103 protein-coding genes, 4 tRNA genes and 1 pseudogene (2 of these 108 only partly in view) are annotated in these 114185 nt (G+C 70.0%); 62 read left to right on the top strand and 46 right to left on the bottom strand.

Annotated elements, in window-relative coordinates; genetic code table 11:
• From ACFMQL_RS11630 to ACFMQL_RS11595, 8 genes are all read left to right on the top strand, one after another.
• Positions 1 to 210 carry the 3' end of a peroxiredoxin family protein gene (locus ACFMQL_RS11630; RefSeq protein WP_364063607.1) on the top strand. The gene continues 267 nt to the left of window position 1, outside the view, so 210 of the gene's 477 nt are visible here — the last part of the coding sequence; its start codon lies beyond the left edge, outside the window; it ends in the stop codon at positions 208 to 210.
• Between the two features lie 13 nt (positions 211 to 223).
• Positions 224 to 1360: a molybdopterin-dependent oxidoreductase gene (locus tag ACFMQL_RS11625; RefSeq protein ID WP_378785637.1), complete on the top strand. Its 1137-nt coding sequence runs from the start codon at positions 224 to 226 to the stop codon at positions 1358 to 1360.
• The gene (locus ACFMQL_RS11620; RefSeq protein ID WP_378785636.1) at positions 1357 to 1749 is read left to right on the top strand and encodes a hypothetical protein; all 393 of its coding nucleotides are present in this window, start codon (positions 1357 to 1359) and stop codon (positions 1747 to 1749) included. Before ACFMQL_RS11625 ends, ACFMQL_RS11620 begins: the two co-directional genes overlap by 4 nt.
• An 86-nt stretch (positions 1750 to 1835) precedes the next feature.
• Positions 1836 to 2252 carry a hypothetical protein gene (locus ACFMQL_RS11615; RefSeq protein WP_364063598.1) on the top strand — a complete coding sequence of 139 codons (417 nt, stop codon included), beginning with the start codon at positions 1836 to 1838 and terminating at the stop codon, positions 2250 to 2252.
• A gap of 105 nt (positions 2253 to 2357) precedes the next feature.
• Entirely contained in the window at positions 2358 to 3278 is a 921-nt protein-coding gene (locus tag ACFMQL_RS11610; RefSeq protein ID WP_364063595.1) for an ABC transporter ATP-binding protein, read from the top strand.
• Positions 3275 to 3979 carry an ABC transporter permease gene (locus ACFMQL_RS11605; RefSeq protein WP_364063592.1) on the top strand — a complete coding sequence of 235 codons (705 nt, stop codon included), beginning with the start codon at positions 3275 to 3277 and terminating at the stop codon, positions 3977 to 3979. Before ACFMQL_RS11610 ends, ACFMQL_RS11605 begins: the two co-directional genes overlap by 4 nt.
• A 7-nt stretch (positions 3980 to 3986) precedes the next feature.
• On the top strand, positions 3987 to 5219 hold the full coding sequence (locus ACFMQL_RS11600; protein WP_378785634.1) for a sensor histidine kinase: 1233 nt from the start codon (positions 3987 to 3989) through the stop codon (positions 5217 to 5219).
• Positions 5216 to 5860, top strand: coding sequence for a response regulator (locus tag ACFMQL_RS11595; RefSeq protein WP_378785632.1), 645 nt, complete (start codon positions 5216 to 5218; stop codon positions 5858 to 5860). Before ACFMQL_RS11600 ends, ACFMQL_RS11595 begins: the two co-directional genes overlap by 4 nt.
• A 7-nt stretch (positions 5861 to 5867) precedes the next feature.
• Here ACFMQL_RS11595 and ACFMQL_RS11590 read toward each other — a convergent pair whose 3' ends face one another.
• The 3 genes from ACFMQL_RS11590 to ACFMQL_RS11580 are packed head-to-tail and all read right to left on the bottom strand — an operon-like array spanning position 5868 to position 8943.
• The gene (locus ACFMQL_RS11590) at positions 5868 to 6683 is read right to left on the bottom strand and encodes a carbohydrate ABC transporter permease (protein ID WP_364063587.1); all 816 of its coding nucleotides are present in this window, start codon (positions 6681 to 6683) and stop codon (positions 5868 to 5870) included.
• Positions 6680 to 7624, bottom strand: coding sequence for a carbohydrate ABC transporter permease (locus ACFMQL_RS11585; RefSeq protein WP_378785630.1), 945 nt, complete (start codon positions 7622 to 7624; stop codon positions 6680 to 6682). The genes ACFMQL_RS11590 and ACFMQL_RS11585 overlap by 4 nt, the downstream gene beginning before the upstream one ends.
• A gap of 32 nt (positions 7625 to 7656) precedes the next feature.
• Positions 7657 to 8943 carry an ABC transporter substrate-binding protein gene (locus ACFMQL_RS11580; protein WP_378785628.1) on the bottom strand — a complete coding sequence of 429 codons (1287 nt, stop codon included), beginning with the start codon at positions 8941 to 8943 and terminating at the stop codon, positions 7657 to 7659.
• A gap of 132 nt (positions 8944 to 9075) precedes the next feature.
• On the opposite strand from ACFMQL_RS11580, the gene ACFMQL_RS11575 reads away from it, so the two are divergent.
• Positions 9076 to 9837 (top strand): FadR/GntR family transcriptional regulator, encoded by a 762-nt coding sequence (locus tag ACFMQL_RS11575; RefSeq protein ID WP_378785626.1) that lies wholly within the window; start codon positions 9076 to 9078, stop codon positions 9835 to 9837.
• Between the two features lie 232 nt (positions 9838 to 10069).
• A complete protein-coding gene (locus tag ACFMQL_RS11570) occupies positions 10070 to 11347 on the top strand; it encodes an MFS transporter (protein WP_378790151.1) in 1278 nt (425 codons plus the stop codon).
• Here the strand turns inward: ACFMQL_RS11570 and ACFMQL_RS11565 are convergent.
• A complete protein-coding gene (locus tag ACFMQL_RS11565; protein WP_364063578.1) occupies positions 11337 to 12542 on the bottom strand; it encodes a cytochrome P450 in 1206 nt (401 codons plus the stop codon). The two genes, ACFMQL_RS11570 and ACFMQL_RS11565, sit on opposite strands and share 11 nt — an antisense overlap.
• Positions 12543 to 12622: 80 nt before the next feature.
• Positions 12623 to 14809 (bottom strand): RiPP maturation radical SAM C-methyltransferase, encoded by a 2187-nt coding sequence (locus ACFMQL_RS11560; protein WP_378785624.1) that lies wholly within the window; start codon positions 14807 to 14809, stop codon positions 12623 to 12625.
• 433 nt (positions 14810 to 15242) lie between these two features.
• Between ACFMQL_RS11560 and ACFMQL_RS11555 the strand changes: the two genes are divergently transcribed.
• On the top strand, positions 15243 to 16106 hold the full coding sequence (locus ACFMQL_RS11555; protein ID WP_378785623.1) for a TauD/TfdA family dioxygenase: 864 nt from the start codon (positions 15243 to 15245) through the stop codon (positions 16104 to 16106).
• A gap of 56 nt (positions 16107 to 16162) precedes the next feature.
• The gene (locus tag ACFMQL_RS11550; RefSeq protein ID WP_364063570.1) at positions 16163 to 16924 is read left to right on the top strand and encodes a hypothetical protein; all 762 of its coding nucleotides are present in this window, start codon (positions 16163 to 16165) and stop codon (positions 16922 to 16924) included.
• On the opposite strand, the gene ACFMQL_RS11545 is transcribed toward ACFMQL_RS11550, so the two are convergent.
• Both ACFMQL_RS11545 and asnB read right to left on the bottom strand, forming a co-directional pair.
• Complete coding sequence (locus ACFMQL_RS11545; protein ID WP_364063567.1) at positions 16921 to 18111, bottom strand: aminotransferase class I/II-fold pyridoxal phosphate-dependent enzyme; 1191 nt, start codon at positions 18109 to 18111, stop codon at positions 16921 to 16923. The two genes, ACFMQL_RS11550 and ACFMQL_RS11545, sit on opposite strands and share 4 nt — an antisense overlap.
• Positions 18108 to 19910: an asparagine synthase (glutamine-hydrolyzing) gene (gene asnB / locus ACFMQL_RS11540; protein WP_378785621.1), complete on the bottom strand. Its 1803-nt coding sequence runs from the start codon at positions 19908 to 19910 to the stop codon at positions 18108 to 18110. The genes ACFMQL_RS11545 and asnB overlap by 4 nt, the downstream gene beginning before the upstream one ends.
• A gap of 400 nt (positions 19911 to 20310) precedes the next feature.
• Here asnB and ACFMQL_RS11535 point away from each other — a divergent pair, with 400 nt between their 5' ends.
• Both ACFMQL_RS11535 and ACFMQL_RS11530 read left to right on the top strand, forming a co-directional pair.
• Complete coding sequence (locus tag ACFMQL_RS11535) at positions 20311 to 21120, top strand: hypothetical protein (RefSeq protein WP_364063563.1); 810 nt, start codon at positions 20311 to 20313, stop codon at positions 21118 to 21120.
• 11 nt (positions 21121 to 21131) lie between these two features.
• Positions 21132 to 21680, top strand: coding sequence for a DUF6817 domain-containing protein (locus tag ACFMQL_RS11530; RefSeq protein ID WP_364063560.1), 549 nt, complete (start codon positions 21132 to 21134; stop codon positions 21678 to 21680).
• Between the two features lie 16 nt (positions 21681 to 21696).
• Here ACFMQL_RS11530 and ACFMQL_RS11525 read toward each other — a convergent pair whose 3' ends face one another.
• From ACFMQL_RS11525 to ACFMQL_RS11505, 5 genes and pseudogenes are all read right to left on the bottom strand, one after another.
• Positions 21697 to 22491: a CPBP family intramembrane glutamic endopeptidase gene (locus tag ACFMQL_RS11525; RefSeq protein WP_364063557.1), complete on the bottom strand. Its 795-nt coding sequence runs from the start codon at positions 22489 to 22491 to the stop codon at positions 21697 to 21699.
• Positions 22491 to 23183 (bottom strand): dTMP kinase, encoded by a 693-nt coding sequence (locus tag ACFMQL_RS11520; protein WP_378785619.1) that lies wholly within the window; start codon positions 23181 to 23183, stop codon positions 22491 to 22493. The genes ACFMQL_RS11525 and ACFMQL_RS11520 overlap by 1 nt, the downstream gene beginning before the upstream one ends.
• A gap of 9 nt (positions 23184 to 23192) precedes the next feature.
• Positions 23193 to 23483: a PqqD family protein gene (locus ACFMQL_RS11515; protein ID WP_378785617.1), complete on the bottom strand. Its 291-nt coding sequence runs from the start codon at positions 23481 to 23483 to the stop codon at positions 23193 to 23195.
• Between the two features lie 343 nt (positions 23484 to 23826).
• Positions 23827 to 24186, bottom strand: a pseudogene (locus ACFMQL_RS11510) (hypothetical protein); the annotation flags it as partial.
• 63 nt (positions 24187 to 24249) lie between these two features.
• Positions 24250 to 24831, bottom strand: coding sequence for a TetR/AcrR family transcriptional regulator (locus tag ACFMQL_RS11505; RefSeq protein ID WP_378785615.1), 582 nt, complete (start codon positions 24829 to 24831; stop codon positions 24250 to 24252).
• Positions 24832 to 24921: 90 nt separating this feature from the next.
• Between ACFMQL_RS11505 and ACFMQL_RS11500 the strand changes: the two genes are divergently transcribed.
• A complete protein-coding gene (locus tag ACFMQL_RS11500; protein ID WP_378785613.1) occupies positions 24922 to 25287 on the top strand; it encodes a DUF4267 domain-containing protein in 366 nt (121 codons plus the stop codon).
• 38 nt (positions 25288 to 25325) lie between these two features.
• On the opposite strand, the gene ACFMQL_RS11495 is transcribed toward ACFMQL_RS11500, so the two are convergent.
• Both ACFMQL_RS11495 and ACFMQL_RS11490 read right to left on the bottom strand, forming a co-directional pair.
• Positions 25326 to 25937 carry a hypothetical protein gene (locus ACFMQL_RS11495; protein WP_378785612.1) on the bottom strand — a complete coding sequence of 204 codons (612 nt, stop codon included), beginning with the start codon at positions 25935 to 25937 and terminating at the stop codon, positions 25326 to 25328.
• A gap of 131 nt (positions 25938 to 26068) precedes the next feature.
• Complete coding sequence (locus tag ACFMQL_RS11490) at positions 26069 to 26863, bottom strand: CPBP family intramembrane glutamic endopeptidase (protein WP_378785610.1); 795 nt, start codon at positions 26861 to 26863, stop codon at positions 26069 to 26071.
• Positions 26864 to 26904: 41 nt separating this feature from the next.
• On the opposite strand from ACFMQL_RS11490, the gene ACFMQL_RS11485 reads away from it, so the two are divergent.
• Positions 26905 to 27747 carry a TetR/AcrR family transcriptional regulator gene (locus ACFMQL_RS11485; RefSeq protein WP_378785608.1) on the top strand — a complete coding sequence of 281 codons (843 nt, stop codon included), beginning with the start codon at positions 26905 to 26907 and terminating at the stop codon, positions 27745 to 27747.
• Between the two features lie 201 nt (positions 27748 to 27948).
• Positions 27949 to 28074 (top strand): hypothetical protein, encoded by a 126-nt coding sequence (locus tag ACFMQL_RS11480; RefSeq protein ID WP_378785606.1) that lies wholly within the window; start codon positions 27949 to 27951, stop codon positions 28072 to 28074.
• A gap of 77 nt (positions 28075 to 28151) precedes the next feature.
• On the opposite strand, the gene ACFMQL_RS11475 is transcribed toward ACFMQL_RS11480, so the two are convergent.
• The 3 genes from ACFMQL_RS11475 to ACFMQL_RS11465 form a co-directional block, all read right to left on the bottom strand.
• A complete protein-coding gene (locus ACFMQL_RS11475) occupies positions 28152 to 29585 on the bottom strand; it encodes a M20/M25/M40 family metallo-hydrolase (protein ID WP_378785604.1) in 1434 nt (477 codons plus the stop codon).
• A gap of 303 nt (positions 29586 to 29888) precedes the next feature.
• Complete coding sequence (locus tag ACFMQL_RS11470; protein WP_378785602.1) at positions 29889 to 30158, bottom strand: hypothetical protein; 270 nt, start codon at positions 30156 to 30158, stop codon at positions 29889 to 29891.
• Positions 30159 to 30210: 52 nt separating this feature from the next.
• The gene (locus ACFMQL_RS11465; protein ID WP_378785600.1) at positions 30211 to 31734 is read right to left on the bottom strand and encodes an alpha/beta hydrolase; all 1524 of its coding nucleotides are present in this window, start codon (positions 31732 to 31734) and stop codon (positions 30211 to 30213) included.
• A gap of 148 nt (positions 31735 to 31882) precedes the next feature.
• On the opposite strand from ACFMQL_RS11465, the gene ACFMQL_RS11460 reads away from it, so the two are divergent.
• The 9 genes from ACFMQL_RS11460 (at position 31883) to ACFMQL_RS11420 (ending at position 41859) form a co-directional block, all read left to right on the top strand.
• A complete protein-coding gene (locus ACFMQL_RS11460; RefSeq protein ID WP_378785598.1) occupies positions 31883 to 33058 on the top strand; it encodes a sensor histidine kinase in 1176 nt (391 codons plus the stop codon).
• 11 nt (positions 33059 to 33069) lie between these two features.
• Positions 33070 to 33723: a response regulator transcription factor gene (locus ACFMQL_RS11455; protein ID WP_364064732.1), complete on the top strand. Its 654-nt coding sequence runs from the start codon at positions 33070 to 33072 to the stop codon at positions 33721 to 33723.
• 99 nt (positions 33724 to 33822) lie between these two features.
• Complete coding sequence (locus tag ACFMQL_RS11450) at positions 33823 to 34374, top strand: RNA polymerase sigma factor (RefSeq protein ID WP_378785596.1); 552 nt, start codon at positions 33823 to 33825, stop codon at positions 34372 to 34374.
• The gene (locus ACFMQL_RS11445) at positions 34371 to 34973 is read left to right on the top strand and encodes a hypothetical protein (RefSeq protein WP_378785594.1); all 603 of its coding nucleotides are present in this window, start codon (positions 34371 to 34373) and stop codon (positions 34971 to 34973) included. Before ACFMQL_RS11450 ends, ACFMQL_RS11445 begins: the two co-directional genes overlap by 4 nt.
• Positions 34974 to 34997: 24 nt before the next feature.
• Positions 34998 to 38117 carry a S8 family serine peptidase gene (locus tag ACFMQL_RS11440; RefSeq protein ID WP_378785592.1) on the top strand — a complete coding sequence of 1040 codons (3120 nt, stop codon included), beginning with the start codon at positions 34998 to 35000 and terminating at the stop codon, positions 38115 to 38117.
• Positions 38118 to 38415: 298 nt separating this feature from the next.
• Complete coding sequence (locus ACFMQL_RS11435; protein ID WP_364063514.1) at positions 38416 to 39378, top strand: acyl-CoA desaturase; 963 nt, start codon at positions 38416 to 38418, stop codon at positions 39376 to 39378.
• 54 nt (positions 39379 to 39432) lie between these two features.
• Positions 39433 to 39720, top strand: a complete 288-nt coding sequence (locus tag ACFMQL_RS11430; protein ID WP_364063511.1) for a VOC family protein — start codon at positions 39433 to 39435, stop codon at positions 39718 to 39720.
• A 427-nt stretch (positions 39721 to 40147) separates the two neighbouring features.
• Positions 40148 to 40633 (top strand): hypothetical protein, encoded by a 486-nt coding sequence (locus ACFMQL_RS11425; RefSeq protein WP_364063505.1) that lies wholly within the window; start codon positions 40148 to 40150, stop codon positions 40631 to 40633.
• Positions 40630 to 41859, top strand: a complete 1230-nt coding sequence (locus ACFMQL_RS11420) for an ImmA/IrrE family metallo-endopeptidase (RefSeq protein WP_364063502.1) — start codon at positions 40630 to 40632, stop codon at positions 41857 to 41859. Before ACFMQL_RS11425 ends, ACFMQL_RS11420 begins: the two co-directional genes overlap by 4 nt.
• A gap of 176 nt (positions 41860 to 42035) precedes the next feature.
• On the opposite strand, the gene ACFMQL_RS11415 is transcribed toward ACFMQL_RS11420, so the two are convergent.
• Complete coding sequence (locus ACFMQL_RS11415) at positions 42036 to 43028, bottom strand: LacI family DNA-binding transcriptional regulator (protein WP_364063499.1); 993 nt, start codon at positions 43026 to 43028, stop codon at positions 42036 to 42038.
• A gap of 82 nt (positions 43029 to 43110) precedes the next feature.
• Here ACFMQL_RS11415 and ACFMQL_RS11410 point away from each other — a divergent pair, with 82 nt between their 5' ends.
• The 10 genes from ACFMQL_RS11410 (at position 43111) to ACFMQL_RS11365 (ending at position 55488) form a co-directional block, all read left to right on the top strand.
• Positions 43111 to 45291 (top strand): ABC transporter permease subunit, encoded by a 2181-nt coding sequence (locus tag ACFMQL_RS11410; protein WP_378785588.1) that lies wholly within the window; start codon positions 43111 to 43113, stop codon positions 45289 to 45291.
• Positions 45288 to 46250 carry a carbohydrate ABC transporter permease gene (locus ACFMQL_RS11405; RefSeq protein WP_378785586.1) on the top strand — a complete coding sequence of 321 codons (963 nt, stop codon included), beginning with the start codon at positions 45288 to 45290 and terminating at the stop codon, positions 46248 to 46250. The genes ACFMQL_RS11410 and ACFMQL_RS11405 overlap by 4 nt, the downstream gene beginning before the upstream one ends.
• A 33-nt stretch (positions 46251 to 46283) precedes the next feature.
• Complete coding sequence (locus tag ACFMQL_RS11400; RefSeq protein ID WP_364063487.1) at positions 46284 to 47906, top strand: extracellular solute-binding protein; 1623 nt, start codon at positions 46284 to 46286, stop codon at positions 47904 to 47906.
• A gap of 2 nt (positions 47907 to 47908) precedes the next feature.
• Positions 47909 to 51307 carry an alginate lyase family protein gene (locus ACFMQL_RS11395; RefSeq protein WP_378785584.1) on the top strand — a complete coding sequence of 1133 codons (3399 nt, stop codon included), beginning with the start codon at positions 47909 to 47911 and terminating at the stop codon, positions 51305 to 51307.
• A gap of 99 nt (positions 51308 to 51406) precedes the next feature.
• Positions 51407 to 51622 carry a hypothetical protein gene (locus tag ACFMQL_RS11390; RefSeq protein ID WP_378785582.1) on the top strand — a complete coding sequence of 72 codons (216 nt, stop codon included), beginning with the start codon at positions 51407 to 51409 and terminating at the stop codon, positions 51620 to 51622.
• Positions 51623 to 52013: 391 nt separating this feature from the next.
• Positions 52014 to 53156, top strand: a complete 1143-nt coding sequence (locus ACFMQL_RS11385; protein WP_364063478.1) for an ABC transporter permease — start codon at positions 52014 to 52016, stop codon at positions 53154 to 53156.
• The gene (locus ACFMQL_RS11380; RefSeq protein ID WP_378785579.1) at positions 53153 to 53878 is read left to right on the top strand and encodes an ABC transporter ATP-binding protein; all 726 of its coding nucleotides are present in this window, start codon (positions 53153 to 53155) and stop codon (positions 53876 to 53878) included. The genes ACFMQL_RS11385 and ACFMQL_RS11380 overlap by 4 nt, the downstream gene beginning before the upstream one ends.
• Before the next feature lie 21 nt (positions 53879 to 53899).
• Positions 53900 to 54490, top strand: a complete 591-nt coding sequence (locus ACFMQL_RS11375; protein WP_364063472.1) for a TetR/AcrR family transcriptional regulator — start codon at positions 53900 to 53902, stop codon at positions 54488 to 54490.
• A 72-nt stretch (positions 54491 to 54562) separates the two neighbouring features.
• A complete protein-coding gene (locus ACFMQL_RS11370; RefSeq protein WP_364063469.1) occupies positions 54563 to 54874 on the top strand; it encodes an antibiotic biosynthesis monooxygenase in 312 nt (103 codons plus the stop codon).
• Between the two features lie 470 nt (positions 54875 to 55344).
• A complete protein-coding gene (locus ACFMQL_RS11365) occupies positions 55345 to 55488 on the top strand; it encodes a hypothetical protein (protein WP_364063466.1) in 144 nt (47 codons plus the stop codon).
• A 20-nt stretch (positions 55489 to 55508) separates the two neighbouring features.
• On the opposite strand, the gene ACFMQL_RS11360 is transcribed toward ACFMQL_RS11365, so the two are convergent.
• Together ACFMQL_RS11360 and ACFMQL_RS11355 are read right to left on the bottom strand one after the other, a co-directional pair.
• Positions 55509 to 55706, bottom strand: a complete 198-nt coding sequence (locus ACFMQL_RS11360) for a hypothetical protein (protein WP_378785576.1) — start codon at positions 55704 to 55706, stop codon at positions 55509 to 55511.
• A 643-nt stretch (positions 55707 to 56349) separates the two neighbouring features.
• A complete protein-coding gene (locus tag ACFMQL_RS11355) occupies positions 56350 to 57525 on the bottom strand; it encodes a hypothetical protein (RefSeq protein ID WP_378785574.1) in 1176 nt (391 codons plus the stop codon).
• 25 nt (positions 57526 to 57550) lie between these two features.
• Between ACFMQL_RS11355 and ACFMQL_RS11350 the strand changes: the two genes are divergently transcribed.
• Together ACFMQL_RS11350 and ACFMQL_RS11345 are read left to right on the top strand one after the other, a co-directional pair.
• Positions 57551 to 57712, top strand: a complete 162-nt coding sequence (locus tag ACFMQL_RS11350; protein ID WP_378785572.1) for a hypothetical protein — start codon at positions 57551 to 57553, stop codon at positions 57710 to 57712.
• Positions 57713 to 57917: 205 nt separating this feature from the next.
• Positions 57918 to 58400, top strand: coding sequence for a hypothetical protein (locus tag ACFMQL_RS11345; protein WP_378785570.1), 483 nt, complete (start codon positions 57918 to 57920; stop codon positions 58398 to 58400).
• Positions 58401 to 58638: 238 nt separating this feature from the next.
• On the opposite strand, the gene ACFMQL_RS11340 is transcribed toward ACFMQL_RS11345, so the two are convergent.
• Together ACFMQL_RS11340 and ACFMQL_RS11335 are read right to left on the bottom strand one after the other, a co-directional pair.
• Positions 58639 to 58711, bottom strand: a tRNA-Lys gene (locus tag ACFMQL_RS11340).
• Between the two features lie 49 nt (positions 58712 to 58760).
• Entirely contained in the window at positions 58761 to 59915 is a 1155-nt protein-coding gene (locus ACFMQL_RS11335; protein ID WP_364063457.1) for an acyl-CoA dehydrogenase family protein, read from the bottom strand.
• A 92-nt stretch (positions 59916 to 60007) separates the two neighbouring features.
• On the opposite strand from ACFMQL_RS11335, the gene ACFMQL_RS11330 reads away from it, so the two are divergent.
• Positions 60008 to 60292, top strand: coding sequence for a PspC domain-containing protein (locus tag ACFMQL_RS11330; protein ID WP_364063454.1), 285 nt, complete (start codon positions 60008 to 60010; stop codon positions 60290 to 60292).
• On the opposite strand, the gene ACFMQL_RS11325 is transcribed toward ACFMQL_RS11330, so the two are convergent.
• Together ACFMQL_RS11325 and ACFMQL_RS11320 are read right to left on the bottom strand one after the other, a co-directional pair.
• On the bottom strand, positions 60293 to 61576 hold the full coding sequence (locus tag ACFMQL_RS11325) for an MFS transporter (RefSeq protein WP_364063452.1): 1284 nt from the start codon (positions 61574 to 61576) through the stop codon (positions 60293 to 60295).
• A 110-nt stretch (positions 61577 to 61686) separates the two neighbouring features.
• Positions 61687 to 62037 (bottom strand): metallopeptidase family protein, encoded by a 351-nt coding sequence (locus ACFMQL_RS11320; protein WP_378785567.1) that lies wholly within the window; start codon positions 62035 to 62037, stop codon positions 61687 to 61689.
• Between the two features lie 87 nt (positions 62038 to 62124).
• Here ACFMQL_RS11320 and ACFMQL_RS11315 point away from each other — a divergent pair, with 87 nt between their 5' ends.
• From ACFMQL_RS11315 to ACFMQL_RS11285, 7 genes are all read left to right on the top strand, one after another.
• Positions 62125 to 63630, top strand: coding sequence for a metallophosphoesterase (locus ACFMQL_RS11315; RefSeq protein ID WP_364063446.1), 1506 nt, complete (start codon positions 62125 to 62127; stop codon positions 63628 to 63630).
• Positions 63631 to 63703 (top strand) — tRNA-Glu (locus ACFMQL_RS11310). It abuts the gene before it with no gap.
• Between the two features lie 90 nt (positions 63704 to 63793).
• Positions 63794 to 63868, top strand: a tRNA-Asp gene (locus ACFMQL_RS11305).
• 5 nt (positions 63869 to 63873) lie between these two features.
• A tRNA-Phe gene (locus ACFMQL_RS11300) sits at positions 63874 to 63947 on the top strand.
• A gap of 643 nt (positions 63948 to 64590) precedes the next feature.
• The gene (locus ACFMQL_RS11295) at positions 64591 to 65130 is read left to right on the top strand and encodes a sigma-70 family RNA polymerase sigma factor (protein WP_364063443.1); all 540 of its coding nucleotides are present in this window, start codon (positions 64591 to 64593) and stop codon (positions 65128 to 65130) included.
• The gene (locus ACFMQL_RS11290) at positions 65127 to 66047 is read left to right on the top strand and encodes a hypothetical protein (protein ID WP_364063440.1); all 921 of its coding nucleotides are present in this window, start codon (positions 65127 to 65129) and stop codon (positions 66045 to 66047) included. The genes ACFMQL_RS11295 and ACFMQL_RS11290 overlap by 4 nt, the downstream gene beginning before the upstream one ends.
• A gap of 553 nt (positions 66048 to 66600) precedes the next feature.
• Complete coding sequence (locus ACFMQL_RS11285) at positions 66601 to 66774, top strand: hypothetical protein (RefSeq protein ID WP_364063437.1); 174 nt, start codon at positions 66601 to 66603, stop codon at positions 66772 to 66774.
• Between the two features lie 16 nt (positions 66775 to 66790).
• On the opposite strand, the gene ACFMQL_RS11280 is transcribed toward ACFMQL_RS11285, so the two are convergent.
• The gene (locus tag ACFMQL_RS11280) at positions 66791 to 67537 is read right to left on the bottom strand and encodes a hypothetical protein (RefSeq protein ID WP_378785560.1); all 747 of its coding nucleotides are present in this window, start codon (positions 67535 to 67537) and stop codon (positions 66791 to 66793) included.
• Between the two features lie 334 nt (positions 67538 to 67871).
• Between ACFMQL_RS11280 and ACFMQL_RS11275 the strand changes: the two genes are divergently transcribed.
• From ACFMQL_RS11275 to ACFMQL_RS11265, 3 genes are read left to right on the top strand one after another with little or no spacing between them, the layout of a single operon-like run.
• Complete coding sequence (locus tag ACFMQL_RS11275; RefSeq protein ID WP_364063431.1) at positions 67872 to 68252, top strand: YbaB/EbfC family nucleoid-associated protein; 381 nt, start codon at positions 67872 to 67874, stop codon at positions 68250 to 68252.
• 59 nt (positions 68253 to 68311) lie between these two features.
• The gene (locus ACFMQL_RS11270) at positions 68312 to 72664 is read left to right on the top strand and encodes a hypothetical protein (protein WP_378785559.1); all 4353 of its coding nucleotides are present in this window, start codon (positions 68312 to 68314) and stop codon (positions 72662 to 72664) included.
• A 1-nt stretch (position 72665) separates the two neighbouring features.
• Positions 72666 to 73364 carry a hypothetical protein gene (locus ACFMQL_RS11265; RefSeq protein ID WP_364063425.1) on the top strand — a complete coding sequence of 233 codons (699 nt, stop codon included), beginning with the start codon at positions 72666 to 72668 and terminating at the stop codon, positions 73362 to 73364.
• Positions 73365 to 73513: 149 nt separating this feature from the next.
• Here ACFMQL_RS11265 and ACFMQL_RS11260 read toward each other — a convergent pair whose 3' ends face one another.
• Positions 73514 to 75562, bottom strand: coding sequence for a cellulose binding domain-containing protein (locus ACFMQL_RS11260; RefSeq protein ID WP_378785558.1), 2049 nt, complete (start codon positions 75560 to 75562; stop codon positions 73514 to 73516).
• Between the two features lie 156 nt (positions 75563 to 75718).
• On the opposite strand from ACFMQL_RS11260, the gene ACFMQL_RS11255 reads away from it, so the two are divergent.
• Positions 75719 to 76696 (top strand): helix-turn-helix domain-containing protein, encoded by a 978-nt coding sequence (locus ACFMQL_RS11255; RefSeq protein WP_364063420.1) that lies wholly within the window; start codon positions 75719 to 75721, stop codon positions 76694 to 76696.
• Between the two features lie 4 nt (positions 76697 to 76700).
• Here the strand turns inward: ACFMQL_RS11255 and ACFMQL_RS11250 are convergent, their stop codons facing one another.
• Positions 76701 to 78542, bottom strand: coding sequence for a PA domain-containing protein (locus ACFMQL_RS11250; RefSeq protein WP_378785556.1), 1842 nt, complete (start codon positions 78540 to 78542; stop codon positions 76701 to 76703).
• Positions 78543 to 78612: 70 nt separating this feature from the next.
• Entirely contained in the window at positions 78613 to 80295 is a 1683-nt protein-coding gene (locus ACFMQL_RS11245) for a S8 family serine peptidase (protein WP_378785554.1), read from the bottom strand.
• Positions 80296 to 80447: 152 nt separating this feature from the next.
• On the opposite strand from ACFMQL_RS11245, the gene ACFMQL_RS11240 reads away from it, so the two are divergent.
• Positions 80448 to 81161: an HAD family hydrolase gene (locus ACFMQL_RS11240; RefSeq protein ID WP_378785552.1), complete on the top strand. Its 714-nt coding sequence runs from the start codon at positions 80448 to 80450 to the stop codon at positions 81159 to 81161.
• Between the two features lie 100 nt (positions 81162 to 81261).
• On the opposite strand, the gene ACFMQL_RS11235 is transcribed toward ACFMQL_RS11240, so the two are convergent.
• The 4 genes from ACFMQL_RS11235 to ACFMQL_RS11220 all read right to left on the bottom strand — a co-directional run bounded on the left by ACFMQL_RS11235 (position 81262) and on the right by ACFMQL_RS11220 (position 84589).
• Complete coding sequence (locus tag ACFMQL_RS11235) at positions 81262 to 81756, bottom strand: hypothetical protein (RefSeq protein WP_378785551.1); 495 nt, start codon at positions 81754 to 81756, stop codon at positions 81262 to 81264.
• Between the two features lie 205 nt (positions 81757 to 81961).
• Positions 81962 to 82492, bottom strand: coding sequence for a TetR family transcriptional regulator (locus ACFMQL_RS11230; protein WP_364063409.1), 531 nt, complete (start codon positions 82490 to 82492; stop codon positions 81962 to 81964).
• A 303-nt stretch (positions 82493 to 82795) separates the two neighbouring features.
• Entirely contained in the window at positions 82796 to 84175 is a 1380-nt protein-coding gene (lpdA, locus tag ACFMQL_RS11225; protein ID WP_364063406.1) for a dihydrolipoyl dehydrogenase, read from the bottom strand.
• 39 nt (positions 84176 to 84214) lie between these two features.
• On the bottom strand, positions 84215 to 84589 hold the full coding sequence (locus ACFMQL_RS11220; RefSeq protein ID WP_378785548.1) for a tautomerase family protein: 375 nt from the start codon (positions 84587 to 84589) through the stop codon (positions 84215 to 84217).
• An 18-nt stretch (positions 84590 to 84607) separates the two neighbouring features.
• Here ACFMQL_RS11220 and ACFMQL_RS11215 point away from each other — a divergent pair, with 18 nt between their 5' ends.
• From ACFMQL_RS11215 to ACFMQL_RS11205, 3 genes are all read left to right on the top strand, one after another.
• Positions 84608 to 85258 carry a response regulator gene (locus ACFMQL_RS11215; RefSeq protein WP_378785546.1) on the top strand — a complete coding sequence of 217 codons (651 nt, stop codon included), beginning with the start codon at positions 84608 to 84610 and terminating at the stop codon, positions 85256 to 85258.
• Between the two features lie 6 nt (positions 85259 to 85264).
• Complete coding sequence (locus ACFMQL_RS11210; protein ID WP_378785544.1) at positions 85265 to 86317, top strand: quinone-dependent dihydroorotate dehydrogenase; 1053 nt, start codon at positions 85265 to 85267, stop codon at positions 86315 to 86317.
• A gap of 115 nt (positions 86318 to 86432) precedes the next feature.
• Positions 86433 to 86993 (top strand): GNAT family N-acetyltransferase, encoded by a 561-nt coding sequence (locus ACFMQL_RS11205; RefSeq protein ID WP_364063396.1) that lies wholly within the window; start codon positions 86433 to 86435, stop codon positions 86991 to 86993.
• A gap of 14 nt (positions 86994 to 87007) precedes the next feature.
• Here ACFMQL_RS11205 and ACFMQL_RS11200 read toward each other — a convergent pair whose 3' ends face one another.
• The 4 genes from ACFMQL_RS11200 to ACFMQL_RS11185 form a co-directional block, all read right to left on the bottom strand.
• On the bottom strand, positions 87008 to 88600 hold the full coding sequence (locus ACFMQL_RS11200) for a beta-N-acetylhexosaminidase (RefSeq protein WP_378785542.1): 1593 nt from the start codon (positions 88598 to 88600) through the stop codon (positions 87008 to 87010).
• On the bottom strand, positions 88597 to 89496 hold the full coding sequence (locus ACFMQL_RS11195) for an N-acetylmuramoyl-L-alanine amidase (RefSeq protein ID WP_364063391.1): 900 nt from the start codon (positions 89494 to 89496) through the stop codon (positions 88597 to 88599). Before ACFMQL_RS11195 ends, ACFMQL_RS11200 begins: the two co-directional genes overlap by 4 nt.
• 88 nt (positions 89497 to 89584) lie before the next feature.
• Positions 89585 to 89833 carry a hypothetical protein gene (locus ACFMQL_RS11190; protein WP_364063388.1) on the bottom strand — a complete coding sequence of 83 codons (249 nt, stop codon included), beginning with the start codon at positions 89831 to 89833 and terminating at the stop codon, positions 89585 to 89587.
• 118 nt (positions 89834 to 89951) lie between these two features.
• A complete protein-coding gene (locus tag ACFMQL_RS11185) occupies positions 89952 to 91001 on the bottom strand; it encodes a LacI family DNA-binding transcriptional regulator (RefSeq protein WP_364063385.1) in 1050 nt (349 codons plus the stop codon).
• A 220-nt stretch (positions 91002 to 91221) separates the two neighbouring features.
• On the opposite strand from ACFMQL_RS11185, the gene ACFMQL_RS11180 reads away from it, so the two are divergent.
• On the top strand, positions 91222 to 91818 hold the full coding sequence (locus ACFMQL_RS11180; protein WP_378785538.1) for a TetR/AcrR family transcriptional regulator: 597 nt from the start codon (positions 91222 to 91224) through the stop codon (positions 91816 to 91818).
• A 261-nt stretch (positions 91819 to 92079) separates the two neighbouring features.
• Here ACFMQL_RS11180 and bldC read toward each other — a convergent pair whose 3' ends face one another.
• Positions 92080 to 92283, bottom strand: a complete 204-nt coding sequence (gene bldC / locus ACFMQL_RS11175) for a developmental transcriptional regulator BldC (protein WP_013133571.1) — start codon at positions 92281 to 92283, stop codon at positions 92080 to 92082.
• Positions 92284 to 92604: 321 nt separating this feature from the next.
• Positions 92605 to 93468 carry a hypothetical protein gene (locus tag ACFMQL_RS11170; protein WP_364063380.1) on the bottom strand — a complete coding sequence of 288 codons (864 nt, stop codon included), beginning with the start codon at positions 93466 to 93468 and terminating at the stop codon, positions 92605 to 92607.
• 109 nt (positions 93469 to 93577) lie between these two features.
• Here ACFMQL_RS11170 and ACFMQL_RS11165 point away from each other — a divergent pair, with 109 nt between their 5' ends.
• Together ACFMQL_RS11165 and ACFMQL_RS11160 are read left to right on the top strand one after the other, a co-directional pair.
• Complete coding sequence (locus ACFMQL_RS11165; RefSeq protein WP_364063377.1) at positions 93578 to 94657, top strand: Glu/Leu/Phe/Val dehydrogenase dimerization domain-containing protein; 1080 nt, start codon at positions 93578 to 93580, stop codon at positions 94655 to 94657.
• A gap of 151 nt (positions 94658 to 94808) precedes the next feature.
• Positions 94809 to 95039: a DUF3073 domain-containing protein gene (locus tag ACFMQL_RS11160; RefSeq protein WP_364063374.1), complete on the top strand. Its 231-nt coding sequence runs from the start codon at positions 94809 to 94811 to the stop codon at positions 95037 to 95039.
• A 212-nt stretch (positions 95040 to 95251) separates the two neighbouring features.
• Here ACFMQL_RS11160 and purM read toward each other — a convergent pair whose 3' ends face one another.
• Together purM and purF are read right to left on the bottom strand one after the other, a co-directional pair.
• A complete protein-coding gene (gene purM / locus ACFMQL_RS11155; protein ID WP_378785535.1) occupies positions 95252 to 96277 on the bottom strand; it encodes a phosphoribosylformylglycinamidine cyclo-ligase in 1026 nt (341 codons plus the stop codon).
• The gene (gene purF / locus ACFMQL_RS11150) at positions 96274 to 97710 is read right to left on the bottom strand and encodes an amidophosphoribosyltransferase (protein WP_364063368.1); all 1437 of its coding nucleotides are present in this window, start codon (positions 97708 to 97710) and stop codon (positions 96274 to 96276) included. Before purF ends, purM begins: the two co-directional genes overlap by 4 nt.
• A gap of 259 nt (positions 97711 to 97969) precedes the next feature.
• On the opposite strand from purF, the gene ACFMQL_RS11145 reads away from it, so the two are divergent.
• Complete coding sequence (locus ACFMQL_RS11145; RefSeq protein ID WP_378785533.1) at positions 97970 to 99889, top strand: hypothetical protein; 1920 nt, start codon at positions 97970 to 97972, stop codon at positions 99887 to 99889.
• A 362-nt stretch (positions 99890 to 100251) separates the two neighbouring features.
• Here the strand turns inward: ACFMQL_RS11145 and ACFMQL_RS11140 are convergent, their stop codons facing one another.
• Positions 100252 to 100689 (bottom strand): sterol carrier family protein, encoded by a 438-nt coding sequence (locus tag ACFMQL_RS11140; RefSeq protein WP_364063362.1) that lies wholly within the window; start codon positions 100687 to 100689, stop codon positions 100252 to 100254.
• Between the two features lie 143 nt (positions 100690 to 100832).
• Between ACFMQL_RS11140 and ACFMQL_RS11135 the strand changes: the two genes are divergently transcribed.
• Both ACFMQL_RS11135 and ACFMQL_RS11130 read left to right on the top strand, forming a co-directional pair.
• Positions 100833 to 102914 (top strand): PhoX family phosphatase, encoded by a 2082-nt coding sequence (locus ACFMQL_RS11135; protein WP_364063359.1) that lies wholly within the window; start codon positions 100833 to 100835, stop codon positions 102912 to 102914.
• Positions 102915 to 102948: 34 nt separating this feature from the next.
• Entirely contained in the window at positions 102949 to 104829 is a 1881-nt protein-coding gene (locus ACFMQL_RS11130) for an ABC transporter ATP-binding protein (RefSeq protein ID WP_364063356.1), read from the top strand.
• On the opposite strand, the gene ACFMQL_RS11125 is transcribed toward ACFMQL_RS11130, so the two are convergent.
• Positions 104790 to 106205, bottom strand: a complete 1416-nt coding sequence (locus tag ACFMQL_RS11125; RefSeq protein ID WP_364063353.1) for a DHA2 family efflux MFS transporter permease subunit — start codon at positions 106203 to 106205, stop codon at positions 104790 to 104792. The two genes, ACFMQL_RS11130 and ACFMQL_RS11125, sit on opposite strands and share 40 nt — an antisense overlap.
• Positions 106206 to 106276: 71 nt before the next feature.
• Here ACFMQL_RS11125 and ACFMQL_RS11120 point away from each other — a divergent pair, with 71 nt between their 5' ends.
• Both ACFMQL_RS11120 and ACFMQL_RS11115 read left to right on the top strand, forming a co-directional pair.
• The gene (locus ACFMQL_RS11120; protein ID WP_364064729.1) at positions 106277 to 106930 is read left to right on the top strand and encodes a TetR family transcriptional regulator; all 654 of its coding nucleotides are present in this window, start codon (positions 106277 to 106279) and stop codon (positions 106928 to 106930) included.
• Positions 106931 to 106940: 10 nt separating this feature from the next.
• A complete protein-coding gene (locus ACFMQL_RS11115) occupies positions 106941 to 107687 on the top strand; it encodes a methylenetetrahydrofolate reductase (protein WP_378785529.1) in 747 nt (248 codons plus the stop codon).
• Here the strand turns inward: ACFMQL_RS11115 and ACFMQL_RS11110 are convergent.
• The 4 genes from ACFMQL_RS11110 to purL all read right to left on the bottom strand — a co-directional run.
• Complete coding sequence (locus ACFMQL_RS11110; RefSeq protein ID WP_378785527.1) at positions 107648 to 109117, bottom strand: MFS transporter; 1470 nt, start codon at positions 109115 to 109117, stop codon at positions 107648 to 107650. The genes ACFMQL_RS11115 and ACFMQL_RS11110 overlap by 40 nt on opposite strands.
• Positions 109118 to 109157: 40 nt before the next feature.
• Complete coding sequence (locus ACFMQL_RS11105) at positions 109158 to 109820, bottom strand: Crp/Fnr family transcriptional regulator (RefSeq protein ID WP_364063344.1); 663 nt, start codon at positions 109818 to 109820, stop codon at positions 109158 to 109160.
• 45 nt (positions 109821 to 109865) lie between these two features.
• Positions 109866 to 111890, bottom strand: a complete 2025-nt coding sequence (locus ACFMQL_RS11100) for an adenylate/guanylate cyclase domain-containing protein (protein ID WP_378785524.1) — start codon at positions 111888 to 111890, stop codon at positions 109866 to 109868.
• Between the two features lie 166 nt (positions 111891 to 112056).
• Positions 112057 to 114185, bottom strand: the 3' portion of a protein-coding gene (purL, locus tag ACFMQL_RS11095; RefSeq protein WP_378785522.1) for a phosphoribosylformylglycinamidine synthase subunit PurL. It continues 121 nt past the right edge of the window; the window shows 2129 of its 2250 coding nt (coding positions 122–2250); its start codon lies beyond the right edge, outside the window; its stop codon occupies positions 112057 to 112059.

The raw sequence follows: 114185 nt of genomic DNA, 5'->3' as shown, positions 1-114185 counted from the left end.
TTCCCGGTGGGGTACGGCGCGGACGCCCATGCGTTCGCCGCCGCCACGGGCGCGTTCGTCAACGAAGACCCGCTCTACCTCCAGTCGACCGGCTTCGTGCTGGACCCGAACGGCCGGGTCCTGATCAGCGTCTACTCCAGCGGCGCCATCGGCCGCCTCGTCCCCGAGGACGTCGCCGGCCTGGTCCGCTACATCCGCGAGCACGTGTAACCGGGGCGGGACGATGAGCAGCCGACTGAGACGAGCCGAGGACGTGGCGAAGTCGCTGGCCGGCCGGTTCACCAGCACACTGCACTCGGAGCAGGTGGCGGCCAAACTGGGCATGTGGCTGGGCGTCAGCTTCACCGTCGCGTTCGCGACCGGGCTGTTCAGCCACTTCGTCCAGCACACGCCCGCCTGGCTGCTGTGGCCGTCGCGGCCGGTCAACCTCTACCGGGTGACGCAGGGACTGCACGTCATCGGCGGCATCGCCACGGTCCCGCTGCTGCTCGCCAAGCTGTGGACGGTCTATCCCAAGCTGTGGCAGTGGCCGCCGCTGCGCTCGGCCGGGCACGCGGCCGAGCGGCTGTCGGTGCTGCTGCTGGTCGCGGGGGCGCTGTTCCAGCTCGTCACGGGGCTGATGAACATCGCCTACACGTACCTGTGGCCGTTCGGGTTCGTGCAGGCGCACTACTGGACGGCGTTCATCGTGTACGGCGCGCTCGTCATCCACGTCGCCAACGAGTGGGCCAAGGTCAGGCGGCACGCCTGGACGCGGGTGGAGCAGCCGGACCGCCGCCGCTTCCTCGCCACGGTGGCCGCCGCGTGCGGCGTGGCGGCGCTGGTCACCGCGGGCGAGACCGTCACGCCGCTCAAGCGGCTCGCGGTGCTCGCGCCGCGCGATCCGGACGTGGGGCCGCAGGGCGTGCCGGTCAACAGGTCCGCCGCGGCGGCCGGGGTCACGCAAGTGCTCGGCGACCCGGCGTACCGGCTGGTCGTGACCGGCGCCGTACGTACGGAACTGTCGATCAGCTACGCCGAGCTGGCCCGCATGCCGCAGCACACGGTGCGGCTGCCGATCGCCTGCGTGGAGGGGTGGAGCGTGGAGTGCGAGTGGACGGGCGTGCGCCTGCGCGACCTGATCGCCGCGGCCGGCGGCGCGCCCGACGCGTTCCTGACCGTCGAGTCGCTGGAGCGCAACGGCTACTACCGCAGCAGCGAGGTGCGCCCGCCGCACTGGCAGGACCCGCTCACCCTGCTCGCGCTCAAGCTCAACGGCCGCACGCTCGACCCCGACCACGGCTATCCGGTACGCCTCATCGCCCCGAACCGGCCGGGCGTCATGCAGACCAAGTGGGTGGGGACGGTGCGGGTCGCATGAGATGGATCATGTACGCGGCCGGCGCCGCCCTGGTGCTGCTCGGCTTCGCCGGGCTCATCGCCGAGAGCAATCCGGTGGGCTGGGCCGTGTGGTTCGGCGGCGCGGCGGTGGCGCACGACGCGATCCTCGTGCCTCTGGTGCTGCTGGCCGGGCTGGCACTGCGCAGGACGGGCTGGGCGGTGCGGGCCGCCGCGATCGTGGCGGGCACGGTGACGCTCGCGACCCTGCCGACCGTGCTCGCCCTGGGCCGCCGCGGCGACAACCCGTCGATCCTGCCGCTGGCTTACGGCCGCAACCTGCTCCTCGTCCTCGCCGCCCTCGCTCTTGCCGCCCTCCTGCCCAGGCTGTGGGAGCTCTTGGCCCGGCTGCGCCGCCGCTTCCGGGAGTGATGGATCAACACGTTCTCAACACATCCTCAACACGCCCATGCCCAGACTTCTGATCGAGAAGTCACTTCGAGGGATGGGAGAGGCATATGCGGTTGCTGAGCAAGGCTGCGGTGGCGCTGGTGGCCGCCGGAGTCGCCCTGTCGGGAGTCCCGGCCGCCCACGCTGTGGCAGCCGGGCCTCCCAAGGACGAGCAGTGGTACGTCAGATGTGCGCGCGTCAGCACGACGACCGGGCCCAACCTGGACGACGGCTATGGGGTGATGAAGGGGTCGTTCAACCTGAAGAAGGACCCGGCCCAAGGCGCGTGCAACGTCACCCGGATGCGCGCGGGGCAGGTGCTCTACTTCCACTGCTGGAGGAAGAACTCCCACGGCAACCTCTGGGTCTACGGGCGGATCAAGGGCACCAGGACGCACGGGTGGATGTCGCTCGCCAACTTCCGCTCGGTGTACAAGACCGACCATCCCCGGTGCGACTGGAACAAGGACAAGGACCACACGTAAGCCGCGCATCCACCGATCGGTTGATTCGCGGCTCAGCCGTATCGGCGCCGGTTCGTGGCCGGCCGGGCGATTCGGGCGAGGGGCCTCTCCCGCCACAGTAGGGGCATGGCGGTTATCGAGGTGGACGCGCTCGTCAAACGGTACGGCGGGCTGCCGGTGGTGAACGAGGTCTCGTTCTCCGTGGCGGAGGGTGAGATCTTCGGCATCCTCGGCCCCAACGGGGCGGGCAAGACGACGACGGTGGAGTGCATCGAGGGGCTGCGCCGGCCGGACGGCGGCTCGGTCAGGGTGCTCGGGCTGGACCCGGTCAAGGATCGGCGGGAGCTGAGCCACCAGGTCGGCGTGCAGCTCCAGCAGTCGCTGCTGCCGGAGAACATCAAGGTGGAGGAGGCGCTGCAGCTCTTCGCCTCCTTCTACCGATCCCCCAGGGACTGGCGGGGGCTCCTGGAGGATTGGGGGCTGGCCGACCGGCGCAAGGCCAGGTTCGGGGCGCTGTCGGGCGGGCAGAAGCAGCGCCTGTTCATCGCGCTGGCGCTGGTGGGCGATCCGAAGGTGGCCTTCCTCGACGAGCTGACGACGGGCCTGGACCCGGCCGCGCGCCGCGCCACCTGGGAGCTGATCAAGCGGGTACGCGCGGCGGGCGTCACGGTCGTCCTGGTGAGCCACTTCATGGACGAGGTGGAGGAGCTGTGCGACCGGGTCGCGGTGTTCGACCGGGGCAGGATCGTCGCGCTCGACACCCCGGCGAACCTGATCTCCGCCGTGGACGCCGATCAGCACCTGCGGTTCAAGCCGCTCGCGCCGTTCGACGACGCGCTGCTGACGGGGCTGCCCGGGGTGGTGTCGGTGACCCGCCAGGGCGAGCAGGTGATCGTGGCGGGGCGCGGGGAGTTCGCGGTCGCGGTGACGTCCGCGCTGGCGCGTGAGCGCGTGCCGGTGGCCGGGCTGCGCGTCGATCAGCACACGCTGGACGACGCGTTCGCCGCCCTGACGGGACGTCCGTTCGACGGCGGGGAGGACGCGTGACCGGCTTCGGAAGTCTCGCCCGCGTCGAGTCCAAGCTGCTGCTGCGCGACCCCGGCGCGATCTTCAGCATGGTGATTCCGCTGTTCATCCTGGCGGTCTTCGGCAGCGGCGCCGCTCCCGGGGACGTCGCGCTGCCCGCGATGTCGATGACGGTCGCGGTGGGCCTGGTGGGGCTCTACATGGTGCCGACCACGCTGGCCACGTACCGGGAGCGGGGCATCCTGCGCCGGCTGTCCACGACCCCGGTCAGCCCGGTCACGCTGCTGGGCGTGCAGCTGACGCTGCAGCTCGTCTTCGCGGTGCTCGCCTCGGCGCTGCTCGTGGGCGTCTCGGTCGCGGCCTTCTCGGCGGCCGTGCCGGCGCGAGCCGTGACCATGGCGGTCGCGTTCCTGCTCGGCACCTCGGCGGTCTTCGCGATCGGCCTGCTCATCGCCGCGACCGCGCCGAGCGGCCGGGCCGCGAACGGCATCGGCGTGCTGCTCTACTTCCCGCTCGCCTTCCTCGGCGGCCTGATGCAGCCCAAGGAGGCCATGCCTGAGGTGCTGGCCGCGATCGGGGAGTGGACCCCGCTGGGGTTGTTCCGCCAGGCCGTGTTCGACGCCTGGAGCGGGGCGGCGACACAACCCCTCATTCTTGCCATAATGGCGGCATATGCGCTGGTAGTTGGTGGGGTCGCGGCGCGAATCTTCCGCTGGGAGTGAGGTACGCGTGAGCGAGCAACCCGAGACCGCGCACACGCGCGTGACCCTCGGTCTCGCCGCCGTGCCTTACGTGCTGCTCGTCGTCTCCGCCGGGCTCGCGCTGCTCACCGAGGACCTCACGACGGTTCAGCGGAACGCGGTGATCGTGCTGAGCACGCTCGCGGCGGCCTGGACGGCGTGGCTGGTCACGCTGTGCCCCGCCCGCACGGCGAGCGCCAGGGGCGCCGCCGTCTACATCGCCGGCCTGGTCGCGCTCATCGCCGCGCTCGGCCTGCTCAGCCCATGGTTCGCCGGCTTCTACGCCTTCATCGGCTACTTGCATTCATGGCAGCTGCTGCGCGGACGCTGGCGGATCGCGGGCGTGGCGGCCACGGCGGCGGCCGCCGTCACCGGCTTCTTCGGCGGGCTGCCCGGGCCCGATCCGGCCCTCATCTCCTCGTACGTGCTGGTCATCGCCGCCATCGTGGTCATGGTCGTGCTGTTCAGCCTCTTCGGCGACATGATCAACGATCAGAGCGTACGCAGGCAGCAGATGGTCGAGCAGCTCGCCGCCACCAACGCCAGGCTCGAGGAGACCATGCGGGAGAACGCCGGGCTGCAGGCCCAGCTCCTCCTGCAGGCCCGCGAGGCCGGCGTCACCGACGAGCGGCAGCGCATGGCCAGGGAGATCCACGACACGCTGGCCCAGGGGCTGACCGGGATCATCACGCAGATCCAGGCCGCGGTGAAGGCCGAGGACGATCGCGACGCCTGGCGCCGTCACCTCGACAACGCCGCCCGCCTGGCCAGGGAGAGCCTGGCCGAGGCGCGCCGGTCCGTGCACGCCGTGGGCCCGGCCGAGCTGGAGTCCGCCCGGCTGCCCGAGGCGCTGGCCGACGTGGTGCGGCGGTGGGAGTCCGTGCACGGCGTCCCGGCCGCGTACACGACGACGGGGACGGCCAGGCCGCTGCACCCCGAGGTGGAGGTGACCTTGCTGCGGGTCTGCCAGGAGGCGCTCGCGAACGTGGCCAAGCACGCCCGTGCCTCCCGCGTCGGCGTCACCGTGTCGTACATGGACGACGTGGTCACACTGGATGTGCGCGACGACGGACGCGGGTTCGTGCCGGGCACCGGTGGCGGCTTCGGCATGACGTCCATGCGGCAGCGCGTCTCCGCGCTCGACGGCACGCTGGAGATCGAGTCCGAGCCAGGCACGGGCACCGCCGTCTCCGCCACCGTCCCCGCCAGGGAGCCCCGATGACCGCGTTGCACGAGGCGTCCATCCGGCTGATCGTCGTCGACGACCACCCCATCGTCCGCGACGGGCTGTGCGGCATGTTCGCGGGGGAGCCCGGCATCGAGGTGGTCGGGGTCGCGGGCGACGGCGCGCAGGCGGTCGCGCTCGCCGAGGAGCTGCGGCCCGACGTCATCCTCATGGACCTGCGGATGCCGGGCACCGACGGCGTCACCGCGATCAAGCGGCTGGCCGAGCGGGGGAGCACGGCCAGGGTGCTCGTGCTGACCACGTACGACACCGACCGGGACGTGCTGCCCGCCATCGAGGCGGGCGCCACCGGCTACCTGCTCAAGGACGCGATGCCCGACGAGCTGGTCCGCGCCGTCCGCGCCGCCGCCCGTGGCGAGTCGGTGCTCTCGCCGTCGGTGGCCACCCGCCTGCTCGGCCGGGTACGCGCGCCGTCCGACCCGCTCAGCGCCCGCGAGCTGGAGGTGCTCGGCCTGATCGCCCGGGGCTGCACCAACAGGGAGGCCGCCGCGCGCCTGTTCATCAGCGAGGCCACGGTCAAGAGCCACCTGCTGCACATCTACGCCAAGCTCGGCGTCAACGACCGCGCCGCCGCCGTCGCCGCCGCCTTCGAACGCGGACTCTTCGACCGCCCCTGACCGCGCCTCAGCCCTTGGTGGCGCCGGCGGTCAGGCCGGAGACCACGTACTTCTGGACGAAGAGCGCGATCACCATGATCGGCAGCGTGACCACGGTGGTCGCGGCCATCAGGCCGCCCCAGTCGATGCTGGCGTACCCGACAAAGTCGAAGATCGCCACGGGCAGGGTCTTGGTGTCCGCGTCGGACAGCACCAGCGCGAACATGAAGTTGTTCCACGAGAAGATGAACGACAGGATCCCCGCGGTGGCGACGCCCGGCACCGACAGCGGCAGCGTGATCCGCCGGAACGCGCCGACGTGCGTCAGCCCGTCCACCAGCGCCGCCTCCTCCAGCTCCGTGGGCAGGCTGTCGAAGTAGCCCATCATGATGTAGACCACGAGCGGCAGCGAGACGAACATGTGGCTGATGATCAGCACCCCGAAGCCGCCGACCATGCGCAGGTTGGAGAAGACGTAGAACCACGGCACGAGCAGCGACACGCCGGGGATGATCCGGGCCATCAGCACGACCAGCGCCGACTTCTTCATGTTGAACCGGCTCATCGAGTACGCGGCCGGCACGCCCAGGATGAGCGAGGCCACCGTGGCGGCGAACGCCACCCACAGGCTGTTGAGTATGAAGTCGATGTAGTTGGCCTGCTGGAGCACCTTGCCGTAGTTGTCCAGCGTGGGGGAGAAGGCCAGCGCCTTAGCGGGGTCGTAGATGTCGACGTTCGTCTTGAGCGACGCGGCGACCATCCACACCAGCGGCGCGATGAGCACGAGCACCACGACGGTGAGCGCCACCGCGCGGAAGATCCGGTACGCGGGCCGCAGCCTCATCGCCGTGCCTCCTTGCGCCGGGCGGTCAGGGCCCACATCGCCCCGATGATGATGAGGAAGAAGAGGATGAGGACGGTGGACGAGACGCCGTACTCGTTGTAGTCGAAGCTGAGCCCGTAGGCGTACACGTTGAGCGTCTCCACCTCGTGGAAGGAGCCGCCGCCGCGGCCCTTGGTGGCGTACAGGATGTCGAAGGTCTTGAGCGCGTCGATGCCGCGCAGCAGGACCGCGACGGTCAGGGTGGGCGTCAGCAGCGGCAGCGTGATGTGCCTGAACCGCTGCCAGGTGCCCGCGCCGTCGATGAGCGCGGCCTCCTGCGGCTCGTCGGACAGCGAGGTGAGCCCGGCGAGCAGGATCAGCACCACCATCGGCGTCCACTGCCACACGTCGATGAGGATTGTGGTGGGCAGCGCGGTGTGCTGGCCCGCCAGCCAGGGCTGTGGGGAGATGCCGAACCAGCCGAGTATCTGGTTGGCCAGGCCGATGTTCGCGTCGAAGATGAGCCGCCACATCATGCCGACCGCGACCGGGGTGGCGACGAGCGGCAGCAGGATGGCGACGCGGACCCACCGCTCGCCCTTGAACGGCCGCCACAGCAGCAGCGCGATCGCCATCCCGAGCACCACCTCGAACAGCAGCGCCGTGAGGGTGAAGGCGGCCGTTCTGCCGACGGCGGGCCAGAACCGCTCGGTGTCGGTGAGGACGTCGAGGTAGTTCCGCAGGCCGACGAAGTCGCTCTCCGCGCGGACGGAGCCCTCGGCGTCGGTGAGGCTGAGGTAGATCGTCCAGGCCAGCGGGAAGACGAGCAGCACGGCGACGAACGTCATCGCCGGCGCGGCGAAGAGCCATTTGCGGTGATCGTCCACCCAGCGCGCCCACCCGGGGGTGACGGGGGTCTCGGTGGACGCGCTGCGCGGTGGCTCGGTGGTGGTCGTTGCCACGGGATCTCCAGTGAAGAGGCGAGGTAGAGCGGCTACCTGGCCTCGTCGTCCAGGAACTTCTGGAACGCGGCGTTGGCGGTGTCGGCGGCCGCCGCCGCGTCCTTGCCGGTGATCGCGTCGACGATGGGCTGCCCGACGATCTCGCGGGACTCGGCGACCTTCACCACCAGCGGCCGGTCATGACCGACGCCGCCCTTGGTGCTGGCCGCGATGGCCTCCGCCAGATCCTTCGGGAAGGTCGAGGTGCCCTCGGGGTCCTCCCACACGGACGTACGGGCGCCCGGGACGCCGGCCTTCTGCTGGGCGAGCGTCTGTTCCTTGCTGGTGGCCCACTCGATGAACTTCCACGCGTTGTCCGCGTTCTCGGAGGCCGCGTTGATGCCCAGCGCCCACGACGGGATGTTGTACGGCTTCGACCCGGCCGGCCCCTCAGGGAACGGCGCGAAGCCCACCTTGTCGGATACCTTCGACTTCGCGGGGTCGGTGGCGTTCTGGTAGAGCGAGTTGGCCTCGGTGTAGAAGGCGGCCTTGCCCTGGGTGAAGATGGCCATCGCCTCGGGCCAGCTCATGTCGGTGCTGACGTTGGCCGGGCCGGCGTCCTTGATGAGGCCGCCGTAGTAGGCGTACGCCTGCTTGGCCGCGTCGGTGGCGACCGCGGCCTTGCCGCTCGCGTCCATGAAGTCGCCGCCGAAGCTGTAGAGGAAGCTGGAGAACTGCGTGACGGCAGCGGACTTGCCGGTGCGCGCGACGAACCCGGCGACGTCCGGCTCGCTCTGCTTGATCTTGAGCGCGGCCTCCTTCAGCTCGTCGAGGGTCTTCGGCGGCGCGTCCAGCCCGGCCTTCTCCAGCAGGTCCTTGCGGTAGTAGAGGACCTCCTGCTCGGTGATGATGGGCACGCCGACCGGCTTGCCCTCGTACGTGGTGGCCTCGACGGGCCCGGCCTGGAAGTCGGAGTAGTTCCAGTTCGCGGCGGCCTTGACCCGGTCGGTCAGGTCGGCCAGGTACTTGTTCTTGGCGAAGAGCTTCCCCTCCTGGAGGGGGCGGTACATCATCACGTCGATGTCGGCGGAGCCGGCGTTCAGCTTGACGTTGTACTGGTCGGAGAGCTGGTCCTCGCCGAGCTGGGTCACCTCGACCTTGAGCCCGCTCTGCTTCTCGAACTCGGGCAGCGCCTTCTTGATGTTGTCGGTCCACACGTGGTTGGCCAGCGTGACCCGCAGCGTGGTGGACGAGCCTTCGCCGTCGTCGCCGCCGCAGGCGGACAGGGTCAAGGACGCCACCACGGCCAGAGATGCACCGATGATCGACCGATGTCGCACGTGATCTCGCCTTTCTGTCATGGTCGCTGCCCCCAACGCGCCATGTTTCCGTTACATCGGGTTAATGCGGGGATGCTAGGACAAAAAAGCAGACTTATTCAAGAGTCGTCTCTCGATAGATATGCTTTATATGTGACTCAGTCCTCCCCCATGGGCGCACCAACCCCATCCGCCCCTGCCGAGGCTGGGCTGCACGCTCGCGTCCTCGACCGGCTCGGCACCGTCATCTGCAACGGCGACATCCCCGCCGGCTCGGTCATCAGCATCGACGACCTGATCGACCGCTATCAGGTGTCCCGCTCGGTGATCCGCGAGGTGCTGCGCGTGCTGGCGTCCATGGGGTTGATCGAGACCCGGCGCCGCGTCGGCATCATGATCCAGCCCCCCAGCGCCTGGAACGTCTTCGACCCGCAGGTGATCCGCTGGCGGCTCGCCTCCGACGGGCGCATGGCGCAGATGCGCTCGATCACGGAGCTGCGCACCGCCGTCGAGCCGCACGCCGCCTTGCTGGCCGCCGCCCACATCAGCGACGACGACGCGAGCGAGCTGGTGGGCCTCGCGGCCAAGATGTGGGCCGCCGGCAAGGCCGGCGACGAGCAGCGCTTCCTCGACCTCGACATCGAGTTCCACCGGCGGGTGCTGGCCGCGTCCGGCAACGAGATGTTCGAAAAGCTCCACGTGATCGTCGCCGAGGTGCTCGCGGGACGCCACCACTACCACCTGATGCCGCACTATCCGGACGAGGAGGCGCTGCACCTGCACACCGACGTGGCCCAGGCGATCCAGCGCCGCGACGGCGAGCGCGCCAGGCGGGCCATGGTGGGGATCATGGAGCAGGGGTTCGCCGAGATGAAGTCGATGTGGGAGCGAAACGCCGAGCCCGGCGGCGCGTGAAAGACCCTTACACGGCTGACAGACCCTTGCGCGGCCCTTCTTGATCCACTTAACATGACCGAAAGTCCCCCTTACCGTGAATCCTGAGGGAAAGTCAGGTCGCATATGACAACTCTCGGCATTTGACGGGCACTCGCTGAGCTTTCTGAAAACGGCCTGACCCCGGGCCTCTGAAGATTGGATCGCAGGTGCACGCTGTAGTGGCCGATGTCATTTCCGTGGACCGGTGCAGATGATGTCCGCGGCTCCAGAAGAGCAGACGAAAGGGTGGGGCAGGCGCCTGCTCGAATCCGTCGAGATGCAAACCGGGCCGCGCCGGGTCCTCGCCGTCTCGACATTGGTCAACACCGCGGGAAACGGGCTCTTCATCACCGCGGGTGCGCTGTATTTCACCCGGGTCGCCGGCCTGTCCGCCGTGGAGGTCGGTGCGGGACTGACCATCGCCGGCTTCGTCGCGCTCACCGCCGGCATCCCGGTGGGGCGGATGGCCGACCGGTGGGGCCCGCGCCGGCTGTGGGCCTGGTTCCTGGTGGTCGAAGCCCTGGCCATGGCCGCTTTCCTGCTGGTCGACTCGCTCCCGCTCTTCGTGCTCGTCGCGTGCGTGAGCCAGTTCGCCGCGGCGGCCAGCCAGACCGCGCGCATGCCGGTCTTCCGCCGCATCGGCGGCGCCGGCGCCACCCGGCTGCGCGCCGTCCTGCGCTCGCTCGTCAACATCGGATCGAGCGTCGGCGCGCTCGCGGCCGGCGTCGTCATCACCGTCGACACCCAGGCGGCCTATACCGTGCTCATTCTCGCGAACGCGGCGACGTTCGCGGTGAATGTGCTGCTGGTGATGATGCTGCCGAAACTCGAACCGCTGCGCACGAAATCCGCGGCGAAAACCGGCGTGGCGCTGCGGGACCGGCCATTTCTGGCGGTCACCGTACTGTGCGGCGTCCTTTCTCTGCAGGGGCCGGTGCTGACATTCGCGATACCGCTGTGGATCGTGCAGCACACCGAGGCTCCGCGCACGCTCGTCGCCATTCTCGTCACCATCAACACCGTCATGGTCGCGCTGCTGCAATTGCCCGCGACAAAAGGCATCGACGGCGTGCTTCTCGCCGGGCGCGCGGCCCGGGTCGCGAGCTTCGGGCTGCTGGCCGCATTCGTGCTCTACGGCCTGACGTCCGGGCTCGGCGCCGTGGCCGCGACGGTGATCCTCGTGGCCGGCACGATCGTGATGACGCTGGCCGAGCTGCGCTACGCCGCCGCCGAGTTCGAGCTGAGCTTCGGGCTCGCGCCGGTCGAGCTTCAGGGTGAGTACAGCGGCGTGTTCGGGCTCGGGCAGGGCCTGGCGGGCGCGGCGGGGCCGTACCTGCTGGCGGTGCTCGTGCTCGGCGTCGGCGTCCCCGGCTGGATCGCGCTCGGCGCCCTGATGGTCGCCGCCGGCCTCCTGCTGCCCCCGGCCGTGGCCTGGGCCGAGCGCACCCGTACGCATGAGCCCGAGGCCGGACAGGAGGTCACCACGTGACCGGCAGGCGTTCCAGGCCGTAGATGACGCTGGCCTCCCTGGTCGGCACCTCCTCGCGGGGCACGGCGAGGCGCAGGCCGGGGAGGCGTTCGAACAGCGCGGGGAACGCCAAGCGCATCTCGCTGCGGGCGAGCTGCTGGCCGAGGCACTGGTGGATGCCGTGCCCGAAGGCGAGATGGCCCATCCGCCGCCCCGCGCGCGTGAACCGGGTGAGGTCGAGCCGCTCGGGGTCGTCGAAGCATTCGGGGTCGCGGTTGGCCGCCGACAGCGACATGCAGACCACCTGGCCCTTCTTGATGGTGACGCCCTCGATCTCCACGTCCTCCAGGGCCGCCCGCATCGGGCCGATGTGAATGATGGTGAGATAGCGCAGCAGCTCCTCGACCGCGCTGTCGATCAGCGACGGGTCCTGGCGCAGCGCCGCGACCTGCTCGGGATGCTCCAGCAGCGCGAAGGCGCCGAGCCCCAGCATGTTGGCGGTGGTCTCGAAACCCGCCCCGAACAACATGAAGCCGATGTTGGTGAGCTCCTCGTCGGTGAGGTCGCTGTTGTTGATCAGGTCGCTGTAGAAGTCGTCCGTCGGCCGTGCCCGCTTGCCCGCGATCAGCGGCGGGAACAGGCTCTGCATCGTGAGGAACGCCTCGACGAGGTCCTTCTGCTTGGTGTTGAGGTTCACGGCGACGCCCATCGCCCGCTGGAACTCGCCGCGCTCGCTCTCCGGGATGCCCAGCAGGTCGCAGATGACGGCCGACGGGATCGGGATGGCGAACTCCTCGACGAGATCGACGGGGCCGCCCGAGCGTTCCATGGCGTCCAATCGGTCGTTGATGACCGCGGTGATGCGCGGTTCGAGCTGCTTGATGCGCCGGACCGTGAACTGGGCGATGAGCAGCCGGCGGTAGCGCGTGTGCTCCGGCGGGTCCATGCGGATGAACATGCCGGGCTCGGACGGCTGCCGCTTCGTGGAGATGTCCCGCGCGACCGGCAGGTGCATGAGCTCGCGCCGGTTGCTGAACCGGTCGTCGGAGAGGATCTTCCTGACGATGCGGTGGCTGGAGGCGAGCCAGCCCTCGTGCCCGTCAGCGAACGTCATGGGGGTGAGGGGACGCTCCTCGCGGATCTTGCGGAAGACGTCCGGCGGGTCGAACGGTCCTGGCCTTTTGTCGGTGGGAAAGCGGAAAGCGGTCTCCGTCACGGTGACTTCCTCAAAGCTGTGAAGGCCGTCGCGGGTGACGGCCCTCAGGGGGAGAACGGGGGAGCCTGGCGGCTGCGGAGTCAGGCGGCTCCGGTCAGCACGGGAAGCTGCTTCGGCACCCGGACCGCGGGCTTCGGGCCCGGCATCCGCCGCCGGTGCAGGATCGGCAGGCCCAGATAGCTGTCGTCGTCGCGTACGACGAGGCCGGCCGCGAGCAGCCGGTCGAGAGCGCCCGCGATCTCCTCGGCGGGCACCGGCACGGGCAGCGCGCGCTCGATCGCCTTCGCCGACCTGAGCTGGTCGAGCGCGATGAGCACGCTGCTCGCCGCCGGGTCGAGGTCGAACTCCCTCTCCGGGTGCGGGCGGGCCGGGCGGGTGTCGAGCACGCGCAGGTGATCGCCCATCCAGGACGCCTCCAGCCGCGACTCGGGATGGTCACGGCGCCACCGGTCGGCCGCCGCCCGCAACGCGGCCAGCACGCCCTCGGACGCGAGCGGCCGGTCGCAGCGCATCCGGAAGAAGTACGCCATGTCCCGGCGCTCGGCGCGGGGCAGGTCGGCGTAGATGTGGTCGTAGGCGATCTCGTGTTCGAGCTCGACGATGCCGAAGTCGGCGCCGGACTCGTAGAAGGGGCTGAACCGGTCGGCGCGGGCGGGGCCGACGTGCTCGGGCGGCGACAGGTGCGTGACGAGGCCGAACAGCTCCGGCAGGTCGGCGTAGTCGTCGTCGGTCTCTCCGGGGAAGCCGTGCAGGTAGTTCCACGACACGTCGATGCCCAGCTCCGTGCACCACTTCATGGTCTGCAGGTTGCGCAGCCTGGTGGTGCCCTTGCGCATGGCCTCCAGCAGCCGGTTGCTCATCGACTCGATGCCGGGCTGCAGGTGGTAGACGCCCGCGTCGCGCAGCAGCATGAGCTGGTCGAGACGGAGGTTGGCCTTCACCTCGTAGTGGAGTGTCACCTTCAGATCCGACTGCGCGATCATCGGCAGCAGGTCATTGAAGTAGCGGTAGTCGAGGATGTTGTCCACGACGAGGACGTCCGTGCGGCGCTTGCCGCCCTTGCCGTACTCGTGCACCAGCCGGCGCAGCTCGTCGAAGGCCCTGGCGGCCGACTTGCTGCGGAACGCCATCGTCAGGCCGTTCAGCCCGCAGAACGTGCAGTGCTTCTTGTCGCCCCACCAGCAGCCGCGCGAGGTCTCCAGCGGGACGGCGGTCTCGACGGGCAGGGTGCTGCCCGGGCGGGTGGTCCGCAGCCGCGCGTAGAAGTCGTGGTACTGGGGCACCGGCAGGTCGTCCATGCTGGGGGCGGTGCCGGCCTCGATGACGGCTCGGCCGCCCGGATGCGGCTCCACGCGGTCGCTCCAGAACGTGTCGGACTCGACCCAGCCGGGGCGGGCGCCGGCCGCGCGCAGGTCGCGGACGAACCGGCTGATCAGCCACTCGGCCTCGCCGCGGAAGACGTAGTCGATGGCGGGGTAGTTGCGCAGGACCGCCGAGCCCATGGGGCCCTCGCAGTTACCACCGCCCATGATGATCGTCAGGTCGGGGCGGAGCCGCTTGAGGCGCTTGGCGAGCCCGAAGCTGGCGGCGTTCTGCTGGAAGGTCGAGGTGAAGCCGACGATGTCGTAGCGGCCCCAGATCTCGTGGCGGGCCAGCGCGTCGAGGAACGGCTCGGTCAGCTCCTTGATCTCGCCGAGCCGGTAGACGGTGGCGAAGTCGGCGAAGTCCGCGTGCTCGGCGAGCAGGACCTCGGTGAGGAAGCGCTCGTCCGCGCCGTCGGACCGTTCGGCGAACAGCCACTCGCCGACCAGCGCCACCTTCGGCGAGCTGGTGCCGATGCGGTTGTAGGTGTCGTTGCCGACGGCCTCGGCGAAGTCGAGATTGGCGTAGATGACGTCGGCCGCCAGGCCGTCGGCCGCGAGGGCGGACTGCAGCAGCGAGACGCCGATGGACGCCCAGCGGGTCTCGGCCCACGGCATCACGACGAAGGCCACGCGCGGGGATCCGTCATCGGCCGCCGGCTTCGCGGCGGCGATGTCCAGGCTCACCGTCGCCAGGTCGCCGAGGCCGCGCCCGCCGCCTCCGCGGGCGAAGAAGGACTCGATCTCCTTGAGCATCGATACGCCGGACGCACTCGACGGATCGATTCCGGCGGCACGCACGGCTGACGACGCGTCATCTCGTAGTGCTTTTCGAAAGGAGGGGTCGATGAACGTGCGGGTCAGCAGCGCTCTCTGGTCGCCGGAGAGCTCGCTGGAGACTCCCATATGCGCTTCCCTTCCATCAGTTATACCGGGAGGCACAGCAGATTCCAAGATTCTAAGCGAAAAGGATGGCCGCGCAACCATTGCGACGCCTCACAAGGTGGCTTCTCAATACCGTCTCACAATCATTGCCCGGCAAAACTGAGTTCTTGACCGAATGCAGTCAGGGTGTTATAGGAGCCGTCGGCCTCGAGGGGCTTGAGGTCGCCCAATGTGTACGGGACTGGAGTGCTTGACGGGGTGTGTACCGGAGCTTACGATCACTTAACGTCCGGGCCAATAGATGGGGAAAGGAGGATGACGTGAAGAAGCGCTATGTGAAGCCCGTCGTGCGGCACATCGACCTTTTGGGCGCTGTGATCATCGACTAGCTCGACGGAATGGTGTAAGAAATGCACAGGCGGTCCATTCAGTGTTCACTCGCGAGGGAAGAGTCTTGAGTGAGATCTGCCTCCGTGGAGCCGACCGGCGTGAGCTGAGCGAAGTGGCGTCGGTGGTGATTGGGTGGTCACTGGATGGGCCGTCCGTCGAGGCTCTGCGGGATAGGGCCAGGAAATCCGAGTCGCTTCAATCGATCGGCCGGGCCGTGCGCCACAGGCTCCGCGAGGACGGTTACGCGCTGCTGCGCAACGTCCCGTGCAGCGAAGACGCCGAGCTCGTCGCCCTCATCGGCCTCGTCGCCGTTCCCTCAGCGCTGGGCAACGGCGACACCCTGTTCTTCGACATCTCCCCTGACTCGTCGCGGTCCGAAGACGTATCCGGCACCAAAGCCGAGTTCCCGCTGCACACCGACTCCACTTTCTTCGCCATTCCTCACGATTTCCTCGGTCTCGCCTGCGTGCGAAACAGCGACTCGGGCGGCGAGTCGATTATCGTGCGCGCGGCCGATGTGGCGGAACGAGTGCGGGCCGTCGGCGGCGACGAAGTGCTCGCCGCGCTCGGCGACCAGGTCTATCCGTTCTATCTGCGCGACCCGCTCTTCGGACACGGCATCCAGCTCGTCCCCATTCTCCATCGCGACGGCCACGAGTGGTCCATTCGCTACCGCCGCGACATTCTGACCGCACTGGCCGAGCGCTTCGACCTGGACGATATTCACCGGCGCGCGCTCACCGTGCTGCACGAGGTGCTCGCCGACCCGGGTTCGTTCGCCGTGCAGGTGCGTCTGGAAACGGACGAGCTCATTCTCATCGACAATCATCATGCGCTGCACGCCAGGACGGCGCTGGGCCCGGGCGAACGACGGCTCAGAAGGGTCAAGGGCTATTTCCTGGAGAACTCCGCCCGGCGAGTCCTTTAACTGATCGCGCCCTCCCCGAAATAAGTCCGCAGCGAGCTGCGAGAATATGGACGGACATGCTTGTCGTGAAACTTGGCGGCGCGATACTCACCCGGCGGGGCGGCTCGCGCGTGCTCGAACACTCCTGGTGCGACTGGCTGCCCGAGCTGCTCGGCCGGCATGACGGCCAGCTGTGCCTGGTCCACGGGCTCGGGACGTTCGGCCGGGCGTGGATGCCGCTCTACGACGGGCCGTCCGCGACGATCGGCGGTGAGCGCGCCCTGCTGGCCAGGACCATCCAGGCCGACCTGCGCTCGCTGCACGACCAGGTGGTGGCCTGCCTGCAGCCGATGGGCAGGACCCTGCGCAGCTTCGACCCGCAGTCGCTGTTCCGCTGCCACGCGGGGGACATCACCGACGGCTGGCCGGGCCCGATCGCCGCGTCGCTCGCCGCCGGCGAGGTGCCCGTCCTGTACGGCGGCACCGTGCTCGACGACGACGGGACGTACTCGATCGTGTCCAGCGACGCGATCGTCGAGTTCGTCGCCCGCGAGATGCCGGCCAAGCAGGTCATCTGGCTCTCCGACGTCCCCGGCGTGTTCGTCGACGGGCCCGACGGCACCCGCGAGGTGGCCCCGGTGCTCGAACGCGCCCACCTCGACCGGCTCAGCCTGATCGGTGACGACGACGGCGACGTCACCGGCGGCATGCGCGGCAAGCTGCGTTCCGCCTTCCGCCTGCTGGAGCACGGCGTCACCTCGCGCATCGTCTCCGGCCGCGACGTTCCGGCCGTCCGCGCCGCTCTCGCGGGCGAGCCGGCCGGAACGTTCATCGGCTAGCCCGCCCGCTCGGCCATCTCCGTGACCGCCTTCTCCAGCTTGGCCAGGCCCTCTTCCAGCACGTCGTCGGGCACCGCGAACGTCATGCGGGCGAAGCCCTCGCCGACGCTGCCGAACGCGGTCCCGGGAACCACGGCGACGTGGTGCCGTTCGAGCAGCTCCTTGGCGAACTCCTCGGAGGTCATCCCCAGCCCGCGGACGTCGAGCATCACGTAGAAGGTGGCCTCGGGAACGACGCAGTCGAGCCCCGGCATGCGCTTGATGGCGGCCACCGCCTTGTCGCGCTTGGCCCGCAGGCGGGAGACCACCTCTTCGGTGTGGTCCTGCGGCCCGGTCAGCGCGGCGAGCGCCGCCTCCTGCACGAACACCGGGACGTTCGTCACCGAGTTCTGCTGGTAGATGTCGAGGGTCTTGATGATGTTCTCGGGGGCGATGCACCAGCCGATGCGGAAGCCGGTCATCTGCCACGACTTCGAGAAGGTGTCGATCACCACCGTGCGGTCCCTGGCGCTCTCGACCGTGGAGATCGACCGGTGGCCCTCAGGGGCGTAGACGATGCGGCTGAAGATCTCGTCGCTGATGATCGGCACCTGGTGCTTGGCGCACAGCTGCGCGATGTCGTCGATCTCGTGGTGCAGCATGCCGGTGGGCCGCTGCGGGCTGTTGATCACCAGCAGCGACGCGGTGGGCAGCAGCTTGTCGAGCTGTTCCAGGTCGAACGAGAACGACGGGGCGACCAGCGGGGCGTGCACCACCTCGGCGCCCTGATACTTGATCCAGATCTCGGTGGGCGGGTAGCCGGGGTTCGGCGTGATCACCCGCGCTCCCGGTGTCAGGAGCGTCATGAGCGACATCGTCAGCGCATGCTTGGCGCCGAAGGTCACGAGCACCTCCGACGGCCGCGTGGGCCTGCCGCGCGCGGTGTTGTCGGCCGCGATGGCCTCGCGCAGCTCGGTCAGCCCCGCGCCCGGCGCGTAACGTACCTTGCCGTCCTTGAGTGCGCGGCAGCACGCCTCGATCACGTGTGGCGCCGGCAGGAACTCCTCTCCCTCGAAGTCGCCACGTTCGAAGTGGATGATCCGGACCTTCGCCTCGGACTCGAGAGCTGCGGCGGAGCGCATCGGCGCCCACTGCACGGGCATCTCGAAACGCGCCGCCGCGGGTGCGGGCTGCAGGGTTGACGTCATCTGTCGGTTTGCCTTTCTGCGCGAGTACGGCCCAGTCGTTCGAAGACGAAGCGATACCAACCGAGAAGGAGAACCACCCCCCAGGTGATGTCGGGCGTCGTGGCCGGATCGTCGTGGAACGCGGTGGCCAGCCGGCGCAGCCCGGTCCTGCTCAGCCCCAGCTCCTCCGCGCCCGCGCCGTCGTGGAGCAGGTCGAGCGCCAGCGGGCGCAGCGGTCCCGCCAGCCACGACGCGGCGGGGGCGGAGAACTTCTGCTTGGGGCGGTCGACGATGTGCCGCGGCACCATGTGGCGGGCGAGGTCGCGGAGGGGCTGCTTCGGCTCGCCCCGCATCAGGTCGCCGGCGCTGTGCGACAGCGCCCAGGCCACGACGTCGTTGCGGAGGAACGGCACCCGGACCTCCAGGCTGTGCGCCATGGACAGCCGGTCGACGCGCAGCAGGTGGTACTCGGGAAGCTTCTTCACCGTCTCGAACTCGCGGATCGCGTCCGCCGGGGCCGTCCCGCCCGCTACGGCGTCGGTGAAGCCGGCGCGGGACTGCGCAGCGGCAGGCTCGCACCGCCCGGCCATGTCCTCGTCGAGCAGCACCTTCCTGTCGTCGGGTGAGAGCCAGCCGAGCGCGTCCCAGTAGAGCTGCTGCCACGGACGTCCGAGCGCGGCCTCCTGCTGGGCCCGGTGCATGTGGGAGTAGCCGAGCAGCAGCTCGTCCGAGCCGTCTCCGGCGAGCACGGACTTGTAATCGCGCGCGGCGAGCCCGGTGACGGCGAAGGTGCTGAGGCACACGGGGGTGTAGATGGGCTCTTCGAGGTGCCAGAGCGTGTCGAGAAAGCAGGTGAGGAGGTCGGCCGTGCCGAGCACCGTCACCTTGTGCTCGGCGCCGACGTGCCGGGCGACCTCCCGCGCGTATCCGGTCTCGTCCTGCCAGGTCGCGTTCTCGTAGCCGACGCTGTAGGCGTCGACGGCGGCCGCCGTGCCGGCGCCGAGCGCGGTGAGCGTGGTCGAGTCGAGCCCGCCGCTGAGCAGCAGCCCGAGCCTGGGGCCCGGCTGGCCGGTGGTCTCGACGGCGCCGCGCAGCGCCTCCGCCAGCGTGGTCGCGGTCGCGGGCCCTGGGGCGCCGCGTACGTCGAGGACGTGGAATGGGCGCTCGCGCCCGGAGCGTGCGCCGGGGCCGAACTCCAGCAGCGTGCCCGGCGCGACCTTGCGCACGCCGTCGAAGGCGCAGCCGGGCGGGAGCGGGAAGCGTACGGCGATGTAGTCGGCGATCGCGTCGCGGTTGACCGCGAGCGGCACCGCGGGGTCGGTCAGCAGTGCCTTGGCCTCGGAGGCGAAGACCACCCGCTCGCGGTCGGCCCAGTAGTACAGCGGCTTGATGCCACAACGGTCGCGGCCCAGCAGCAGCCGGCGCCGCCGGCCGTCCCACAGGGCGAAGGCGAACATGCCGTCGAGCCGGGCGGCGAAGTGCTCGGGGTCCTCCAGGTACGCGGCCAGGATGACCTCGCCGTCACCGCCGGTCTTGAACGTGTGCCCCCGGCGCTCCAGCCGTTCGCGCAGCTCGCGGTAGTTGTAGATCTCGCCGTTGAACACCAGGTGAACGTCGGCGCCGGAGGCCGACAGCGGCTGGTCTGAGCCCTCGGGATCGACGATCGCCAGGCGGACCGTGCCCATGCAGACGTGCTCGGCGGAGAACAGCCCGGAACCGTCGGGGCCCCGGTGCGCCATGGCATCGAGCATCCGCTTAACGCCAGGGGTTTCCGCCTCGCCGGTCGTATCCCAGACCGCGATACCGGCCAGACCGCACACGCCCGTTTACTCCCCATCTCTGTGAACGGCTGCGAAAAAATAGGCACACCAGCCGGCGCAGCGCACTTGGCTAAAAGCCTATATCGATGATCCAGGAATAGCTAGATTTGAACTGACAAAAGGCGGTGACTCACGGGAGAAGGATGAGTCGAGGTCGCGCCTTCAATGGCGATGCTCGGGTTATCGGATTCCTGTGGGCAGACATGTTAATATGCCCGCAATCGGTTGTCCATACTCGTTTTCCTGGTATTCATCCGGGGTGCGAAGGCACCTTGACTAACATTTGTTGCGACTGCGACACTCTGAACGTGCTGATGGCTGCTCGACCCTGGAGTAATGCCGTGAGTTTGCACGATCGGCGAGTGGACACCACGACCTTCTGTAAGAGGGAGGACGCACGATGAACGCGGAACGAGCGACTCCCGACCTCCTCGATCGCCTGCTGAAAGAACGCTGCGGCAGCAGCGTCGCCGAGCTGGTGGAGGACGTGCGCCTCAAGGACGACGAGACGTTCTTCTGGAGCGGCTCGTGGGTCGAGGGCTTCGGCAACTCACGCTCTGACCTCGACCTTTACCTCATCACCTCCGACAAGGAGCGCACCAGCGGCGTGCCCCAGGTGACCGGCCCCGGCATGCCGCCGATGTACATGACCCTCACTCCGGGCAGGACCAGAATCGACCTCACGGTCGTCTCCACCGACCTGCTGACCGCGGTCGCCGGCTTCCTCGGCCGTTTCAACGGCGAGACCGATTACCCGACCGGGTGGAGCGACAACTTCCGGGAGTTCGTGCACCGACTCGGAATCGGCGTGCCATTGGCGAACGCCGAGCGGTTTGAAGAAGTCAGGAACGGCATCGACTTCATGAAGTTCCGCCAGTACCTGATGCGCTTCTACCAGAATCGCGCCGACAGCCTCTTCGACGACGCCCAAGGACTTTTGGACGAAGGCGACGCCGTCTCCGCCTACCTGGTCGCCAGGCAACGCATGGAAGCCGCGATCGACATGTATCTGGCCGCTCACGGCGAGACCAATACCCGGGTCGACAAGTGGCGCTGGAAAAAGCTCGTCCGGCTGCTGAAAGGCGACACTGAGCTGTCGGACCGTTTCCTCGAATGCGAGGGCATCGCCGGGTCCGACGTCGGGGACGTCGGCGCCCTGACGCGGCGCTGCCTGCAATTCGGTGACGAACTCATTCTCAAGGCGATTTGAGGCGCCGGACCGTGGACACCATCGATCGGAACGCGACGCTGCAGTTTCTGAAGGAGCTGGGCACGGGTGACATCCGGCTCCACCACCGTTCCCTGCTCGACCACCTCGTCGGGACCGAGCAGCTGCTCCTGAGCTGGGATTGCCCGGAGGAGATCGCCGTCGCCGGCCTGTGCCACGCCGTGTACGGCACCGACGGCCTGGTCTCTCCGCTCGTCACGCTGGAGGACCGGCCGAAGCTGCGCGAGCTCATCGGCACCTCCGCTGAGTCGGCCGTCTACCTGTACGGCTGCTGCGACCGCAAGGCGGTCTACCCCCAGCTCGGTCACGGCTCCGACCTGCGCTGGCGAGACCGCTTCACCGGCCGGGAGTGGACGGTCGGCGCGGACGAACTGTCCACTTTCATCCTCCTTACCTGGGCGAACGCTCTCGAAGCGGCGGCTGCGGGCACCGACGGCGACTGGTCGGCGGTGTCCTACCTGTTCCTGCTGACGGCGGACTGGGTGGGCGAGCGGCCCAAGCAGGCGGCGACCGAGATCCTCGGGGTCGACTTCTCAGGCTGAGCCGTGCGGGGCGGCGCTACCCGGCGCCGCCCCGGTACGGGTTGGTCCGGTAATGCCAGACGATCTGTGCCACGGGGAACAGGTTGTAGGTGACGTGACCGAGCACCGCCGCCCACAGCGAGCCCGTCACGTACGCGATCGAGGCGAGCAGCGTCGACAGCACGGTGATCCGCACGACGTAGGCGACGTTGATGACGGTGCCGGCCCAGCGGTTGCCCAGGTGCTCCACGACGAACAGCACGGTCGAGACGGGCACCGCCCACCACCCGACGACCGGGACGAGGAACGCGAAGAGCACGCCGCGGTAGAACAGCTCCTGCCCGATCGCCGCGGCCAGCAACTGGTAGCTGCGCAGCGCGGCCGTGGACAGGCGCAGCGGCGCCATGAGTTCGAGCAGCTCGCGGTCGAAGCCGAGGCGCAGCCGCCGCCAGTCGCTGGCGTACACGGCCGCCGCGACGACGACCGCGAGGACGGCGCCTGCCCAGTCCCACGCGAACGCCGGGCGGACGATCGCCGTCCACGCCACGTACGGCAGGAAGAACAGCACGAAAGGCGCCGCGAACAGCACCTCCGACGCCCAGCCCGCCATGGACAGGCTGCGCCGCCGCACGGCGGGCGCGATGAGCTGCATGGCCCACACGGTCGCCACGGCAGCCAGCATGACCGCGAAGTCCGGCGCGTCCACCGCCCAGCAGGCGAGCGCGCCGAGCGTCACGGCCGCGGGCAGCGCGACCGTGCGCGGGGTGAAAATGGGGGGCGGGGCCGTCTTCGTGCGGGGCGGGGGGTAGATCTGCGCGAGGCGAGGAGGCATTACCGCCCCGCCTGCCTGCTTCGAGTCCGGCCGGTGCGATGGTGCGCGGCGAGCGCACCGACCTGGTCGGCCACGGAACGAGCGAGCTCGTCGATGCCCAGCCTTCCGTCGAACGACACCTGCGGAATCCCCTTCACCTGGTCGTGCAGATCGTTCAGCACCTGCTGCTGGAAATCCTCGAAAGCGGGATAGCTCAGGTCGTCACCGGCGACCTCGAAAACGGTCGGAACGCCGTTGCGCCGCCACGCCTCTTCCAGCGGGACATCGAGCCAGACGATGAGGTCCGGCTCAGGAAGCAGCTCCGTGATGCCGCTCAGCAGCGACGCGGCACCCGGATTGTGAATCGACTCCTTGACCGCCGTGCGATACCAATAGGAATCGCATAGGACGATACGGCCCTCGGCCAGCGCGGGGCGGATATGATATTCCCATTCCAGCGCGATGATATGCAGAAAGAAAGACGTGCGCACCATGGGCGCCATGTGCTGCACATATTCGCGAGGATGGGTCCGGAGGGCCCAGTTGTAACAGTCGAGGTTCTCGATCGGATATAGGTCCTCCGGCTGCAGCGACGTGAAACGCCACTCCGGCACGAGCTTTTTCAGCCGTGCCGTGAGCGTCGTCTTGCCGGCGCCGTCGGGGCCGAGCAGAACGGTGAGGAAGCCCTCGCCGGTACTCTCCATCGGCGTCACGACCTGCGCTTACGCCGGGGCGACGATCTCTAGGGCTCCGAGGCTCTCCAGTTCTTCCAGGAGCTCCACGACGTCCTTGCGGATCTCGTCCTCCTCGGCGTCGTATTCCTCGCTGATTTTGGTGACGATCTCGACGACCGACGTGGATCCGGAACAGAGTTGCCAGACCGATTCCGCGGTCTCATTGAGTTCGAGCCCGCCGGAATCAAGAATGAGCACGACCCGGCCGCCGACGCGGCGAACCCGCGTGCCGTCCTGGCGCCGGGGACGAGAGGCGGCGTCGATGACATCACCGGACAAGGTTCGAACTCCCATCTCGCGAGGCTCCCTCGTAACGACTGGATCATAGACCAGCATTCGGATCTTTTGGAGGGGGTGCGTTGATATTTGTGACTCGACCTTTGACTGCTTCCCACAACGGCTGACTCGGCTCCGTGAAAGGCTTCGTGACCTGCGACTTTCATTTTTTCGCCCCGAGAAAGTGAGAACGCGCCGGGACGGGGTATGACCACTTTTCGCGTGCGGCCGCGAGGCGCACGTCCGTCGGCGGTGTGTGGTGTTCAACCAGGAGGGCGGGCCGGCCGAGCAGTGGCGGGCGCAGACCGCCGCGTTCAGCGCCCACTCAGCGAGAAGTGGCCGGCATTCACCGGATCAGCGCCCAGGCGGCGGCAGAGCTCGTTGCCCCCCATGCCCTCAGCCCACAGCACGTGGAGATCGTCGAAATCCGGGCCGCTGACGCCGAAGGAGGCCATGAGGTCGTACAGGTCGGTCGGGTACGGCGTGGGCGGTCACCCGGCGAGGCCGCGGCGGTGGGCGCGCCGGCGGCAGGTGGGGCCGCAGTAGCGGCGCGGCCGGCCAGCAGCGCGGCCAGGTCGTCGTTCCGCACGTCGGCACGCACCACCCCGGCCTCCTGAGGCTCGCGCAGCAGCCGGCCGAGCGCGTCCCGGAACCGCTGCGCCGCCGCGTTGAACACCGCGCGCACCCTCGCCGACTGGCTCGCAGAATCCGGAGCTTCCGCCCTCCGCGCCCAGCTGACCGGAGCCTGAGGCGGGCGCGCCGTGGGCGGTCAACCGGTGGCTTGGGTGAACCTGGCCAAAAGGGCCGTGAGCCGCTCCTCGTGCGCCTCGCGGGGGATGCGGCCGCCGCGCATCAGCGTGACCAGCCCGTGCAGGGCGGCCCAGAGGATCTCGGCCAGCACCTCGGGCGCGGTGTCCCCGGTGTAGGGGCGTACGGCCTCGACGAACTCGCCGAACGCGGCCTTCAGCGCGGGCGGCGCCTCCTGGGTGGCGAAGGGCAGATCGACCCGGCGGCTGAACATGGCGTCGTAGAGCGCGGGCCGCCGTTCGGCGAAGGAGATGTACGCGGAGGCGAGCGCGGCCAGGGCGGCGGCGGGCGAGTGCGCGGCGGTGCGGGCGGCGCGCAGTTCCTCGGCCATGTCGGCGATGCCTTCGAGCGCGACGGCCGTGACGATCGCGTCCTTGCTCGTGAAGTGGCTGTAGAGCACGGGCTGGCTGTATTCGACCTCTTCGGCCAGCCGTCGCGTGGTGACCGCCTCCCAGCCTTCTGACTCGGCCAGCTCGCGCGCGGCGGCGATGATCAGCTTCTCCCGCTGGGCGCGTTCGCGTTCCTTGCGGCTCTGGATCGACATGGGCCAAATCTAGCACCGCTAGAAGTATTGTCGATGCTCTGCTAGCGTCGGCAACGTCCCTAGCACTGCTAGCACTCGTGGAGTCCCGCCATGCTGACCGCTGTCGCGTACGGCCTCGCCATCGCCATCAACCTGCTGTGCCTGCTCATCGGCGCACGCTTCCTGCTCACGCCGTACGCCGCCGCCGCGGGCTACGGCGTGCCCGCCACGACCGACCGCGCGTACCTCACCATCAAGGGGGTGCGCGACGGCACGTACGGGCTGGTCGGCCTGGCCCTGCTGGCCTTCGCGGGAGCGCAGGCGGAGGCGTGGTTCCTGCTGGTCGCCGCCCTGGCACCGCTGAGTGACACCCTCATCGTGCTGCGCAACGGCGGCGCCAAGGCCACCGCGTACGGCGTTCACTTCGCCACCGCGGTCGTGCTTCTGATCGGCTCCGCGCTGCTCTTCACCGTGTGATGATCGGCTCCGCGCTGCTCTTCGCCGTCGGTGGGCGTTCAGGAAGTGGGTCTTCCCTGAGGACGATGCACGCCCGCACCTGGCACCGGTTCCCCGCCGCGAGGACGAGGCGGCCTGACCGCGATCTCGGGCAGGTCCGGCTCCCGCCGCACGCGGGACAGCTTGTCCGGGTTGCGGACGAAGTAGAGGCCGGTGATCAGGCCGGACTCCACCCGTACCGCCATGACGCCGTCGATCTCCCCGTCGATCCGGACGAGGAGCGCGGGGCTGCCGTTGACGTGCGCCGGCTGGAACGACAGCCGCGTGCCCAGCATGCGCAGGCCCGTGGCGAGCAGGCGGGCCACGCGATCGGCACCCGACAGCGGGCGCGGGAGGTTCTGCTTGAGCCCGCCGGTGTCGCTCAGGGCGACCACGTCCGGGGCGAGCAGGTCGAACAGGCTCTGCAGATCCCCCGTCTCGACCGCCCGCTGGAAGGCCGCGAGCACGGCGCGGGCCTCGGCCGGGGAGGCGGCGTCGCGGGGGCGGCGGGCGGCGACGTGCGCGCGGGCCCGGTGGGCGATCTGCCGGACCGCCGCCGGGCTCTTGCCGACGGCCGACGAGGAGCAGCTCGCCGCCCTGGTCTCCCTCATCGCCTTGATGAACACCGTCAACCGCCTGAACGTCATCGTCAGGCGACCGGTTGGGGAGGTGGCGCCGGCCGCCTGACGACCGGGGCCGCGCCGGCCCGCGTGCGGCACGCTGCGGACCGACCCGGTCCACCTGGTCGTACGTTCCGGGGCGATCACGCTCTTCTGGCCGGCCGGGGCGTACGTGATGAAGCGGGTCCTGCGCTCCAGACGAGCAGCGCCACCGCGACGAGCGCGCCGATCAGCCCCGAGCAGGCGATCAGAGTGTCACCTGCGGTGTAGCCGGGCAGCAGCGACGGCATCACGTTGAGCATCGCGTGCACGACCACGGCCGCCGGCACGCTCCCGCCGGTGCCGGCGTACAGCCAGACGATGATCACCCGCGCGGCCACCGTGCCCAGGAACCACCAGGCGATCCAGGCGGGGGAGCGGCCCGCCTGGAGCAGCGGCACGACGTGCCAGGCTCCCCACACCACGCCGATGATCAGGCCCGTGCCGAGCACGCCCCGCCGGTCCAGCAGCGGGCCCGCGGCGTACCCCATCCAGCCCGCCTCCTCGCAGGCCGCCGCGACGAAGAACACCGCGAACAGCAGCGGTGCGGCCAGGAGCGGGGAGTGCTCGCCGCCGAGCGGGCCGCCCACCAGCAGCGCGAGCGCGTAGGCCGCCAGGTCGATGACGGGCGCCAGCAGGAACGCGGTGACCAGCCAGGGCGCCCGGCGCATGCCTCCTGCGGCGAACGTCGTGCGCAGCAGCCGGCGTACCGCACCCGCCCCCTCGCGCCGGTGCAGCAGGATCGCCGCGGCGATGAGGGGGCACGGGAACTGCAGCGCGCCCACCGGCAGGTTCATCGGGCTGCCGGGGAGGTCGCCGAGTAACGCCCCCGCCACCCAGAACGGGACCGAGAGTACGAACACCAGGGCGAAGAAGGGGATCACAGCGCTCGTCCTCATTTTGAGATATGAAATACAGTGTCTCAAACGAGAGGATAGCCATGCCGACCCCGACCCCGCGCACCCCCACCGGTCTCACCGGCCGCCGGCCACGACTGTCGGACGAGGAGACCGCGCGGCGCATGCTGCGGGCCGCGATCACCGCGGTCGCCCGCACCGGCCTGACGGTGAGCCTGGAGCACATCAGCTTCGAGGAGGTGATCCGCGAGGCCGGGGTCTCCCGCAGCGCCGCCTACCGCCGCTGGCCGTACAAAGACCTGTTCTTCAGCGACCTGCTGAAGGAGATCGCGGCGGCGGCGACCCCTGCCGCGATCTCGCGCGAGGGCACTGACGAGATGATCCGCCGCATCGTCCGCGACCGCCTCGACCGGCTGCGGACGCCGGAGCAGCGCCACCGCCTGATCATGGAGCTGATACGCGAAGGGGCGCGGCGCGACTTCCAGCGCATTCACGGCTCCACGGAGTGGCGCACGTACCTGGCGTTGCACGCCACGTTCCAGAGCCTGCCAGACGGCGAGCTGCGGGAGGAGGTCAGGAGCGTGCTCGCCCGGTCGGAGCACGGGTTCATCAGCGCCATCGCGGCCACGTACGAGCAGATGGCGACGCTCCTCGGCTACCGGATCAAGCCCGAGACGGGGGCCACGTACGAGACGGTCGCACTGCTGGCGAGCGCCACCCTGCGCGGGCTGGTCACCACGGCGCTCAGCACCCCGGACGTGGCCGACCGCCGCGTGACGGCGGCGCCCTTCGGCGACTCCGACCCGGCCCACTGGTCCCTGCCCGCCCTCGGCGTCGCCGCCACCCTCACCGCCTTCCTCGAACCCGACCCCGACGTCGAGTGGACCGAGGAACGCATCGCCGAGGTGACCCGCGCCCTGAGCTGACAAACGCCAGGATCACCGCCATGCCGGACAGGCACCATGGACCCATGACCCATCTGGTCCGCCCCGGCAGGTCGAGCCGGAGGCGGGCTGTTCGCCTTCCGGCAATCCGCCGAGAGCAGAACGCGATGGACTCCCGCGACGACGTGATGATCTGGTTGCCAGGGCCCGCAGATCAGACATCGGCAGATAAGGACAGAGTCCGTGGTCGCGGCGTCGTGGGGGCTGCGCGCGCCGATCCTCGTCGGCGTCCCGGTCCTGGCGGCGGCCGCCATCTGTTTCGTCACCATGCGCGGACACGGTGAGCCCGGCCAGGCTCAGGAGGGGTGACGGTTCCGCGCGGCGGGGTCGGCCAACGCCGGCCCCGGTCCGCCGGAGCAGTCGCCGCACGCTCGGGGTGTGAGCGGTCAGCTCTGCGCGCCGGCCCGCGCGTGCGCGTCGAGCAGGCGCGCCACCGCCTCGGTCACCTGCTTGGCGAACGGGATGTGCAGCCACTCATCCGGTACGTGGGCGTTCGAGTCGTTGCCGAGCGCACCCGTGACGACGAACTGCGCCCGCGGATACCGCCTGCCGAGCATCTCCATGAACGGGATCCCGCCGCCGATCCCCATGCTCTGGCACGGCCTGCCGAACACGTCATCGCCGACCTGCCGCAGCGCCGCCTCCAGCCAGGGGGCCGCCGTGGGCGCGTGCCAGCCGTTCAGGACCATGAACTCGCCGACCTCGATCTGCGCCCCGTACGGCACGTCGGTCGTGAGCACCCGCTCCAGCGCCGCCCGCGCCGCCTCGGCGTCGGCCGTGGGAGGCAGGCGGAAGCTCAGCCGTACGGAGGTCCAGGGCCGCAGCACCGCGCCCGCCACCGCCGGGTCAGGGAGCCCTGCGGCGCCGGTGATGGACAGGGTCGGCCGCCAGGTGTTGTTGAGCACGAGCTCCACCTCGTCATCGGAGACCCGCCGCACGCCCGGCAGCACCGGAAGCTTCGGCACGGCCACCTCGGGATGGCCCGCGACCAGCTCCGCCGCCTCCGCGCGCCGCTCGTCCGGGATGGGAACCACCATCTCGGGCACCTTGATCTCGCCGGTCTCCGGGTCCTCCAGGCGGTCGAGCAGCTGGCGCATGACCCGGAACGAGCTCGGCACGATGCCGCTGCCGAGCCCGGAGTGCACGCCCGTCTCCAGCAGGCGCACCGTCAGCGTCGCCTGCACCGCGCCGCGCAGGCTGGAGGTCAGCCACAGCCGCTCGTAGTCGCCGCCGCCCCCGTCCAGGCAGACCACCAGCGACACCTCGCCGAGCCGGTCGCCGAGATGCTCCAAGTACGCGGGCAGGTCAGGGCTGCCCGACTCCTCGCCGGTCTCCAGCAGCAGCACCGCACGGGCATGCTCGCCACCGGCCTCCTGTACGGCCTCCAGCGCGGTCGTGGCCGCGTAACCCGAGTATCCGTCGTCGGCGGCGCCCCGGCCGTAGAGCCGGTCGCCGCGGATCACCGGCTGCCACGGCCCCAGGCCCTCCGACCAGTCGCCGAGCGGCGGCTGCTTGTCGAGGTGCCCGTACAGCAGCACGGTCCCGGCGGTCGCCGCCGCGCCGGGCGTCGCGGGCACGTCCACGAACAGCAGCGGCGCCCGGCCGTCGAGCCGCACGACCTCGCACCGCGCACCCGGCAGCCCCCGCGCGGCTATCCAGCCGCGTACGTGCTCGACGGCGGCCCGCAGGTGCCCGTTCTCCTCCCAGGCGGCGTCGTAGGCGGCCGACACGGCGGGGATCTCGACCAGCCCGGAGAGGCTGGGCAGCACGTCCGCCGCCCACGCGTTGCTGATCGAATCGCGAAGTTTCTGGTGGTCCATTCCGCCATACTCTCGCAGCCGTGCCGTTCTCGGGTCTCGGGAATGATGCCTGCTGTGCCTGATCTGCTGTGGGAGGAGGTGAAGCCCTTCCTCGACCCCGCGCTCAACGGAACCCTGCCGGATGTGGTCGTGGAGGGGACGTCCTCGTGACCTCCTCCGCTCGATCGGCCGGCGTCTCGGCATGTCCGTCTGGATGAGCGCGGAGGGAACACCCGCCCATCCGGATCTCGGGTACGACGCAGACGCCGACTGCGTCGTCGTCTGGGCCGGTGCCCCGGCACTCACCGCCCGCCGGGAAGCCCTTCAGGACGTCGCGGAGGGCGGAGAGCGGGAGCAGAACGTCAGCACTTGACCGACGTGACCGACTTCTTCAGCTTTCGGCTCCTTCAGGGCGATGCCGAAGCTCACCGGCCCCGAGTAACACGTGACGCCGTCCCGGTTGATCCTGGAGCTGCCGGCGACCCGTACGTAGGCCAGCGAGAACGACCCGGCGGAGGAGGCGGCCACCGGCCGCGCGTCGAGGTGCGCCGTCGCAGGAGCGGCCCCGGCGAGCGCGCCGGCCGCCAGGGCCACGGCGACCGCCGTGGAGACGAGCGGGAACCGTGGCGTCCTGCGGGGGGCGGGGTCAGGAGCGGCAGTAGAGGTCGCGGGCCGGGAGCTCGCCCTTGGCCAGGAAGGCGACCGTGGCGCGGTCGGCGCAGGCCGAGCCGGTGCCGTACACGTAGTGGCCGCCCTGATCGGCGCCGACGAGGACGGCGCGGTGGCCGAGCGCCTTGCGCATGCCCTTCCCCGCCGCCCAGGGGGTGGCGTTGTCGCGGCGGTTCTGCAGGACCAGGACGTTCCGCGGGCCCCGCGAGGTGACCTTGACCGTCGGCTCGATCGGCTTCTCCGGCCAGAACGCGCACGCCCGGATGTTGCCCGGCATCCCCGCGCTCAAGGGGTACTTCGCGCGGGCGGTCTTGACGGCCTTGGCGTACGAGCCGACGTCCCGCGACCACGAGGTGTCCCCGCACAGCATGGCCAGGGCCATCGTGACCTGGTTGTCCTCCGGGACGCCCGGCGTGGCCGGGGTGCCGGCGAGCGCCTGCTGGAGCGCGGCGGCGCCCTCCTTCGACGGGGCCTTGCCCGCCGACAGATCGGACACCGCCTTCCAGATCCTGGTGAGCGGCGCGAGCGTCTCGTCGTGCAGCAGCATCTGGTACGTCACCGCGCGCAGCAGCCCCCCGCTGATGGTCACCTGCGTGCCCGGCACCGTGGCCGGCTTCCTGTCGAGGCGGTCGGCGAGCGCGATGAAGGTCTTGGTGACCTCGTCGGCGGTGCGGCCCAGGCCCAGCGTGGCGTGGTCGGCGGCGGCGATGCGGGCGGCGTCGGGGAAGCGGTCGTTCATGCCCTGGTTCCAGGTGTCGAGCATGCCCGACCAGATCTTGCGCGGGTCGACGTTGCCCTCCAGCACGATCCGGTCGGTGTGGCGGGGGTACATCGAGGCGTAGACCGCGCCGAGGTAGGTGCCGAAGGACTGCCCCCAGTACGAGATCTTCCGCACGCCGAGCGCCTGGCGGATGCGGTCAATGTCGCGGGCGGTGTTGGCGCTGGTGAAGTACCGGAGCTTGGGGGCGTTCGCGGCGCACTGCTCGGCCACCTTGCGGGCGGCGGCCACGCTCGGCTCGATCGCGCCGCCGGGCCCGGGATAGGGGAACAGGGTGGACAGGCTGTCGGCGCCGCTCAGCCCGCAGCTCATCGGGTTGCTGTGGCCGATCCCGCGAGGGTCGAACCCGATCAGGTCGTACGCGTCGAGCACCGGCTTCGGCAGCGTGTGAGCCATCTGGCCCGGCATGTCCAGGCCGGGCAGTCCGGGGCCGCCCGGGTTGAGCAGCAGGACGCCGCGCTTCTTGCCCGGCTTGGCGGTGGCGATCCTGGAGACGGCGATCGAGATCGTCTCACCGCCGGGACGCCGGTAGTCCAGCGGCACCTCGACCGTGCCGCAGGTCTGCCTCGGGTCGCGTTCCGCGCCCTGCGCGAGCGGCGGGCACTTCCCCCAGGTGATCGGCGTCGCGGCCTTGGCCGGCTGCGCGCCGACCAGCGTGCCCGCCGTCGCGATCGCGGCCAGGGCGCCGGCGATGGCGGTCCGTACGCGGATGGTGTCTCCCATGATCGTGCCTCCTGTGCTGTTCTCCGTTGTGCGGCTGACAGGAAAGTACGAGGTCAGAGGCACGTTCCGAATCACTGTGCTGCGGACAATCCGGGTAGCTCATTTGAGGGACAAACGCTGACGATCAGGGATCGATAGGCTCTGACCCATGTCGTGGGCCCGGGTCGCCGACCGCATACGAAGATCGCGCGACGCGTGGCGCTCATCCGGCGCCGCGATCTGGGACCCGGTGCTGGCCGCCGTGTTCACCGGGCTCGCGTTCGTGCCGCTGCTGGCGAACATGAGCGTCGATTTCGGCGACCTGCCCGAACGCCCCGAGGACGCGTTCGCGATCGTCCTGGCGCTCGCGCAGACGCTGCCGCTCGCCGTACGCACCCGGTGGCCCGCCGCCTGCCTGGCGATCATCGGCACGTCCTTCGCCCTGCACGAGGCGCTCGGCTACCCCATGCGGTTCAGCACCGTGACGGTGTACCTCGCGCTGTACTCGGCGGGCGCGCACCAGGAGCGGTTCCGCCGCGGTGTCGCCGTCGCGGCGTCGGCCGCGTACGTCCTATTGGTCGTGACGATGCTGCTGCTCGGCTCGCCCGCCGGGCCGAGCCAGTTCGTGGTGTTCTACGTTCTCTTCGCCGCCTGCTGGCTGGTCGGCGCCTTCGTCCGCGGGCAGCGCCGCCAGGAGGCCGAACGCCGCAGGCACGCCGCCGAGGCCGCGACCGCCGCGGAACGCGCGCGCATCGCCCGCGAGCTGCACGACGTGGTCACCCACCACGTCACCGGCATCGTCATCCAGGCCGACACCACCCAGTTCGTGGCCACGGAGCCGGACCGCGTGCGCGCGGCGCTGACGACCATCGGCGGCACCGGCCGCCGCGCCCTGGCCGAACTCCGCTACCTGCTCGACGTGCTTGAGGCCACCGGGGAGTCGGCAAGACCCGTCGCGGGCAGCCTGCGCGACCTGGTCGAGCAGGTACGCGGCGGCGGCCAGCCCGTCGAGCTCGTGGAGGACGGCGAGCTGCCCGCGCTCCCGGTCGCGGTGGGCCTGGCCGTGTACCGGGTGGTGCAAGAGGGCCTGACGAACGCCGTCAAATACGCAGAAGGCCGACCGACCACCGTACGGGTCGGCTGCCGGGACGATCGTGTGGAGGTCGAGGTGACGAACGCCCCCGCCGCGCAGCCCGCCGGCGCGAGAAGCGACCTGTCCGGCGGGCGCGGCCTGTCCGGGCTGCGCGCCCGGGTGAGCGCGCTGGGCGGCGAGCTGGCCGCGGGAAAGCAGCCGGACGGCGGTTTCCGCCTCCACGCGTCGATCCCCATGGACGGTGCCGCGTGACCATCCGCGTCATGATCTGCGAGGACCAGGAGATCGTCCGCGCCGGATACCAGATGGCGTTCGACGCCCAGCCGGACATGACCGTGGTCGGCGTGGCCGCCGACGGCCCGGCCGCGATCGAGGCGATCCACGAGCTGAAGCCCGACGTGGTCGTCATGGACATCCAGATGCCGCTGATGGACGGCATCGAGGTGACGCGGCGCATCGCCGGACCCGGCGCGGAGTCGCCGCCGAAGGTGCTGGTCGTGACCACGTTCAACGTCGACAAGTACGTCTACGAGGCCCTGCGCGCCGGCGCCAGCGGCTTCCTGCTCAAGGACGCGCCCCTGACGGAGCTGGTGAACGGCGTCCGCACCGTCGCCCGCGGCGAGGCCCTGCTGTCGCCCGCCGTCACCCGCAACCTCATCGGCCGCTACGCCGACCGCCTCCGCCCCGCCTCCCCGCAGCCGGCCGATGACCCGCTCGCCGTCCTCACGCCCCGCGAACGCGAGGTGCTCCGCCTGATCGCCCGCGGCCTGTCCAACCAGGAGATCGCCGAGGAGCTGGTCATCAGCTTCGAGACCGTCCGCACGTACGTCTCCCGCATCCTCACCAAACTGAACCTGCGCGACCGCGTCCAGGCCGTCGTCCTCGCCTACCGCACCGGCTTCGCCGACGACCGCTGAACCCGCCGCCGACCGGGCAGATGTGCCCTGACGTGCGGATGTAACCCTTCCGGGCGGTTCTCACCAAGCAGGGACGAACCGATGAAGGGAGCATGACCGGTGCGTCGTAAACAGCCGAAGATCGCCACAGATCCTGTGGCCTTCGAGGCCTTCTATCGGCGGCACGTCGATGCGGTCACCAGTTTCCTCGCGCGCCGCGTCGACGACCCGCACGACGTCGCCGACCTGGTCGCCGAGGTGTTCATGGCGGTGCTCGACTCGGCGCACACCTACCGGCCCGAGCTCGGCTCGGAGATCGCCTGGTTGTACGGGGTGGCCCGCAAGACGATCTCCGCCGAACGGCGCCGGCGGTACAAGCAGTACCAGCTGGCGGATCGGGAGGGCGGGCGGCGCCCGCTGGACTCCGACGACGTCGCCAGGCTGGTTGAGCGCATCGACGCCGAACGGGAGGCCCGGCAGGCGATCGAGGCGATGTCCGAGCTGCCGGAGGGGGAGCGCGCGGTACTGGAGCTGGTCGTCATGGACCAGCTCACGGTCACGGAGGCCGCGCTCGCCCTCGGCATCAGGCAGAGCGCCGCCAAGGTACGCCTGCATCGCGCCCGGCGGACACTGCGGAACCTGCCCTTCGTCATGAACGGAGTCCCAGGATGAGATTCGAGGAGCGCGTACTGATGGACCTCAAGGCCGAGATCGAAAGGCGCGCCGCCCGGCGGCGCCGCAACCGCCGCCTGTACGCGAGCGGAGCGGTGGCCGCCGTCGCCGCGGCCGTGGCGGTCGCGGTCCCCTCGCTGACCGTGGCGCCGGCGTACGCGGTGAGCACGAACGCCGACGGCACCGTCAGAGTGGAGATCAACGAATTCAAGGACGCGGACAAGCTGGAACGCGACCTGATGGCGAACAACGTCAGGGCCGACATCACCTACCTGCCGCCGGGGAAGCAGTGCAAGAGCGGCAGGGGGAAGACGTTCGGCGGCCGCCGCGCCATGGGCCCTGACGCCGACGCGGTGGCCCGCAGAGTTCGAGGCGGCGGGTTCGACATCGATCCCCGGCTCCTCGCCAACGACCAGACGCTGGTGCTGGAGTTCGCCGGGCACACGGAGAACATCGACGGCTTGGCGAAGGACGAGCCGCTGTACCGCCTGACGGCGAGCATCATCGTCGGCCCGGTGGCGCCGTGCGTCCCGATCGACGACCCGACGTACTACCGCCGCGTCCATGTCGACAACCCGACGGACTTCCCCACCCCGTAACCGGCGCCATCCGAGAGATCCAACGTGTCGATACTCAGACAATCCTGGATCACCGCCCTGGCCATGCTCCTGGGGGCGGTCCCCGCACACGCTGAACCCCGGTCCACCCCCGGCCACCAGCCCGAGAGCGTCACCCTGATCACCGGCGACCGCGTCGTGATCACCGGTGCCGCCCAGCACATCGAGCCCGGCCAAGGCAGACAGGTACGCTTCACCCGGCAGGTGATCGGCGGGCACGTGTTCGTGATCCCGTCCGATGCCCAGCCCCTGCTCGACCAGGGCCTGCTGGACAGGCGGCTGTTCGACGTCACGCAGCTTCTCGCCTGGCGGTACGACGACGCCGCCACGCCGGACATCCCCCTGATCATCCAGTCGGAGCAGGAGCCCGCCGGCGCCCGCGTCACCAGGAGCCTGCCCGGTCTCGGCATGAACGCGCTCAGCGTGCCGAAGGCGAGCGCCGCTCGTACCTGGAAGGACCTGACCGGCGGCCCCCGCGCGCTCCGCGCCACGAAAACCAGGTTGTGGCTGGACGGCCGCCGCACCTTCGATCTCGATCGCAGCGTCAAGCAGATCCGTGCGACGCAGGCGTGGGAACGCGGGCTGACGGGCAAGGGCGTCACGGTCGCCGTGCTCGACAGCGGCTACGACGCCGGCCACCCCGACCTGAAGGACGTCGTCGTCCAGGAGCGCAACTTCAGCGACGAGCCGGACATGCGCGACAACGTCGGCCACGGCACCCACGTCTCGTCCATCATCGCCGGGCGCGGCGAGAAGTACCGGGGCGTGGCTCCCGGCGTGAAGCTCGCGATCGGCAAGGTCGGCGGCAGCTACATCCGCGACTCCGCCATCCTCGCCGGCGTCGAGTGGGCCGCCACGGAGGTCAAGGCGGAAATCATCAACATGAGCCTGGGCGGCCCCGACGCACCTGAGCTCGACCCGCTCGAACAGGCGGTGAACACGCTGTCGGAGCAGACGGGGGCCTTATTCGTGGTGTCCGCGGGCAACCGCCATGACCTGCCCGTCTCCAGCCCGGGCAGCGCCGACGCGGCACTCACCGTCGGCGCCGTCGATCGGGACGACCGGGTGGCCGGGTTCTCCAGCAGGGGGCCGCGCGAGGGAGACCACGCCATCAAACCCGACATCACCGCGCCCGGTGCGGGCATCATGGCCGCGGCCGCCGAGGGCACCGCCGACGGGCCGTACGTCGCCTACAACGGCACCTCGATGGCGGCCCCGCACGTCGCGGGAGCCGCGGCCATCCTCGCCGAGCAGCACCCCGACTGGACCGGCGAGCGCCTCAAGTCCGCGCTGATCGGCAGCGCGCATCCCCTGGAGGGCGCGACCCCGTACGAGGAAGGCGCCGGGCGCGTGGACGTGGCACAGGCGATCGACCAGCAGGTCGTGGCCGATCAGCCGAACGTGTGGGCCGCCTTCCCCTGGACGGGATCCGAACGTACCCGCACCACGACCCTCACCTACGCCAACACCGGCGATACCCCCGTCACCCTCGACCTCGCCGCCGACGGAGACGTCCTGAAGCTGTCCACGCGCCGGCTCGACGTCCCGGCCAAGGGGACGGCGTCGGTCACGCTGACCATCGACGCCGCCGGCAAGGCGCCAGGCGACTACCCGGGGACCATCACCGCCACCTACGGCGACAAGGCGGTCCGCACGCTGGCGGGCGCGTACGTCGAGTCCGAGTCGTACGACGTCCGGCTCAGCGCGCACGGCAGGGAGGGCGACGTCGAGAACGTCTTCGTCCAGATCTATGACCCCGATACCGGAGAGACCCGGCAGCGGATCCTCGACAGCGCGACCAGCACGATCCGGGTGCCGAAGGGACACTGGAAGCTGTACGCCGAGATCCTCGACTCCACCGGCAAGATCACCCTCGCGCACCGCGATCTCCAGGTGGAGGCCGACCAGCAGGTGACCCTGGACGGCCGCCAGGCCGCGCAGGTCCGCTTCTCCATCGACGACCCGGCCGCCGCGCCCACCGACACCGTCAACTTCGAGCTCAGCGACGGCAAGTGGGCGATGATCTTCAGGATCGGGCTGGACGTCCGTACCGACCTCTTCGCCATCCCAGCCAAGGAGACCGGCCTGCACTACATGATCAGGAGCGTCTGGGACGGCACGGACTCCTCAGGGCGGCCGCACCTGTACGACCTGGTCGACCAGCGCACGGGCGGGATCCCCGACGACCCCGGCCTCCGGGCGAGCCGCGACGACCTCGCCGAGGTGACCGCCACCTACCGGGCTCCCGGCGTCGCGGCCAAGGGCCTGCCGTCCTTCGCGCCACGGGCCGATGACGGGTCCCCGACCATATACCAGCCGCTCCCGGCCGAGGTGAGCCTGCCGGGCAGCGCCACCTACCACCGCACGCCGGGCCTGGTCTGGGACAGCATGCTGCAGATCGGCGGCACGGTGGTGGCCGACGGCGGCAGGCTCATCGAGCGCGGGCACACCACGGAGACGTGGAACCCGGCGGTCACCGGGCCGTCCCTCGTCACCGCGACCCGTACCGGTGACGACCTCCACCTCAACGCCGGCCCGTTCTTCGCCGACGGCGTCGCCGGCCACGCCGGCGCGGACCGTGCGGCCACCGGCACCGCCACGCTGAGCAGCGGGGGACAGGTGCTCGGCCGGGCCGACCTGTCCGGCTGCGACATCTATGAACGCCCGACCTGCGTCCTCGACACCGTCCTGCCGCAGGACGCGGCCCGGTACACGCTGGCCGTGTCGATGGCCCGGCCGGACGCGGCGCTGTCCACGGCGGTGGAGGCCGTATGGGAGTTCGACTCGGCCCGCACCCCGGAGCGGCAGCCCCTGCCCCTGCCCGTGGTCCGGTACGCCCCGACCGGCCTCGACGACTCCAACCATGCCAAGACCGGCACCGTGACGGAGGTGCCCATGTGGGTGGAGCGCGCCACCGGGCCGGAGGTCAACAGCGTGCGGCTGGAGGTGTCCTTCGACGACGGGAAGACCTGGCAGCCGGCTCCGGTGACGGCCTCCGGCACCGGCTGGACGGGCGCCATCCAGAACCCGTCCGCACCGGGATTCGCCTCTCTCCGTGCCACCGTCACCGACGCGGACGGCGTTTCCCTCACCCAGACCATCACCCGCGCCTACGGCATCTCGTGACGCCGTCCGGGGCTCTCCGGCTCGGATCATCCCCGAGCCGGAGAGCCCCGCGGCGCTCCACGCGTGGATGATCTCCGCTGCGCGCCGGTGACCTGTCGACCAGGGAGGGTCGGCGATTCCCGCGAACGCTCGCTGCTTCGCGGGCTCAGGAGGCCGGATGCCCCTTCGGGCCGGGCGGCACGTCCGCGATGGGCGCCGCGTTCCGGCGGGCTCCCGTGGTCCCGGACATGACCTGCGCGTTCGTGGGCACATGAGTACATCAGGAGATCGGCGTCGCCGTATAAGGGGGAATGCGGACATGGCTGCGTCGGAGGCAGGCGCGTTCTATCAGGGACGGGCGGGGGCGGCGCCGCTCATAGGCGGCCGTAAACCGGTCGCGGCGGTGGTCGCGTTGTGGGTGTTCGTTCTGGTGCCGTTCGCGGCGCTGGTCGCCGCCGTGCCGGTGGCCTGGGGATGGGGCTTGAGCTGGACCGACGTGGTGATCGCCGGCGCGGCGTACGTCCTGACCGGGCTCGGCGTCACGGTGGGCTTCCACCGCTACCTCGCCCATGGCGCGTTCAAAGCACGGCGCTGGCTGCGGATCGCCCTGGCCGTGGCCGGGTCGCTCGCGGTGCAGGGCTCGGTCATCCAGTGGGTGGCCGACCACCGGCGCCATCACGCCTTCTCCGACCGTGACGGCGACCCGCACTCGCCCTGGCGCTACGGCCACAGCGTGCGCGGCCTGGCCAAGGGGTTGGTGTTCGCGCACGTCGGCTGGATGTTCGGACGCGACCTCACCAACCGGGAGCGTTTCGCCAAGGACCTGCTGAACGACGCCGGCATCGTCCGGGTCGAGCGGCTGTTCGGGCCGCTGGTGGCGGTCTCGATGCTGCTGCCGCCCGCCGTCGGCCTGCTGGTCACCGGCACCTGGGCGGGGGCGGTGACCGCGTTCTTCTGGGGCTCGCTGGTACGGCTCGCGCTGCTGCACCACGTCACCTGGTCGATCAACTCCGTCTGCCACGTCTTCGGCGAGCGGCCGCTGAAGACCCGCGCCGGGGACCGGGCGGCGAACTTCTGGCCGCTGGCGATCCTTTCGTTCGGTGAGAGCTGGCACAACGGCCACCACGCCGACCCCACCTGCGCCCGCCACGGCATGCTGCCCGGCCAGATCGACATCTCCGCCCGGCTGATCAGGTGGCTGGAGCGGCTGGGCTGGGTGCGCGACGTCCGCTGGCCGACCCCGTCCCGCCTGGCCGCCCGCCGCCGCGACCCCGGTCCGTGACGGCCCGGGCGTGACATGCTGTGACGCGCAGGCTCGCCATCGCCAATGGAGGCGGTGACGTTCGGCGCGAACCGCACCGCCCTGACGTTCGGACGCACCAAGATCAATCTGCACCAGGCCGGCGGCGAATTCGAGCCGAAGGTCCACCGGCCCAATCCGGGTAGCGCCGACCTCTGCCTGATCACCACGGATCCGCTGGAGCAGGTGATCGAGGAACTCGCGGCGCACGGCGTCCCGATCGAGGAGGGGCCGGTCGAACGCACCGGGGCGACCGGCCCCATCCGCAGCGTCTACATCCGCGACCCCGACCGGAACCTCGTCGAGATCAGCACCTACTCCTGATCGGCATCGCCGGCGAAGGAGCATGCGGCCAGGCCGGTGAACGTCCCCAAGGCGGAGCCGGCTTCGCGGGGACGGGCATCGAACGCGCCGCCGCCTCCGCGGAGACGGCCGTCGCGGCCGTGCACCGCAAGAGCATGACCTGCTCGAACTCGGCACGCAGATACGTGAACTCTTCGTGGAGCGACGGCATTTCGAGCGCGACCGTGTACTTCAACAACCACTGCACCTCAGGCAGAGCGCGAAGCTGCATTTCCGGGAGGCGGCGACCGCGAGGCCCGGCGGCCCGAAATCAACGATCACGCTCACCACCTGCGGGCCGGCACGATTTGGCCAGAAGGGGCCTACAGGACTAACAGGAATTCTGCCGGCCTGCTCTGTGGCCTTTCGGGGGATACGATGCGATTGGGGCCATGTCAAAGGGGGATCGTTGACTGAGTCGGAGCAGACGCAGCACGTCGTCATCGTCGACCTAGACCAATTACCTGATGCCCGTGCGCTGGCAAATGCTCACGGCGTCGAAGTGGAACAGGTGCCGCGCCTCGGCATCGAGCCCGTGGCCACCGTGACCCTGGTGCTGATGGGTACGGCGGCCGCGGTCGGCACGGTGGTTCACGTTCTGGAGCAGCGCAGAGGCGGCCAGGTCATCGACCTGCGACCGGAAGCGCCGAAGGCGTTCTACCGCACACCGGATGTGGTCTACGGAACCGTCGTCATCGTCTCGAAAGACGGCACGGTGACCGTAGAGGTCAAAGAGCCGGACGGCATGTTCGGCAAGGTGGTCTCCGGCCTCTCTGAGCTACTCGCCGGTGGCGATGAGAGCGTGGCTCAGATCACCCAAGCGGTCACCACGAAATTCGGCTCCGACGTAGAGGTGGATACGGTCCGCAGCCCGCGCCGGGGCGGTGAATCGTGAGCGCGGCGCATGACGAAGCGCGGCGCTTTGTCGAACAACTCCGAATGCAGAACCGGGCCGCACTCGGACTTCCTCCCACTACCGCGCATCCTGGTCAGGATGCGGTGAATGATGAGCTGTTCAATCGGTTTCTGCGTGAGAGCCTGATTCCTGAGGATGCTCGAAATCCAGAAATTCGGCGCCTGTGGGAGCAGGCGCGGGCACGAGACAGAGAAGAAGCCGGGACTGAGATGTTCGGGCAGATGCATGAGAACATCGAGAGGATCGCCGTTCGCAGCATCACTCGTGCCGACGGAGGGCCCATCGATTTCACCTCCCTCCGCCCGTTCGTCGCCGAGCTTCAGACAGGGCAGCTCAACGCCGTGAGCATGCGGGTGCCCGGCCGTCACGGTGCCTATCTGGTGCTTTTCGAGACGGAGATGAAACTCTTCGCCTCGAAGATCAGTAAAGCGATCGCGTGGGCCATACCCTGTTACCCCCACCCGGCACAAGAACACATGATCGCGTTCGAGTGGGGCACAGGTCCCATCGCCGAGCGGATCAAGGCCGACCCCGAGATCACCGTACGCTTCGCCGACATCGTCATCAGCTATGCCGCAACAGGCAGTGTCGCCGAGGCGGCCCATCATCTGATGCCGCCGGGCTATCTGACCCTCGCCTCGAACCTCCGTGATTCTTTGGAGTATTTCGTTCTGGGGCATGAGTACGGCCACATCCTGTGCGGCCACTTGGACACGGCCGCGACGCGCAAGGGGGTCTTGCCGGCCGAGGAAGCCGAGGTGCTCGCCTACTCCTGGCACATGGAGATGCAGGCCGACTGGCTCGGCATGGCTCTGGCCATCCACGCGCTCATGAACTACGAGAATCAAGATTTCGACCTGACTTTCGCAGGTATCAGCTTGTTCTTCGACGCTATGGACATCATGGACCGGGCGGTCGCTCTGCTTGAGACCGGCGATGAGGACGCCCGTCAGCTCGGGTCCCATCCTCCCTCCGATGTACGGAGGAAGTACCTGGCTGACTCCTTGCCGCAGGTGGTCGGAAACGATCCCTCCGATGCGGAAACCGTGACAAGGGCGTTGCACATGGCCGAAAGCCAGAGCGAGATCGTCCGCCTGCTGTGGGAGCGCACCCGGCCGATTCTCCTCGACCTGCGCCGGCAGGGGCTTTCAGCGGCCCATACCTGGCGCACCGTCCCGAAAGAGGGCGGTGCTAGGTCCTGGTGAAGAGACTTCGTCGAGCAGGTGGATGGGGCCCCTCACCGGCGAGCCCGGTATGGGCCCCTTGCCGTTCCGCACATGGTCCGGATCTTGGTTGGTGCGCTCCGAGCCGTTACCCGCAGAGCGCTCCTGCCGCTTGACGCCCGGGGCAACGGCTCTTTCGAGCTCGGCGATCGGCCGCGTTACCCGGCGAACCTGGTCGCCGAGTCGCGGATCACCAGTTCGGGCTCGGGGTCGGTGATGACGCCGCCGGCGCTCGGCCGTCCCGCGATCAGGTCGTACAGCGCCTCGACGCCGGCCCGGCCGAGCTGGTACATGGGCATCCTGACCGCGGTGACGGCAGGGCGCAGGTGCTGCATCAGGTCGACGTCGTGAATGCCGACCACGGACAGCCGGTCGGGGATGGCGATGCCGAGGTCGTGGGCGGCGGCCAGGACGCCGACCGCGCTCATGATGTTGTTGACGACGATGGCGGTCGGCGCCGTGGCCGCCTGCATGGCCTGCCGGAGCCCGTCGGCGCCGGCCTGCTCGCCGAAGCCGGTGTCCAGGTGCGGGGCGGGGGCTAGGCCTGAGGCGTCCATCGCCTGCTTGTAGCCCAGGTAGCGCTGCTGGGAGAGGTATCCCGTACCGCCGACGAAGACGATGTGGCGATGGCCGAGGTTGATCAGGAACCGCGTCGCGATCTCGCCCGCGCGGAGGTCGTCCACATCGATCCAGGGGTGGTCCAGTGCGTGTTCCAGGACGAGGATCGGCTTGGGATGGGAACGGAGCTCGGCCTTCACGTCGTCGTCGAGCAGCCCTTCGCCGCGGATCAGGATGCCGTCGACCGTGCCCTGGCTGAGCAGCCGGGTCAGGAACCGGCTGCCTGAGCGCATCGTGTCGGCATCGCCCAGCAGGACCGTGGCGCCGTGCTCCGCCGCCGCCTCGTAGACCCCGCGCCGCAGCGGCCCGTAGACCGGGTTGTCGACCTTGTTGAGGATCATCGCGATCATGTCGGTCCGGTTGCGCCGCAGCGAGCGGGCCGTCTGGTTCGGCTGGTAGCCCAGCTGCTGCATCGCCTCGAGCACCCGGGCGCGGGTGGATTCCTTCATCCGGGTGTGGCTCGTGCCGTTGACCACCGCCGACACCACGGCGAGCGACACGCCGGCCGCCCGTGCGACGTCACGTTGCGTCACCAAATTGAAAGCCTCCTCGGTCCTTGACGCAACGTCTCACCATCCCTATTTTGAATTAACGTTGCGTCAACAAGGAGTATATATGACATCTACACGTCGTACCGTCCTCCTGCGGTCCTCATGGGCGACGGTGAACATCGGCGACGTGGCTCACTCCCCTGGCGTGGTGCGGGCGTTTCAGCGGTTCGCCCCCGAGGTCGAGGTCGTCCTCTGGCCGGTGCGGCTGGAAGAGCGCGAACGGTCCATGCTGCGGCACGCGTTCCCCGGCCTGCGCATCGTCGATGGCACCCTCGGCGCGGACGGGCCGAGCACCCCGGAGCTGGCCGCCGCGATCGACGGCGCGGACGTCCTGATGCACGGATCGGGTGCCGACGCCTTCCAGGGCAGTGAGATCGACTGGTGGCGCGAGCACGTGGGCCGCCCGTACGGATATTTCGGGATCACTGTGGACCCGCTCTGCCCGCCGACCACGGCGACGCTGCCGGAGCTGGCCCAGATGGTCGAGCTGCTCCCGCCGTCCTACATCCAGGACGACGTCAAGGACCGTTTCGACGGCGCCGACTTCGTGTACTGCCGGGAAACGCTGACTCTGGCCACCCTGCGCGGCCAGAAGATCACCGGGCCCGACCTCGCCTTCGGCCCTGACGGCACGTTCGCGTTCGACCACACCGACGCCGTCGCCGCCGCCCGCCTGCTGGAGGATTTCGGCCTGCGACCCGGCCGGTTCGCCTGCTTCGTCCCGCGGCTGCGCTACGCCCCGTACGCGAAGATCTACGGCACCGAGCCGACCCGCGAGCAGATGCGGCGCGACGCGGTCAACCGGGCCACCGCGACGCACGACCTGGCGGTGCTGGCGGCGGCGATCGAGACCTGGGTGCGCGTCAGCGGCCTGCCCGCCGTCGTGGTGCCCGAGATGAGCTACGCCGTCGAGCTCGCGCACGCACAGCTTCCCCAGCTCCTCAGCCCGCAGACGCTCGATCAGGTCCGGCTCCTCGACCGGTACTGGCCGCTCGAGGAGGCGACCGGGGTCTACGCCGCCTCGTCGCTGGTGGTCAGCATGGAGTGCCATTCGCCGATCATGGCCGTACGGCATGCGATCCCGGCCATCTACCTCCGGCAGCCGACCGAGACCACGAAGTCGCAGATGTTCGCCGACCTCGGCGCCCCGGACATGGTGATCGAGCTCGACCATCGTGCCGCGGCGGCGGTCGTCGCGGCGGTCACCGAGATCGCCACCGACCCGGCGCCCGCGGCCGCCCGGAGCAGGAGGGTCGCGGGCAACGCCGACGACCGGCTGCGGGCGGCGGTGGAGGCCTGCGCGGCGGGCCGGCCCTATCGGCGGGGACCTGCGATGCGTAGCCTGCGCGACCGCTGGCGGCGCGACCGGGTCCTGCTGCTGCTCGCGCTTCCCGGGGTCACGGCGCTGCTGCTGTTCCACTACCTGCCGCTCGGCGGGCACATCATCGCCTTCCAGGACTTCCAGCCGTTCCTCGGCGTCTGGCACAGCCCGTACGTCGGGTTCGACAACTTCGAGCCGGTGTTCACCGGCGACCCGGTCTTCCTCAACGCGCTCGTCAACACGGTGATCATCACGCTGATCCAGGTGATCTTCGTGTTCCCGCTGCCGATCTGCCTCGCGTTGATCCTCAACGCGACGATCAGCGAACGGCTCAAGCGCCTCGCCCAGTCGATCCTCTACATGCCGCACTTCCTGTCCTGGGTGATCGTGGTCGCCCTGTTCCAGCAGATGTTCGGCAACGGCGGGATGCTCAACGCCTGGCTGCGCTCGGCGGACCTCGCCACATTCCAGATCATCGGCGTGCCCGAGCTGTTCAAGCTCATGATCACATCGCAGGTGATCTGGAAGGACACCGGCTGGTCGACGATCATCTTCCTCGCCGCGCTGTCCCGGGTGGATCCGGCGCAGATGGAGGCTGCGGTGGTGGACGGCGCATCGGCGGCGCGCCGCCTGTGGCACGTGACCCTGCCCGCCATCCGCCCGGTGATCGTCCTGCTGCTGATTCTGCGGCTCGGCGACTCGCTGTCCGTCGGGTTCGAGCAGATCATCCTGCAGCAGGCACAGGTCGGCGCCGGCGCCGGCGAAGTGCTCGACACGTACGTCTACAACCACGGCATCGTCGGCGGCGACTGGGGCACTGCGGCCGCGGTGGGGCTCATCAAGGGCATCGTCGGCGTCGCGCTCGTGCTCGGCGCCAACAGATTGGCCCACGCCCTGGGCGAGCAGGGGGTGTACGCCAAATGACGAGCCGACCCGCGGCGGCCGCGGCGCCCGTGGCGCGCCGCGCCGCACGCACCAGGCCACGTTCGGGCCGCGGTGAGCGTCCGGTCTGGATGGGCGAGCCGAGCAAGCTGGGGGTCGGCGCGCGGGGACTCGTGCTCGGCCTGGGCTGCCTGGCGGTCCTGGTGCCGTTCTGGGCGGTGCTCGTGACCAGCATCGCCTCCCCGGAGGAGGTCAACAAGGCGGGCGGCTTCGTGCTGTGGACGAACGAACCGACGCTGGACGCCTACCGGGCCGTCCTGTCCGGCGGCATCGTCACCCGCGCGCTGCTGGTGAGCGCCGGCATCACCGTGGTCGGCACGGCGCTCAGCCTCGTCGCCACGATCGCTCTGGCGTACGCGCTGTCGCGGCCGGGTTCGCTGCTGCACAAGCCGGTCCTGCTGATGACGCTCTTCACCCTGCTGTTCAACCCGGGCATCATCCCGATGTACCTGACGGTCAAGCAGCTCGGCCTGCTGGACAGCTACTGGGCACTGATCCTGCCGGTGCTGGTGAACGCGTTCAACGTCATCGTCATGCGCGCGTTCTTCCAGGAGATCCCGCGCGAGCTGAGGGAGAGCGCCCACATCGACGGCGCGGGGGAGCTGCGCATCCTGCTGCGGATCGTGCTGCCGCTGTCGAAGGCGGTCGTCTCCGTGATCGGGCTGTTCTACGCGGTGGCGTACTGGAACGCCTTCTTCTCCGCGATGCTGTACCTCCAGTCACCGGAGAAGTGGCCGCTGCAACTGGTGCTGCGCACCTACGTCGTCAACAACACCCCGATCGGGGCCGACCAGCTCAGCTCGAGCCTGGAGAACCTGCCGCCGCAGATCTCCGTCCAGATGGCGATCCTCGTCATCTCCGTCCTGCCCATCCTGCTCATCTACCCCTTCATCCAGAAGCACTTCGCCAAGGGACTCATGGTCGGCGCCGTCAAGGGCTGACCGCTCGTCCACGCAATGTGGAAAGGAGACGACGTGGCACCCACCTTCAGCCGCCGCCACGTCCTGGCACTCGGCGCGGCGGCGGGGCTGGCCCCGCTGCTCGGGGCCTGCGGTGACGGCGGCCCGAGCGCGCCGAACGGCTCATCAGGGCCGGTCAAGCCGCCTACCTACAAGCCCGTCACCGTGGCCGAGCCCGACCTGGCCGCCAAGCCGGCCGGTGTGTCGCCGGGCTACTTCACCTACCCGTCCGGCGCCGGCGCCGCAGCGCAACCGGTGCAGGGCGCACCCGTCACGGCACTGACGTACACCTATGACCCGATCGCCCCCGCGCTCGACGCGAACCCCTACTGGCAGAACCTCAACAGGCAGATCGGCACCGAGCTGAAGATCACATACGTCGCCTCGGCCGATTACAAGAGCAAGGTCGCCACGACCATCGCCGGTGGCGATCTGCCGGACATCGTGGCCATCCAGGGCGTCTTCCAGCAGATGCCGGCCATGCTGAAGGCGACGTTCACCGACCTCACCGAGTACCTGTCAGGGGATGCGGTCCTCGCGTACCCGAACCTCGCCGCCCTCCCCACGGACGCCTGGCGCGCCACCATTTACGACCAGCGGATCTGGGGCGTCCCCGTGCCGCGGGCGCGGATCGGGACCGTGCTGTACACCAGGGCCGACCTGCTGGCCAAGGCGGGACTCAGCCTTCAGCCCGAGTCGTGGGACGAGTTCAAGGAGATGGCGCGGGCGCTGACCGACGAGCGGGCCGGCCGGTGGGCGTTCGGGCAGATCCCGTTCACCACGATCCTCGAGATGAACGGGATCACCGGCAACTGGCCCGGCGGCGCCGGCGTCTGGCAGGCGGAAGGCGGCGTCTTCACCCACTCGGGGACGACACCGCAGTTCATGCAGGCACTCGCGGACACCGTCGAGCTGGTGAAGTCGGGGGTGATCCACCCCGACCACGCGGGCGTGCCCAACACCAAGCGCAACGCGTGGATGCTGGCCGGCACGACCGCGTTCACGATCGGCGGATACGCCGGGTGGGGCAAGTTCTACGGCCAGGCCAAGGACGTGCCCGGCTTCCGCCTGACCGGCATGCTCTCGCCCACCCGCGACGGCAAGGGGCAGCGGGTACGCACACCAGGCCCAACCCTGTCGAGCTTCACCGCCATCGCCAAGACCGGCGACGCCGATCGGATCAAGCAGATACTCAAGGTCCTCGACTGGCTGTGCTCGCCCTTCGGCAGCAGCGAGTACCTGGCACTCCGGTACGGCGTCGAGGGCGAGACGTTCACCCGCGACGGCTCCGACCCGGTACTCACCGAGGCCGGGCGCAGCCAGGTGTTCCTGCCGGTGCGGTACATCGCCGAGGCCTCGCCCGTCATCTACGAGCCGGGCAACCGCCAGGCCGTCAAGGACCAGCACGACCACCAGGTCGCCGGCGTCCCACTCGCCGTTGCGGACCCGACGCTCGGGCTGTACTCGGAGACCGCCGCCAGCAAGGCGGCCAGCGAGCAGCAGGAGCTGGACGCGGTGCTGCTGGAGATCCAGCTCGGGAACAAGCCCGTCTCCGCGTGGCAGCCGGCCATCAAGAAGTTCATGGACCGGGTGGGCAACAAGATCAAGGCCGAGTACGAGGAACAGGCGGGTGATTGACCGTGGCTCTCAAGGGGTGGACGGGCAGGTTATGCGCGGCGGTCGCGCCGGCTCTGGTGGCGGCGCTGCTCGTGCCGGCCGGTGCAGCGGCCGCCGACATGTCGGATCTCGGCAGGCTGCTCGACCTGACCCGCCCGGGGCTCGGCGCGGTGGCGGCCGAGCTGGCCGCCGGTGACGAGGAAGGCGCCGCGAGCGAGCTCAAGGCGTATTACGCGGGCCGCACCGACGTGCACTACCCGGCTCCGGCCGCGGGCCTGGGCGGCGGCGACGCCACCGCCGACGAGATCGCGGCGGGAATCTTCCGGTTCGGCTCCCAGACCAGGAACTTCTACGACAGCGCCGAGCAGCGGATCGACATCGACTGGCAGGACCTCTGGGGCGGGACGCAGGCCGCCCCGGGCGGCGCGCAGACGCTGATGAGCGACTTCACGTTCATGCCCAAACTGACCTACGCGTACGTGTCCGAGAGCGACCCGGCCAAGCGCGCGGCGTACGCGAAGGCGTGGATGGACATCTCGCTGGACTTCTTCGCCGACAACCAGAGCTGGCCGAAGGGCCGCAACCTGTCGGCGGCCAAGCGGCTCGCCCAGATGGTCAGCGGGTTCTCCGTGTTCAGGGCCGATCCCGGCATCGACTCCGGTGATCTCGTGACGTACCTGACCGGCGTGCACGTCACGACGAACTTCCTCGCCGGCGTGATGCAGGAGCACGTCGGCAACAACTGGTACATGTCGATGGCCCGCTCCGTCCACGCGGCGGCGGTGTACCTGCCCGAGTTCTCGGCGGCGTCCGGCTGGGAGTGGTTCGCGGTGCGCTCGGCCGAGCGGTTCCTGCGCGCGTTCCTGAAGGGCGACGGCGTGTACCGCGAGCCGGCCTTCAACTATCAGGCGTACGTGGCGGACCTCCTCAACTCCGTCATCGCGGTCGCGGAGCTCAACGGGCGGAACGTTCCCGAATACCTCGTCCAGGCGGCGGACTGGATCGCGGACTCGCTGTTCGCGACCCGCCAGCCGAACCTCGAACCCGCGGCGATCGGCGACACGCCGAACACCACCGCGGGCACGTCGGCCATCCGCAGGAGCGGCGTGCGCAACTCCTGGCCCGACTTCACCTGGGTCGCCTCGGGCCGGACGCAGGGGAGCGAGCCGACGCTGTCGTCCACGGTGTTCCCGATCAGCTTCGCGGTGCAGCGTTCCGGATGGGACGCCGACGCCCGGTACATGCTGATCAACAACCAGCATTCCAGCTACACCGCCTCGCATCGGCATCCTGACGACCTCAGCCTGGTGATGGCCGCGTACGGGCGTCCGCTGATCGTCGACTCCGGGGTGGGGGACTACAGCGCCACTCCGACGAACGAATGGATGCGCCGCCAGACCGAGGCGCACAATACCATCGAGGTCGATGGAGAGCCGCAGGCCAAAGGCGTCCCCCGCACGACGTCGCTGTGGCGCTCGAACGCGGGCCTCGACATCTACCGCGGTGCGGCGATGGGGTACCGGCCGGTCGAGCACGATCGTGCGGTCTACTTCGTCAAGCCCGGCTTCTGGGTGGTCTCCGACTCCCTCACCGGCGACACCGCCAGGCACGCCTACCGGCAGCTCTGGCACTTCCCCGGCGATCCGGTGACCGTCGATCCGTCGACGAAGATCGCCACGGTCGGGTTCGACACCGTGCCGGGGGCCGCGCCCGTCGCCGGCGTGCGGCTCATCCCGGTGGCGACGTCCGGCGCCGCGGTGACCCCCAGGATCAGCAAGAACGGCGCGGTGCGCGTCGGCGACCGGGTGCTCACCAACGTCGACTACCTGTCGTACGACTGGTCCACCACTGGTGCGACGGGACTGGACACGGTCGTGGTCCCCGGCCCGGCCGGCGCGGCGCCCTCGGTGACGGCAAGACGCATCGCCATGTCCGGGGTGCCTCACTCCGTGGCGACGGCGCTGGAGATCGGCCTGCCGGGCGCGACCGGGCGCTTCTACCTGTCGCGGGAGGCGACTCCCTCGTCGAGGACGTTCGGGGCCGCCACGACCGACGGCGAGACCGCGTACCTCGAGCGCGCCTCGGGCGGCGGGCTCACCAGGTACGCGCTGACGAGGGGGACGTCGCTGACCGACGCGGGCGACACCGTCATCAGCGCGTCCGCGCCGGTGTCCGACATCAGTGTGGAACTGCGCGGCACGACCGCCCGGATCTCGCTCGGCGACCCGTACACCGGCACGCTCTCCATCCACGCGCCGGACGCGACCGCGGTGACGGTGAACGACGCCTCTGTCGCCTTCACCCGCACCGGCGACCTGGTCACCGTGTCACGTCAGGAACGCTTCGCCCCGGCACCCGTGCTCGGTGAGGAGTTCGACGACGCCGGCCTGGACCGCACCGTTCACGACTTCAGCGAATCCTTCGGCGGCTGGCGGCCGGTCCAGGGGACCTGGGTGGTGACCGGCGGGCAGCTCGCCCAAACCTCGACCGCGGACATGGTGTCGTTCGCGGCGCTGCACGACGTACCCGACGACGTGGTCATGTCCGCGGACATCGTCCCCGGGCCGCGCGGCCAGACGACCTCCCGTACCGGTCTCGCGTTCCGCTACCACGATTCCCGCAACTACTACCGGGCAGAAGTGCTCAACTCCACGTCGGGAGCGACACTGAAGCTCGTCAAGATCTACGACGCGCAGACCACGGTTCTCGCGGAGACCGAACTGCCGATCAGCGCCAACGTCCCGCACAAGCTGGTCGTCTCCGCGATCGGGAAGCACCTGAGCGCCAAAGTCGGCGATACGTCGATCACCGCGGAGGACACGCAACTGCCGACGGGCGGCGCCGCCGCCTACACGCACCGGCGGGCCGCGTCCTTCGACGACATCGTGATCAGGGAAGGCATCGATCAGGCCAATTGGCGGGGGATCACCGGATCCGTGTCCGTCGCCTCGGGCGCACTGCGCCTCACGCCGCCCGCCGGGGGTGGCCGGGCGCACGTCCTGGCCGACTCGACCCTGCCGAAACGCTTCTCCGACACGTGCGACTACGCCGTGGAGACCACGCTCACGCTCGAGGGATCGGCCGGCAACGCGGGAATCTCGCTGCGCGACAGCACGGACGCGTACGGGTACCGGATCCATGTCGGTAAGACCGGTGACGGAGACCGGTACGCGAGCATCATCCGCGAAGCCCACGCCTCGGGCCCCTTCATCGTGGCCAAGGCGGACATCACCGACCCGCTGACGGGTCCCGTACGGCTGGGCGCGGCGATCCACGGCGACCGCCTCACCGTGACGTTGAACGGCACGCAGATCCTGAAGGGCCGCGACACCGTCGTACGCAGCGGCGGCGTCGGGCTCTACGCCTCCACGCAGACCTCGTTCGAGAACGTCACCGTCGCCGGCTCCTGCGGAGGGCGGTAGCGATCACGCCGTCCTGACCTGCGGACGTACAGGAGGGAGGTCGGCGCGGGCCACGCGCTCGAAAGCGTCCGCAGGTCGCGCCCGGTATCAATGGTGCCCATGACTGCCTTCTTGGGCATATCCCTCCTCCTGCTGTCTCTAGGCTGGCCCCTGGTCGCGCTCGTCGCGGCGGGGCTGGCCGTCCACATTGCCGTCAGTGCGCTGAAGAGACGCCGGCGGCGAGCGTGGACGGTGTGGATCGAGGGCAGCGTCACGGTGGCCTGCGCCGCGGTGGCGATCTATGGGGCCGGATTCTTCTACGGCGGCTTCTTCTAGAAGGATCCGGAGGATCCATGCATGTCCCGTGGGTACGCCTACTCGGATGCCCTTCCGGATGACCACAGCCTGTGGCCACTGAGCGACCCGTGGTGCACATCCGGCGACCAGGTCGTCGATCTGGTCCCGGCCTTCGTCAATCCCGCCCTGTACGTCGCCATCGGTCTGTCCGTGGCGTGCGCCATCGCCGCACGGCGGTGTAACCGCTCCTTCGCGGAGCTTTCCCGCGACCCGGCGGCCCGCGTTAGCACGCCGATGCGGGGCTCATGACGTCTCTCGTGGCTGACGCGTCGAGTTTCATCTTTCCGACACCATGTTGGTATCTTGTCGACGGCGCGTCGGTAACTAAGGCGTCGGTTCCGTGAAATCCCCTTTCCCGTCAAGGAGTGCCATGTTCCTGGCCTGGCGCGAGCTGGTCTTCGCCCGCGCACGTTTCGGCCTGATGGGCGGAGTCGTCGCCCTCATCGCAATCCTCGTCGTCCTGCTGTCCGGCCTCTCCTCGGGGCTCGTCAACGACGGCGTCTCCGGGCTCCAACGGCTGCCCGTCACCGCGTTCGCCTTCGCCGAGGGCACCAAGACCGACTCCGCCTTCTCCCGCAGCACCGTCGACGTGAGCAAGGCCGAGACATGGAAGGGCCGCGACGACGTCGGCGACGCCGCGCCGTTCGGCGTCATGCTGGTCAACGCCAAGGCCACGACGCGAGCCGGCACCGAGGTGCCGATCGACCTGGCGCTGTTCGGCGTCGAGCCCGGTTCGTTTCTCACGCCGCCCGTCTCCGACGGCGCCGGGCTGGGCGACCTCGACGGGATCGTGGTCAGCCAGACCGTCCTGGACGAGGGCCTGGCGATCGGCGACACCGTCGTCATCGACCGCCTGGGCACACAGCTCAAGATCGTCGGAACCACCGGCGACCAGCGCACGTTCGGGCACGTCGATGTGGCGTACCTGCCGTTGCGCTCCTGGCAGCAGGTGCACGCCGGCGCCGGCCCGGGTGACGAGGTGCGTGCGGAAGCGTACGAAGAAGCCACGGCCATCGCCCTGCGCGCACGGGACGGTGACGAGATCGACCTGGCCGGGGGCGACGCCGCGGCGGGCACCGCGAGCATGACGCTCGAAGAGTCCTTCGGAGCCTCGCCCGGCTACACCGCCGAGATCTCCACGCTCACGCTCATCCAGGTCTTCCTGTACGCCATCTCCGCGCTCGTCGTCGGGACGTTCTTCACCGTGTGGACGATCCAGCGCAAGCACGAGCTCGCCGTCGTACGGGCCATGGGCGCCTCCACCGGCTACCTCATGCGGGACACGATGATCCAGGCGGCCGTCATCCTGACCGTGTCCACCGCCGTGGGCTTCCTGATAGGGGTCGGCGGCGGCGCGATGCTCACCACCACGCCCATGCCGTTCGCCCTGGAGGCGGGCCCGCTCGTCCTCGCCGCCCTGATCCTCGTCGGCCTCGGCCTCGCCGGTGCCGCGGCGGCCGTGGGCCGCATCGTCCGCGTCGACCCGCTCGTAGCCCTGGGAGGGCAGCGATGACCACTCGTTCCAGGTCCCAGCGTCCGGACTCCCGCCTGGCCGGTGCCCAAGAGCGCGGCGGCCTGCTGATGGAGGGCGTCACCCTGTCACTCGGCGACGGCGACGCCACGGTCACCGCGCTCGATGACGTCAACCTCGACGTGGCGGCCGGCGAGTTCGTCGCCATCGTGGGGCCGTCAGGAGCCGGCAAGTCGAGCCTGCTCGCCGTCGCCGGCGCGCTCACCACACCCGACACCGGCAGGGTTCTGATCGACGGCGTCGACATCACCAAGGCGAGCTCGCGAGAGAAGGCGCACCACCGGCGCGAACGGATCGGGTTCGTCTTCCAGTCCGGCAACCTCATCCCGGCACTCACCGCGCTCGACCAGCTCCGCTTCGCGCTCGACATAGCGGGCAAGCGCGCAGGCGGCGGTCACGATCCGCGAGAGCTGCTCGACCGGGTCGGGATGGGACACCGCGCCGGGCACCGCCCCCACCAGCTGTCCGGTGGCGAGCGGCAGCGCGTGGGAATCGCCCGCGCGCTGGTCACCCGCCCGGCCGTGCTGCTGGTGGACGAGCCGACCGCCGCGCTCGACCGTGCCCGCAGCGACGATATCGTGAAGCTGCTGGCGCATGAGGCGCACGAGTTCGCCGTCGCGACGATCATGGTCACTCACGATCACGAGGTGCTCGACCACTGCGATCGCGTCCTGTCGATGGTGGATGGAAGACTGTCGGAGTAGGCCGACCATGGGGGAGGGCAGGTGCCGCGCATTCAAGCCCCTACTGTCGCCGAGCATCGGGCCGCCCAGCGCCGGGCGCTGCTCGACGCGGCCAGGGAGATCCTCGCGGAGACCGGCCGGCCACCGACGCTGGCCAGGGTCGCCGAGCGCGCCGGGCTTGCCAGGTCCAGCCTCTACCAGTACTTCCGGTCGTCGGGAGACCTGCTCAACGCGGTCGTGGAAGACGTCTTCCCCCGCTGGTCGGCGAGGGTGGCAGCGGCGATGGACGCCGCGGCCACCCCTGCCGACCGCGTACTCGCCTACGTGCTGACCAACTTCGAGCTCATCGCCGAGGGCGAACACGCGCTGGCCACCGTCCTCGCCGAGGTCGTGCCGGGCGACACCGTCGCCGAGCAGACCCGTGCCATGCACGCGCAGCTCTTGGAGCCCCTCGTGGAGACGCTGCGCCTCCTCGGAGTTCCCGCGGTGCCGGAGACGGCGGAGATGATCAACGCCATCGTGTTCACCGGGTCCCGGCTGATCGAGTCCGGCACCGACCTGCACACCGTCTGGGAGTCGGCACGGGGCCTGCTGGAGCCGTTCGTCCGCGCCTCGGAGCAGACGACGCCCTGAGCGCCTGAGGGTTTGCCGACGCTATGTCGGTAAAATGGCGGCACCGGCAGGCTCGATCCTCGGAGGAACACCATGTACGTCGTGCACAACCGCATCGAAGTCGCTCCCGAACAGGCCGCCTCCTTCGAGGAGACCTTCAGCGCCAGCATGCGCGCGACGCTCGCCGGGGTGCCCGGCCTGCGGCGCAGCCTGCTGATGCGCCCGGCCAAGCCCGGTGACCCGTACGTGTCGACCATGGAGTTCGACTCGGCCGAGGATTTCCGCGCCTGGATGAAGTCCGACTCCTTCAAGGCCGCGCACGCCAACGCCGACGCGCCCGGCATGCAGGCCCCCTCGGCGATCGAGCTCTTCGACGTCCTGGAGGACTTCTCCGCCACGCCTTGACGGCTTCATCGCGGCCGCCCTACCCGGAAGCGACGAGACCGGGTGCGTCCCAGCTCGCCGGCGCAGCAGAGTCGCGATCACTTCGATCGTGGTCGCGGAGCCGGCCGCGATGACGTCCTCGTTCTTGACGTGCACCCCCGTGGGCGCGGAAAATTCAGGACTTCTCCAATCCGCCGGGGTGTACGTGGGCGCTCGCGGCACGCGTGGTGCTCTATAGGAGGAATTCCGGTGGTATCCGTCAGGGATCCAAGTCGCCTTCGACTGCACTTCATCTGAGCGTGTCGGCCGCTTCTGATGCGAGGTGCTGGGGTACGTCCCGCCGGAACCGCCTGAGGGCATCGCCACTTGGGACGACTACAGCCGCAGCCTGCCGCCCGAGCAGCGGGACTCCTGGTTCGCATGCAGCGACCACACGGGTGCCGGTCCGCGGCTGTACTTCCAGCGCGTCCCTGCCCGGACGAGGTGACGGCATGCAGTGCGACGACCCGGACGAGCTCGTGGAGATAGACGAGAGCGTCAGCTCGGCCTTGGCGCTGATCGGCCGCGTCACGGGAACGGACGTCGCCGCCGACTGGTTCCAGGCGCGGCACTCCCGCGTCGAGCCCGCTCCTTGACCCTTCGGTCCGGCCGTGGCTCAGAGCCTGCGGGCGGTGATGTCGCCGTTGGACGTGGTGGTGTGGATGGCCGGCTCGGCGGTGCCGGTGTTCTTGAGGGCGTTGGTGATGCGGCCGTGGGTGGTGCCGGCGTTCAGGGAAGCCGAGGCACCGGCGGCGGTGACGGAGACGTCGCCGGACTGCGGGGCGAGCACGAGCGTGCCGACCGCAGCACTCATCGGAGCCATCGTCGGAGAGACGACGGGCATTCTGGTCGCCATCGACGGAGCAAGCGTCTCTCAGTGCTGCATGGCGGGCGCAGGGGCCTTCGCCGGCAGCCTGGCCCTGATCCTTGGGGTGCTCCACGCGCCAAGCTGCTGTGATGACTGGGGGACAGGTTTCCCGGTCCGGGTTCCCGGCGACTGGGGGACCTGTCCCGAGTGGAGTCGTGGAGAGGCGGCATCGAGGCACGCCTGCTAGCAGATCCGTTAGCGAACACCCTCGGACGAAGATCGTTCCGAGGGCGTTTCGGCTGGTAGGGCACCCGGGGCTCGAACCCGGAACCTGCGGATTATCAGCTCGGCCGATCATGGTTCCAGACAGTTCATTGCAGGTCAGGACGCATGCACGGTCCCCCTTGAACGCCCCCTGAACGGCATGGAACTGCAACTGGGACGGCTCACACTGCGTTGCCCGGTGCCTGGCGGCCTACGGAAAATCACTTCCGAACGCCTTTTTGTAGCGGCTATGGTCGTCCAGGCGACGGGGTCGATCGCACGTTAACGGGCGGGGCCTCGGGCTGAGTCCTCGTAATTCACCGCCGATCGCCGCCCGTTCTGGCGCGCATCTGGCATGACGATCAAGTCAGCGCGCGACGCTGTGTCAGCTGCCTGTGTTCACAATGGCCGACAGGAGCTGACGGTCGTAGGGCAGCCCTAACAGGGCGAACAGCATGTCCGGCGGCAGCCCGAACGTCTCTACGGGCGACAGGTTCCAGATCTCGTCGTTCTCCAGCAGAGCTTGGAGGTAAGCACGCTGAGCATCGTTCAGCGAACCGGTCGTCGAGAATGGTGTGGGAAAGGCGGCTTGCAGCAGCATGCTCCAGTCCGGATAACCGGTGGAACGGCTCGACCTGGATGCCACCGCAAGCGCTGTCGGCAGTAGTTCGGCGAAGTCTGGCACTCGCCGGATGGCCTCAATGATCAGCCGATCCGGATAGTCGTCGGGGAGCGTTTGCAGGTCCGAGTCGGGATACCAGCCGGCGATGTGGTCCGGATTGGCGATCGCGTCGAGGATGACCTGTGTTCCGTCCGGGTCGTCCGCGAGGTTGGATGCGAAGGCGGCCCTGACCCGGATCCTTGTATCGTGGTCGAAGAGAAACGCTCGATTTACGGCGCCGAGCCGGTCGAGTGCAAAGAGGGCTTTGGCTCGTTCGTAGTAGGTGTCGGCGTCGCGTGCTCGGCTTTCGAGCAGGGTGATGATCTCGGTTCGTCGGTTTGCGACGGTCGGTACCTGGCATAGCATCGCCGCTGCATCCGCAGCCTGTACCCGAGTTTGCAGCTCCTTGTGGCTTACGCACCGGAGAACAGGATCGACCAGGACGGGGGCGACGACCCGGCAATGGATGATGGCGTCGTAGTCCTCGGTATCCAGTTCCTTGTCCTCACCTCCCGAGGTATCGCGGTCGCAGATCGTGCAGTAGGCCTGCCAGAGTTCGCTCTCGGTTCTGTCGGGCTCGGTGCCCTCGGCCACTGCGTGAAGGAAGCCGAGTAGGTGGGCGCGTACTGGCTCTGTCGACCACCCAAAGATCGAGATCGGCCGATCGAATCGAGGATCTTCCAGTAGGCCGGCCACTACGAGCGCTGCTGGTGCGGTGGCGGAGTAGATAGAGCTTTGGTGGACGACGGACTCGAAGAGGTGCTCAATCGCCTCGACCCAGCCGGCCTCATCGTTTTTTCGTAGCCGCATCAAATGACCCCGGGTATCGACCGCCCTCCCATACGCGTGCGACAAGCGCGACCAGTCGTAGCCGTGCAGGGCGTCCCAACCCAAGCGCATGGCGGCATTCTGCCGTATGGGAGAGATGCCAAGAGCAGAAGGCAGTGGCCAGGAGGAGGTCTCTGACTTTGGCAGTTGTACGTGGAGCGCGCTGCTGACGTACTCCTTCCTGCCTGAAGACCGGCGTCCCGTTCCGACTCCGGAGATCGCGGAGGAGCTGTCCGCCAACCCGCTGCACAAGGTCTAGTTCCGCAAGGTCAAGGTCAGTGGCGAAGTGGATCGGCGCGCGGTGGTCAATCCGCAGCAGGCACGCGCGCTGCTGGCCGCCGTCAGCTACGTCGGCAAGAGGAGGGGGCCGATGATGGTGGCGATGTTCGCCTGCATGTACTTCGCCGGGCGAGGCGTCGAGCCTGCGCAGGAAGGACTGTCACCTCCCCGACGAGGGATGGGGCATGCTCACGCTGGAGAAGACCCGCCCGGAGAGCAATAGGCGCTACACCGACTCGGGGGAGAGCCACGATGAGCGGGGGTTGAAGCATCGGGACCAGAAGGCGACACGCCTGGTGCCGATCCCGCCCGAACTGGTGAAGATCCTGCGCGAGCACATCGACCGGTTCGGGGTGGCCGAGGACGGTCGGCTGTTCAGGACGGGATCGGGCAAGCCTTTCCCCGGCTCGACCGTCTCGAAGGTCTGGCGCGAGGCGCGTACGTACGCGCTGACCCCTGACCAGGTGGCCTCACCGCTGGCGGCTCGCCCGTACGATCTTCGGCACGCGGCCGTGTCGCTCTGGCTCAACGCGGGCGTGCACGCTCCCGAGGCGGCCGAACGGGCGGGGCACGGCGTCGATGTGCTCCTACGCGTCTATGCCAAGTGCATCGACGGTCAACGCGAGGTGGCGAACCAGCGCATCCTGGCCGCGCTCAATGCCGCATGACCAGCACCTTCAGGACAGGACCCCGGGGCGTCTCGGGATCCTTCGTCGTTGCCGCGGAATGGCCCGGTAACGACTCCCGGATTGCCGCTGTGACCTGGGAAAACGCGCCAAGATCCATTCCGTGTATTCCGCGGAGGGTGGCATCCGGCGGCGTCCAGCGGCGTACGGCTGCCTACCAGCCCGAAGCCCGGCAAGGGAAAAGCCCCAGCTCAGGGGCATGATCCGAGGTGGAGGATAGTAGGGCGCCCGGGGCTCGAACCCGGAACCTACGGATTAAAAGTCCGCAGCTCTGCCAATTGAGCTAACGCCCCTAGCAACAGCAAGGGTACAGAGATTACCGCGCTGTCCGCGACGCCACCATCATCGGTAAGCCGACAGCCCGGTCAGCGCCTCGCCGAGCACCAGGGTGTGGACTTCCTGGGTGCCTTCGTAGGTGAGCACGCTTTCGAGGTTGTTCATGTGTCTGATCACAGGGTACTCCAGCGTGATCCCGTTGCCGCCCAGGATGGAGCGGGCCTGGCGGGCGATGTCGAGCGCGGCCCGTACGTTCGCCAGCTTGCCGAAGCTGATCTGCCGGGGCTCCAGGGTGCCGGCGTCCTTCAGCCGGCCGAGGTGGAGGGCGGTGAGGCCGGCCTGGGCGAGGCCGACGTACATCCAGGCCAGCTTCTCCTGGGTGAGCTGGAACGCGCCGATCGGCTTGTCGAACTGGACGCGGGTCTTGGAGTAGTCGACGGCGGCCTCGACGCAGGCGCGGGCGGCGCCGGTGACGCCCCAGACGATGCCGTACCGGGCCTCGGACAGGCAGGACAGCGGCCCGCGCAGGCCCGTGACGCCGGGCAGGACGGCGGAGGCGGGCAGGCGTACGTCGTCGAAGTAGAGGGACGAGGTGACCGAGGCCCTCAGGGACATCTTCTTGCGGATCTCAGGGGCGCTGAAGCCCGGGGTGTCGGTGGGGACGACGAAGCCGCGGATGCCGTCGTCGGTCTGCGCCCACACGACCGCGACGTCGGCGACGGATCCGTTGGTGATCCACATCTTGGAGCCGTTCAGGATCCAGTCGGAGCCGTCCTTCTTGGCGTACGTGCGCATGCCGGCCGGGTCGGAGCCGTGGTCGGGCTCGGTCAGGCCGAAGCAGCCGATGGCCTCGCCGGCGGCCATGCGGGGCAGCCATTCCTCTTTCTGCTCGTCAGAGCCGTACTTCCAGATGGGGAACATGGCGAGCGAGCCCTGCACGGAGACGAAGGAACGCAGCCCGGAGTCGCCCGCTTCGAGCTCGCGGCAGGCCACGCCGTAGGAGACGGCGTCGGTGCCGGCGCAGCCGTACCCCTGAAGGTGCATGCCGAGCAGGCCGAGCGAGCCGAGCTCGGGTGCGAGCTCGCGCGCGGGGAAGACCGCCTCCTCGAACCAGTCCCCGACGTGCGGCAGGATGCGGTCGGCGACGAAGGACCTGACGGTGTCGCGGATCAGTCGCTGGTCGGCGTCGAGCTGATCGTCCAGGCGCAGCAGGTCGTCCATCACAGGGTCCTCTCCTCACATAGGGGACTACCAGGGTTCTACCAGGGGCAATCCTGATGTGCGAACATCGGGCCGCCGGGCAGTCTTGGGGCATGAGCGAATACAAGAAACTCCGCAGGACCCACAAAGGCCGGATCATCGCGGGCGTCTGCTCGGGCGTCGGCGAGTACGTCGGCATCGACGCCAACCTCGTGCGGATCGCGCTGGCGATCTCGACGCTGTTCGGCGGGCTCGGCGTCGGCATCTACGCGATCGGCTGGCTCCTCATGCCGGACGAGGAGCACGACACCTCGATCGTCCAGGACCTCATCGCCAAGCAGCAGCAGAGCAGAGCCACGACGACGGACTGGAGCGGCGAGCACAAGCCGCAGCCGTGATCAGACGGGCGCCTGGGCGCGTACCCGGCCGCTCTTGCCGCGGGACTCGGCCCAGATCATGGAGAGCACGGCGGCGCTGACCAACCCGGCGAGCCCCGCGATCGCGATCACGGGCTCGGGGCCGAGTCTCTCAGCGGCGAACCCGCCCACCAGGATCCCCACCCCCTGGACGGCCATCAGCCCCGACTGCACGAGGCCGAACGCTTGGCCGCGACGTTCGGCGGGCACGTGCTGGACGAACGCGGCGTTGGCGGCGAGCTGGTAGGCACCGCCGATGCCCGACAGGACCCACGCGGCGAGCACGACGGCGAGCGGTGGCTTGATCGCGGTGATGATGAGCGGCGCGCAGCTCAGCATCGCCATCCATCCCATGAGCCGCAGCCGGCGCGCGGGCGAGACGAATCTGCTGAACAGGAACGCCCCCACCACCGTCCCGGCCGGCATGGCGGCCATGAGCAGCCCCGTGATCACCGCGGCGGGCAGCTCGTCGGTGGCGAGGCGGGCCGCGTAGGGGGCGGCGATGCCCTCGGGCAGGATGTAGAAGCCGCAGAGCCAGGCGAACAGGACGAGCGTCCGCAGTTTCCGCGAGCCGAACACCAGCCGGGCGCCGCTCGTGGTCATGTGCCACATCGACGGCTTGGCGCCCTCGCCTTGGGGCGCGGGGCGGCGGCGTACGCCGGAGACGAGGATCAGCGCCGAGCCGAGGAAGGTGGCGGCGTCGATGGCCAGCGCGCGGTACGGGCCCATGCCGGCGATGAGCGCTCCGCCGGCCGCGAAGCCGAGCATCTGCACGGCCTGGTTCGTCATGTTCTGCAGCGCGGAGCCGATGACGTACGCGTCGCCTTCGAGCACTTCGGGCAGCAGTGCCGCCCGCGCGGCCGAGAAGGGGGCGCTGAGCAGCACGACCAGGAACACCAGCGCGCACAGCGCCCAGAACGGCACGCCCGGCACCGCCATCACGGCCACCAGCGCCGCCCTGATGAGGTCGCAGGTCAGCATGACGCCGCGGCGCGCGAACCGGTCGGCGAGGCCGGCGAGCAGCGGCCCGCCGAGGATGGAGGGCAGGTAGGTCAGCGCGTAGACGGCGGCGGTGGCGAGCGGGGAGCCGGTGCGGTCGAAGACGAGCACCGCGAGCGCCACCTGGGCCAGCTGGTCGCCGAGAAGCGAGAGGCCCTGGCCGTACCAGAGGGCCCTGAACTCCCGGATGGCGATGACTTCCCGGTATGTGGCTTGTGTGGCTTCCCCGGCACGGCGATGCCGTCCCGGGTGCCGTCGCGCCCGCATGGCCCCCATTGGACTCCGCTGTGCCTGACTCAGGGTGTTCGCTATGTCACCTAAGGTGCCCGAGAGTGCCCGCCGTCCGCAACCGGAAGCAGCCAACCAAACGCAAAGGGTTACCAGCCCAATTCGTGAAGTCGGGCGTCATCGATGCCGAAGTGATGCCCGACTTCATGGACGACCGTGATGCGCACCTCTTCGATCACTGCCTCTTCGGTATCGCAAATCTCACATATCGGGTTGCGGTAGATCTCTATGCGGTCGGGCAGAACCGCTGAGTACCAGTCGCCGCGTTCCGTGAGGGGGACACCGGTGTACAGGCCGAGCAGGTCGGGCTCAGGCGGGTCATCGACGACGGTGACGATCACGTTGCTCATGGCGCGCGTGAGGTCGGGCGGAATCGTGTCCAATGCCTCGGCCACGAGTTCCTCGAATCTCTGCCGCGATACCTCGATCACACTTGCCATTCTGCCCCGCCGGTCAGGTAAGCAAGAATCTGTATGAAGTTCGTGCACTGGTCAAAGGCCATTCTCCGGTCACGTGCCGCGAAGGCCGTGGCCGTGCTTTTCGTGGCCGCCGTGGGCGCGTGGCTCGGCATCTTTCTCAGCGGTACGGAGACCGCGCGCGTCGGCCCAGTGGAGGCCGGGATGTCCCTGCGGCCCGCCTGGACCGGCGAGACCGTCGTGGACGCGAGCCCCCTCGGCACCTTGACCTTCCGCACGCACAGCGCGCCGCTCAGGCTGCGCATCACGCTGGAGAACATCGACCAGGAACGCGCCAAAGCCCTCATCGAGGACCCGCGGGTGGCCGACCGGCTGCCCGAGATGATCGAGGACGATCTCCTGGACGGCGTGCGCGCGCTCCTCATCCGCTCGCTGCTGTGTGCGGGCGCCGGGGCCATGGTCGCCGTCATCCTCGTTCACCGGCGCCCCAGAACGGCCCTGATGGGCCTTCTGGCGGCCTCTGTGACCCTTTCCGCCACCGGGGCCCTGGCGGCCCTCACCTTCCGCCCCAACTCGCTTGTGGAGCCGCGCTACTCGGGCCTGGTGGCCGCCGCGCCGTCGCTGGTCGGCAGCGCGGAGTCGATCGTGACGCGTTTCGAGTCGTACCGGGCGCAGCTCACCAAACTCGTGACGAACGTCTCAAAGCTCTACGACACGGTCTCCACCCTGCCCCTGTACGAGGCCGACACGAAGACCATCAGAGTCCTGCACGTCTCCGACATCCACATCAATCCCATCGCCTGGAACGTCATCCACTCGCTGACGGACCAGTTCAGCGTCGACTTCATCGTCGACACCGGCGACATCTCCGACCACGGCACCAAGGCCGAGAACAAGTTCGTCGAGGAGATCGGCAAGCTCAAGGTCCCGTACGTGTACGTACGCGGCAATCACGACTCGATGACCACGCAGAAGGCCGTGGCCAAGCAGAAGAACGCGATCGTCCTCGACGACACCACGAAAAAGGTCGCCGGCCTGACCATCTACGGCCTCGGCGACCCCCGCTTCACCCCGGACAAGACCACCGACGCCTACTCGAACCCGGAATCGCTCCGCGAGTTCGCCCGCGCCCACCTGGGCAAGGTGGGCAAACCCGACCTGATCGCCGTACACGACCCCGACGCCGGGCGCGGCTTCTCCGGCCTCGCCCCCATGATCCTCTCCGGGCACACCCACGACCGGCGCACGAACATGCTCCCGACCGGCACCCGCCTGCTCATCCAGGGCTCCACCGGCGGCGCCGGCCTGCGCGCGCTCGAACACGCCCAGCCCACCCCCGTCCAGGCGTCCGTCCTGTACTTCGACAAAGAGACCAGACGCCTGCGGGCCTGGGACGACATCACGCTCGGCGGGCTCGGCGAGCAGTCGGTGTACATCCAGCGTCACGTGGAGCCCGACCCGCAACGTATGATTTCCCCGGAGCCGAAGAACGCCCCGTCGCCAACGGGATCGATCAAAGGCACCGGGTCATCGACCGCCGGTACGCCACTTTGGCATCAGGGGCAATCGTCCCCTATGCTTCAGGGGTCTCCGACGGAAGGCGACAGGGAATCCTGAGCCCCCATCGTCTAGCGGCCTAGGACACCGCCCTTTCAAGGCGGCGGCACGGGTTCGAATCCCGTTGGGGGCACTGCGAGCGCCTAGCGCACCCGCAAAACGGCTGGTCCAAGACCTCCGGAAAGCTGGTAAGCTAAGCGAGCGCAAACAGCAAGAAACGCAAGGTCCTGTGGAGCAGTTTGGAGTGCTCGCCACCCTGTCAAGGTGGAGGCCGCGGGTTCAAATCCCGTCAGGACCGCTCTGGGTCAGGTAGCTCAGTTGGTACGAGCGTCCGCCTGAAAAGCGGAAGGTCGGCAGTTCGACCCTGCCCCTGACCACAAGAACGACCATCAGAAACGCCCCGGACGGAATCGTCGTTCGGGGCTTTTTGATCTCCGCTGACAGCAACAGCGACAGCAACGATGCGCCTCAGGCGGGTGGGCGGGAAGGTTGACCGCAGCCGACCAGTGAATCCGCCTCACGCAAGTGCCGAAGCGGCCGGATTCAGGTGGCGGCTGAAGCTGCACAGGAATCGCAACGGCCATCGTGCGATGGTTCACCGATCGCGAGGACAGGGCGCCCCGCCCTGATCGGGCTGCAACGGCCTGAAGGCCAGGCACCACCCACCGCCCAGCCGTACAAGCAGTAGCTTTCGAACCTCAGTAGACACAACGACGGTCGGGCCAGAAAGCAACTTTTCACGTCCATCAGGGCAGCCCGCCTGCGCCAGCCGGTCGCCGGGCGGTCGCGGCCGACGTCGCCCACGCGCTCGACATCGTGAGGGATGCCCAGTCATGTGGGTGCCCTTCAAGCCGCCCAGGAGGTGTTCAAGCCGACCTCACCGACGCCCTGTGAGAAAGCGACTGTGAGCTCCCTCACATCAGGGCGTTTTGGTCATCGGTGAGTGATACCTGACGGCTGCGCGACATTCACCAGGTGGAAGGCACAACGTGCACCGCAATGGTGGAGGGGAGGCGGCGTGTGAGCGATGAAGACAGCTTCACCCGCATGTTCGAGGACCATTACGAGGCGGTTCTGCGGTACGCCTGGCGGCGGGTCGGTCCTGCGGACGCTCCGGATATAACCGCCGAGACGTTCAAGATCGCCTGGGAGAAGTACGAGCGATTGCCCCGGGAACATCCGCTGCCCTGGCTGTACGCGACGGCCCGGAATCTCATGCTGAATCTGATCAGACGAGACAACCGGCGAGACGCACTCGCAGGGCCGTTAGGCGAGGGTTTGACGCACCACTGTGCCGAAGCAGATCACGCGACCGCAGTCGTCGCACGCCAAACGGCGCTCGCCGCGCTGAACAGCCTGAGCGAGGACGACCGGGAACTGGTGCTCTTGATGTCTTGGGAAGGACTCGACCTCCGCGAAGCCGCGAAGGTGGTGGGCTGCTCCCGGCCTACGGCTGCCATGCGACTGCACCGCGCGCGCAAACGGCTGCGGCGCTTGCTCGGAGAAGAACCGCAAACCGTCGCTGCTCGCCAGCCTTCCTGCCAGGGGAATGCCGTATGACCGATCCTCTCAAGCAGTTGACGACTACGCTCAAGACGCACGACCCTGCCGGCCATGTCCGAGCGGATCCTCTCGTGATGTCCGCCACTCTCCAAAGCGTCATCGCTGCGTCGGTACGGGAATCCCCCAAGACCACACGGTCCTGGCAGAAGTGGCTCACCCTCATCCCCGTCACGGCACTCCTGGTCGGAGCAGCGGTCTTCGCGCCGGTCATCATGCACCCCGAGGAGATCGGTCCTATGACCGTGGGACCGGCCAAAGCGTTGGCGTTCACCAGGAACGGTGACTATATCGACGTCAGGATCCTGGACCCGGATGCCGACCCCGAGCGATACCGGCAGGACTTCGCGGCGTATGGCCTGAGCGTCGACTTGAAGATGAAACCCGCGTCGCCCAGCCTTGTCGGCGCGCTGGTCTCTGTCTCGGCTCCCCAAAGAATGGTGGTGTTCCACGGCGACGGTTTCGAAATCAAGGACGGAACTAATAGCCGCAGAATCAAGAAAATCGAAGGGACGGACTGCGGCCGGACATGGTGTCTGGCCGGGGTGAGTATTCCTGTCGATCTGCACAGCCCTTTCGAAGTCACCTTCGGGCGGGCCGCTCTGCCTGGCGAACGGTATGAGATCACAGGAGATCCGACGGCTCGCGGCGAGATCCTGGAAGGAATGAAGCCGGCGAACAAGACGGTGGGTGAAGTCAGGATCATGCTTCAGCAGCGGCATGCAACCGTCTCGCGTTACTACAAGGCACCTCCTGAGCCCGCCGGTCGTGGCGGCTCAGGCTTGGATGTGACCGAGCACCCTCTCCAAGCCGAAGACGTTCCCGACACCTGGTACGTGCATGAGGCATTGGGCGGTCCTGAGAAGGGCACGGTAAGGCTCATCGTCGCGCCCCGGCCCGCTGCCGACCCGCACTGAGTGGCCCTCACGCCTGCACGGCCGCACCTTCGACAGTGCGCGAGCGCGTTGCTGTCGTCCGCTGCACAGCCGGGAAGCACAGCAACGCCGCCACACGCACTACTTCGCATGTACGGTCCCCGCTGCTCGCGGCGCGTGGAAGATCAAGCGCAGGATGAAGGTGTCCAGGATGAACATGTCGGTGCCGTCCCAGTCGAACAGCCCGACCTGCCCCGGCGGGGCCTCAGGGGAGGCGGCCGCGCGCGAACTCGGTCACTGACACGAGGACAAACTCAACGATGTCGCAGGTCCCGGCGAAGTGGTGACGGTAGCGCTGACACCAGCGCCCCGCTCACGCCCGTACGGGTCAGACCTCCCGGGGCGGCGGGGAGTCAGTCGCCTGGATCGCCGAGGTCGCGGGTGAGCCGGCCCGGGGTGTCGAAGCGTACGGGCTGCCTGCCCACCAGCTCCGTCAGCTGCGCTTCGAGGGCTCCGAGCTCGGCGGTGCCGATCTGCCGTCCACCGCTCGCGTAGCTCGTCGAAGATCGCTTCGCCCCCCGGGCCGCGGGCGTCCGTGCCGGCGGTCGGCGCCGGCGGCGGCTCCTTCACGGCGGACACCTTGTCCCAGGCCGCGTCGGCCGAGGTCACGTCCGTGCTGCTCGACGGCGTGGGCCACTACGTCGCGATGGAGGCCCCCGAGGCGCTGGCGGGCGCGATCCGCGGTTTCGTCGCGGGCATCGACGCCTGAGCCGGGCGCGCTATGGTCACGGCCGGCGGCGGGTGAGGGAGCGGACCAGCATGGTGCCGGTGATCGCGGCGATCAGCAGGCAGCCGACGATCTCGGCGGTGAGTGCGAGGCCGGTGCCGAGGTTCCCGGCGAGGGCGTCGGCCGCCATGTGGACCGGCAGGAAGCCCATGGCGGTCCAGCAGAACGCGCGGTAGGCGAGCATCAGGACCCCGTCCCACCGGACGGGCAGCAGCCCCCACAGCAGCACCCCCAGGCCGATGAAGGCCAGGTAGAGCCAGTACGCGAGCGAGCCCTTCACCTCGGGCGGGAACCACGCGGCGCCTCCCGCCACCTCCACGCCGACGACCTCCCCGCGCCAGAGCCGGAGCGTGGCCAGGCCCTCCTCGGCCTTGGCGTAGAAGCGCGCGTCCACGTCACGGGCCTGCCGGGTGCCGTCGGCCCGCTGCCAGGTGATCTCGTGGTGGGTGATCGTGCGCGTGGACGTGCGGGTGCGGCCGTCGGCGTCGGTGTGGGTGGTGGTCTCGGTGGTGGTGTACGTGCGCCGGTCGGCGATGGTGCCGCCCTCGGCGCCGAAGCAGCCGCCGCCGCTCCGCTCGCAGGCCATCATCTCGCGGAACTCCGTGGTCTGCCGGTACGGTCCCACGGCGGCGATGAGCGACACCACGAGCACCGCCAGACCTGCCGCGACCACGATCCACCGCGCCCATGAACGCCCGCCCGGCGAGACGCGGCGCGGCGGCGGAGAGTGCTGGGGAAACGTCACAACCTGTCCCGCATTCCTTCGGCTGTGTCATTCTTGCTCGAACCGTCCGTCCTCCCGTGCGGAGGGCGTCGGCGTTCTTTGCCGTGCCGTACGCGCGATCGCACGGATTCCGCTGCCTGCGGCCGCCGCGCGCCACGGGCATCGCCGGTACGCCGTGCCACTCTGCCCGTTCTTGCCGCACGCCTCCAAGTCGATCTGGGAGGGTGAATGATCACGAGATGTCGCGATCTTTCACCTGTACAACATGGACTTCAGCCCCCTATGTGGCTTCTGGCGCTTCTGCAACCAATGTTGAATGTGGTATGAACTGTCCTTTACGGGGGTAGTAAGATTGATGAACAATTTCGAAGCTTCGGTCGAGGAACTGGCAGAGCAGGTCAACGAGCAGATCTCGCGCGTACGCGAGACGTACGGGGCGCTCGACGCGGTGGAGGCCACCAAGACCTCGTCCGACGGCATGATCAGCGTCACTGTGGGGTCGCAGGGGCAGCTCCGCGACCTTCGCCTGGACCCGCGTGTCTACCGCAAGCTCTCCGCGTCCGAGCTGGCCGACGCCATCATGGTGCAGATCCGCAGGGCTACGGCGGACGTCGACGAGCAGCGGCGGCGGCTCATGGAGCCGCTGCTGCCGGAAGGGCTGCCGTACGAGCAGGTCTTCGGCGAGCGCGTCTCGCTCGACGCGTTCGTGCCCCCGACCGTGGATCCCGGCGCATGAACGCTCTGATCCGCCGCCTCCGAGCGGCCGGCGCCGGAACGTTCCAGGGCTGACGGTTCATGGGGTTCGACGGGTTCCTCGTTCCCGACTGGGCCAAGCCGTACGTGGGCTGGGCCGTCGGCATGGACTGGCCTGAAGGCGACGAGACCGGGTGTTTCCGGCTCGCCGACGCGTGCGTGACCGCCGCGCACCGCGTCGTCGAGGGCACCGCCGCCGATCAGCCGTGGAGCGCGGACAAGATCGGAGCGGACTGGGACGGCGCCGCCCACCTCGCCTTCGCCGAGCACGTCGCGAAGAGAGTCGGAGGCCGGGCCGCCGAGCTGGTCGACCGGCTCATCAAGGCCGCCGTCGCGCTCAACGGCGTCGGCGTGCAGATCCAGTACGCCAAGTACATGATCGAGATGACGGTCTGGCTGCTGGTCGCGCAGCTTTCGTACCTGCTGGCGATGGCCGTCGCCACCAAGGGAGCGAGCCTGCTGCTCATCGGGCCGCGCGTACAGATCGCCCGCCTCACCATCGCGCAGATCGCCAAGCTGGCACTCAAGAACATCGCCATCTTCGCCGGGATCGTCGCGGGCATGGACGCGGGCGTCCAGCTCGCGCAGATCGCCAAGGGCCGCAGGGACGAGCTGGACCTGCGGCAGATCGGGGTGTCGGCGCTGAGCGGCGGCGCCATGGGCGGGCTCATGGGGCTGCTGAGCGGCGGGCTCACCCGGCTCGCCACGCCCGCCCTGCGCGCCGGGCTGACGAAGGCGGAGATGACCACCATGGAGCGGCTGCTGGCGGCCGCCCACTCGTCCGTGTACGGGCAGGCCGCCCAGTACGCGCTGACCGGCGGCATCACCACGGCCGGGACCATGCTGGCGCAGGGCGACTTCGACTGGGACATGCTGGCCAAGGGCATCACGTCCAGCGCGCTCGGCGCCGACGGGCAGCACCTCACCACGACGCTTCCCGGCCGTCGCGTCCCGTCCTCGTACGGCGACTCGCTCACCGGCCCCGCCCTCGGCTCCGGCCCCGGCCCTGGCTCCGGACCTGGCCATGGCTCCGTCCCGGATCCCGGTCCTGGTTCCCGGCCCGACGTCACCTCGGGCGCGGGTGCGCGGGATGGCCAGGATCCGGGGGCCGCTCCTGGCTCCCGTTCCGGATCTGAGACGCAGGGGAACGACGGCTCCGGCGGCGGGCCGGGCACTGTGTCCGTGCAAGGGGCGCCGTCGACTGTCGCCGGGCCGGGTCCCGTCGCTGACGGCGGCGCCATGCTGAGCCAGGCAGGTGACCCCGGTGCCGGTGCCGGTGCTGGCGCTGGTGCGGAAGGTGCCCGTCAGGCTTCCGCCGCGCCGTACCCGGGGCTCGATCGGCAAGCGCACGTGCCGCAGGGGGAGGTCCGGCAGCAGGGCGGGCCGGAGCAGCGGACCACACCCGGCCAGGGTGGCGAGGCCGCTCCACGTTCCAGAACGCCGGAGGCGTCGCAGGCCCGCACCACGCCCGAGGCGTCGTCGGTCCGCACCGCGTCGGAGGCGTCGGTCCGCACCACGCCGGAGCCTTCCGCTGCTCGGCACGCATCCGCCTCTTCGGCGGAACGCGGCAGACCGGAGCAACCGGCCGCGACACCGTCCGATCGTGCTGCGGCGCCGTCCGACCGCACCTCCGCACCCGCCGACCGCGCCGCGGCACCGTCCGATCGTGCGTCCGCACCGTCCGACCGCACTTCGGCCGCGGCGACCGGTACGGCGGGCGCGACCAGGGCTGCTGGGACGGCCGGGGACGCGCCGCCCTCCATCAGGTCGAGCGAGGCGCTGTCACCCAACAGGGCGGATGAGTCGTCGGCCGCCGCCAGGCCGGGCGAGGTGCCGGGCCCGAGGCCGAGCGAGGCACCGGGGCCGAGCAGGATCGAGCGGCTGCTCAACCACCTGCCCGAACCCGACTCCGCGCCGCCCACGCGGGCGGTGAGCCGCGCCGAGGGCGCGGTGACGGACCGGCCGGGGGAAGGCACGCCACCACCGCCCCAGGCGAACGGAGCCGTGCAACCGCAAGGCCGCGCCGCCACACCACAACCCACCGGCGACGGTGCACCCCCAGCGCGGCCAGGGGAGGACTCCGGGGGCGCCGGCCAGAGCGGCCCGCGGGCGGCGCGGGTGCCGTTCGACTTCGAGCGGTTCTACAACGACCCCCGCTGGTACGACGAGGCCACCAGGTTCGAGCAGCGCCTGGGCGCGTACTACTTCAACGACCCCCGAACGCTGGACGCCGCCAGGGCCGCGCTCGCCAAGATGCGCGACGTCCTCATGCAACTAACCCCGAGACGGCCGGATGAGACCCCTGAGGCGTTCGCCCGCCGCGTGGAGAGCGTCTTCTTCAAGGACGACCCGGCCAGCGCCGGCCAGGTCGGTACGCGGGCCGGCCTGACCGTGGACGACCTGCTCGCGCACGGGAACCTCCGCGAGCTGGTGACGGCGTTCTACAACGGCGCCTACTACAACCGCGACAATCTCGGCATCTTCGGCAACGCGCTGCTCGACATCATGGACACCGGCGGCTGGGACCGCGCCCGGCAGGCAGGGCTCGACGTCGAAGCGGTACGCCGCGCGCACCACCAGCTCGACGAGCGGCTGCACCGTCCGGTGCTGGGGCGGCTCGAGTCGAGGTTCATGGACGGCAGTTACACCTTCACCCGCGACCCGTTCGGCACCGGCAACGTGGGCATGATGTCGGAGCGCGGTGCCAGGGACGTCGTGGAGATGGTGTCGAGCCAGTACAGCAGGCGCGACCGTACGGAAACCGAGATCCAGGAGCTGGGACTCAACACGACGCCGGCGCACTACGAGCGGCTGGGCACGCCCCTCGGCAGGTACGAGCGGGCGTACGCGGAGCAGCACACCGGCGGCCGGCTCGACCCGGACACGCCGCTGCCGTGGCGCGAGGGCGTGACGATGCACGACACGACGTCGAGCCGGTGGGCGCGCAAGGTCGCGAGCGAGGGCTTCCCGGTGATCGACGGCGTCTCGGGCACCACGGCGAAGATGCTGACGGCGGTCAAGTTCCTCAACCTCGGGCCGGCGATGACGGAGCGGTTCCTGGGCGCGCTGATGGGGTGGATGCTGCCGGGCCGGGATCACTCGCTGTTCGAGATCGCCAGGGGCGCGCAGATCGCCGGCGTGGGCGGGATGCGGCTGGAGCCCGGCGCCCGGCCCACCGCCGTGGACTTCTACCGGAACCTGCCCGGCATCGACCTCGCCACGCTGCGGCGCGAGGTGCTGCCCGACGGGATGTTCCCGCACGAGTCCCGCTATTACACGAACGCCAGGGACATCGCCGGATTCTCCGAGACTCAGCACCACAAGGTGATCGATACCGTCGATCGCCTGTGGCCGCAGCTCGAAAGCGGCCGGGTGACCGACCCGGACCTCGCGGCGTGGCTCGATCGTTCCGGCATCGACCCGGGGAACCCCGACGCCGTCCGGGCGCTGGGCGAACGTCTGTCACCGGCGCACGTGATGGCGCTGACCGTGTACACCAGGCACAGCCACTACCTGATCAACAACGTCACGCGCTTCCAGCTCTGGACCGACGGGATCTCCGAGTCGCTGGTGCGCAACCGCATGGCGGCCAAGGTCGATCAGCTCGTCGGCAACTACCTGGACAACATCGCCGCGCGCACCAAGGCGCTCCCGCTGCCGCTGGCCCTGCGCCCGATGCTGCACGAGGGCGCCGGCCACCTCACCTCGGAGTCGCCGCTGAACCCGCTCGCCGACGCGTACGTGGACGCCGTCCGCCGATCGGACGAGGCCGCCGAGCGCTTCAAGCAGGCCAGGGACGAGGGCCGCAGGGACGACGCCAGGCAGGCGAGCCAGGACATGCGGGCGGCCAGAAGGGACCGGCAGCACGCATGGGATGCGCTGAAGGAACACGTCGGCCGGGTCGTCCCGCGGCTGTGGGACGAGATGCGCTGGCACGCCGACATGGTGCACGACGCGATGATGCAGCTTCCCGGGGTGGGCTCGCCGGAGCGGCCCGTGATCGCCTATCGGGGGGACTGGCTGTCGCCGGCGCAGTGGCCCATCTACGGTGCGCCGTTCTATCCGCACGGAATGGCCCGCGAGTTTCTCAGCGTGAGCAGGCTGCTTGAGGTCGCGATCAGGTTCATGGCCGAGAACCCGGCGGGAGACCATAAGGTCATCGTGGCCTATCGGCTCACTGGCGGGCAGGCCAAGGACATCTCGGTCTTCTCCTCCTTCGCCGAGGACCAGGAGGCCGTCTTCCCGCCGCGCTCGCGCATGACCAGGGTGGACGATCCGGAGTTCGCGGCGCGGCTGCGCGAGGAGGTGGACCGGGTGGCGGCCGATATGGTCGAGCGAGGCGTCATCCCGGAGGTGCCGCGCTCGTACGACATCATCGTGATGGAGGAAGGCTGACGTGAGCACCCCATGGGGCGCGCTGGACGACCGGGCCTGGCGGCTGTACGCCGGCGTGCACCGGCTGCTGATCCGCCTGGCCGGGCGGCTGCCCGACGAGGTCGTCACCCGGGCCAGGACCATGCTGGCCGCGGGCGACCTGGCGTACCTGCCCGACATGCTGACGCTCGCGGCGGCCGAGAACGGCGTCTCGCTGACGGCCGGGGACCTCGACCTCCTGCGCGACGTGCTCGCCGCACTCGGCCTGGACGGCGAACCCGCCGGGGCGGCCGCCGTGCCGCCGCAGGACGGCACGGAAGCCCCCGGATACGCCTTCTCTCCTGATTCGGTACGTCCCCCGCGCATCCCGCCAGGGCTCGACCTGAGCAGCGGGGTCCCTCCTGAGTCGGCCGACCTGGAGGACGACCTGTTCGACCTCACCGACCACCTCGTGGTGGACGCGCTGAGCGAGCGCGCGGGTGTCGTGACGGTACGGCGGGCCTGGCGCGCGACCCTCGACGGCTCGGGAGCCCCGCACCGCGTCTACCTGGCGGAGGTGGATCCGGGCGTCGCCGCCTGGGAGCTGACCGCTGAGGCGCAGACCGAGATGGATCAGATGGACGAGCCCGACCCGCAGGTGGAGGTCTACTGGACCGGCGACGACCTGCCGCCCTACCACCGCGCCGCCCTGACCGCCGCCGTCCTCCTCTGGCACCGCTGAACGCAGGACGAAGAGCAGGCCGGGCTCACCCCCTGAGCGGCGGGTGAATCACCCCCTGAGCGGCGGGTGAAGGGGAGGCCGAGCCGCCCGGCTGATGGGCCGGGCCCGTGCTGACGGCGGGCCCGGCTCGACGCGAAGGTCGGCGCAGGTCAGGGGACGGTGGTGCAGGTGGTGCCGTTCAGGGTGAAGACGGCGGGCAGGACGTTCGGCCCGGAGTAGTTGCCGACGAACCCGATCGTGGCCGTGGCCCCGGTGTCCAGCGTCGGGTTGGCGGCCTCGTTCACGGCGCGCACCTCGCGTCCGTCCTCCGTCCACACCGCGCTCCAGCCGCTGTCCAGGCTCTGCCAGGCTCGTGGCCAGGTGAAGGAGAGCGTCCAGCCGTCGAGCGGGGCGCCGTGGTTGGTGATGTCGAGCGAGCCGACGTAGCCGCTGGACCAGTCGGACTGGACGGTCAGCTTCACGCTGCACGAGCTGTCGGCGGGGGTGCCGGTGGTGAAGGTGAGCGGGGCGGACGGCCAGGACTGCGCGCCGCCGGTGTCGCGGGCCAGCACGTTCACGGTGTAGCGGGTGCCGGGCTTGAGGTTGCGTACGGTGATGGTGGTGCCGGAGGTCTCGCCGAGCTGCTCGGTGACGGCGCCGTGCTGGCGGACCACCTCATACTTGGCGATCTTGCGGGTGCCGGGCTTTGCGGCGGGCCAGGTGAGGGTGGCGGTGGTGCCGGTCACGGCGGTGAGCTTCGGCTGTCCCGGGCTGCCAGGGCGGCCGGCCTGGGGGTCCGCGGGGCGCAGGATGACGGTGGTCATGGACAGCGGCGGCAGCGTCTGCGCGGTCGGGGTGCCGGTAGAGCCGCTGGTGATTGAGGTGGCGCCGTTGGTGTGGGTCAGTACGGTGGGCGCGCCGGCGGCGGGGGCGAAGCCGGTGTAGTCGAGCTCAACCGGGTACGACGTGTCCTCCGAGGTGTTGATCAGCAGGACGGCGAGGTCGCCGTTGGGCCGGCGTACGGCGTGCGCGGCCACCTCGGGCCGGTCGGTGGCCGCGCGGATGAAGCGGTCACCGGGCCTGGCGAACTTGCCGACCATCTGCAGCGCGTAGTAGGGCGCGAAGGGGGTGTTGAGCGGCGGCTCGCAGACGCTGCCGTCGGAGGTGCAGGAGGCGCTCGACAGCAGGCCGAAGTCGCCGTAGTCGGTGTGCCCCGCGACCTCGGTGACCTCGCCGATGCCGTTGTGCACGTTCCACCAGTCCACGGTGAAGACGCCGTTCGCGAGCAGGGTCGCGTACGAGTCGGCGGCGGCCAGCGCGCCCGGCTGGGTGTTGGTGCCGTTGCTGCTCGACCCGGTGTTGAACTCGGTCATCGCGATGCCGATCCGCTCGGAGCCGGGCCCTGCGTACGTGGCGATCTGCTCGCGGGTGAGCTGGATCATGTCGGAGATGTGTCCGGTCCTGTCGAGGGCGCCGGGGTACCAGTGCAGGATCACGAAGTCGATCTTTGAGCCGGCGGTGGACAGCACGACCTGGTTCCACGAGCCGCTGTCGCCCTCGGCCACGATGGCGTCGGGCCAGTTGGCGGGGGTGGTCAGCACCGCGCCGATCTTGATGGTGGGGTCGACGGCCTTCATGGCGTCGGCGTAGGCGACGACGTTGCGGGCGTACTCGTGGGGGCTCTTGTCGGGGTGGTCGTCGGCCTCCCACTCGGCGCCGTAGTGGCCGTTGCCGTAGATCTCGTTGCCGATCTCCCAGTACTTGATGCCGTACCGCTTGGTGATGTTGGCGTAGCGGACCCAGCCGGCGGCCTCCTCGGCGGTGCCGGTGCCGTAGTTGGCGGTCACCATGGCCTGCGCGCCGGTCCTGCGCACGCCGTTCATGAACGTGTCGAAGTCGGTGTCCGGCGCCACGTAGCCGCCCGGGGCGGTGTGGGTCTCCCAGTGGTAGATGTCGGAGTAGGAGCCGCCGGGGTAGCGCAGCAACTTCACGCCGGCGTCCTTGAGCAGGTCGGCGGTCTCGTTCGTGCCCAGGTTCGTGTCCCAGATGGCGTGGTTGGTCCCGATGCCGGTCTCGGGGACGGTGGCCAGGCCCGCTCGGGCGTTGACGGCGACGTGTACGGGCTCGTCGTCTGATGCGTACGCGGTGGTGGCTGGAGCGTTGAACGCGGCCAGCGTCAGCAGGACGGCCAGCGCGGCTCGTAACGGGACTTTCGGCATCGGCGCACCTCGTGCTGGACGGCGGGGGACTCAGGCGGGGGATTCACTCGACGCCTCCTCCTGACCAGGAAGCAAGGCGATCATCAGGGGTCGCCTCACGCCCGTCAATCGCGGCTGAAACTTTCATGAAATGCCTCGGATGCCATGATGGAGCGCATGCTGGAGGCTGCGGGACTGGACGAAACGGAGGAGCGGGCCTACCGGGCACTCGTACGAGCGGGGGAGGGCGACGTCGCCGGGCTGGCCGCCGAGCTGGGCATCAGCGACGACGAGGCGGCCAAGGCGCTGGCCGGGATGCGCGAGCAGGGGCTGGTCAGGGAGGTGGCGGCGGGCAGGTACGCGCCGGTGGCGCCGGACGTGGCGCTCGGCCCGCGGCTCGTACGCGGCCAGGAGGCCATCGACTGGGCCCGCCAGGCGGTCGAGCAGCTCTCTGAGGAGTACCGGGCGAGCGTGCGCAGGCGGGACGCGCACCGGCTGATCGAGGTGCTGCCGAGCCGGGCCGCGCTGCGCGAGCAGGTGCGCCACCTGCAGGACCGCGCGCGCGATGAGGTGCTGTACTTCTGCCGCGCCGGTCACGTGGTGATGCCGTCGCAGGACAACGACGAGGAGCTGGAGGCGCTCGGCCGGGGCGTGAGCTACCGCGTCATCTACGAGCGGGCCCTGCTGGAGGAGCCCGGCATGGTGGAGAACGTCGCGTACGGCATCAAGCTCGGCGAGCAGGCCCGCGCCGTGCGGGCGCTGCCGGTGCGGATGATGATCGTGGACCGGGAGACGGCGCTGCTGCCGCTGGTGCAGCACGTCGGCGGGATCGCCGAGCTGACGGCCGCGCTGGTCAGGGAGAGCAGCCTGCTGGAGGCGCTGATCGCGCTGTTCGAGGCGCAGTGGGAGCGGGCGACGCCCATCAGGTTCTCCGAGGACGGCCAGGTGGCCGACACCGGGTCATGCCCGCTGGACGCCGACGAGCTCTACCTGCTGTCGCTGCTGGTGGCGGGCGTGCCGGAGAAGACGATCGCGAGCCAGCTCGGGCTCAGCCTCCGTACGGTGCAGCGCCGCGTCTACCACCTGATGCGGCTCGCGGGCGCGCAGACCAGGATGCAACTTGCCTGGCATGCGGCCCGCGAGCGCTGGTTGTGACCGGTCAGCGCACGCCGTACGCCCTGGTCACGGTCTGCTCGAACCGGTTGCCCTTGTCACCCGTCACGGTGACCCGCAGGGACACGCCGGTCTCGGTCTTCTTGTGCCCGACGAGGGCGGTGTAGCGGCCCTGGCCGAGCGGCAGCACCGGGATGGGCTTCCAGGTCTTGCCGTCGTCGTACGACAGCTCGGCCTTGAAGGTCTTCGCCCCCTTGGCGGTGAAGCCGAGCGGCACGGGGAGCCCCTTCGGCACCCTGCCTTCGAGGTCGGCGGGGATGTCGTAGTCCACGCCGAGCAGCGGCAGCGCCTGAGTGCCCTGCGTGCGGGCCGACCTGAACGTCCACGCCGACTCGGTGGCGGTGGCGTAGCGCCAGGTCTCCGACGTGCGGGCGGTGGACAGCTCCATGCGGTACTCGGCGTCCCGCTCGGCCGCGGTGAACGTGCCGCGCAGCGAGTCGCGCTCCTCCACCAGCTTGCCGTCGCGGTAGAAGCGGGCCTTGACGGTGTCCGTGGTGTCGCTGCCGCCGGCGTAGCCGGTGTGGCCGTCGGCGTCCACGAACTCGGGCACCTGGATCGCGAGCACGTCGCCCGTACGGGTGGCGCTCGTCACGGCCGGCCGGACGACGGGGGCGAACCACCGCTCCTTGACCGTCTCACCCGCCCGGTACGAGCGCGGCCCGTCGGTCAGGCCGCCGCGCAGCCGCGAGTTGGACTCCCAGGTGTGCATGTGCTGCACGATGTGCTGCCACTGAGTGTCGCCGGAGCTGACGTACTCGGCCCTGCGGTTGGCGGTCGGCAGGACGCGCTGCGTCTCCATCTGGGCGTCCAGGCTGTAGATCTGCCAGGGCCGCCAGCCGAAGCGCTGGTCCTTGGCGTACCGATCGCTGCCGGTCGCCGGGTAGTGGGAGTCGACCAGGGCGGTGTTGCGCCAGTTCACGTCGTGCACGATCTTCTCGGGCACCCGGCCGGGGGAGACCTGCATGACCTCGTACAGGTACGGGGTCTGGAACCGGCCGGTCACCTCCACCGTGCCGCCGCCCTTGCGCAGGCGGTCGAGCAGCACCTGGCCGCGATCATGCGTGATCATCAGGGCGGGCAGCGGGTCACGGTCGCCGGTCGGCTGCCACGGCTGCCACATCGGCGAGCCGTCGGGGCCGACCACGATCACCGCGGCCGCGCCGCGCTCCTTGAGGCCGTCGAACTTGCTGTTCCAGTCGCCCTGCTCCTTGCTGGTGATGACGGCGATCTTGCCCTTCAGCTTGCCGTCCGCGTCGCCGTCGGCGAGCTTCCAGCGCTTGGTGCCGGAGATCTCGGGCGACCTGATCGTCGGACGGACCAGCAGGGTGTCGCGGCCGACCTTGACGGTCACCCGGGGCGCGGCGAGCTGCCAGCGGGAGGAGAACTCGAACGTGCCCTCCTGCACCTGGGCGGTCGGGGTGACGGCCAGGGCCTCGACGGAGGGGAAGTTCATCGCGCCGAAGGCGAGCCTTCTGTTGCCGATCGTGCGGTAGGTGAAGTAGGTGGCGATGCCGTCCTGCATCACCGGCTGCGAGGTCCTGATCTCGATCGGCACGGCCTTCCTGGCGTCGAGCACGACCTCCAGGTCCCGGTCCACCTTCAGCTCGGGGAAGAGGATCAGGGAGTCGACGGGCAGCTCGTCGTGCGACTCGCCCATGACGGCCTGCGTGTGGTAGACGCCCTCGGGGACCTCGACGGTCCAGCCCGCCTCCTCGTCCAGGATGTAGCCGAACGCGTCGTCCCTGCTGGACGCGCTCTGCATCATGATCACGGGGACGCGGGCGGGCGAGCCGTCGCGTTCGATCCCGGTGAAGTGCACCTTGTGCATCTTGCCGCGGGTGGTCAGCGCGAGCGTGGTGTGCGCGAGCGCGGAGCCGTCCGCGGTGGTCGCGGTGACGTCAGCCGGCGTGCCGGCCGTGGACCAGCTTGGTCAGGTCCACCTGGACGTCCACGGTGGCGCTCTGGCCCGGCTCGACGGTGACGGAGGCGGCCGACAGGGTCAGCGCGCCCTCACCGGGTGCGTCGCCGTCCAGGTTGGACAGCGTCGGCGTGAGCGTCAGCGTGACGGGGGAGTCGCCCGAGTTGGTGTAGGTGATGGTGCCGGAGGGGGTGCCGGTGGCGCCGTCCTCGAACACGCCGAGGCTGAGCGAGGAGGTGGCGGTGACGGTCTGGCGCAGCGCGCGGGCCACGTCGAGGCGGCCGCCGCCCTGCTCGTACGGGGTCTGCCCGTCGATCGTCTTGGCCGTCGAGACCAGCGCGTCCTTGAGCTGCCCGGCCGTCCAGTCCGGGTGCCGCTGGGCGAGGATCGCCGCCGCGCCCGCCACGTGCGGCGTGGCCATGGAGGTGCCGCTCGACCGGGTGTAGCGGTCGTCCAGCGGGTTGCCCATCATCGTGCCCTCGGCCCTGGCGGCGGTGATGTTCACGCCGGGCGCGGTGATGTCCGGCTTGATGGCCTCGTCGAGGCGCGGGCCCCTGCTGGAGAACGGGGCGAGCTGGTCGTTGCCGTCCACGGCGCCGACGGTCAGCGCGGAGGTGGCCGCGCCGGGGGAGCCGACGGTGTACTCGTCGCCCGCGTTGCCCGCCGCGATGACGAACAGGGTGCCGGTCTGTTCGGTGAGCGTGTCGACGGCGACGCTCAGCGGGTCGGTGCCGTCGGTCGGGTCGCCGCCGAGGCTCATGCTGACGATGTCGGCGCCGCTCTCCCGCGCCGCCCACTCCATGCCGGCCAGCACCTCCGACTCGGTGCCGCTGCCCTGGCTGTTGAGCACCTTGCCGATGACGAGCTGCGCACCCGGGGCCACGCCCTTGCGCTGCCCGCCGGAGGCGGCGCCGGTACCCGCCACGGTCGCGGCGACGTGGGTGCCGTGGCCGTGCTCGTCCTTCACCGAAGGGTCCGCGGTGAAGTTCCTGGCCTCGGCGATCTTGCCGGCGACGTCGGGATGGTTCTCGTCGATGCCGGTGTCCAGCACGGCGACCTTCACGCCGCTGCCGTCGTACCCGTCCTGCCAAGCCTGCGGCGCGCCCACCTGCGGGACGCTGTTCTCCAGCGTCGCGTGCACCTTGCCGTCGAGCCACACCTTGGCGAGCCCATCGCGCAGCCTGGGCTCGCTCGACGACGCGCTGAACAGCGTGGGCAGGTCGTCCTTCTCGGCGCGCATCGTGGTCGCGTTGACGCTGCGCAGCGTGACGCCCTTCGCGCCCTTGTCCTGGTAGGACAGGATGAGCGGCAGCACGTCGCTGCTGTCGTCGTCATAGCCCTGCTCGATGAGGTCGCTGACGGAGAACAGCCGCTCGTCCACCAATCCGCGCGACAGGTAGGGCACCATGTCGGCGGGCGTGACGACTAATTCGCCGTCCTCCTCGCGGGTGAAGAACCTGACATCCTCACGGCCCTTGGCGGGGTGCACGGTCGCGGCGCGCTTTCCGCCCGCGAATTCCTGTACGGTGACCACGTCACCGGTGATCAACGTGACCCGGTGCAGCTCCCCGCCGGCCTCAGGGCCGGGCTCCGCGGCCTGGGCCGGAGCCGCAAGCAGCGCCAGGCCCACGCCGGTGGCGGCGAAGAGTGGGATCCATCTCATGAAAAAAACCGATCTTTCGTGCGGCTTTACCCGCTCATGAGAATGGAGGATCCCGGCGGTCCGCAGGGCGCAAACCGCCTGGTCAAATGACGACATGTCGTGAAAATGACAGCCGCGAGGGGAATCGGGCGGGGACGGGCAGTATGAGACGTATGCCGCGCACCCACATCCTCTTCGACTTCTTCGGCACGCTCGTCGACTACTCGCCGAGCCGCACCGAGCAGGGCTACGACTCCTCGTACGCGCTGCTGCGCGAACTCGGCGCGACCCTGTCGTACGAGGAGTTCCTAGACGGATGGTCGCGCACGTCGGCGGCCTTCGACCGGCGCAGCGACGCCGACGACAGCGAGTTCTCGATGACCGAGTGCGGCGCGGCGTACCTGGGCGAGGCGCTGGGGCGCGCGCCGCGCGACGGAGAGGTGGAGGAGTTCGTCACCCGCTACCTGGCCGAGTGGAACACCGGCGTGCGCTACCTGCCCGGCCTCGCCGACCTGCTGGGCGAGCTGGCGGCGGGGCACCGGCTCGCCGTCGTGACCAACACGCACACGCCGTCGCTCGTGCCGGGGCACCTGGCCGCGATGGGGGTGCTGGAGGCGTTCGACGCGGTCGTCACCTCCGTCGAGGTCGGCTGGCGCAAGCCGCACCCCCGCATCTACGCCGTCGCGCTCGACACGCTGGGCATCGAGGCGTCATCGGCGGTCTTCGTCGGCGACACCTACGAACCCGACTTCGCCGGGCCCGAGCGGTACGGGATCCCGGCCTTCCTCATCGACCCCGACCGGCGGGCGGCGGTGCCGGACGAGCGGCGGCTGAAGTCGGTCTTCGCCCTGCCGGAACGACTGCGCTCCGGCCCGCACGGGGGCTGAGACGGCGCCTCGGGGAGGCATGGGGCGGCCGGGACCCGGGCATGGGACGGCGGTGACCGGCCCCCCACCCATTGGGCCGGTCACCGCTGGTGCCCCTAGGTCAGGCCAGCGGCTCCTTGCGCTTCGGCGTCACGCTGGCCAGCAGCAGGAGCAGCGCGGCCTGGGCGAGCATGCCGGGCGCGAGCGGCGGCGCGCCGCCGACCGACTTGGTCAGCGCCGACCACCACTGGGCGAGCGGCGACATCGAGTCCCAATCGGGATCCATCGCGCCCATGCCGTGGTTGGCCACCACGTGCATGAGGACGCCGTACGCCGAGGCCAGCAGCACGATCACGGCGAGCACGCGCACCACCGTGAGCGCCGGACCCGCGTCGCGCACGGCGAGCATGAGCAGCGCGACCGCGAGCAGCGCTATGGCCACCCACGGGATCAGCTGGACGGGGCTCTGCCAGTGCCGCTCGAAGGCCAGCTCGAGCGAGGCGCCCACGATGCCGATCGCGACGAGGGCGAGCAGCCCGAGCCGCAGCGCCGCAGCGCCGACGGGCCCGCGGCGGTGGCTGGACCGTGCGGTCGTTCGAGGAGTGGTTGAGGTCATGTGCGGGGACCACCGTCCGGTACGAGGGGTCTTCGTCGATACCACGGTCTCGGGGGATCCTCAGATATTTCTCAGTGGAATGTGAAGATCTGGTGAGAAGTGCTGTCAGGGGTGCTGGTACGGGCCGTCAGAGGGCTTGGGCCGGTCGGGGTGGAGGGTGAAATGTGAAGATCTGGAAGTGCTGTCAGGAGTGTTGTAAGGCCCCTCAGAGACGTGTAGCGCGCTCGAAGAGCCGTACCAGGTCGTCCGCTACGCGACGGGGATCGTCCGACAGGGCCAGGGCCTCGATGGAGGCGCGGAGCGCGGTGCTCATCACCTCGGCGTCGAACGCACCGAACGCCCCCTCACGCTGCCCCTCCGAGAACAGCCCGGCGGGAAAGCCGTCGGAGGCCGCCTCACGGGTGTTGCAGACGATCTGCCGCAGCGCCCGTACGTGCTCGGGCCGCGCGGCGGCGAAGTCGAGCCGCGCCCGGATGTACGCCGCCAGCCGAGCCGCGAAGTCGGAGGCGCCGGCGGCCTCGACCGCCCGCCGTACGAAAGCCGCCTCCTCTTCCCGCACCACCCGCGCCACAGTCGCGAGCAGCTCCTCCTTGTCGGCGAAGTGGTACGAGATGAGCCGCTTGCTGCTGAGCCCGGCCTGCCGGCAGATGGCCTCGAAGCTGGTGCCCGCGTACCCCCGACGCGCCAGCACCGTGATCGTGGCGGACGTGATCTGCGCCCGGCGCGCCTCGGACACCGGCAGGCGCCTCGCGGGGACCCCCATGGATGCACACTTCCACGCCCCGGCTCGGGACATCCCCAGCGGTGCTTAAAGTCTGCAGCCGGTCACACCCCCGTAAGCCACCCACGAGACGGGCGAAGCGCGCCTCTCGCGGGTGACCCGGCCGCACCAGCCGGCCCGGGGACGCAGGCCGAGCCGGTCGCGGCTGTGACATCGAACAGACTGCTGCGACATCGGACAGACGGCTGTGACATCGAAGACATCGAACAGACGGCTGTGACGCAGGGAAGACGCGTGTGCGTCAGGGAAACCGGGTGCTCACATGTTGATCATGTGGCCGGCGAGCCCGTGGATGGCCTCCTTGACGGCCTCGCCGAGCGTCGGGTGCGCGTGGACGTTGCGCGCCACCTCGTGCACGGTCAGGTCCCACTGCTGCGCCAGCGTGAGCTCGGGCAGCAGCTCGGTGACCTCGGGCCCGATCATGTGGGCGCCGAGCAGCTCGCCGTGGGTGTTGTCACTGATGATCTTCACGAAGCCGGTGGTGTCGCCGAGGCCGTGGGACTTGCCGTTGGCGGTGAACGGGAACTTCGCCACCTTCACGTCGAAGCCCTTCTCGCGGGCCTGCTTCTCGGTGTAGCCGAAGCTCGCCACCTGCGGCTGGCAGTAGGTCGCGCGCGGGATCATCACGTAGTCGAGCTCCATGGTCTCGGCGTTCGCGATGGTCTCGGCGGCGATGATGCCCATCGACTCGGCGGCGTGCGCCAGCATCAGCTTGGCGGTGACGTCGCCGATGGCGAAGATATGCGGCACGCTGGTCCGGCAGCGGCCGTCGACGGCGATCGCGCCGCGCTCGGTCAGCTCGACGCCGGTCTTCTCCAGGCCGTAGCCCTCGACCCGCGGCTGGAACCCGATGGCCTGCATCACCTTGTCGGCCTCGAGCACCTGCGTCTGGTCGCCGCGGGTGACGGTGACCTTGACGGAGGAGCCGGTGTCCTCGATGGAGTCGACGCGGGTGGAGGTCATCACCTCGATGCCGAGCCGCTTGTAGCGCTTGGCCAGCTCGGCCGAGACCTCCTCGTCCTCCAGCGGCACGATGCGGTCGAGGAACTCGACGATCGTCACCTTGACGCCGTAGTTGTGCAGCACGTACGCGAACTCGACGCCGATCGCGCCGGCGCCCGCGATGATGATGCTGCTCGGCAGCTCCTCGGAGAGGATCTGCTCCTCGTACGTCACCACACGCTCGGAAAGCTGCGTGCCCGGGATCAGCCGGGTGGTGGCGCCGGCGGCGATGATGCAGTGAGAGAACGTGATGGTCTCGCCGTTGACCTGGAGCGTGTTGGGGTCCAGGAACGTGCCGCGCCCGTTGTACTCGGTGATGGCGTTCTTCTTCATCAGGTAGTGAACGCCCTTGACCCGCCCGTCGGCCACCTTGCGGCTGCGCTGGAAGGCCGCGCTGTAGTCGAAGGTGACCTCGCCGTTGATGCCGAAGGTCTTGGCCTCGTTCTTGAAGATGTGGGCAAGCTCGGCGTTGCGCAGCAGCGCCTTGGACGGGATGCAGCCCACGTTCAGGCAGACGCCACCCCAGTACTTCTCCTCGACGACCGCGGTGCGCAGTCCGAGCTGGGCGGCGCGGACGGCGGCCGTATACCCTCCAGGACCCGCGCCGAGTACGACGACGTCATAGTGAGTGCTCATGTGTCGGACCATACCGCCCGGGCGTACCTGCCCCTGACCTCAGACCTCCACCTTGTACGGCAGCGCGAGCTCATCGGCGGGAACGCCGCGGATGCCCCAGTTCTGCGGAGGCATCTCGATGATCGTGATCTCGACGTCCTGGGGATCGTACCCCGACCTGTCGTAGATCTCGCGAATCAGCGCCTTCTTGGCGGCGTCGCTGCGCCCGGAGAAGCAGATGATCTCGATGATGAGATAACGCTCACTGCGCTGCGGGCAGATGAAGTCGTCGGCGTCGAGCAGCAGGAAGCGGTGGAACCGCTTGTCCTCGGGCAGGCCCCACACGCTCACCAGGCTCGCCTGGATGAGGTCGGAGAGCTCGCGCCGCCGGTCGGCCCAGACGTCCCTGCGGCCGTACACCTTCACCTGCGCCATGCGGTCACTATAGAGGGCGTGATCCGCATACTCCTGGCCGACGACGAGGCCATGATCAGAGCGGGGGTCAGGGCGATCCTCGAATCAGACCCCGAGCTGAACGTCGTGGCCGAGGCGGGCGACGGCAGGCAGGCGGTCGATCTGGCCATCAGCCACCATCCCGACGTCGCGCTCCTCGACATCCGCATGCCGCGCCTCGACGGCCTGGCCGCCGCCGCGGAGATCCGCAGGGCGGCGCCGGGCACGGCGGTGGTGATGCTCACCACGTTCGGCGAGGACGACTACATCGCCAAGGCGCTCGACGTGGAGGCCGGCGGGTTCCTGCTCAAGTCGGGCGACCCGCGCGAGCTGCTGGCCGGCATCCACGCGGTGGCCGACGGGGCGGCGTACCTGTCGCCGAAGGTCGCCCAGCGGGTGATCGCGCAGTTGTCCGGCGGGCGCATGGCGCGTGGCGCGGCGGCGCGCGACCGCATCGAGCAGCTCACCGAGCGGGAGCGCGAGGTGCTGGCGCTGCTCGGGGCCGGGCTGTCCAACGCGGAGATCGCGCGTGAGCTGCACATCGTGGAGGGCACGGTCAAGGCGTACGTGAGCGCGATCCTCACCCGGCTCGACGTGCGCAACCGCGTACAGGCCGCGATCATCGCCCACGAGGCCGGCTTGGTAGCCTGACGCGTGATGTATCGCCTCGTGTTCACGCAGGTCTTGCGGCGTTTCGACGCCGAGGCCGTGCACCGACTCACCGTGAGCGCACTCGCGCTCCTCGCCCGGCTGCCGCTGCTGAAGCGGCTGCTGCACCGGGCGTACGCGCCGCACGACCCGGCCCTGCGCGTGAGCGCGTTCGGCGTGCACTTCCCCGGGCCGCTGGGTCTCGCCGCCGGTTTCGACAAGGACGCCGTGTGCGCCGAGGCCATCGCCGCGCTCGGCTTCAGCCACGTCGAGGTGGGCACCGTCACCGCGCACGGCCAGCCGGGCAACCCGCGGCCCCGCCTGTTCCGCCGCTTCCGCGAGCGGGCGCTGATCAACCGGATGGGCTTCAACAACGCGGGCGCCCACGCCGCGGCCCGCAGGCTGCGCCGCCCGCGCGGCGTCCCTGTCGTGGTCGGGGTCAACATCGGCAAGACCAAGGTGATCCCGGAGTCGGGCGCCGCCGCCGACTACGTCGCGAGCGCCAAGGAGCTGGCCCCGCTCGCCGACTACCTGGTGGTGAACGTCAGCTCGCCCAACACGCCCGGGCTGCGCGACCTCCAGGCGGTCTCCCTCCTGCGGCCGTTGCTCACCGCGGTCAAGGAGGTCTGCGACTCGACGCCGCGCCGTACGCCGCTGCTCGTCAAGATCGCGCCCGACCTGGCCGACGAGGACGTCGACGCGGTCGCCGAGCTGGCCATGGAGCTCGGGCTCGACGGCATCATCGCCACCAACACCACGATCAAGCACGACGGCGAGCGCGGCGGGCTGTCCGGCCGCCCGCTCAAGGAGCGCTCGCTCGAGGTGCTGCGGCGGCTGCGCGCCAAGGTCGGCGACCGGATCACGCTGATCTCGGTCGGCGGCGTCGAGGACGTCGACGACGTCTGGGAGCGCATCCTCGCGGGCGCGACGCTCGTCCAGGCGTACACGGGCTGGATCTACGGCGGCCCGCTGTGGGCCTCCCACATCCACCGGCGGCTGCTGCGCCGGGTCCGCCGCCACGGGCTCACCTCGATCACGGAGGCCATCGGCCGTACGGCGTGACCGGCGTCCCCTCAAAGTGGCAGGCGTCCAAAGTGACCGGCGTCCAAAGTGGCCGGCGTCCCCTCGAAAGTGATCGGGTCTCCGCTAGAGCGGCGGCTCCTCTAAGGTGGGGCGAGTGATCCGACCCGTGACCCTTCCCGGCGGCGTGGTCATGCGCCTGGCGACCGAGCGGGACGCCGAGGCGCTGCTCGACGCCTACACCCGCAACCGCGACCACCTCAAGCGCTGGGAGCCGCGCCGCTCCGAGGCGTTCTACACCCTCAAAGCGCAGGCCGAGGGGCTCAAGGGCCAGCTCCAGGCGTGCGAGAGGGGCCAGGCGGTGCCCTGGCTGCTGCTCGACGGCGAGCGCGTGGTCGGCCGCATGACGCTGAGCAACATCGTGCGCGGCCCCTGGCTCAGCGCCGACCTCGGCTACTGGGTCGATGCCGCGTACAACGGCCGCGGCATCGCCACGGCCGCCGTACGCGAGGTGTGCCGGCTGGCCGACGAGGAGATCGGCCTGCACCGCGTCGCGGCGGGCACGCTGCTCGACAACGCCGCCTCGCAGAGCGTGCTGCGCAAGAGCGGCTTCGAGCCGTACGGCACCGCGCCCGACTATCTGGAGATCGACGGCCGCTGGCAGCACCACCTGCTGTGGCAGCGCATACTCAACGACCGCCCCGCGTTCTCGTTCTAGATCAGATGCGGCGCTCAAATACTGGGCCTGGTGGATGCGGCGTCGTGCGTCATGGCGTCGATGCGGGCCATCACCTCGGTGACCCGCACGGCGCTCGGCCGGTGCGGACGGCGGCGCTGCCACGGGCGCGGCCCGGCCGCCGGCCGGTACTCCACGCCGAGCGCGTCCAGCCGCGCCAGGTGCCCGGCCAGCCGGCCGTCGAAGTCGTCGCGGGCCCGTCCCGCCCAGGCCACCTCCGCGAGCGCGCAGGCGCGCGGCCACATGCGGTAGTCGGCCGTCCTCGGGTCGGGCACCCGCTCGGTCCAGAGCTGGGCCTGCACGCCGATGACCCGCGCCCGCTCCTCCTCGCTCCAGTCCGCAGGCGCGGGCTCGAACGCCGCCACGTCCGCCACGGTGATCGCGTCGCCGATCGCCATCGGCTCGTCGGGCGAGCCGGCCTCGGCGTAGTCGAAGTAGAGCGGGAACACCGGCGTTGCCACCACGTCGTGACCGGCCGCGGCGGCCCTGCGGCCCACGTTCATGCCCCGCCACGGCATGACGATCGTGTCCTTGCGCAGCTCGCCGCTGACGAACGCCTCGTCCCACACCACGGCCCGCGCGCCCCGCTCGGCCAGCACGTCGGCCAGCCGGCGTAGGAAGTGCGCCTGCAGCTCCGCCACGGAGCCGAGCCCGAGCGACTCCCGGTACGCGGTGATCTCCGGCGACGCCGCCCACCGGTCCAGCACCACTTCGTCGCCGCCGATGTGCACGTAGGGGGTCTCGCCCAGCGCGCCGAGCAGCTCGTCGAAGATCGTGGTCAGGAACTCCACGGTCTTCGGCAGCGGCGACAGGATGGCGGGGGAGATGCCCCACCGGTCCAGCACGTCGTGCCGCTCGCCGGTGGCCCCGAACTCCGGGTAGGCGGCCAGGATCGCCGACGCGTGGCCGGGCACGTCGATCTCCGGCACGATCGTCACGTGCCGCGAGCGCGCGTAGGCGGCCATCTCGGCCAGGTCGTCGAGGGTGTAGTAGCCGCCGTGCGGCACCTCGTCGTACGCGTCCGGCTCGCGGTGGTGGTTGATAGCCGTGCGCGGCCGGTGCGAGGCGACCTCGTGCAGCAGCGGGTAGGCCCGGCTCTCCACCCGCCACCCCTGGTCGTCGGCCAGGTGCAGGTGCAGCCGGTTGAGCTTGTGCACCGCCATGAGGTCGATCAGCCGCAGCACCTCGCGCTTGGGGAAGAAGTGGCGGGCCACGTCGAAGTGCAGGCCCCGCCAGGCGAAGCGGGGCGCGTCCTCGATCCGCACCCCGCGCACCGGCCAGGCGGCGCCGGACGAGAACCGGTAGGAGGCCGGCGGCAGGAGCTGGCGCAGCGACTGCGCGGCGTAGAACGCGCCCGCGGGGCCGCCCGCGACGATCTCCACGCCCCGCGAGCCGACCGTCAGCCGGTACGCCTCCTCGCTCAGCGCCGGGTCGCGGCGCACGTCGATCTCGCCGTTGTCGCCGGGCAGCGGGTCCAGCCCGGCCAGCGCCGCGCGTACGGAGGCGATGAAGTCGCCGGAGACCGTGGGCGACGGCGTCAGCTCGAAGGAGGAGGAAAGGTCACGAAGCAGCTCTGGGCGAGGAATCATGCTTGCAGATAGTGCTGCAATCCGTTGGCCAGCGCCACAGCGATCTTCTGCCGGAACTTCGGGTCGCGGAACTTGGCGGCCTCGGTGGCGTTGCGCATGTTCCCGCACTCCACGAAGATCTTCGGCACCGTCGACAGGTTGAGCCCGCCCAGGTCGCTGCGGTAGTCGAGGGCCTTGCGCCCGATGTAGGTCGAGTACGGCAGCCCCGTGCCCTTGCGGAAGGCGTCGCGCACGGCCACGCCCAGCCTGCTGGAGGCGCCGACGACCTTGTCGACCGGCCCGTTGATCTTCTTCGGCATGATGACGTGGAAGCCGCGGTTGGCCGGTGCGGAGCCGTCGGCGTGCACGGAGATCGCGGCGTCGGCCTTGGCCTTGTTGCCGATCGCGGCCCGCTCGGTGATGCACGGCCCCACGCCGTCGTTGCCGCTCCTGGTCAGCTTCACCGTCGCGCCGCGGCTCTCCAGGATCTTGGTGAGGCGCTTGGAGACGTCCCAGGTGAAGGCGGCCTCGCTGTAGCCGTCGTTGGTGGACGTGCCGGTGGTGTCGCAGGCCTTCATCTGGGTCAGCACGTTGACCTTGCGGTTGATGGCCTTGGGTGCGCGCCAGTTGCCGCCGTTGTGGCCGGGGTCGATGACGACGACCTTGCCCTCGAGCGGCTTGGCCTTGGGCGGCGCGTCCTTCGCGGGCGCCTCTTTCGCAGGTGCTTCCTGTGCGGGCCCTTCCTTGGCGGGCCCTTCCTTGGCGGGCCCTTCCTTGGTGGGCGCTGTGGCCGCCGCCTGCCCCGCCGCGGTCGCTGGGGCGGCCTGACCTGCCGCGGCGTCACCGGTGCCGGTGCCGCCACACGCGGAGGCGATCAGGCCGCAGACGGCGAGGACTGTGGCTGGTAGAGCACGCATGCCGTCCAACTTACGGCAATCTACGCACTCGATCTCGACAAATGCCTAGCGTGGCGTGCCGCTTGCGAGCGTCGCACGCCGTACGTCCTCACCAGACGCGTTCCCCGGCCTCCTGACGTTCGAGCAGGGCGGCCAGCTCCCGCGCGTCCTCGGCGTCGAGGCCGAGGACGACGCGGGGACGGCCCCACGGATGGTCGAGCGAGTGGGCGACGTAGCTGGCGACCGACTCGGCGGCGCCGTCGGTGCCCCGTCCTCTGCCCGCGCGCCACTGCCCCCAGGCGCGTTCGAGCTCAGCCGCGGCGCGCTGGGCGCAGGACACCAGTTCCGGATCACGCATAGCTGTTCCCCCGGATCAGACCGTGGCCGGATCGGATCCGGCCACTCCTAGCATGACCCTGCCGAGTAAACCGCCGTGTGGCGGCAACGCCACACGGCTTGACCCGGTTTTGAGGCTCTCAGGCGGGTCCCGTGGTCCGCCGGACGATCAGCTCGGGGTGCACCTCCCGCAGGCGTGAGCCCTTGCCGGGGTCGCCGATCCTGTCGCTCAGCAGCGCGGCCGCCGACCTGCCCATGGTGCGGCGAGGCTGGTCGACCGAGGTGAGCGAGATGTGCCGGGACGCCGACAGGTGGGTGTTGTCGTAGCCGACGACGGAGAGGTCCTCGGGGACGCGCAGGCCCAGCTCTCTCGCGGCGGAGAGCACGCCGAGCGCGACCGTGTCGTTGGCGGCGAAGATCGCCGTGGGCCTGGGGTCGCGGGTGAGCAGCGCCACCGCCGCGTCCCTGCCGCCGTCCTCCGTGGACTCCGCGGCCTCGACCATGATGTACGGCGCCAGCGAGTGCCTGCGCATCGCCACGAGGTAGCCCTCGCAGCGCGACGCCCGCCGGCCTTCGATGTGCGCGATGCGCTTGTGGCCCAGCTCGACCAGGTGGTCGATGGCCAGCCGGGCGCCGTGCTGGTCGTCGTCGACCACGATGTCGACGCCGTCGAGCTGGATGTCGCGCTCTCCCACGACCACGGTGGGGGTGTAGGAGGTGGCCTCGATCAGCGTCTCGCTGGTCGGGGCGATGCCGAGCAGGACCAGCCCGTCGACCCGGAGCTCCAGGAAGGCCTCGACGGCCTCGTCCTCGAACGCGGGGTCCCATTGGCTGTTTCCGATCAGCATGCGCAGCCCGTCGCCGTGCAGGCTTTCCTGCAGGCCGTCGAGGAACTCCGCGTAGAACGGGTTGTGCAGGTCGGCGACGAGCGCGCCCACCAGATGTGTACGTCCTTCGACCAGGCTCCGCGCGACCGCGTTGGGCCGGTAGCCGAGCTCGCGGGCCGCCTGTAGCACGGCCTGGCGGCGGTGCTCGCTCACGTGCGGGGAGCCGCGCAGCACGAGTGAGACCAGCGATTTGGACACGCCGGCTCGTTCAGCGACATTACGGATGGTCGGTCTGGGCCGAGGCAGCGCGTCTACCTCTCTTAGCTCAGTGACGGTGGAAGTGTTGACGGGCGGTCCTGACATGTGTCTCCCCGCGATGCGGATATGGGCACCTGTCTGACCAAACGATCGAGTTGACCGCAGGGTACGGCTTGCGTCACGGATTGCCGTAATCGAGTCGCCCGGCGGCCCGCGTTCCGGCGCCCGCCATGGGGGAAGACAGCCCTGACCGGTCGGATACTGTGCAGATGTGACACCCGGGAAGTCAGCCGAGACGGCGCGACCGGCTCGGCGCAGGCTCAGTGTGGACCGCCGCAGGGAAGAGCTGATGGCGGCGGCGCTGGAGTTGTTCTCCACCCGTGACGCGGAAGACGTGTCGATCGATGACGTCGCCTCGAAGGCGGGGGCTTCGCGGGCCCTGGTCTACCACTACTTCGGTGGCAAGCAGGAGCTCTACGTGGCCGCACTGAGAAGCGCGGCGGAGCAGCTGGAGTCCCGGCTTCGGCCGCAGGAGGGCGGCAGGCCGCTCGATGAGCTGACCTCCGGGCTCAAGCGCTATTTCGACTTCGTCGAGGAGCACGCGGCGGGCTTCGCGGCGCTGCTGCGCGGCGGCCCGGCCAACAGGACGGGCGAGGTGGGCGAGATCGTCGACGGCGTGCGCCGGCGGCTCTTCCTCCTCATCCAGAAGCAGATGGGCGTCGAGGAGCCCAGCCCGGTGCTGCGCACGACGCTGAGGTCGTGGATCGCCTCCGTCGAGACCGCCGGGCTCGACTGGCTCGAGCATCGCGACATCGACCGGCCGACCCTGGAGAAGCTGCTGGTCGACCAGATGGTCGCGCTGCTTCGCGTCGCCGCGTCACATGACGGCGACGTCGCCGGTCTACTCGAACGGCCGGCGTGACGGCACAGGGGCGCGGACGACACCGCGGACGACGCAGCGGACGACACCAGCGGACGACGCAGCGGACGACGCCAGCGGACGGCACGGTGAACGACGCAACGGACGACACGGAAGAGACGCAACGGACGACACGGAAGAGTGGCGCCGGGCGGGCGGCGCCAACTTCCATCCGATGTCTCGTCGTCACAGTGGTGGACCCGGCCAGAAAGGCGACCCGGTCCACCCCTTCAAACCCCCCTGAGGTCCGTGACGACCTTCCCGCTACTCGGAACGCTGCTGCGGGATGCCCGCGAGCAGCGCCCGAACCTCGGTCTCCCGGTAACGCCGATGACCGCCGAGGGTACGAATCGACGTCAACTTGCCCGCCTTGGCCCACCGCGTAACGGTCTTGGGGTCGACCCTGAACATGGTCGCGACCTCAGCGGGCGTGAGCAGTGGCTCGGCCTCGGGTGTACGAGCTGACATTTGTGCGGCCTCTCCTCCGTGTGGACCGGCTTGCGATCCTGTGACTGCCTTTGCGCGTGTCACGGATGTCCCCCTATGGCACAGAGCGTGCGGCTTTTCTGAGCCATATGCGGCATCACCCGATGTGACCATACCGCCACTCAGAGCGATTGGCGAGCCCTTCTTTGACCCAGCTGCCCGCCCCCGTGGCCATGTCACGCTCGGTGATTCTAGCGACACGGTTCGTGGTATCGCAGTGAAAACGGCAAACTACTCAGTTCGCAGAAGAGAGCAGCCGCGAGACGTGACCTACTCATGCAGGTCAGACGGCCGTATTGGGGCTCAGTTGGCAGATTCCAGCAGTTGCATTGACTTCCACCGCAGGATGACCCTCTGGTACATGGCATAGGCAAGTTCTTCTTGACCCGTGTCCAGGCCCGTCAAAGCGGCAGAAAGCTCCGCAACCGACTGGTCGGCCTGCAGGGCGTCGTCGTCCATCAGGTGGACCAGCCCGCCGTAGTCGAGCTCCACCAGCGAGTGCGGATGGAACTCCTCCAGCCACCTGGCGACGTCCTCGACCTCCAGATTGGCCGCCGCGTCGCCCAGGTGGCGGCGCAGCACGTTGAGCGCGCGGGCGGTCCGCCTCCGGGCCTGGGCCATGGACGTGACGTAAATGAGGTTGCGGCCGGTCGTGGTCGTCACGTCCTGTCCCGGGTTGGCGGAGCCGAGCACCAGCCAGCGCTCGTTCCCATCAAACGGCACGAACCACGACGGCGGCACGTGCCACGCCGTGGTGCGGATGTGGGTCCGCAACGCGGCCGAGCCGGCCTGTCTCTTGTACCGGTCGAAGTCGTCGGCCACCTGGTCGGCGATCGCCTTGGGCACCAGATGGTCCATGATTTTCGTGGGAGTGGTGCCACGAAGCCGTGAGAAGGCCAGCCACGACCGCAGGCGCGTCTGCCAGGGGCAGACATAGAGACGGTCCTCAACGCGCCGGAGATAGGCGTTGGGGCTCTCCTGGGCGGGAACTGGTTGAGGGGGCGTGCCGAGCAGACGCATGAGCGACTCGCCATGCTCCGCATTGAGCGCGTTCGCGCGTCGCGGGCGGTCACGTGACTCGGCATATTCGGCCCACACCTTGCGCTCGGACTCGGCGAACGCGGTCAGTGGCTCATAGACACGGAGGTAGGCGGCATAGGGCAGCACGGAGGCATCGTGTCATGAAGCGAACTCGCGTGCATCGTCGTGTGTCTTACTACGCTGTGAGGTTATCTCCGCCGCAAAGGAGCGGTGGACCGGACAGGGAGTCACTACCGTGACCGACGTCTTCGGAGCGTCCCACAAGGACGTACATGAGCAGGTCGTCTTCTGCGCCGACGAGCAGAGCGGCCTTCGTGCCATCATCGCCATCTACAACACGGCCCTGGGCCCGGCACTCGGCGGCACGCGGTTCTACCCGTACGCCGGCGAGCAGGAGGCCCTGGCCGACGTGCTCAACCTCGCCAAGGGCATGGCCTACAAGAACGCGCTGGCCGGCCTCGACCTGGGCGGCGGCAAGGCCGTCATCATCGGCGACCCGTCCCGCGACAAGAGCGAGGCGCTGCTGCGCGCGTACGGCAGGTTCGTCCAGTCGCTCGGCGGGCGCTACATCACCGCCTGCGACGTGGGCACCTACAGCGAGGACATGGACATCGTGGCCCGCGAGTGCCGGTACGTCACCGGCCGCACGGTCGCCAACGGCGGCGCGGGCGACTCGTCGATCCTCACCGCCTTCGGCGTGTTCCAGGGCATGCGCGCCTCCGCCGAGCGGGTCTTCGGCACGCCGTCGCTGCACGGCAAGCGGGTCGGCGTCGAGGGCGTCGGCAAGGTCGGCCACCGCCTGGTCGATCTGCTGCGCGAGGACGGCGCCGAGGTCGTGATCTGCGACGTCTCGCCCAAGGCGATCGAGCGGGTGCGCCAGCGTCACCCCGAGGTCGACGTGGTCGAGGACGCGAGCGCGCTCATGACCTCCGACATCGACGTGTTCGCGCCCTGCGCGCTGGGCGGCGTGCTCGATGACGACTCGGTGGCGAAGCTGCGCGCCAAGATCGTCTGCGGCGCGGCCAACAACCAGCTCGCCCACCCCGGCGTCGAGAAGCAGCTCGCCGAGCGCGGCATCCTGTACGCGCCCGACTACGTCGTCAACTCCGGCGGCGTGATCCAGGTCGCCGACGAGATCGGCGGCTTCGACATGGAGCGCGCCAGGTCGAAGGCCGCCCAGATCTACGACACGACTCTGAAGATCTTCTCGATCGCGGCCGACGAGGGCGTTCCTCCCGCCGTCGCAGCGGATAGGCTGGCCGAGCGCAGAATGTCGGAAGTCGGGCGTATTCGGTCCATTTGGCTGGGCCACTGACGCCCCGCGCCCATACGGCGTACCGAGCTGGGCACAAAACAGGTACGGTAATAGGCGAACGATAGGCTGACGCCCGAAGTCAGGCGGCGTCAGTGTGTGGTGCGTTAGCGACGAGGGGTCGGGGACGACCCCACACGAGGGGGTCGAGCCAATGGGGCGCGGCCGAGCAAAGGCCAAGCAGGTCAAGGTTGCTCGCCAGCTGAAGTACAACAGCGGTGGCACGGATCTTGACCGTCTTCGCGACGAACTCGGGGTCGGAGACTCCAGCCGCAACAACGACGCCGACGACCTCACCGATGAGCTGGCGGATCGCTATGCCGATTACGCCGATGACTATGCCGCCGGTGACGACGACGACGGCCGCAGGTCCGGCCGCCGATAGCCGTTCTTCTGGTCGATGTGACCGGTTGATGTGACCGGTTGATGTGACGAGGGCCCGGCGCGGGTCCCCTGCGGACGCGCCGGATCCTCGCTCACGCTTCGGGCCCCACGGGCTGCCGTGGGGCTCTCGTCACATTTTCCAGCGGGCCCGAACGAACAATGGCCCGGCCGTTCTCACGGCCGGGCCATCTGTGCGTGGCGGGCTTTGGACGGTCAGCGGTAGCGGGCCCGGCCCTCGCCAGGGACGACCTCGCCCAGCACCCAGGCGTCCAGCCCGCGCTCGGCCAGCAGCCTGATCGCGGTGTCCGCCGCGCCGGCCGGCAGCACGGCGGCCATGCCGACACCGAGGTTGAACGTCTTGTCCATGTCCGGCTGCGCGATGCGCCCGTGGCCCGCGAGCACGCCGAAGATCGCCGGAGGCGTCCACGACGAGCGGTCGAGCACCGCGTCGAGGTGCGCGGGCAGCGAGCGCGACAGGTTGGCCTCGATGCCGCCGCCGGTGATGTGGGCGTACGCGTGCACCTCCACCTGCCTGGCCAGCTCCAGGCAGTCGAGCGCGTAGATGCGGGTGGGCTCCAGCAGCTCCTCGCCCAGCGGCCGGCCCAGGTCGGGCAGCACGGCATCGAGCGACAGGTCCGCCTCGCGCAGCACGTGGCGTACGAGCGAGTAGCCGTTGGAGTGGATACCGGACGACGCGAGGCCCAGCACCACGTCGCCCGCCGCGACCCGGTTGGGCCCGAGCATCTTGTCGGCCTCGACGACGCCGGTACCGGCGCCCGCCAGGTCGTACTCGTCGGGGCCCATCGCGCCGGGGTGCTCGGCGGTCTCGCCGCCCACCAGCGCCGCCCCGGCCAGCCGGCAGCCCTCCGCGACGCCGCCCACGATCTCGGCGACGCGCTCGGGCACCACCTTGCCGCAGGCGATGTAGTCGGTCATGAACAGCGGCTCGGCCCCGCACACCACCAGGTCGTCGAGGACCATGCCGACCAGGTCGATGCCGATCGTGTCGTGCTTGCCGTACCGCTGGGCGATCATCACCTTGGTGCCGACGCCGTCGGTGGACGTGGCGAGCAGCGGGCGCTTGTAGCGCAGCAGGGCGGAGGCGTCGAACAGACCGGCGAAGCCGCTCGCGTCGTCCACGACCTCCGGCCGCCGCGAGCGCGCCACCTTGTCCTTCATCAGCTCGACGGCCCGCTCGCCGGCCTCGATGTCGACGCCGGCCGCCTCGTACGTGCTCACGCCTTGCTCTCCAACACGAACTTGCCCACGTTGTCCTGGTCGATCGGGATCGGGTACTCGCCCGTGAAACAGGCCCGGCACAGCCGGTCGGCGGGAAGCGTCGTGGCCCTGGTCAGACCCTCAAGCGAGATGTAGCCGAGCGAGTCGGCGCCCAGCGAGGCCCTGATCTCCTCCACCGTCAGCGAACCCGCGATCAGCTCGGCCCTGGTGGCGAAGTCGATGCCGTAGAAGCACGGCCAGGCCACCGGCGGCGAGGAGATGCGGACGTGCACCTCGCGCGCCCCCGCCTCGCGCAGCATCTTCACGATGGCCCGCTGCGTGTTGCCGCGCACGATCGAGTCGTCCACGACGATCAGCCGCTTGCCCTCCACGACCTCGCGCAGCGGGTTGAGCTTGAGCCTGATGCCGAGCTGGCGGATGGTCTGCGACGGCTGGATGAACGTGCGGCCCACGTACGAGTTCTTCACCAGGCCCTGGCCGTACGGGATGCCGCTCTCCTGGGCGTAGCCGACCGCGGCCGGCGTGCCCGACTCCGGCGTGGGGATGACCAGGTCGGCCTCCACCGGGTGCTCCCTGGCCAGGATGCGGCCCACCTCGACGCGGGTGGTCTGCACGCCGCGACCGGCGATCGTGGTGTCGGGGCGCGCGAGATAGACGTACTCGAACAGGCAGCCCTTGGGGTCGGCGAGCGCGAAGCGGCGGGACCTGACGCCGCGCTCGTCGATCGTCAGCAGCTCGCCGGGCTCGATCTCGCGGATGAACGTGGCGCCCACGATGTCGAGCGCCGCAGTCTCGGAGGCCACCACCCAGCCGCGCTCAAGGCGGCCGAGCACCATCGGGCGGATGCCCTGCGGGTCGCGGGCCGCATACAGCGTGCGCTCGTCCATGAAGACCAGCGAGTACGCGCCCTTGACCTGCGGAAGCAGCTCGGCGGCGGCGTCCTCGACGGACCTGCTGCGGTCCTGCGCGAGCAGCGACGTCAGGACCTCGGTGTCGGTGGTGGCGCGGATGGAGCCGGGCGCGAGGCGCTGCGCCAGCTCGGGGGTGTTGATGAGGTTGCCGTTGTGGGCCAGCGCCAGTCCGCCCACTTCGGTGGAGCTCAGCGTGGGCTGTGCGTTCTCCCACACGCTCGAGCCGGTCGTGGAGTAACGGCAGTGTCCGATGGCCAGGTGGCCGCGCAGGGTGCTGAGCACCGACTCGTCGAAGACCTGGGCGACCAGGCCCATGTCCTTATAGACGAGAATGCGGCTGCCCTCGCTGACCGCGATGCCCGCGGACTCCTGCCCGCGGTGCTGCAACGCGTACAGCCCGTAGTAGGTGAGTTTGGAAACTTCCTCGCCCGGAGCCCAGACGCCGAAGACGCCACAGGCGTCTTTAGGTGCGCGGTCGTTAGGGTCCAGGTCATGGCCGAGCCGGCCGTCGCCCTTCAGCACATGCCTCAGTCTAGGTTGGCCGCGTACGTGCTTGCACACCTGGGGGTGACTCAGCGGACTTGCGGTGACCTGCCCGCTTTCGTCCTTATCGTCGGTACGGCCTCCGCCTGCCGATCGCCCGCTCCCTTACTCACGTTCTGACGTTTTGTCACACGGTGACCCAAGGATGAGGGCTCTCTTACCGTGTCGCGCGGTTTAGCGGTCGCTCTCCGCGAAAGGGTGAGGTATCCGGCATGCAGACCCGTCGGGAGACGCAGACGTGACCACACCTGGGGACCCCAACGAGCCCCGCCCGGGGCAGGACCAGCGTCGAGAGCAGCAGGACACGCCCGAACCCGAGTGGTGGAACGAGGGCGCCCTGCCCGACGACGACCGCCCGCCCGGCCGGTCGCCGGGCGAGGGCGACGAAGGTGCGGGCGAGGAAGGTGCGGGCGAGGAGCCCGGTGAGCCCAGGCAGCCGGGTGAGGAGCCGATCGCACCGGCGCCGCCCGTGGTGCCGCCGCCCGATGTGCCGCCGACGCACGAGCCCCGACCGGCCGGGCGGCCGTCACACCCCGACCTGCCGACCTCACCCGAGACCTCGCAGCCGGTCGGCGGCGGGACCGCGCCCGAGCGGCCGTCTCACCCTGACCTGCCCACCGCGCCTGAGGTGCCGGGACCGATCGGCGGCAGGGGCCCGTCTCCGGTGGGCGGCGGGACGTCGCCCGAGCGGCCGTCTCACCCTGACCTGCCGACCGCGCCTGAGGTGCCGGGACCGATCGGCGGCGCCGGCGCGTCCGGGCCGTCGCAGCCGGCCGGGGGCGGGGAAGGCCCGTCCGGGGGCGAGCCCGGAGCCGGGGGCGAGGACACGGGCGGGAGGTTGCGACCCGCTCGCGGTGAGGACACGGGGGAGGAGCCGCGAGCACCGAAGAGTCCGCCGGAGCGGCCTTCGGGCGGCGACGCCGAGGAGACGCAAGTGTTCCCGATCCCCGGCGGCAGGCCGACCTACCCGGGGTGGGGCGGAACATCGCAGGAGGAGGAGCCCCCGGCCAGGCCGCAGCCCTCGCGCTACGAGCAGCCGGGCGACCAGCCGGACCAGCCGCACTTCGCGCCGCCGGGCGGCAGCTCGCGCTGGGAGGGCGGCCAAGCGGGCACACCACCCGCCGGAGCCGGCCCGGCAGGCACACCGCCGCACGCGGGCGAGCAAGGCGGCGACCAGGCCCACCCGGCCGAGCAGCAGGAGCAGCGCGACCAGGCGTACCGGGAGGGCCGTCAGTACGAGCAGAGCCGCGGCTACCAGCCCGGCGAGGGCGAGGAACCGGGCGGCGTCTGCATGCCGGGCGAGGGCGACCAGCCGGGCGGCATCTGCCTCCCGGGCGAGGGACAGCAGGGCCAGAGCTACCAGCCAGGCCAGGGCTATCGGCCGGGTGAGGGCTATCGGCCGGGTGAGGCGCAGGCGGGCCAGGGCCGGCAGCCGGGCGAAGGGCAAGAGGGCCAGGGCCGGCAGCCGGGCGAAGGGCAAGAGGGCCAGGGCTGGCAGTCAGGCGAAGGGCAAGAGGGCCAGGGCTGGCAGTCAGGCGAAGGGCAAGAGGGCCAGGGCTGGCAGTCAGGCGAAGGGCCAGGGGGCCAGGGGCAGCAGCCGGGCGAAGGGGAGCAGCCGGGCCAGGGTCACCAGCCCGGGCAGTACCCGTCCGGGCAGTACCCGTCCGGGCAGTACCCGTCCGGGCAGGGGCAGCCGTACCAGGGCGGGCGCGACGAGGACCAGACGATCCCGGGCACGATGCCGTCAAGCCCGTACGGCGGCCCGCCCGGCTACCCGCCGCCTCCGCCTCCAGGCGCGCCCTACGGCCCGGGAGGCGGCCAGTACGGCTACGGCCAGTACCAGCCGCCCCGCCCGGGCAATGGCCTGGCGACGGCCTCGCTCGTGCTCGGCGTGGCCAGCCCGTTCCTGGTCTTCGTCTGCTTCACGGGCCTGATCACCGCGATCCTGTCGATCATCTTCGGCTGGGTCGCGCTGGCCAAGGGCGCGGGCCGGGGCCGCGCGATCGCCGGCATCGTGATCAGCGTCCTGTCGCTGATCCTGTTCGCGATCGTGGCGATCTGGTTCTGGAACGTGGTGCAGGAATGCGCCCAGCTGCCGAGCCCGGCCGCCGATCGCTGCTTCGAGTCGAAGTTCCCGTGGATGACCGGCACCGAGTGACCAGGCCGGCCCGCTGCGGAGGCCTTATCCGCTCAGAGCCGGGCCGCGACCGGGGGCCGCGACCGGGGGCCGCGACCGGAGGGCCGCCACGGCCGCAGGGCGGCACCGATGCCGGAGTCGCTGAGGGCGCGTAAGTGCCAGGGGGAGCGGCTGCGGCTGCGTCAGGCCGCGAGCGGCGGGCCGGACGGCAGGTCGTCAGTGGCCGGGCCGAGACGGCGGGGTCGCGGAAGGCCGGGCGGGATGCGGCGTGGCCGAGTGGGATGCGGCGGGGCCGTGTGGGGGGCCGGGCCGAGTGGGATGCGGCGGGGCCGAGTGGGGGGCCGGGCCGAGTGGGACGCGGCGGGGCCGAGTGGCGGGGCGGGTCAGAGGGGCAGGTACGGGGAGAGGTCGGCGCGGGAGCCGCTGGCGGAGACGGCGCCCTTGGCGACCGCCTCGTCCCAGGTGAGCCGCCCCAGCGCGAGCTCGAGCCACGTGCGACCGTCCATCTCGACGACGTTGGGCGGCGTGCCGCGCGTGTGCCGGGGCCCTTCGATGGCCTGGACGGCGGCGTACGGCGGCACGCGGACCTCGACGGTGCGGCCGGGCGCGGCGGCAGCGAGCTTGTCCAGCAGGTACCGCACGGCCAGCCTGGCGGCGTCGCGCTCGGGCCGCAGGCCGCGGTCGTAGGCGGCGAGCACGGCGGCGACGAGCGCGTCGGGCAGGGCGGAGGCCGGCCCGTCGTACGGGGGCGAGTCGAGGGCGACGAGCTGGCCGTCGAGCGCGGCTCTCAGCTTCTCCGGGTCGAGCTTGCGTGGTGGCACCCCTCCATTGTCTCGCGGCAACCGTTCATCGAGACGCGTTCATCGAGACGCGTTCATCGAGACGGAGAGTTTCGTTCACCTCCGGTTTCGACGCCGCCCGTAGCCTCCCCGCCGTACAACTGCGCACTTTTTCTGGAGGACCTGTGGCGAACCCCAACGCGGGAGGTCGTCGGCTGCTGCCGCTGCTGTCGACCCCGCACAAAGGTGGCCGATCCGCGCTGACCTGTCAGTTCCGCTGCGGCAACGCGTGCGCGCACGACGTCGCCAACACCACGGACAACGCCTATTTCGGCGACGTGGTGAAGGAGGCCCTGTCGCGACGCGGCGTGCTGCGGGCGGGCGCGCTCGGCGCCCTGGTCGCGGGTGCGGGCATCGCGGGGGCGGCGCCGGCGCACGCGGACGGGCAGGCGGCGACGGCGGGGGCGGCGGCGGAGACGGCGAGCCGTCCCGGCGGCGGCTCCGGCCTGCGCTTCACCCCGGTGCCGCCGAACAAGGAGGACGCGCTGCGCGTCCCCGAAGGCTACAAGTCCTCGGTGGTGGTGCGCTGGGGCGACCCGGTGCTGCCGGACGCGCCGGAGTTCGACTTCGAGAACCAGACGGCGGACGCCCAGGCCAAGCAGTTTGGCTACAACTGCGACTACGTGACGGTGTTCCCGCTGGGCCGCGACCGGGCGCTGATGTGGGTGAACCACGAGTACACCGACGAGAGCCTGATGTTCCGCGGCTACACGGGCGGCGCCGAGGCCACGGAGGAGCAGATCAGGATCGCGCTGGCCGCGCACGGCGGCTCGGTGGTGGAGATCGAGCGGGTCGGCGGCAGCGGCCAGTGGAGGCTGGTCACCAAGGGGCGCCGCCGCTACAACCGGCGCATCACGGCCCAGACGAAGATGCGCTTCAGCGGCCCGGCGGCAGGGCACGAGCTGCTCAGGACGGCCGCCGACCCGAAGGGCCGCACGCCGATCGGCATGCTCAACAACTGCTCGGGCGGCACCACGCCGTGGAAGACGGTGCTGACCGCCGAGGAGAACATCGACCAGTACTTCGTCAACGGCGACAAGGTCCCCGCGAAGCAGAAGCCGTACATCGAGCGCTACACGATCACGACGGGCACCCCCGAGGACAACCGCCGCTTCGACCGGGTGGAGGAGCGCTTCGACCTGGCCAAGCACCCGAACGAGGCCAACAGGTTCGGCTGGATCGTGGAGATCGACCCGTTCGACCCCGACTCCACGCCGATCAAGCGCACCGCGCTCGGCCGGTTCAAGCACGAGGCGGCCACCACCACGCTGGCCCGTGACGGCCGCCTGGTCGTCTACATGGGTGACGACTCGCGCTTCGAGTACATCTACAAGTACGTCTCCAAGGACCGCTACATCCCGGGCAACGACCGGCACAACCGCTCGCTGCTCGACGAGGGCACCCTGTACGTCGCCAAGTTCACCGGCGACAGCCCGGAGAAGGAGATCGACGGCTCCGGCAGGCTGCCGAAGGACAAGGAGTTCGACGGCTCGGGCGAGTGGATCCCGCTGGTGTCGGGCGACCGCTCGTACGTCAAGGGCATGTCGGCGGCCGAGGTGCTGGTCTACACGCGGGTCGCGGCCGACAAGGTGGGCGCGACGAAGATGGACCGCCCTGAGGACATCGAGCGCAACCCGGTGACCGGCGGCGTGTTCGTGGCGCTGACCAACAACACCAACCGCACCCCGGCCCAGGTGGACGAGGCCAACCCGCGCCCGTCGAACAAGCACGGCCACGTGCTGGAGATCACCGAGCGGCGCGGCGACGCGGGCGAGCGGCGCTTCGCCTGGTCGCTGGTGCTGGTGTGCGGCGACCCGAAGGACCCGGACACCTACTTCGCCGGTTACGACAAGCGCAAGGTCTCGCCGATCTCCTGCCCGGACAACGTGACGTTCGACAAGGACGGCAACCTGTGGATCTCCACGGACGGCAACGAGCTGGGCTCCAACGACGGCCTGTTCGTGATGCCGGTCAAGGGTAAGGAGCGCGGGCACCTGCGCCAGTTCCTGACCGTCCCGGTGGGCGCGGAGACGTGCGGCCCGCTGGTCTCCTCCGACCAGCGCAGCGTGTTCGTGGCGGTGCAGCACCCGGGCGAGATCGACGGCGCCTCGCCGGAGAACCCGGGCAGCCGCTGGCCGGACGGCGACCAGCCGCGCCCGGCGGTGGCGGTGGTCTGGCACGGCAAGGGCAAGAAGATCGGGGCTTGACCTCAAGTTAAGTCGAGGTCCTACCGTCCATGCCATGAGCATGGAGATGACGGCCTGGCACCAGCTGTACTCGATGAACAACCGGCCGGAGCGTCGCAAGCTGTCGCGGGCGACGCTCCGGCGCATCGCGGCCTTCGCCCGGCCGCATCGGGCGAAGATCACGTGGTTCGTGCTGCTCAGCATCGTGCTCGCGGGCCTCGCCGTGGGCTCCCCGCTGCTCGCGGGCCGGGTGGTGGACGCCATCTTCCAGGGCGAGCCGCTCGGCGTGGTGGTCGTGGTGTCGCTGGCGATCGCCGGGATCGCGATCGCGGAGGCCGGTCTCGGGCTGCTGAACCGGTGGCTGTCGGCGGGGCTCGGCGAGGATCTCATCCTCGACCTGCGTACGGCCGTCTTCGATCACGTACAGAAGATGCCGATCGCGTTCTTCACCAGGACCCGCACCGGTGCCCTGGTGAGCCGGCTGAACAACGACGTGATCGGCGCGCAGCGGGCCTTCACCGACACGCTCTCCAGCGTGGTGGGCAACCTCGTCACGCTCGTGCTGACGCTGATCGCGATGATCGGCATCTCGTGGCAGATCACGCTGCTCGCGCTGCTGCTCCTGCCGGTGTTCATCCTGCCGGCGCGGCGGATGGGCGGCAGGATCGCCCGGCTGCGGCGCGAGGCGGCCGACCACAACGCGGCCATGGGCAACCAGATGACCGAGCGCTTCTCCGCGCCGGGCGCGACGCTGGTCAAGCTGTTCGGCCGGCCCGCGCACGAGTCGGCCGAGTTCGCCCGCAGGGCTCGCAGGGTGCGCGACATCGGCGTGCGCACCGCCATGACGCAGACCACGTTCGTCACCGCGCTCACCCTGGTCTCCGCGCTCGCCCTGGCGCTGGTGTACGGCCTGGGCGGCTTCTACGCCCTGCGCGGCCAGCTCGCCCCCGGTGCTCTGGTGTCGATGGCCATGCTCCTCACCCGCCTGTACGCCCCGCTGACCGCGCTGGCCAACGCCCGCGTGGACGTCATGAGCGCGGTCGTCAGCTTCGAGCGCGTCTTCGAGGTGCTCGACCTCAAGCCGCTCATCCAGGAGCGGCCGGGCGCCCGCGAGGTGCCCGAGGGCCCGGTCTCGGTGGAGTTCGAGGACGTGCGCTTCTCCTATCCCTCGGCCGACAAGGTCTCGCTTGCCTCGCTTGAGGAGGTGGCCGTGCTCGACACGCGCGGCGGCGAAGAGGTGCTGCACGGGGTGTCGTTCCGCGCCGAACCCGGGCAGATGGTGGCCCTGGTCGGCTCATCGGGGGCGGGCAAGTCCACGATCGCCCAGCTTCTCCCGCGCCTGTACGACGTGGACTCGGGCGCGGTGCGGATCGGCGGCGTGGACGTACGCGACCTGACCGCCGACTCCATCCGCGACACGCTCGGCATGGTCACCCAGGACGGCCACCTGTTCCACGACACCATCCGCGCCAACCTGCTGCTGGCCAGGCCGGAGGCGAGCGAGGAGGAGCTGTGGGACGCGCTCACCCGCGCCCGCCTCGCCCAGCTCATCAGGTCGCTGCCGGACGGGCTGGACACGGTGGTGGGCGAGCGCGGCTACCGGCTGTCGGGCGGCGAGCGGCAGCGGCTCACGATCGCCCGGCTGCTGCTGGCCAGGCCGCGCGTGGTGATCCTGGACGAGGCGACGGCCGCGCTGGACTCGACGTCGGAGGCGGCGGTGCAGGCGGTGCTCGGCGAGGCGCTCGAGGGCAGGACCGCCGTGGTGATCGCGCATCGGCTGTCCACGGTGCGGGCGGCCGACCTGATCCTGGTGATCGAGGACGGGCGGGTGGTCGAGCGCGGCACGCACGCCGAGCTGCTGGCGGCGGGCGGCCGCTACGAGGAGCTGTACCGCACTCAGTTCGAGGACCCGACGGCCACGGGGGCCGCCGCCTGAGCGTCGCCGGTGGCGGACCGGTCGCGCCGCAGCGCGTAGAGCGCGATCGGTACACCGGTCAGCACCACCACGGCCGCGATGACCAGCGTGAACCGGTAGCCGTCGAGGAAGGCGGCGACCGGCGGCAGTCCGCTCGCGCCCTGCCTGGCGTTCAGGATCGCGCCGAGCACGGTGATGCCGAGCAGCCCGAAGACCTGGCGGAAGACGTTGAGCGCGCCGGAGGCGATGCCGGCGCGCTCGCCGGGCATGCCGTCGAGGATGGCGGCCGTCAGGGGGACGAGCAGGCCGCCGCCGAGGCCGTACAGGATGAACCAGGGGGCCACGTCGGCGTAGCCGGCGCCCGCGCCGACGCGGGAGAGCATGAAGATCGCGACCGCCATGAACGTCATGCCGAGCGCGACCGTGCGCGCGACGCCGAAGCGCGCCGCGATCCGCTGTGACAGCACCGACAGCACGCCCATCACCACCGCCATCGGCACGAACGACGCGCCCGCGGCGGTGGGGGAGAAGCCGAGCACGTTCTGCAGCCACAGGGCGCTGAAGAAGTAGACGCCGAACACGCCGAACGTCCAGACGCCGGTGATGAGCAGGCCGCCGGAGAACACCCGCGAGCGGAACAGCGACATCACGATCATCGGCTCGGCCGCCCGCCGCTCGGCCAGGAGGAACGCCGCCGACGCGAGCACGGCCAGGCCGAGGCAGGCCAGGATCGGGGCCGAAGTCCAGCCGGCGCTTTCGCCCTCGATGAGCGCGTACGTCAAAGCGAACAGCGCGAGTGCGGAGGTGACCAGGCCGGGCAGGTCGAGGCTGTGCCGCACCCGGTCACCGGCCGGCGCGATCGCCCACAGCGCGAGCGCGGCCGTCACCACGCCGATGGGCACGTTGATCAGGTAGATCCAGCTCCAGTGCAGGTGCTCGCTGATGAATCCGCCCGCGGCGGGCCCGATCGCCATGGACAGCGGCATCGCCGCGCCCCAGATGCCCACCGCCTTGGCGCGCTCGCCGGGGTCGGTGAAGGTCTGCCGGATCAGCGTGAGCGTGGCCGGCGCGAGCAGGGCCGCGCCGGCGCCCTGCGCGGCGCGGGCGGCGATGAGCATTCCGCCGGAGACGGCGAGCCCGGCCACCAGCGAGGCCAGCGTGAAGATCGCCAGCCCGGTGAGGAAGACCCGGCGGGCGCCGAGCACGTCCGCGAGCCGCCCGCCGGCCAGCATGAGCCCGGCGAACACCAGGACGTACGAGCTCACGATCCATTCGAGCCCCGAGATCGTCAGCTCTAAGTCCCGCTGGATGGTGGGCAACGCGACGTTGCCCACGTTGTTGTCCAGGAAGGTCATGAAGCCGCCCAGCGTCACGGCGGCCAGCGCCCACCACTTCACGATAAATCCTCCTATACACCGTACTTGTACGGCGTATAGGTAACTTGTACGCCGTATAGTTGTCAACCGTGATGGGAAAGCTGACCGCGCAGGCGATCGCGGAGCGGGCGCTGCAGATCGGCGACGCCGAGGGCATCGAGGCCGTGACCATCCGGCGCCTCGCCGCCGACCTGGGCGTCACCCCGATGGCCCTCTACTGGCACTACAAGAACAAAGAGCAGCTGCTCATCGGCATGGCCGACCACCTGATCGGCGGCTTCGCCCCCAAGGAGGCCGACGAGCGGCCCTGGCAGGAGCAGCTCCGCGAGCTCATCCTCGGCCTGGTCAGGACCCTGCGCTCCTACCCGTGCGCGAAGACCATCCTGGAGCAGATCGACCCCATCACGGTGCCGAGCTTCCTGACCGTCTGGGAGGCGGCGCTGCGGCTGACCCGGCTGGCCGGCTTCGGCGTCGAGGAGAGCTGCCTCATCACCAAATACCTGCTGGACTCGGCCATCTCCTTCGCCGGCGCGCCCGTGCGCCACCGCGCGGGCCGCACGCCAGAAGAGGTGGAGGAGATCGGCAGGACCAAGCGGGCCGGGCTGCAGGCGCTGAACGCCGACGCCTACCCCCACCTGGTCGAGATGGCCCACCTCCTGGTGACCCCGCTCGACGCCCGCCTGTACGACACCTTCGGCGTCGACCTCGTCATCAGCGGCATAGAGGCGCTGGCGGCCAGACGTTAGAGTCCCGATCATGGCCTTCGAGCTGATCTGTGAGATCGAACCGCCGACCCGCCCCGATCTGAAGCACGTCAGGCATCAGATCGGCACGCTGAGCACGATCGCCCACGCCTTCCTCATCCCCGACAACCACATCGGCCGCGCCACCGTCTCCAGCGTGGCCGTGGCGCACGAGGTCGAGGCGATGGGCGGGCGCGGCATCGCCTGCCTCAACTCGCGCGACCGCAACCTCCTCGGGTTCCGCCGCGACCTGCTGACGGCCGCCGCGTACGGCGTCGAGCGCTTCCTGTTCGTCTACGGCGACAAGCCCGCGAGCGGCAACCGTACGAGCGATCTCACCGTGCGCTCGATGATCGAGGAGGCGCGGGAGTTCTCGCCCGGCTTCCAGGTGGGCGCGGCGGCGGCGCTGCGCCCGCTGCCGGCCTGGAAGCGCACAGCCGACTTCCTGTTCTCGCAGGTCAGCTTCTCGGTGGAGGCCCAGCTCCGCTGGCGCGATGAGCACCCCGTCGATCTGCCGGTCTACGCGGGCGTGATGGTGCTGGCCAGCGAGCGGCACGCCCGCACCCTGGCCGCCGCCATCCCCGAGATCGCCATCCCCGACGAGCTTGTGAGCGCGGTGGCGGCCGACCGGATGGCGGGGGTCGAGGCCGCGTGCGAGCAGGTGCTGGCGCTGCGCGAGAGCGGGGCGTTCGCCGGGGTGCACCTTATCCCGGTCGCCCGCTACCGCGAGGTGGAGGCGCGGCTGGCCGCCGCGCTCTGAGGCCGCGCCAGGGCGGCGAGCACGGCCCCCGCCAGGGCCACGGCGGCCAGCACCGCGTACGCCCGCTGGAAGCCGTCCATGAGCTGCCCCACGGCCACCGGCGAGAGCGCCGACAGCGTGCCCGCGTACACCTGGGCGCGCAGCTCGGGCCCCACCGACGAGGTCAGCACGCTGAGCGACAGGCCGACGCTGAGCACGATGCCGACGTTCATCACCATCACCCGCAGCCCGTTCACCACGCCCAGGCTGCCGGCCGGCAGCTCGCTCATCACCTGGGTGGTGTTGCCGGTCAGGAACGTTCCGCTGCCGCAGCCGGCCACGAACAGCCCGATCCCGATCACCCAGTACGGCGTGCGCGCGCCGGCCGTCAGCGCCAGCGTGCCCAGCCCGGCCGCGCTCAGCAGTGCGCCGCCGACGGACAGCGCGTACGGCGACACCTTCCGCCCCAGCATGCCCACGATCGGCGAGGCCAGCCCGATCCCCACCGGCACGGGCAGCACGCTCAGCCCCGCCTCGAACGCGTCCACGCCCCGCGCCGCCTGGAAGTACAGCGCGACGACCAGGATCAGCGCCGAGCGGGCCAGCGCGTTGCAGAACGAGGCCAGGTTCGCGCACGCCAGCAGCCGCCCGCCGAACAGCCGCAGGTCGAGCACCGGGTTCTCCGACCGCCGCGCGGCCCACACGATCAGCGGCACCAGCACGGCGAACGCCGCCGCCCCCGCGAGCACGACCGGGCTGGAGACACCCCGCGAGCCCGCCTCCGACAGCGCCAGCAGCAGTGCCGACAACGCGGCGAACACCAGCACGTTGCCCAGCGCGTCCACCGGCTGCCTGGGCCGCCGGGGCATCCTGCGCAGGACCGCCGCGCCGACGCCGAGCGCGAGCAGCCCGGCGGGCACGTTCACCCAGAAGATCCACTGCCAGCCGGCCGTCTCCGCGATGAGGCCGCCTACGGTCGGCCCGGCGAGCTGAGCGACCGACATCGTGCCGATGTAGACGCCCATGCCCTGGCTGAGCCGCTCGGGCGGGAACGCGTCGGTGATGATCACCGTGCCGTTCGCCAGGATCATGGCCGCGCCGACCGCCTGTAACACGCGCATCGCGATGAGGAAGCCCACGGACGGCGACAGCCCGGCGAGCAGCGAGGCCAGCGTGAACAGCGCGAACCCCGTCAGGTAGACCTCGCGCCTGCCCAGCAGGTCGGCCACCCGGCCGAAGAACACCAGGCTCGCGGTGTTGACCAGCAGGAACGACAGCAGGATCCAGCCGGACTCCAGCGGGCCCGCCTGGAAGTGCCGCACGACGGCGGGCAGCGCCACGTTCAGCGTGCTGCCCGCGATGCCGATGAGGACCAGGCCCAGGCTGGTGACCGCGCAGACCCGCCAGGCGTAGCGCATGCGGGTGGCGTCGGGTGAGGTGACCGCGACCATGATTTCCACTATGACGTACGTCGTACGTCGTGGAATGTCATCATCTGGCGCGCTTGCGCAGACCCTCCAGGTCGTGGATGACCACCCGCCGCCTGCCGGTCTCGATCAGCCCCCGGTCGCGCAGCGCGCGCAGCGCCTTGCTGACGGCCTCGCGGGAGGCGCCGGTCCAGCCGGCCAGCTCGTCCTGCGAGAGCGGCAGCGCCACCCGCACGCCCTCGGCGGTCTTCTCGCCGTACCGCTCGGCCAGCTCGATCAGCCGGGTGGCGACCCTGCCGGTGGTGTCGAAGGCGCCGTACTCGATGCGCTTTCTGTCGGAGTCGCGCAGCTTGGCGCTGATCTGCTGCATGAGCAGCACCGCGACGCGGCCGTGGGACTCCAGGAACGAGACGAAGTCGCGGACGACGATGCCGGAGATCGGTTCGAGCGCGGTGACCGTGGTCGAGCGGGGCGAGCCGTCGATGGCCGACAGTTCCCCGATGAGCGCGCCTGGGCCGCGCACGGCCAGCACCACCTCCGTGCCGGCGCTGGTGTGCGACGAGCACTTCACCCGGCCGTCCAGCAGCACGAGGACCCAGTCGGACGTGTCGCCCTCGGTCATGATCGTCGTGCCGCGATCCCACCGCCGCTGGCGGCCGGCCGCTTTGAGCGACGCGACCTCCTCGTCGGTCAGCAGGGTGAGGAATTCGCCAGGTTCGGGGGCCATGCGCCGATTATGGCGGCAAGCGGACCCCGCATCTATGTCGATCTTCTAGTCGAGGCCCTTCAGCACGTACGCGGTCACCGGCTCTTCCTTGCCCTTCAGGCTGAGCGCGCCCAAAGAGTTCACCGAGACGTCATCTCCGAGCTGCCGGTACGTCGCCTCGCCGATCACCACCGTGCCGGGCTCGGCGATCGCCTGCAGCCGGGCCGCCACGTTCACGCAGTCGCCCATCGCGTTGAAGCCGCGCAGCTCGGGGCTGCCGATGTTGCCCACCAGCGCGGGCCCGGTGTTGACGCCCACCCGGAACGTCGGCCACTCCACGCCGTCGGAGCGCTGCCAGGCCATCTCCTCGGCCACCTCGGCGGCGGCCCGCTGCATCTCCAGCGCCGCCTTGCAGGCCGCCCGCGCGTGCCCCGGCTGCGTGGCCGGCGCGTTGAACAGCGCGAGCAGCGCGTCTCCCACGAACTGCACGATCGTGCCGCCGTTGCGGAGAATGCAGGGCACGGCGACCGTGTGGTAGCGGTTGAGCATGTCGACGATCTCGCCCGGAGTCACCTTCTCCGAGAACGTCGTGAAGCCCTTGAGGTCGGCGAAGAGCGCGGTCAGCTCCTTCACCTCGCCGCCCAGCTCCGCCTGCGCCGGGTCGGCGAGCAGCGCATGCGCCACGTCCGGCGACATGTACTGGTGGAACAGCGTGTGCAGCTCACGGTAGAGCCGGGCGTTCTCCAGCGAGATCGACAGCTGCCCGGCCAGGGTCGCGGCCAGCGCCTCGTCCTGGCTGGTACGCCCGATCGGCACCTCCAGCACGCCCGCCAGGTGGCCCTTGACGGTCAGCGGGAAGGCCAGCAGCCCGTCGCGCCTGATCGGGTCGTCGCCCGCGAACACGTACTCGCGCGAGCCGATCTGCGTCTTGCCGTCGGACACCAGCGCGATCTTCACATCACCGTACGCCTGCCGCACCCGCTCGAGCGAGGCCGTCAGCAGCTCGTCCTCGGGCAGACCGACCCGCGTCTTGACGCTCACGTCCACCAGCGCCGACAGCCGCTCCGACAGCTCGCGCTCCTCCGCCAGCGCCCGCCCGGCCCGGTCGAGCACGGCGGCCTGGCCCTCGTTGAGCCGGAACTTGCCCGACAGCCGGGCCGCCGCCAGCGGCTCGCCCTTGCGCACGTGCTCGACCAGCTCCTCCAGCGCCTGGTCGTAGTCGCGCCTGATGCGGGCCACGGTCTCCGACAGCGCCACCGAGTCGAACAGCCCCGCGCTCGACCCCTCGCGCCGGAACTGCAGGTAGGCGCTGTAGGCCACGAACCCGAACGCCAGCGTCAGCAGCAGGTGCCACTCCCACCACGACAGGTGCCAGTTGAGCTGCGACATCCCGGCCACCATCGACTCGGCGAGCAGCGCGTACGCGGTGATCAGGCTGACCAGCATCGCCGACGGGCGCCGCCGGTGCAGCAGGAACATCATCACCGCCGAGGCCGAGTACAGCAGCAGGCCCGGCACCGACCCCCACGTCAGCCAGCCGATCGGCGAGACCTCGGGCGGCTCGCTCACCGCGGTCAGGCCGGGCACCAGCGACACCACGCCCCACAGCGCCATGACGCCGAGCAGCGCGCCCCGGACGAAGTGCTGCCACGACAGCACTGCCGCAGCGACCCGCTCGCCCAGCGGCAGCGCGGAGACGAACGCGAACACCGCCGCGATCGACAGCCCGAGCTGCTGTCCCGCGTCGAAGCCGACCGAGCCTGCCGGCAGGATCACCTTGGGGGTGGCCAGGCCGTGCAGGAAGAAGAAGCCGGCGTTGGTGATGAACACCATGGACACCAGGAACAGCCGGGCGTCGCTGCGCCGCCGCGACGCCTCGCTGATGAGCACTCCGAGCACGAGGTTGACGCCGGCGATCAGGATGATCAGCCAGAAGTGGCTCGGGTTGTGCTGCCACGGGATGTTGAGGTGGTCGTTGGCCAGCAGCAGCCAGAGGCCGAGCATGGGCAGCGCCAGGTGGATGCCCCAGACCACGCCGCGTACGGGCTGGGTGGCCGGTGGGAGGTACGGCGTGGGACCAGGGGTTGACACAGACCGATTATCCACGCGGGCCCGCTGCCGTGACTGCGTCGTTTTACTCACCCGGGCGCGGTCGAAAAGCACCGGGTACGTGAAGCCGGGCACGTGAAAGGGCCGGCACGGATATCCGTACCGGCCCTTCGAAAAGCGTCTTCGTGCGGCGTCGGTTCTGGCCGGGTCAGCCGAACAGCGCGGGAAGCGTCGCGGTGTGCGTCTCCCGCAGCTCCTCGACCGGCACCTCGAACACGTCCTTGACGACCAGCGACGAGCCGCCGGTCTCGCCGAGCCCGTAGCAGGGCACGTCGTGCCGGCCGCACAGGGAGGCCAGCTCGTCGTACGCCTCGGGCCGCACCACGACCAGCGCCCGCGCCGCCGACTCGCTGAACAGGTCGGTGAACGGGTCGCCGGTCAGCTCGACGGTCGCGCCGATGCCCTTGGCCAGGCACGACTCGGCGAGCGCGATGGCCAGACCGCCGTCGGACAGGTCGTGGGAGCCTTCGAGCAGCCCGCGCCGCGCCGCCTCGACCAGCACGGTGCCGAGCGCCTCCTCGGCCTCCAGGTCGGCCTGCGGCGGCAGCCCGCCCAGGTGGCCGTGGACCACGTGGGCCCACTCCGAGCCGCCGAACTCCTCGCGGGTGTCGCCCAGCAGCACGACCCGCAGCCCCTCCGCGACGAACCCGGTGGGCACCCGCTTGGCGACGTCGTCGATGACGCCGAGCACGCCCACCACCGGCGTCGGGTGGATGGCGGTCGAGCCGGTCTGGTTGTAGAAGGAGACGTTGCCGCCGGTCACCGGCACGCCCAGGGTCTTGCAGGCGTCGGCGAGCCCGCGCACGGCCTCGGCGAACTGCCACATGACCTCGGGGTCCTCGGGAGAGCCGAAGTTGAGGCAGTTGGTGACGGCGAGCGGCTTCGCGCCGGTGACGGCGACGTTGCGGTACGCCTCGGCCAGCGCGAGCTGCGCCCCCGCGTACGGGTCGAGCTTGGCATAGCGGCCGTTGCCGTCGGTGGACAGCGCGATGCCCCGGGTGGTCGGCTCGGCGCCCGCGATGGCCTCGGAGATGCGCAGCATGCCCGCGTCGGCCGGCTGGGCCAGCACGGTGTTGGAGCGCACGTAGCGGTCGTACTGGTCGGTCACCCACGCCTTGGACGCCAGGTTCGGCGAGCCGAGGAGCTGCAGCAGCGTGTGCCGCAGGTCGGTCGGGCGCGGGAGCCGGTCGGGGGTGTCGGCGTTGAGCGCCGCCTGCCCCGCGGGCTCGTGGAACGGCCGCTCGTAGACCGGCCCGTCGTCGGCCGCCGTGCCCGGCGGGATGTCGACGATGACCTCGCCGTTCCAGGTCATGACGAGCCTGCCGGTGTCGGTGACCTCGCCGATGACGGTGGCCGGGACGTCCCACTTGGCGCAGATCGCCATGAACGCCGGGATGTCGTCGGGCCGGACCACGGCCATCATGCGCTCCTGCGACTCGCTCATGAGGATCTCCTCGGGCCTGAGCGAAGGGTCGCGGAGCGGGACGAGGTTGAGGTCGACGGTCATGCCGCCGGTGCCCTTGGCGGCCAGCTCGGTGGTGGCGCAGGAGACGCCGGCCGCGCCGAGGTCCTGGATGCCGACCACGACGTCGGCGGCGTACAGCTCCAGGCAGCACTCGATGAGCAGCTTCTCCATGAACGGGTCGCCGACCTGCACGGCGGGCCGCTTGGCCTGCGACTCGTCCTCGAACGTGGCGCTGGCCAGCACCGACGCGCCGCCGATGCCGTCGGGGCCGGTGGCCGCGCCGAACAGCACGACCTTGTTGCCCGGCCCGGGGGCGGTGGCGAGTTTGATCTGGTCCTTACGGAGCAGGCCCACGCACAGCGCGTTGACCAGCGGGTTGCCGATGTAGCAGGGGTCGAAGGCGACCTCGCCGCCGATGTTGGGCAGCCCGAGGCAGTTGCCGTAGCTGCTGATGCCCTCGACCACGCCGGGCAGCACCCGCCGGGTGTCGGGGGCGTCGGCGCCGCCGAAGCGCAGCGCGTCCATGACCGCGATCGGGCGCGCGCCCATCGACATGATGTCGCGCACGATGCCGCCGACGCCGGTGGCCGCGCCCTGGTGCGGCTCGACGTAGGACGGGTGATTGTGCGACTCGATCTTGAACGTGGCCGCCCAGCCGTCGCCGATGTCGACCACGCCGGCGTTCTCACCCATGCCCACCAGCAGCGCGTCGGACTTCGGCGCCTTGGTGGCGAACTGCTTGAGATGGACCTTGGACGACTTGTACGAGCAGTGCTCGGACCACATGACGCTGTAGATGGCCAGCTCCGAGC

It is taken from the genome of Nonomuraea fastidiosa (assembly GCF_042751225.1).
GTDB classification, from domain to species: Bacteria; Actinomycetota; Actinomycetes; order Streptosporangiales; family Streptosporangiaceae; genus Nonomuraea; species Nonomuraea fastidiosa.
The sequence above is the reverse complement of the archived record's forward strand: the minus strand, read 5'-3'. Positions and strand labels throughout refer to the sequence as shown.

Excerpts from the sequence above, each read along its gene's own strand:
- ACFMQL_RS11465 (WP_378785600.1), bottom strand. The coding sequence starts at position 31,734 with ATGGGAGACACCATCCGCGTACGGACCGCCATCGCCGGCGCCCTGGCC.
- ACFMQL_RS11590 (WP_364063587.1), bottom strand. The coding sequence starts at position 6,683 with ATGAGGCTGCGGCCCGCGTACCGGATCTTCCGCGCGGTGGCGCTCACC.
- ACFMQL_RS11115 (WP_378785529.1), top strand. The coding sequence starts at position 106,941 with ATGGCCTTCGAGCTGATCTGTGAGATCGAACCGCCGACCCGCCCCGAT.
- ACFMQL_RS11610 (WP_364063595.1), top strand. The coding sequence starts at position 2,358 with ATGGCGGTTATCGAGGTGGACGCGCTCGTCAAACGGTACGGCGGGCTG.
- ACFMQL_RS11345 (WP_378785570.1), top strand. The coding sequence starts at position 57,918 with ATGCTCACGCTGGAGAAGACCCGCCCGGAGAGCAATAGGCGCTACACC.
- ACFMQL_RS11620 (WP_378785636.1), top strand. The coding sequence starts at position 1,357 with ATGAGATGGATCATGTACGCGGCCGGCGCCGCCCTGGTGCTGCTCGGC.
- ACFMQL_RS11370 (WP_364063469.1), top strand. The coding sequence starts at position 54,563 with ATGTACGTCGTGCACAACCGCATCGAAGTCGCTCCCGAACAGGCCGCC.
- ACFMQL_RS11545 (WP_364063567.1), bottom strand. The coding sequence starts at position 18,111 with ATGACGTCAACCCTGCAGCCCGCACCCGCGGCGGCGCGTTTCGAGATG.
- bldC (WP_013133571.1), bottom strand. The coding sequence starts at position 92,283 with ATGTCAGCTCGTACACCCGAGGCCGAGCCACTGCTCACGCCCGCTGAG.
- ACFMQL_RS11160 (WP_364063374.1), top strand. The coding sequence starts at position 94,809 with ATGGGGCGCGGCCGAGCAAAGGCCAAGCAGGTCAAGGTTGCTCGCCAG.
- ACFMQL_RS11290 (WP_364063440.1), top strand. The coding sequence starts at position 65,127 with ATGACCGATCCTCTCAAGCAGTTGACGACTACGCTCAAGACGCACGAC.
- ACFMQL_RS11405 (WP_378785586.1), top strand. The coding sequence starts at position 45,288 with ATGACGAGCCGACCCGCGGCGGCCGCGGCGCCCGTGGCGCGCCGCGCC.
- ACFMQL_RS11550 (WP_364063570.1), top strand. The coding sequence starts at position 16,163 with ATGCTTGTCGTGAAACTTGGCGGCGCGATACTCACCCGGCGGGGCGGC.
- ACFMQL_RS11130 (WP_364063356.1), top strand. The coding sequence starts at position 102,949 with ATGAGCATGGAGATGACGGCCTGGCACCAGCTGTACTCGATGAACAAC.
- ACFMQL_RS11560 (WP_378785624.1), bottom strand. The coding sequence starts at position 14,809 with ATGGGAGTCTCCAGCGAGCTCTCCGGCGACCAGAGAGCGCTGCTGACC.
- ACFMQL_RS11570 (WP_378790151.1), top strand. The coding sequence starts at position 10,070 with ATGATGTCCGCGGCTCCAGAAGAGCAGACGAAAGGGTGGGGCAGGCGC.
- ACFMQL_RS11210 (WP_378785544.1), top strand. The coding sequence starts at position 85,265 with ATGTATCGCCTCGTGTTCACGCAGGTCTTGCGGCGTTTCGACGCCGAG.
- ACFMQL_RS11535 (WP_364063563.1), top strand. The coding sequence starts at position 20,311 with ATGAACGCGGAACGAGCGACTCCCGACCTCCTCGATCGCCTGCTGAAA.
- ACFMQL_RS11320 (WP_378785567.1), bottom strand. The coding sequence starts at position 62,037 with ATGGCAAGTGTGATCGAGGTATCGCGGCAGAGATTCGAGGAACTCGTG.
- ACFMQL_RS11500 (WP_378785613.1), top strand. The coding sequence starts at position 24,922 with ATGCTGACCGCTGTCGCGTACGGCCTCGCCATCGCCATCAACCTGCTG.
- ACFMQL_RS11380 (WP_378785579.1), top strand. The coding sequence starts at position 53,153 with ATGACCACTCGTTCCAGGTCCCAGCGTCCGGACTCCCGCCTGGCCGGT.
- ACFMQL_RS11390 (WP_378785582.1), top strand. The coding sequence starts at position 51,407 with ATGACTGCCTTCTTGGGCATATCCCTCCTCCTGCTGTCTCTAGGCTGG.
- ACFMQL_RS11240 (WP_378785552.1), top strand. The coding sequence starts at position 80,448 with ATGCCGCGCACCCACATCCTCTTCGACTTCTTCGGCACGCTCGTCGAC.
- ACFMQL_RS11330 (WP_364063454.1), top strand. The coding sequence starts at position 60,008 with ATGAGCGAATACAAGAAACTCCGCAGGACCCACAAAGGCCGGATCATC.
- ACFMQL_RS11255 (WP_364063420.1), top strand. The coding sequence starts at position 75,719 with ATGCTGGAGGCTGCGGGACTGGACGAAACGGAGGAGCGGGCCTACCGG.
- ACFMQL_RS11360 (WP_378785576.1), bottom strand. The coding sequence starts at position 55,706 with ATGAGTGCTGCGGTCGGCACGCTCGTGCTCGCCCCGCAGTCCGGCGAC.
- ACFMQL_RS11625 (WP_378785637.1), top strand. The coding sequence starts at position 224 with ATGAGCAGCCGACTGAGACGAGCCGAGGACGTGGCGAAGTCGCTGGCC.
- ACFMQL_RS11445 (WP_378785594.1), top strand. The coding sequence starts at position 34,371 with ATGAGATTCGAGGAGCGCGTACTGATGGACCTCAAGGCCGAGATCGAA.
- ACFMQL_RS11250 (WP_378785556.1), bottom strand. The coding sequence starts at position 78,542 with ATGCACAAGGTGCACTTCACCGGGATCGAACGCGACGGCTCGCCCGCC.
- ACFMQL_RS11270 (WP_378785559.1), top strand. The coding sequence starts at position 68,312 with ATGGGGTTCGACGGGTTCCTCGTTCCCGACTGGGCCAAGCCGTACGTG.
- ACFMQL_RS11335 (WP_364063457.1), bottom strand. The coding sequence starts at position 59,915 with ATGGACGACCTGCTGCGCCTGGACGATCAGCTCGACGCCGACCAGCGA.
- ACFMQL_RS11185 (WP_364063385.1), bottom strand. The coding sequence starts at position 91,001 with ATGTCAGGACCGCCCGTCAACACTTCCACCGTCACTGAGCTAAGAGAG.
- ACFMQL_RS11475 (WP_378785604.1), bottom strand. The coding sequence starts at position 29,585 with ATGGACCACCAGAAACTTCGCGATTCGATCAGCAACGCGTGGGCGGCG.
- ACFMQL_RS11110 (WP_378785527.1), bottom strand. The coding sequence starts at position 109,117 with ATGGTCGCGGTCACCTCACCCGACGCCACCCGCATGCGCTACGCCTGG.
- ACFMQL_RS11410 (WP_378785588.1), top strand. The coding sequence starts at position 43,111 with ATGACATCTACACGTCGTACCGTCCTCCTGCGGTCCTCATGGGCGACG.
- ACFMQL_RS11485 (WP_378785608.1), top strand. The coding sequence starts at position 26,905 with ATGCCGACCCCGACCCCGCGCACCCCCACCGGTCTCACCGGCCGCCGG.
- ACFMQL_RS11220 (WP_378785548.1), bottom strand. The coding sequence starts at position 84,589 with ATGGCGCAGGTGAAGGTGTACGGCCGCAGGGACGTCTGGGCCGACCGG.
- ACFMQL_RS11455 (WP_364064732.1), top strand. The coding sequence starts at position 33,070 with ATGATCTGCGAGGACCAGGAGATCGTCCGCGCCGGATACCAGATGGCG.
- ACFMQL_RS11350 (WP_378785572.1), top strand. The coding sequence starts at position 57,551 with ATGCCAAGAGCAGAAGGCAGTGGCCAGGAGGAGGTCTCTGACTTTGGC.
- ACFMQL_RS11385 (WP_364063478.1), top strand. The coding sequence starts at position 52,014 with ATGTTCCTGGCCTGGCGCGAGCTGGTCTTCGCCCGCGCACGTTTCGGC.
- ACFMQL_RS11460 (WP_378785598.1), top strand. The coding sequence starts at position 31,883 with ATGTCGTGGGCCCGGGTCGCCGACCGCATACGAAGATCGCGCGACGCG.
- ACFMQL_RS11200 (WP_378785542.1), bottom strand. The coding sequence starts at position 88,600 with ATGATTCCTCGCCCAGAGCTGCTTCGTGACCTTTCCTCCTCCTTCGAG.
- ACFMQL_RS11120 (WP_364064729.1), top strand. The coding sequence starts at position 106,277 with ATGGGAAAGCTGACCGCGCAGGCGATCGCGGAGCGGGCGCTGCAGATC.
- ACFMQL_RS11505 (WP_378785615.1), bottom strand. The coding sequence starts at position 24,831 with ATGTCGATCCAGAGCCGCAAGGAACGCGAACGCGCCCAGCGGGAGAAG.
- ACFMQL_RS11260 (WP_378785558.1), bottom strand. The coding sequence starts at position 75,562 with ATGCCGAAAGTCCCGTTACGAGCCGCGCTGGCCGTCCTGCTGACGCTG.
- ACFMQL_RS11435 (WP_364063514.1), top strand. The coding sequence starts at position 38,416 with ATGGCTGCGTCGGAGGCAGGCGCGTTCTATCAGGGACGGGCGGGGGCG.
- ACFMQL_RS11195 (WP_364063391.1), bottom strand. The coding sequence starts at position 89,496 with ATGCGTGCTCTACCAGCCACAGTCCTCGCCGTCTGCGGCCTGATCGCC.
- ACFMQL_RS11355 (WP_378785574.1), bottom strand. The coding sequence starts at position 57,525 with ATGCGCTTGGGTTGGGACGCCCTGCACGGCTACGACTGGTCGCGCTTG.
- ACFMQL_RS11105 (WP_364063344.1), bottom strand. The coding sequence starts at position 109,820 with ATGGCCCCCGAACCTGGCGAATTCCTCACCCTGCTGACCGACGAGGAG.
- ACFMQL_RS11365 (WP_364063466.1), top strand. The coding sequence starts at position 55,345 with ATGCAGTGCGACGACCCGGACGAGCTCGTGGAGATAGACGAGAGCGTC.
- ACFMQL_RS11235 (WP_378785551.1), bottom strand. The coding sequence starts at position 81,756 with ATGACCTCAACCACTCCTCGAACGACCGCACGGTCCAGCCACCGCCGC.
- ACFMQL_RS11325 (WP_364063452.1), bottom strand. The coding sequence starts at position 61,576 with ATGCGGGCGCGACGGCACCCGGGACGGCATCGCCGTGCCGGGGAAGCC.
- ACFMQL_RS11595 (WP_378785632.1), top strand. The coding sequence starts at position 5,216 with ATGACCGCGTTGCACGAGGCGTCCATCCGGCTGATCGTCGTCGACGAC.
- ACFMQL_RS11615 (WP_364063598.1), top strand. The coding sequence starts at position 1,836 with ATGCGGTTGCTGAGCAAGGCTGCGGTGGCGCTGGTGGCCGCCGGAGTC.
- ACFMQL_RS11525 (WP_364063557.1), bottom strand. The coding sequence starts at position 22,491 with ATGCCTCCTCGCCTCGCGCAGATCTACCCCCCGCCCCGCACGAAGACG.
- lpdA (WP_364063406.1), bottom strand. The coding sequence starts at position 84,175 with ATGAGCACTCACTATGACGTCGTCGTACTCGGCGCGGGTCCTGGAGGG.
- ACFMQL_RS11245 (WP_378785554.1), bottom strand. The coding sequence starts at position 80,295 with ATGAGATGGATCCCACTCTTCGCCGCCACCGGCGTGGGCCTGGCGCTG.
- ACFMQL_RS11190 (WP_364063388.1), bottom strand. The coding sequence starts at position 89,833 with ATGCGTGATCCGGAACTGGTGTCCTGCGCCCAGCGCGCCGCGGCTGAG.
- ACFMQL_RS11275 (WP_364063431.1), top strand. The coding sequence starts at position 67,872 with ATGAACAATTTCGAAGCTTCGGTCGAGGAACTGGCAGAGCAGGTCAAC.
- ACFMQL_RS11490 (WP_378785610.1), bottom strand. The coding sequence starts at position 26,863 with ATGAGGACGAGCGCTGTGATCCCCTTCTTCGCCCTGGTGTTCGTACTC.